103 protein-coding genes, 1 tRNA gene and 1 pseudogene (1 of these 105 running past the window's edge) are annotated in these 115,343 nt (G+C 35.2%); 50 read left to right on the top strand and 55 right to left on the bottom strand.

Features of this window, described 5'->3' with window-relative positions; translation table 11 throughout:
* The 22 genes from argB to AC3RVF_RS06720 form a co-directional block, all read right to left on the bottom strand.
* Window positions 1–289, bottom strand: partial view of an acetylglutamate kinase gene (argB, locus tag AC3RVF_RS06615; protein ID WP_489693034.1) — the start only. It extends 488 nt beyond the left edge of the window; 289 of the gene's 777 nt are visible here — the first part of the coding sequence; its start codon is at window positions 287–289; the stop codon falls past the left edge of the window.
* Entirely contained in the window at window positions 286–1,227 is a 942-nt protein-coding gene (locus AC3RVF_RS06620; protein WP_489693035.1) for an N-acetylornithine carbamoyltransferase, read from the bottom strand. Before AC3RVF_RS06620 ends, argB begins: the two co-directional genes overlap by 4 nt.
* The gene (locus tag AC3RVF_RS06625) at window positions 1,224–2,354 is read right to left on the bottom strand and encodes an aspartate aminotransferase family protein (protein WP_489693036.1); all 1,131 of its coding nucleotides are present in this window, start codon (window positions 2,352–2,354) and stop codon (window positions 1,224–1,226) included. Before AC3RVF_RS06625 ends, AC3RVF_RS06620 begins: the two co-directional genes overlap by 4 nt.
* Before the next feature lie 12 nt (window positions 2,355–2,366).
* Complete coding sequence (gene argC / locus AC3RVF_RS06630; RefSeq protein WP_489693037.1) at window positions 2,367–3,344, bottom strand: N-acetyl-gamma-glutamyl-phosphate reductase; 978 nt, start codon at window positions 3,342–3,344, stop codon at window positions 2,367–2,369.
* A gap of 2 nt (window positions 3,345–3,346) precedes the next feature.
* Entirely contained in the window at window positions 3,347–4,534 is a 1,188-nt protein-coding gene (locus tag AC3RVF_RS06635) for an argininosuccinate synthase (RefSeq protein WP_489693038.1), read from the bottom strand.
* Complete coding sequence (locus tag AC3RVF_RS06640) at window positions 4,534–5,148, bottom strand: GNAT family N-acetyltransferase (protein ID WP_489693039.1); 615 nt, start codon at window positions 5,146–5,148, stop codon at window positions 4,534–4,536. Before AC3RVF_RS06640 ends, AC3RVF_RS06635 begins: the two co-directional genes overlap by 1 nt.
* 386 nt (window positions 5,149–5,534) lie before the next feature.
* Window positions 5,535–6,302 carry a hypothetical protein gene (locus AC3RVF_RS06645; RefSeq protein WP_489693040.1) on the bottom strand — a complete coding sequence of 256 codons (768 nt, stop codon included), beginning with the start codon at window positions 6,300–6,302 and terminating at the stop codon, window positions 5,535–5,537.
* Between the two features lie 2 nt (window positions 6,303–6,304).
* Window positions 6,305–6,916 (bottom strand): DUF6515 family protein, encoded by a 612-nt coding sequence (locus AC3RVF_RS06650; protein ID WP_489693041.1) that lies wholly within the window; start codon window positions 6,914–6,916, stop codon window positions 6,305–6,307.
* A 169-nt stretch (window positions 6,917–7,085) separates the two neighbouring features.
* Window positions 7,086–7,853, bottom strand: a complete 768-nt coding sequence (locus tag AC3RVF_RS06655; protein ID WP_489693042.1) for a LytR/AlgR family response regulator transcription factor — start codon at window positions 7,851–7,853, stop codon at window positions 7,086–7,088.
* 3 nt (window positions 7,854–7,856) lie between these two features.
* Window positions 7,857–8,897 (bottom strand): sensor histidine kinase, encoded by a 1,041-nt coding sequence (locus AC3RVF_RS06660; protein WP_489693043.1) that lies wholly within the window; start codon window positions 8,895–8,897, stop codon window positions 7,857–7,859.
* 5 nt (window positions 8,898–8,902) lie between these two features.
* On the bottom strand, window positions 8,903–10,123 hold the full coding sequence (locus AC3RVF_RS06665) for an ABC transporter permease (RefSeq protein ID WP_489693044.1): 1,221 nt from the start codon (window positions 10,121–10,123) through the stop codon (window positions 8,903–8,905).
* Window positions 10,124–10,125: 2 nt separating this feature from the next.
* The gene (locus AC3RVF_RS06670) at window positions 10,126–10,869 is read right to left on the bottom strand and encodes an ABC transporter ATP-binding protein (protein WP_489693045.1); all 744 of its coding nucleotides are present in this window, start codon (window positions 10,867–10,869) and stop codon (window positions 10,126–10,128) included.
* Between the two features lie 7 nt (window positions 10,870–10,876).
* Window positions 10,877–12,130 (bottom strand): efflux RND transporter periplasmic adaptor subunit, encoded by a 1,254-nt coding sequence (locus tag AC3RVF_RS06675; RefSeq protein ID WP_489693046.1) that lies wholly within the window; start codon window positions 12,128–12,130, stop codon window positions 10,877–10,879.
* A gap of 11 nt (window positions 12,131–12,141) precedes the next feature.
* Window positions 12,142–13,470: a TolC family protein gene (locus AC3RVF_RS06680; protein WP_489693047.1), complete on the bottom strand. Its 1,329-nt coding sequence runs from the start codon at window positions 13,468–13,470 to the stop codon at window positions 12,142–12,144.
* 245 nt (window positions 13,471–13,715) lie between these two features.
* A complete protein-coding gene (locus tag AC3RVF_RS06685) occupies window positions 13,716–14,411 on the bottom strand; it encodes an SCO family protein (RefSeq protein WP_489693048.1) in 696 nt (231 codons plus the stop codon).
* The gene (locus AC3RVF_RS06690) at window positions 14,380–14,991 is read right to left on the bottom strand and encodes a toxin-antitoxin system YwqK family antitoxin (protein ID WP_489693049.1); all 612 of its coding nucleotides are present in this window, start codon (window positions 14,989–14,991) and stop codon (window positions 14,380–14,382) included. Before AC3RVF_RS06690 ends, AC3RVF_RS06685 begins: the two co-directional genes overlap by 32 nt.
* Before the next feature lie 207 nt (window positions 14,992–15,198).
* A complete protein-coding gene (locus AC3RVF_RS06695; RefSeq protein WP_489693050.1) occupies window positions 15,199–15,945 on the bottom strand; it encodes a YHYH protein in 747 nt (248 codons plus the stop codon).
* Window positions 15,946–16,182: 237 nt separating this feature from the next.
* Window positions 16,183–16,815 carry a DUF6702 family protein gene (locus AC3RVF_RS06700; protein WP_489689711.1) on the bottom strand — a complete coding sequence of 211 codons (633 nt, stop codon included), beginning with the start codon at window positions 16,813–16,815 and terminating at the stop codon, window positions 16,183–16,185.
* Between the two features lie 12 nt (window positions 16,816–16,827).
* On the bottom strand, window positions 16,828–17,871 hold the full coding sequence (locus AC3RVF_RS06705) for a YHYH protein (protein ID WP_489689710.1): 1,044 nt from the start codon (window positions 17,869–17,871) through the stop codon (window positions 16,828–16,830).
* 65 nt (window positions 17,872–17,936) lie between these two features.
* Complete coding sequence (locus AC3RVF_RS06710) at window positions 17,937–18,686, bottom strand: hypothetical protein (RefSeq protein WP_489689709.1); 750 nt, start codon at window positions 18,684–18,686, stop codon at window positions 17,937–17,939.
* A 103-nt stretch (window positions 18,687–18,789) separates the two neighbouring features.
* Window positions 18,790–19,068 (bottom strand): EF-hand domain-containing protein, encoded by a 279-nt coding sequence (locus AC3RVF_RS06715; protein ID WP_489689708.1) that lies wholly within the window; start codon window positions 19,066–19,068, stop codon window positions 18,790–18,792.
* Between the two features lie 297 nt (window positions 19,069–19,365).
* Window positions 19,366–21,666: a CotH kinase family protein gene (locus AC3RVF_RS06720; protein ID WP_489693051.1), complete on the bottom strand. Its 2,301-nt coding sequence runs from the start codon at window positions 21,664–21,666 to the stop codon at window positions 19,366–19,368.
* 188 nt (window positions 21,667–21,854) lie between these two features.
* Here AC3RVF_RS06720 and AC3RVF_RS06725 point away from each other — a divergent pair, with 188 nt between their 5' ends.
* The 11 genes from AC3RVF_RS06725 to AC3RVF_RS06775 all read left to right on the top strand — a co-directional run bounded on the left by AC3RVF_RS06725 (window position 21,855) and on the right by AC3RVF_RS06775 (window position 30,782).
* Window positions 21,855–22,862 carry a sensor histidine kinase gene (locus AC3RVF_RS06725; RefSeq protein ID WP_489693052.1) on the top strand — a complete coding sequence of 336 codons (1,008 nt, stop codon included), beginning with the start codon at window positions 21,855–21,857 and terminating at the stop codon, window positions 22,860–22,862.
* The gene (locus tag AC3RVF_RS06730; RefSeq protein ID WP_489689705.1) at window positions 22,855–23,535 is read left to right on the top strand and encodes a LytR/AlgR family response regulator transcription factor; all 681 of its coding nucleotides are present in this window, start codon (window positions 22,855–22,857) and stop codon (window positions 23,533–23,535) included. Before AC3RVF_RS06725 ends, AC3RVF_RS06730 begins: the two co-directional genes overlap by 8 nt.
* Window positions 23,536–23,651: 116 nt before the next feature.
* A complete protein-coding gene (locus AC3RVF_RS06735; protein WP_489693053.1) occupies window positions 23,652–24,413 on the top strand; it encodes a LuxR C-terminal-related transcriptional regulator in 762 nt (253 codons plus the stop codon).
* A gap of 111 nt (window positions 24,414–24,524) precedes the next feature.
* On the top strand, window positions 24,525–25,019 hold the full coding sequence (locus AC3RVF_RS06740; protein WP_489693054.1) for a hypothetical protein: 495 nt from the start codon (window positions 24,525–24,527) through the stop codon (window positions 25,017–25,019).
* Window positions 25,020–25,021: 2 nt separating this feature from the next.
* A complete protein-coding gene (locus AC3RVF_RS06745) occupies window positions 25,022–25,489 on the top strand; it encodes a hypothetical protein (protein WP_489693055.1) in 468 nt (155 codons plus the stop codon).
* A gap of 5 nt (window positions 25,490–25,494) precedes the next feature.
* The gene (locus AC3RVF_RS06750; protein ID WP_489689701.1) at window positions 25,495–25,941 is read left to right on the top strand and encodes a hypothetical protein; all 447 of its coding nucleotides are present in this window, start codon (window positions 25,495–25,497) and stop codon (window positions 25,939–25,941) included.
* Window positions 25,942–25,989: 48 nt separating this feature from the next.
* Window positions 25,990–27,453 carry a hypothetical protein gene (locus AC3RVF_RS06755; protein ID WP_489693056.1) on the top strand — a complete coding sequence of 488 codons (1,464 nt, stop codon included), beginning with the start codon at window positions 25,990–25,992 and terminating at the stop codon, window positions 27,451–27,453.
* Between the two features lie 98 nt (window positions 27,454–27,551).
* Window positions 27,552–27,992 (top strand): hypothetical protein, encoded by a 441-nt coding sequence (locus AC3RVF_RS06760; RefSeq protein ID WP_489693057.1) that lies wholly within the window; start codon window positions 27,552–27,554, stop codon window positions 27,990–27,992.
* Window positions 27,989–28,513 (top strand): hypothetical protein, encoded by a 525-nt coding sequence (locus tag AC3RVF_RS06765; RefSeq protein ID WP_489693058.1) that lies wholly within the window; start codon window positions 27,989–27,991, stop codon window positions 28,511–28,513. The genes AC3RVF_RS06760 and AC3RVF_RS06765 overlap by 4 nt, the downstream gene beginning before the upstream one ends.
* A 154-nt stretch (window positions 28,514–28,667) precedes the next feature.
* Window positions 28,668–30,449 carry an AMP-dependent synthetase/ligase gene (locus tag AC3RVF_RS06770; RefSeq protein ID WP_489693059.1) on the top strand — a complete coding sequence of 594 codons (1,782 nt, stop codon included), beginning with the start codon at window positions 28,668–28,670 and terminating at the stop codon, window positions 30,447–30,449.
* A gap of 6 nt (window positions 30,450–30,455) precedes the next feature.
* On the top strand, window positions 30,456–30,782 hold the full coding sequence (locus AC3RVF_RS06775; RefSeq protein WP_489689696.1) for a DMT family transporter: 327 nt from the start codon (window positions 30,456–30,458) through the stop codon (window positions 30,780–30,782).
* Between the two features lie 57 nt (window positions 30,783–30,839).
* Here the strand turns inward: AC3RVF_RS06775 and AC3RVF_RS06780 are convergent, their stop codons facing one another.
* Window positions 30,840–31,562, bottom strand: a complete 723-nt coding sequence (locus AC3RVF_RS06780) for a thioredoxin family protein (protein WP_489693060.1) — start codon at window positions 31,560–31,562, stop codon at window positions 30,840–30,842.
* Window positions 31,563–31,745: 183 nt separating this feature from the next.
* On the opposite strand from AC3RVF_RS06780, the gene AC3RVF_RS06785 reads away from it, so the two are divergent.
* The 12 genes from AC3RVF_RS06785 to AC3RVF_RS06840 all read left to right on the top strand — a co-directional run bounded on the left by AC3RVF_RS06785 (window position 31,746) and on the right by AC3RVF_RS06840 (window position 49,835).
* Window positions 31,746–32,186 (top strand): MarR family winged helix-turn-helix transcriptional regulator, encoded by a 441-nt coding sequence (locus AC3RVF_RS06785; protein ID WP_489693061.1) that lies wholly within the window; start codon window positions 31,746–31,748, stop codon window positions 32,184–32,186.
* Window positions 32,187–32,257: 71 nt separating this feature from the next.
* Entirely contained in the window at window positions 32,258–34,666 is a 2,409-nt protein-coding gene (locus AC3RVF_RS06790; protein ID WP_489693062.1) for a 3-hydroxyacyl-CoA dehydrogenase/enoyl-CoA hydratase family protein, read from the top strand.
* 52 nt (window positions 34,667–34,718) lie between these two features.
* Window positions 34,719–35,084 carry a four helix bundle protein gene (locus AC3RVF_RS06795; RefSeq protein ID WP_489689692.1) on the top strand — a complete coding sequence of 122 codons (366 nt, stop codon included), beginning with the start codon at window positions 34,719–34,721 and terminating at the stop codon, window positions 35,082–35,084.
* A gap of 83 nt (window positions 35,085–35,167) precedes the next feature.
* The gene (locus AC3RVF_RS06800) at window positions 35,168–36,364 is read left to right on the top strand and encodes an acetyl-CoA C-acyltransferase (RefSeq protein WP_489689691.1); all 1,197 of its coding nucleotides are present in this window, start codon (window positions 35,168–35,170) and stop codon (window positions 36,362–36,364) included.
* A gap of 23 nt (window positions 36,365–36,387) precedes the next feature.
* Window positions 36,388–38,196: an acyl-CoA dehydrogenase FadE gene (locus AC3RVF_RS06805; protein ID WP_489693063.1), complete on the top strand. Its 1,809-nt coding sequence runs from the start codon at window positions 36,388–36,390 to the stop codon at window positions 38,194–38,196.
* Window positions 38,197–38,332: 136 nt separating this feature from the next.
* A complete protein-coding gene (locus AC3RVF_RS06810; RefSeq protein ID WP_489693064.1) occupies window positions 38,333–40,804 on the top strand; it encodes a TonB-dependent receptor plug domain-containing protein in 2,472 nt (823 codons plus the stop codon).
* Window positions 40,805–40,955: 151 nt separating this feature from the next.
* Window positions 40,956–41,819 carry a TolB-like translocation protein gene (locus AC3RVF_RS06815; RefSeq protein ID WP_489693065.1) on the top strand — a complete coding sequence of 288 codons (864 nt, stop codon included), beginning with the start codon at window positions 40,956–40,958 and terminating at the stop codon, window positions 41,817–41,819.
* 120 nt (window positions 41,820–41,939) lie between these two features.
* On the top strand, window positions 41,940–43,271 hold the full coding sequence (locus AC3RVF_RS06820; protein ID WP_489693066.1) for a M28 family metallopeptidase: 1,332 nt from the start codon (window positions 41,940–41,942) through the stop codon (window positions 43,269–43,271).
* Window positions 43,272–43,405: 134 nt separating this feature from the next.
* Window positions 43,406–45,010: a M1 family metallopeptidase gene (locus AC3RVF_RS06825; protein WP_489690123.1), complete on the top strand. Its 1,605-nt coding sequence runs from the start codon at window positions 43,406–43,408 to the stop codon at window positions 45,008–45,010.
* Window positions 45,003–45,575 carry a YdeI/OmpD-associated family protein gene (locus AC3RVF_RS06830; RefSeq protein ID WP_489693067.1) on the top strand — a complete coding sequence of 191 codons (573 nt, stop codon included), beginning with the start codon at window positions 45,003–45,005 and terminating at the stop codon, window positions 45,573–45,575. Before AC3RVF_RS06825 ends, AC3RVF_RS06830 begins: the two co-directional genes overlap by 8 nt.
* 18 nt (window positions 45,576–45,593) lie before the next feature.
* Window positions 45,594–48,878: an amidohydrolase family protein gene (locus tag AC3RVF_RS06835; protein ID WP_489693068.1), complete on the top strand. Its 3,285-nt coding sequence runs from the start codon at window positions 45,594–45,596 to the stop codon at window positions 48,876–48,878.
* Window positions 48,879–49,175: 297 nt separating this feature from the next.
* The gene (locus AC3RVF_RS06840; protein WP_489689684.1) at window positions 49,176–49,835 is read left to right on the top strand and encodes an ATP-binding cassette domain-containing protein; all 660 of its coding nucleotides are present in this window, start codon (window positions 49,176–49,178) and stop codon (window positions 49,833–49,835) included.
* 52 nt (window positions 49,836–49,887) lie between these two features.
* On the opposite strand, the gene AC3RVF_RS06845 is transcribed toward AC3RVF_RS06840, so the two are convergent.
* Window positions 49,888–50,520 (bottom strand): fasciclin domain-containing protein, encoded by a 633-nt coding sequence (locus AC3RVF_RS06845; protein WP_489693069.1) that lies wholly within the window; start codon window positions 50,518–50,520, stop codon window positions 49,888–49,890.
* 209 nt (window positions 50,521–50,729) lie between these two features.
* On the opposite strand from AC3RVF_RS06845, the gene AC3RVF_RS06850 reads away from it, so the two are divergent.
* Window positions 50,730–51,107: a LysM peptidoglycan-binding domain-containing protein gene (locus AC3RVF_RS06850; protein WP_489689682.1), complete on the top strand. Its 378-nt coding sequence runs from the start codon at window positions 50,730–50,732 to the stop codon at window positions 51,105–51,107.
* A gap of 68 nt (window positions 51,108–51,175) precedes the next feature.
* On the opposite strand, the gene AC3RVF_RS06855 is transcribed toward AC3RVF_RS06850, so the two are convergent.
* Window positions 51,176–52,639: a magnesium chelatase gene (locus AC3RVF_RS06855; protein WP_489689681.1), complete on the bottom strand. Its 1,464-nt coding sequence runs from the start codon at window positions 52,637–52,639 to the stop codon at window positions 51,176–51,178.
* A 92-nt stretch (window positions 52,640–52,731) separates the two neighbouring features.
* Window positions 52,732–53,853 (bottom strand): vWA domain-containing protein, encoded by a 1,122-nt coding sequence (locus AC3RVF_RS06860; RefSeq protein WP_489693070.1) that lies wholly within the window; start codon window positions 53,851–53,853, stop codon window positions 52,732–52,734.
* Between the two features lie 161 nt (window positions 53,854–54,014).
* Here AC3RVF_RS06860 and AC3RVF_RS06865 point away from each other — a divergent pair, with 161 nt between their 5' ends.
* Entirely contained in the window at window positions 54,015–55,955 is a 1,941-nt protein-coding gene (locus tag AC3RVF_RS06865) for a S9 family peptidase (RefSeq protein ID WP_489689679.1), read from the top strand.
* 4 nt (window positions 55,956–55,959) lie between these two features.
* Here the strand turns inward: AC3RVF_RS06865 and AC3RVF_RS06870 are convergent, their stop codons facing one another.
* A complete protein-coding gene (locus tag AC3RVF_RS06870; protein WP_489689678.1) occupies window positions 55,960–56,925 on the bottom strand; it encodes an App1 family protein phosphatidate phosphatase in 966 nt (321 codons plus the stop codon).
* A 65-nt stretch (window positions 56,926–56,990) separates the two neighbouring features.
* Between AC3RVF_RS06870 and AC3RVF_RS06875 the strand changes: the two genes are divergently transcribed.
* The 6 genes from AC3RVF_RS06875 to AC3RVF_RS06900 all read left to right on the top strand — a co-directional run bounded on the left by AC3RVF_RS06875 (window position 56,991) and on the right by AC3RVF_RS06900 (window position 64,788).
* Window positions 56,991–57,893 (top strand): diacylglycerol/lipid kinase family protein, encoded by a 903-nt coding sequence (locus AC3RVF_RS06875; RefSeq protein WP_489689677.1) that lies wholly within the window; start codon window positions 56,991–56,993, stop codon window positions 57,891–57,893.
* Window positions 57,894–57,902: 9 nt separating this feature from the next.
* Window positions 57,903–59,120, top strand: coding sequence for a bifunctional alpha/beta hydrolase/OsmC family protein (locus AC3RVF_RS06880; protein WP_489689676.1), 1,218 nt, complete (start codon window positions 57,903–57,905; stop codon window positions 59,118–59,120).
* A 62-nt stretch (window positions 59,121–59,182) separates the two neighbouring features.
* On the top strand, window positions 59,183–59,716 hold the full coding sequence (locus AC3RVF_RS06885; RefSeq protein WP_489693071.1) for a hypothetical protein: 534 nt from the start codon (window positions 59,183–59,185) through the stop codon (window positions 59,714–59,716).
* Window positions 59,713–60,459 carry an LVIVD repeat-containing protein gene (locus AC3RVF_RS06890; protein WP_489689674.1) on the top strand — a complete coding sequence of 249 codons (747 nt, stop codon included), beginning with the start codon at window positions 59,713–59,715 and terminating at the stop codon, window positions 60,457–60,459. The genes AC3RVF_RS06885 and AC3RVF_RS06890 overlap by 4 nt, the downstream gene beginning before the upstream one ends.
* Window positions 60,460–60,542: 83 nt before the next feature.
* On the top strand, window positions 60,543–61,133 hold the full coding sequence (locus AC3RVF_RS06895; RefSeq protein WP_489693174.1) for a superoxide dismutase family protein: 591 nt from the start codon (window positions 60,543–60,545) through the stop codon (window positions 61,131–61,133).
* 148 nt (window positions 61,134–61,281) lie between these two features.
* Window positions 61,282–64,788 (top strand): TraB/GumN family protein, encoded by a 3,507-nt coding sequence (locus tag AC3RVF_RS06900; RefSeq protein ID WP_489693072.1) that lies wholly within the window; start codon window positions 61,282–61,284, stop codon window positions 64,786–64,788.
* Between the two features lie 75 nt (window positions 64,789–64,863).
* On the opposite strand, the gene lpdA is transcribed toward AC3RVF_RS06900, so the two are convergent.
* Window positions 64,864–66,267, bottom strand: a complete 1,404-nt coding sequence (gene lpdA, locus AC3RVF_RS06905; RefSeq protein ID WP_489693073.1) for a dihydrolipoyl dehydrogenase — start codon at window positions 66,265–66,267, stop codon at window positions 64,864–64,866.
* A gap of 219 nt (window positions 66,268–66,486) precedes the next feature.
* On the opposite strand from lpdA, the gene AC3RVF_RS06910 reads away from it, so the two are divergent.
* The gene (locus AC3RVF_RS06910; protein WP_489689671.1) at window positions 66,487–67,686 is read left to right on the top strand and encodes an aminotransferase class I/II-fold pyridoxal phosphate-dependent enzyme; all 1,200 of its coding nucleotides are present in this window, start codon (window positions 66,487–66,489) and stop codon (window positions 67,684–67,686) included.
* A gap of 80 nt (window positions 67,687–67,766) precedes the next feature.
* On the opposite strand, the gene AC3RVF_RS06915 is transcribed toward AC3RVF_RS06910, so the two are convergent.
* The gene (locus AC3RVF_RS06915) at window positions 67,767–68,480 is read right to left on the bottom strand and encodes a hypothetical protein (RefSeq protein ID WP_489693074.1); all 714 of its coding nucleotides are present in this window, start codon (window positions 68,478–68,480) and stop codon (window positions 67,767–67,769) included.
* 187 nt (window positions 68,481–68,667) lie between these two features.
* Between AC3RVF_RS06915 and nhaC the strand changes: the two genes are divergently transcribed.
* The 9 genes from nhaC to AC3RVF_RS06960 all read left to right on the top strand — a co-directional run bounded on the left by nhaC (window position 68,668) and on the right by AC3RVF_RS06960 (window position 77,803).
* Window positions 68,668–70,215, top strand: a complete 1,548-nt coding sequence (gene nhaC, locus AC3RVF_RS06920; protein ID WP_489693075.1) for a Na+/H+ antiporter NhaC — start codon at window positions 68,668–68,670, stop codon at window positions 70,213–70,215.
* A gap of 293 nt (window positions 70,216–70,508) precedes the next feature.
* Entirely contained in the window at window positions 70,509–71,144 is a 636-nt protein-coding gene (locus AC3RVF_RS06925) for a peroxiredoxin (protein ID WP_489689668.1), read from the top strand.
* Window positions 71,145–71,147: 3 nt separating this feature from the next.
* Complete coding sequence (locus tag AC3RVF_RS06930; RefSeq protein WP_489689667.1) at window positions 71,148–71,462, top strand: thioredoxin family protein; 315 nt, start codon at window positions 71,148–71,150, stop codon at window positions 71,460–71,462.
* Window positions 71,443–71,691 (top strand): DUF6952 family protein, encoded by a 249-nt coding sequence (locus tag AC3RVF_RS06935; protein ID WP_489689666.1) that lies wholly within the window; start codon window positions 71,443–71,445, stop codon window positions 71,689–71,691. The genes AC3RVF_RS06930 and AC3RVF_RS06935 overlap by 20 nt, the downstream gene beginning before the upstream one ends.
* Before the next feature lie 145 nt (window positions 71,692–71,836).
* Complete coding sequence (gene tpx, locus AC3RVF_RS06940; protein WP_489689665.1) at window positions 71,837–72,337, top strand: thiol peroxidase; 501 nt, start codon at window positions 71,837–71,839, stop codon at window positions 72,335–72,337.
* Window positions 72,337–72,696, top strand: coding sequence for a diacylglycerol kinase family protein (locus AC3RVF_RS06945; RefSeq protein WP_489689664.1), 360 nt, complete (start codon window positions 72,337–72,339; stop codon window positions 72,694–72,696). The genes tpx and AC3RVF_RS06945 overlap by 1 nt, the downstream gene beginning before the upstream one ends.
* Before the next feature lie 94 nt (window positions 72,697–72,790).
* The gene (locus tag AC3RVF_RS06950) at window positions 72,791–75,148 is read left to right on the top strand and encodes an FtsK/SpoIIIE family DNA translocase (RefSeq protein WP_489689663.1); all 2,358 of its coding nucleotides are present in this window, start codon (window positions 72,791–72,793) and stop codon (window positions 75,146–75,148) included.
* Between the two features lies 1 nt (window position 75,149).
* The gene (gene lolA1, locus AC3RVF_RS06955; protein WP_489693076.1) at window positions 75,150–75,788 is read left to right on the top strand and encodes an outer membrane lipoprotein periplasmic chaperone LolA1; all 639 of its coding nucleotides are present in this window, start codon (window positions 75,150–75,152) and stop codon (window positions 75,786–75,788) included.
* Window positions 75,789–75,796: 8 nt separating this feature from the next.
* Entirely contained in the window at window positions 75,797–77,803 is a 2,007-nt protein-coding gene (locus AC3RVF_RS06960) for an LptF/LptG family permease (RefSeq protein WP_489693077.1), read from the top strand.
* 88 nt (window positions 77,804–77,891) lie between these two features.
* Here the strand turns inward: AC3RVF_RS06960 and AC3RVF_RS06965 are convergent, their stop codons facing one another.
* On the bottom strand, window positions 77,892–78,266 hold the full coding sequence (locus AC3RVF_RS06965; RefSeq protein WP_489689660.1) for a GxxExxY protein: 375 nt from the start codon (window positions 78,264–78,266) through the stop codon (window positions 77,892–77,894).
* Window positions 78,267–78,425: 159 nt separating this feature from the next.
* Here AC3RVF_RS06965 and ribB point away from each other — a divergent pair, with 159 nt between their 5' ends.
* Window positions 78,426–79,574, top strand: a complete 1,149-nt coding sequence (ribB, locus tag AC3RVF_RS06970; protein ID WP_489689659.1) for a 3,4-dihydroxy-2-butanone-4-phosphate synthase — start codon at window positions 78,426–78,428, stop codon at window positions 79,572–79,574.
* Here the strand turns inward: ribB and AC3RVF_RS06975 are convergent.
* Window positions 79,571–80,764 (bottom strand): DegT/DnrJ/EryC1/StrS family aminotransferase, encoded by a 1,194-nt coding sequence (locus AC3RVF_RS06975; RefSeq protein ID WP_489689658.1) that lies wholly within the window; start codon window positions 80,762–80,764, stop codon window positions 79,571–79,573. The two genes, ribB and AC3RVF_RS06975, sit on opposite strands and share 4 nt — an antisense overlap.
* A gap of 96 nt (window positions 80,765–80,860) precedes the next feature.
* Window positions 80,861–81,499 (bottom strand): NAD(P)H-dependent oxidoreductase, encoded by a 639-nt coding sequence (locus AC3RVF_RS06980; protein ID WP_489689657.1) that lies wholly within the window; start codon window positions 81,497–81,499, stop codon window positions 80,861–80,863.
* Window positions 81,500–81,689: 190 nt separating this feature from the next.
* On the opposite strand from AC3RVF_RS06980, the gene AC3RVF_RS06985 reads away from it, so the two are divergent.
* Window positions 81,690–81,774 (top strand) — tRNA-Ser (locus AC3RVF_RS06985).
* A 250-nt stretch (window positions 81,775–82,024) separates the two neighbouring features.
* Window positions 82,025–83,248, top strand: coding sequence for a site-specific integrase (locus AC3RVF_RS06990; RefSeq protein ID WP_489693078.1), 1,224 nt, complete (start codon window positions 82,025–82,027; stop codon window positions 83,246–83,248).
* A gap of 633 nt (window positions 83,249–83,881) precedes the next feature.
* Here AC3RVF_RS06990 and AC3RVF_RS06995 read toward each other — a convergent pair.
* The 3 genes from AC3RVF_RS06995 to AC3RVF_RS07005 all read right to left on the bottom strand — a co-directional run bounded on the left by AC3RVF_RS06995 (window position 83,882) and on the right by AC3RVF_RS07005 (window position 88,251).
* Complete coding sequence (locus tag AC3RVF_RS06995; RefSeq protein ID WP_489693079.1) at window positions 83,882–85,258, bottom strand: T9SS type A sorting domain-containing protein; 1,377 nt, start codon at window positions 85,256–85,258, stop codon at window positions 83,882–83,884.
* A 205-nt stretch (window positions 85,259–85,463) separates the two neighbouring features.
* Window positions 85,464–86,879, bottom strand: a complete 1,416-nt coding sequence (locus AC3RVF_RS07000; RefSeq protein WP_489689654.1) for a T9SS type A sorting domain-containing protein — start codon at window positions 86,877–86,879, stop codon at window positions 85,464–85,466.
* A gap of 10 nt (window positions 86,880–86,889) precedes the next feature.
* Window positions 86,890–88,251, bottom strand: coding sequence for a zinc metalloprotease (locus AC3RVF_RS07005; protein WP_489689653.1), 1,362 nt, complete (start codon window positions 88,249–88,251; stop codon window positions 86,890–86,892).
* Window positions 88,252–88,577: 326 nt separating this feature from the next.
* On the opposite strand from AC3RVF_RS07005, the pseudogene AC3RVF_RS07010 reads away from it, so the two are divergent.
* Window positions 88,578–88,889: pseudogene (locus AC3RVF_RS07010) on the top strand (pyruvate kinase alpha/beta domain-containing protein); the annotation flags it as partial.
* A 610-nt stretch (window positions 88,890–89,499) separates the two neighbouring features.
* On the opposite strand, the gene AC3RVF_RS07015 reads toward AC3RVF_RS07010, so the two are convergent.
* Together AC3RVF_RS07015 and AC3RVF_RS07020 are read right to left on the bottom strand one after the other, a co-directional pair.
* Entirely contained in the window at window positions 89,500–90,045 is a 546-nt protein-coding gene (locus AC3RVF_RS07015; RefSeq protein WP_489689652.1) for a hypothetical protein, read from the bottom strand.
* Window position 90,046: 1 nt separating this feature from the next.
* Window positions 90,047–90,907, bottom strand: coding sequence for a hypothetical protein (locus AC3RVF_RS07020; RefSeq protein ID WP_489689651.1), 861 nt, complete (start codon window positions 90,905–90,907; stop codon window positions 90,047–90,049).
* 158 nt (window positions 90,908–91,065) lie between these two features.
* Here AC3RVF_RS07020 and AC3RVF_RS07025 point away from each other — a divergent pair, with 158 nt between their 5' ends.
* Complete coding sequence (locus AC3RVF_RS07025) at window positions 91,066–92,052, top strand: SIMPL domain-containing protein (RefSeq protein WP_489689650.1); 987 nt, start codon at window positions 91,066–91,068, stop codon at window positions 92,050–92,052.
* A 1,426-nt stretch (window positions 92,053–93,478) separates the two neighbouring features.
* Here the strand turns inward: AC3RVF_RS07025 and AC3RVF_RS07030 are convergent.
* From AC3RVF_RS07030 to AC3RVF_RS07040, 3 genes are all read right to left on the bottom strand, one after another.
* Window positions 93,479–94,312, bottom strand: a complete 834-nt coding sequence (locus tag AC3RVF_RS07030) for a HipA domain-containing protein (protein WP_489689649.1) — start codon at window positions 94,310–94,312, stop codon at window positions 93,479–93,481.
* A 91-nt stretch (window positions 94,313–94,403) separates the two neighbouring features.
* Window positions 94,404–94,736, bottom strand: coding sequence for a HipA N-terminal domain-containing protein (locus tag AC3RVF_RS07035; RefSeq protein WP_489689648.1), 333 nt, complete (start codon window positions 94,734–94,736; stop codon window positions 94,404–94,406).
* The gene (locus AC3RVF_RS07040) at window positions 94,723–94,944 is read right to left on the bottom strand and encodes a helix-turn-helix transcriptional regulator (protein WP_489689647.1); all 222 of its coding nucleotides are present in this window, start codon (window positions 94,942–94,944) and stop codon (window positions 94,723–94,725) included. The genes AC3RVF_RS07035 and AC3RVF_RS07040 overlap by 14 nt, the downstream gene beginning before the upstream one ends.
* 1,081 nt (window positions 94,945–96,025) lie before the next feature.
* On the opposite strand from AC3RVF_RS07040, the gene AC3RVF_RS07045 reads away from it, so the two are divergent.
* The 3 genes from AC3RVF_RS07045 to AC3RVF_RS07055 all read left to right on the top strand — a co-directional run bounded on the left by AC3RVF_RS07045 (window position 96,026) and on the right by AC3RVF_RS07055 (window position 98,070).
* Entirely contained in the window at window positions 96,026–96,625 is a 600-nt protein-coding gene (locus AC3RVF_RS07045; RefSeq protein ID WP_489693080.1) for a DUF6088 family protein, read from the top strand.
* A complete protein-coding gene (locus tag AC3RVF_RS07050; RefSeq protein ID WP_489693081.1) occupies window positions 96,615–97,571 on the top strand; it encodes a nucleotidyl transferase AbiEii/AbiGii toxin family protein in 957 nt (318 codons plus the stop codon). Before AC3RVF_RS07045 ends, AC3RVF_RS07050 begins: the two co-directional genes overlap by 11 nt.
* Window positions 97,572–97,845: 274 nt before the next feature.
* A complete protein-coding gene (locus tag AC3RVF_RS07055) occupies window positions 97,846–98,070 on the top strand; it encodes a Fic family protein (protein ID WP_489693175.1) in 225 nt (74 codons plus the stop codon).
* 117 nt (window positions 98,071–98,187) lie between these two features.
* On the opposite strand, the gene AC3RVF_RS07060 is transcribed toward AC3RVF_RS07055, so the two are convergent.
* From AC3RVF_RS07060 to AC3RVF_RS07080, 5 genes are all read right to left on the bottom strand, one after another.
* The gene (locus AC3RVF_RS07060; protein ID WP_489689644.1) at window positions 98,188–99,177 is read right to left on the bottom strand and encodes a hypothetical protein; all 990 of its coding nucleotides are present in this window, start codon (window positions 99,175–99,177) and stop codon (window positions 98,188–98,190) included.
* A 663-nt stretch (window positions 99,178–99,840) separates the two neighbouring features.
* Entirely contained in the window at window positions 99,841–100,269 is a 429-nt protein-coding gene (locus tag AC3RVF_RS07065; protein WP_489689643.1) for a type II toxin-antitoxin system death-on-curing family toxin, read from the bottom strand.
* A gap of 2 nt (window positions 100,270–100,271) precedes the next feature.
* Window positions 100,272–101,336, bottom strand: a complete 1,065-nt coding sequence (locus AC3RVF_RS07070) for a DNA-binding protein (RefSeq protein WP_489689642.1) — start codon at window positions 101,334–101,336, stop codon at window positions 100,272–100,274.
* Window positions 101,337–101,955: 619 nt separating this feature from the next.
* On the bottom strand, window positions 101,956–103,749 hold the full coding sequence (locus AC3RVF_RS07075; protein ID WP_489689641.1) for a hypothetical protein: 1,794 nt from the start codon (window positions 103,747–103,749) through the stop codon (window positions 101,956–101,958).
* A gap of 98 nt (window positions 103,750–103,847) precedes the next feature.
* A complete protein-coding gene (locus AC3RVF_RS07080) occupies window positions 103,848–104,666 on the bottom strand; it encodes a hypothetical protein (RefSeq protein WP_489689640.1) in 819 nt (272 codons plus the stop codon).
* 244 nt (window positions 104,667–104,910) lie between these two features.
* Between AC3RVF_RS07080 and AC3RVF_RS07085 the strand changes: the two genes are divergently transcribed.
* Window positions 104,911–105,066: a hypothetical protein gene (locus AC3RVF_RS07085; protein WP_489689639.1), complete on the top strand. Its 156-nt coding sequence runs from the start codon at window positions 104,911–104,913 to the stop codon at window positions 105,064–105,066.
* 42 nt (window positions 105,067–105,108) lie between these two features.
* On the opposite strand, the gene AC3RVF_RS07090 is transcribed toward AC3RVF_RS07085, so the two are convergent.
* From AC3RVF_RS07090 to AC3RVF_RS07135, 10 genes are all read right to left on the bottom strand, one after another.
* Window positions 105,109–105,324, bottom strand: a complete 216-nt coding sequence (locus AC3RVF_RS07090; RefSeq protein ID WP_489689638.1) for a hypothetical protein — start codon at window positions 105,322–105,324, stop codon at window positions 105,109–105,111.
* Window positions 105,325–105,961: 637 nt separating this feature from the next.
* The gene (locus tag AC3RVF_RS07095) at window positions 105,962–106,723 is read right to left on the bottom strand and encodes a DUF1889 family protein (RefSeq protein WP_489689637.1); all 762 of its coding nucleotides are present in this window, start codon (window positions 106,721–106,723) and stop codon (window positions 105,962–105,964) included.
* A gap of 274 nt (window positions 106,724–106,997) precedes the next feature.
* Window positions 106,998–107,462, bottom strand: a complete 465-nt coding sequence (locus AC3RVF_RS07100; RefSeq protein WP_489689636.1) for a hypothetical protein — start codon at window positions 107,460–107,462, stop codon at window positions 106,998–107,000.
* The gene (locus tag AC3RVF_RS07105; protein ID WP_489689635.1) at window positions 107,462–107,938 is read right to left on the bottom strand and encodes a helix-turn-helix domain-containing protein; all 477 of its coding nucleotides are present in this window, start codon (window positions 107,936–107,938) and stop codon (window positions 107,462–107,464) included. The genes AC3RVF_RS07100 and AC3RVF_RS07105 overlap by 1 nt, the downstream gene beginning before the upstream one ends.
* A gap of 19 nt (window positions 107,939–107,957) precedes the next feature.
* Window positions 107,958–108,509, bottom strand: a complete 552-nt coding sequence (locus AC3RVF_RS07110; RefSeq protein ID WP_489689634.1) for a hypothetical protein — start codon at window positions 108,507–108,509, stop codon at window positions 107,958–107,960.
* Between the two features lie 298 nt (window positions 108,510–108,807).
* Window positions 108,808–109,971 carry a hypothetical protein gene (locus AC3RVF_RS07115; protein ID WP_489689633.1) on the bottom strand — a complete coding sequence of 388 codons (1,164 nt, stop codon included), beginning with the start codon at window positions 109,969–109,971 and terminating at the stop codon, window positions 108,808–108,810.
* A 170-nt stretch (window positions 109,972–110,141) separates the two neighbouring features.
* Window positions 110,142–110,927 (bottom strand): hypothetical protein, encoded by a 786-nt coding sequence (locus AC3RVF_RS07120; RefSeq protein ID WP_489693082.1) that lies wholly within the window; start codon window positions 110,925–110,927, stop codon window positions 110,142–110,144.
* 20 nt (window positions 110,928–110,947) lie between these two features.
* On the bottom strand, window positions 110,948–111,745 hold the full coding sequence (locus AC3RVF_RS07125; RefSeq protein WP_489689631.1) for a hypothetical protein: 798 nt from the start codon (window positions 111,743–111,745) through the stop codon (window positions 110,948–110,950).
* A gap of 352 nt (window positions 111,746–112,097) precedes the next feature.
* The gene (locus AC3RVF_RS07130) at window positions 112,098–114,389 is read right to left on the bottom strand and encodes a multicopper oxidase domain-containing protein (RefSeq protein WP_489689630.1); all 2,292 of its coding nucleotides are present in this window, start codon (window positions 114,387–114,389) and stop codon (window positions 112,098–112,100) included.
* A 32-nt stretch (window positions 114,390–114,421) separates the two neighbouring features.
* Window positions 114,422–115,273, bottom strand: a complete 852-nt coding sequence (locus tag AC3RVF_RS07135; protein WP_489689629.1) for a DUF3347 domain-containing protein — start codon at window positions 115,271–115,273, stop codon at window positions 114,422–114,424.
* Window positions 115,274–115,343: the final 70 nt, after the last annotated feature.

Consider the following 115,343-nt stretch of genomic DNA (forward strand, 5'->3'; position numbering starts at 1 on the left):
CGAGTGCATTACAACTGTTTGCTTGTAATTGCGCCACAATGGTTTTGTTTATTTTACCCGCATAACTCATGATAGCTATATCTAGTGTTTCGGTGTCTGTAATACGTCTACCCTCAATCATTTTTACATTAACCCCCATTTTATTAGCAAGTGCCGTTGCCGCTTTTCCGCCTCCGTGAACCAATATTTTTAAACCTTCAAGCTTGGAAAATTCTTTAAGAAAATAGTCTAACTCGTATGGATCATCAATGATGTTCCCTCCTATTTTTACGATTTTTAGTGTTTTCATACCTCTAGGTTTTCAAGGATTTTTTTAAGTACAACCTGTGCAGCATAGGTTCTGTTATTGGCTTGTTGAATAACAACAGACTGATCGCTATCTAAAACAGCATCTTCAACAACTACATTTCGTCTTACAGGCAAACAGTGCATGAATTTTGCGTTCCCAAGTTTACTTTTAGTAATCATCCATTGGGTGTCTGTATTTAGAATTTGCCCGTATTCAGTATAACTACTCCAGTTTTTAGCGTAGACAAAATCTGCATCTTTTAAGGCTTCATTTTGATCGTAATTGATTGAAGTTTCCTTTGTGATTTCAGGGTTTAACTCATAGCCTTTGGGGTGGGTAATGCTAAAATCTACATCTAATTCTTGCATCATCGCAACAAAGGAATTAGGAACTGCTTGTGGCAATGCCTTGGTATGTGGCGCCCATGTTAAAACGAACTTGGGCCTTTTCTTTGTTTTTAGCTCTTCAATGGTAATAGCATCGGCCAAGGCTTGCAAAGGATGCGCTGTTGCGCTTTCCATACTAACAATTGGAACAGTTGCGTATTTTATAAAATTGTTGATGATGTATTCCGATTCGTCTTTTGCTTTATCTTTTAGGCTTGGAAAAGCTCTGATAGCAATAATATCGGCATATTGCGAAATTACTTTTGCAGCTTCTTTTACGTGCTCTGCCGCATTTAAGTTCATTATAGCACCGTCTTCATATTCTAAATTCCAAGCGTCATTGACATTTAAAATAGTCACTTCCATGCCTAAATTTTTTGCAGCTTTTTCAGTGCTCAAGCGTGTGCGTAAACTTGAGTTGAAAAACAACATTACAAGTGTTTTGTGTTTTCCCAACGCTTCAAATTGAAATGCGTTCTTTTTTAGTTGAATAGCTTCTTCAATAATCTCGGATATATTATTGATATCCGCTATTTGTGTATATTTCTTCATGATAATTCGTGTATTAAAGCTTCAACAAAAACGTCTATATGCTTTTTTTGAATGGTTAGGGGCGGAAGTATTCGTAAAAGGTTTGGATTGGTTGCACTTCCGGTAAAAATGTGATGCTTTTGAATTAATGTTTTTTGCAATTCCGCGATAGGGAAATTGAATTCTAACCCAATCATAAGCCCTCTTCCTTTAATAGCTTTTAATTGTGGAATCGTTTTGGCTTTCTCAAAAAAGTGGGCCGAAACTTCTTTGGCGTTTTCCATTAATTTTTCATCTTTCAGTACTTTTAAAACAGCTAAGGAGGCTGCGCACGCTAAGTGATTACCACCAAATGTTGTTCCTAACATACCAAAAGACGCCTCAATGTCTGCCTGAATTAAAATACCTCCTATGGGGAAACCATTGCCCATGCCTTTTGCCATAGAAATGATATCTGGCTGTATGCCGTGTTTTTGAAATGCAAAGAAATCTCCTGTTCTCCCAAAACCTGACTGCACCTCGTCTACTATGAGCAATGCATTATACGAATTACATAAATCTCTTAGTGATTTATAAAAATGAGTAGTGGCTTCATTTAACCCTCCAACACCCTGAATACATTCTACAATAACGGCGCAGATATCATTATTTTGCAGGCTCTTTTCAACAGCTTTGCTATCGCCGAGTTCAATAAATTCTACTTGCTGCTGCTGTGCATTTATGGGAGCTACAATTTTTTTATTGTCTGTTACCGCAACAGCCGCTGAGGTGCGTCCGTGGAAGGCGTTTTTAAACGCAATCACTTTCTTTTTTCCTGTTTTAAAAGATGCTATTTTTAAAGCATTTTCATTTGCTTCGGCTCCTGAATTGCATAAAAACAGATTGTAATCTTCACAGTTTGAAAACTCGGTGAGTTCTTTTGCCAATTGTACTTGCAATGGATTTTGAATGGAATTGCTATAAAATCCCAATTTGCTTACTTGTTCACTGATGCTTTTTACATATTCTGGATGTGAATGACCAATAGAAATTACCGCATGCCCGCCGTATAAGTCTAGGTATTTGGTGTTATTTTCATCGTACACATACACATCGTTAGCCTTTACTGGAGTGATATCGAATAAAGGATATACATTAAATAGTTTCATAATAATTGAGTTTTAAAAGAAGTTAGCTTTTAGTTGTAATCCTTCCGTTTCTTCAAATCCATGCATTAAATTCATATTTTGAATGGCTTGCCCGGAGGCTCCTTTTAACAGATTATCCAAAACACTTGTGATTAGTAATTTACCCTTGTGCTTATGCAAATGCAATAAACATTTATTGGTGTTTACCACTTGTTTTAAATGCACTTCAGTATCAGAAACAAAAGTGAATGCTGCTTCTTTGTAGAATTCATTATACAGTTGTTTTGCTTTATCTAAACTGCCTTCATATTTAGTGTAAACAGTGGCAAAAATTCCTCTAGAAAAATTCCCTCTATTGGGCATAAAATTGATTTCTGAATCAAAATTACTTTGCAGCTGTTTTACCGTTTGATATATTTCATCTAAATGCTGATGTATAAAAGGTTTATAAGAAGAAAAGTTATTATCGCGCCACGCAAAATGCGTGGTTGCAGACAAAGAAGTTCCTGCGCCTGTGGCTCCTGTTACTGCATTAATATGAACATCGTCCTTTAATAAACCATTTGCAGCTAAAGGTAAAATGGCCAATTGCAATGCAGTAGCAAAACACCCTGGATTTGCTATATACGATGCCTGTTTGATTTTCTCTTTGTGCAGTTCTGCTAGTCCATAAACAAAGGTTTTGTCGTTAAACAGTTCATCTTTTTGAAGTCTGAAATCGTTACTCAAATCGATTATTTTGGTCTTCGATGAAAAGCTATTGTTTTCCAAAAAAGTTTTCGAATTGCCATGCCCTAAACATAGAAACAAGACATCAACATTTGGGTTGATGGTGTTGGTGAATTTAAGGTCTAATGACCCAACCAAATCTTGATGAACAACAGTTATTTTATTGCCAGCATTGGATGAACTGTACACAAAATTAATATTCGCTTTTGGGTGGTTTATCAACAATCTTATTAGTTCTCCCGCTGTGTAGCCAGCGCCTCCAATAATTCCTATTTCTAACATAATTAGTTGTTTACTTGTTGATAGATTTTGTTTTGATTGCCAAGAATTTTGATGAATCCTTTTGCTTCTTCAGCGGTCCAGCCTTTATTCATTTCGCCATAACTACCAAACTTCGGATTCATTAAATCGTGTTTTGATACTATTCCCTCTAAAGTAAAATGATAAGGTTTTAGCGCTACCATTACATCGCCAGAAACTTTGTCTTGACTGCTTTGTAAAAAAGCTTCCATGTCTCTCATTACTGGGTCTAAGTATTGCCCTTCGTGTAAATGCATTCCGTAAAAACTGGCTAAATATTCTTTGTGTTGCAGTTGCCATTTTGTTAGTGTGTGCTTTTCCAATAAGTGATGCGCTTTAATTGTTATGAGTGCCGCAGCAGCTTCAAAACCTACCCTGCCCTTTATACCAACAATAGTATCGCCTACATGAATGTCTCTACCAATTGCATAAGCTGAGGCTAGCTTATTTAAGATTTCAATATTAACTTCAGGGGCGTTTTCTATTGAATTAACCGCAACCAACTCGCCCTTTAAGAAAGTAAGCTTTACTTTTTCTTCAGCTGTATTTTCTAGTTGCGATGGATAAGCTTCTTCGGGTAGTGGTTTATGGGAAGTTAGTGTTTCCTCGCCGCCAACACTAGTTCCCCATAGTCCTTTATTTACGGAGTATTTGGCTTTATCCCAATTCATATCTATTCCATTACTCTTTAAATAATCAATCTCTTCCTGTCTTGATAATTTTTGGTCTCTTATGGGAGTGATTATTTTAATGTTAGGTGCTAAGGTTTGGAAAATCATATCGAATCTTACTTGATCATTTCCTGCGCCTGTACTGCCGTGGGCAATATATTCGGCATCTATGCTTTTTGCATATTCAATAATCTCTATGGCTTGTATAATTCTTTCGGCACTTACAGATAATGGGTAAGTATTGTTTTTTAATACATTCCCAAATATTAAATACTTAACCACTTTTTGATAAAAGCTAGCAACGGCATCTATATTTTTATATGTTGAAACGCCCATTTTATAGGCATTAGCTTCAATTACAACAATTTCCTTTTGTGTGAAACCTCCAGTATTTACACTAACAGCATGAATATCATAACCTTGTTTTGCTAGGCTCACCGCGCAATATGAAGTATCTAAACCTCCACTATACGCTATTACTAATTTTTTTGAATTGCTCATTATTTTTTGTGTTTTAGAAGAAGGGTTTGTTTAATACTCTTTAATCTATTAAACACCTTCTCTTTTATTTTTTTTGGTTCGTTTAGATTTTTTGAATTTGGATCGTATAACATACCTGTGCACAAGCACATACTTTGTTTTGTGCGTTGCAGAACATCATAGTTTTTACAAGTTTGGCAGCCATTCCAGAATGATTGGTCTGTTGTTAGTTCTGAAAAAGTAACGGGCTTATATCCTAACTCACTATTTAGTTTCATAACAGCTAAGCCAGTAGTAATACTAAATACTTTAGCATCAGGAAATTTGCTTCGGGAGTGTTCAAATACTTTCTGCTTTATTTGTTTTGCCAAGCCTATGTTTCTAAAATCTGGATGAACTATTAATCCTGAGTTTGCAACAAACTTGCCGTGACTCCAAGCTTCTATATAGCAAAAGCCGGCGAATGTATCTCCTTCTAAAGCAATTACGGCGTTGCCGTTTTCCATTTTGGTGGTAATGTATTCTGGGGTGCGTTTTGCAATACCTGTACCTCTTACTTGAGCAGCTTCTTCTATGGTGCTGCAGATGATTTCCGCATAAATAATATGCGATTTATTAGCAATAACAATTTTCATTGCCTTGAGATTTAGTTAATAAATTTGAATTGTATGTCGATTGCGGATTGAAGAACTGGACGCACCGTAGTTCCCTAGAATAGTAGCCCTAACGGGCGGCGACGGGAAATAAAGAAAATAAATCTCTGGTTGCTAGGTTTAGCAACTAAAGTGAATGTAAGTATAGAATGAAATTTAAGCAATGGATAAAAATAAAAAATAGAATACTCGTTTTTGTTTTTCGAAGATTAACAAAAACGGCGGCGCCTACGCTCAGGTTGAGCGGACACTAGAGTATGTATTTTATATTTTTCTAAAATCATTAGGCAAACTTATAAAAAATCATTTAAATATAGATACTTAGAAGATGTATTTATTTGTAAAATGAGTATTTAATGTAATTATATTCATTTAGAAGCAGTGAACCAAAAATCAATTCCCGCCATAGTTTTTTGTTTATTTTGACCTTCTGTCCTTTCACCATTATTTTGTCCACCTCTACCTCCTCTTCCTCCAGAAGGTGATCCACCACCTCGCATATTTGATCCAGACCCTCTTGAACGATTGTCATCTTTTGGTTTACTATCCTTCATTTTACCGGTTTTTACACCTATTGCTAATTTTGAAAAGTCTTCTTTTGAATTTGTACTAATCCTATTCTTAGGAATTTTTATAAGATACTCCAATAGCCCATTTTCTTCATTGTAAGTATATGCTATGGAAACATTTAGTCCGTTTAAAAGTAGGTGAAACCGCTGTTGCGAATCGAAGTAATTATATTCTGCTTCTTTCGGTAGCTCGTTTTCTATAAGTTTGGCTATGTTCTGCTTAATCTTATTTTCTTCTTCCAAAGTTTGAAAACCACCGCTAGACTCTTCTTCTCTATTAAATTTTGGTTTTATAGGTTCAAGAGGGAATTTTATATATACATCTTCATTCTCTTTTCCTTTTACATCAAAAAACACTGTAACTCCTAAACGTAGCATAGCCATAATGATATCATTATCTGTTGTACTTACAGTAAGATGTAGATTTTCTTTATCCTGAACTACTTTGTACACTACATTTTCATTAGACACTATTGTTGTATCGGTTACAACTATAGTTACTGGATTTTTTGCGCTTACTGTATATAGCGTGCAAATTAATAGTAATAGTGTGGCTGTTTTTTTCATAATTAATTCATTTCTATAATACCAACAACTTCATACGCTCTAGTTCCATCTATTTGAACTTTTTCATATAGAATATTGGCGTATTCATAATAATTTTGACCGTCTATTGTTACTTTTTCATAATCTTCTGGAAGTTCATAGACAATGGTTCCTACCTCAGGATCTACCACTTCATATACATTATTTGTATAGACATAAAAAATACCTTGAACATTATAATAATCATAGGTATTATAGCGTACCCTTTTGTAATTAGTTGGTATCTGTTTTACTTTAAAGCCTACCTTGGGCGCAATTGGTATATAACGTCCTCTAGATTGCGTGTAATACTTATTATTAGCGTAATAATAGTTTTGGCCACTATATTTTACGACGGTTTTGTTTGGAACATTTCTAACGGAAACTACTTTTTTCTGCGGTGTTTTATAAGTTACTTTGGTACTCGATACCCTACTATTTATTGTATTTTTAGTAGTTGTTTTTGATGTTCTATCGGTTGTTTGTGTCGTTTTATTAATTGTGGCTGAACTTCTATTTGTTTGGGAAGTAACCTGTGCGGTAAATGCCATTTTAAATAATGATGGCAATACAAATGTTTTAATGAATGCTTTCATAATTTCTAAATTTTAATAATTGAAAACTCTTTTCGCTAAAAACAGAATACGTTTATTAGCATTGATAGTTTAAAAGTAATTCGATTATTATGGCGAAAAAATGAATATAGAAGATCTCCTAGATTGTATCTACAAATACCGTGATTTTATAGATTTGAAAAAATGTAGCTTAAGAATCAAGCGAATTATTATTTACAAACTCCAAGAATTTAGGTTTGTATTGTTCTGAGACTGTAATGCGCTGCTTATTGATTATGATTTGGCTACGCTCAATGGTTTCCACATTTTTTAAGGAAACAATAAAAGAACGATGTACACGCATAAAATGAGCTTCGGGAAGTTCTTCTTCTAATGACTTTAGGCTCATTAACGTTAAAATAGGTTTCGGATTATCCTTCAACCAAATTTTAATATAATCCTTAAGGCCTTCAAAATACAATACATCGGCTAGTTTAATACGCAATTGTTTGTATTCAGATTTTACAAATAGAAATTCTTTTTCTTGTACCTCCGCTAAAGCTTCGTTCGACACGCGGGCAGAAATGGTAGCTTGCTTCTTCCCTTTCGTCAATTCAAACCAAGTATGAGCTTTATTAGCTGCGGCAAGAAATTCAGCATAATCAAAAGGTTTTAAAAGATAATCTAAGGCTTCAACTTTAAAACCTTCTAAAGCATATTGATCAAAAGCTGTTGTGAAAATTACCCTCGTTTCTTTGGGAAGCATTTTTGAAAATTCAATCCCTGTTAAATCTGGCATTTGAATGTCTAGAAATAGTAAATCGACGGTTTCGGATTTTATAAACTCCATAGCTTCAATAGCGCTACTACACTTCTTTTTAAGCACCAAAAAAGGTGTTTTATTTACATAGCTTTCAACTAGATTTAATGCCATTGGCTCATCATCTACTATAACACAACTTATCTTTAGGTTACTCATAACTTATGTGGTTTCAATTTCTAAATGCGCTATATAACGATTGTCTTTTACTGTTGTTGTAAAGTTATTTTTGTTGGGGTATAATAACTCTAAACGTTTTTCAATATTAGGAAGTCCAATTCCAGAACCACTTTTATCATCCGTTTTTTTAGGAAAATTATCGTTTTCAATAGTAAATACAACGGTTTTTTTTACATAATTCATATTAATTTGAATCGTACTTTCCTTACTTGCTGAAATACCGTGTTTAAACGCGTTTTCTATTAAGGAAATAAATAATAGCGGTGCAATTTTAATACCTGTTTCTTCTGAAGGAAAATTATAATTTATCACCGTTTTATCTGAAACTCGCAACTTCATTAAGTCGATATACTTTTTCATGAAATCGATTTCTTTAGTTAAAGGGATTGTTTCAACATTGGTTTCATATAACATATAACGCATCAGTTTACTTAAACTATGGATAGAGGTTTTAGCTTGCTCTGGCGATATGTCAACCAATGCATAGATGTTGTTCAGCGAATTAAAAAAGAAGTGTGGCTGCAATTGATAATGTAAATGTTGTAATTCGGATTGCAACTTGATATTTGTTGCTTCTTTACGTTCAGCTTCAGTTTTAACCCATCGTTTAGTGGTTTTTATGGCTATTGAAAACAATAAAGGAGCCATATAAGACAGTGTTTGAATATATACAAATATCTTAAAAGCTGGTCTACCTCCTTCACTACTATTATTAGAACGGGTTTTTATTAGATCTTGAAAAAATGTATCTTCTAAATATTCTATGAAGAGCAAGAAAAAAACAATAATTACAGCGTTTATAATAATAAACTGAACCATTTTTTTAGGAAACAGAAACCGGTCTACTAATACAAAATAATTGAGGTAAAATATAATAGCCGAGAACACTAAAGGAATCCAAAAATGTGCAACCAGTCTAAAGATTTCCTGCTCTTGGTCGTATGATAGCAAATAAGGCATGCTAAATAGCATTAACCAAACTAGTATATGTGATAAGACGGTTATTTTTTTGTTTTTATGCATAAGTTTTATTCGTAACGCAAAGCGGTTATTGGATCCAAAGCAGATGCTTTTCTTGCCGGATACCATCCGAAGTATATACCGGTTACGGCACAGACCAAAAATGATATAACAATAGAATACAATGCTACACTTGTAGGCCAATTTAAGAATTTCTCAATAAATATCGTAGAAGTGAGTCCTAAAAGGACGCCTAAAGCACCACCAGTTACACTAATTAAAATAGCTTCAATTAAGAATTGCATTAAAATATCTGCTCCTTTTGCTCCAACAGCCATTCTTAAACCAATTTCTTTGGTACGTTCTTTTACAGAAACATACATGATATTCATAATTCCAATACCTCCAATTAATAACGAAATACTAGCAACTGCCACTAATAATAAAGTTAACATCTCGCTGGTAGAACTAAATGTAGAAATAAGCTCTTCCATAGACTGTACACTAAAATCGTCTTTAATTGGATTAGATATTTGATGTTGAATTCTCATAATTTCTGAGACTTCAGTAACAGCATTTGGCGCATCGTCTTCACTTATTGCCGAAGCCATAATTTGACTGATATAATCAATAGCCAAAATACGTTTTTGTACGGTTGTATATGGTGCAATAACCACATCATCTTGGTCTTGACCAAAGGTGTTTTCTCCTTTTACTTCTAATACACCAATCACTGTAAATGGAATATTATTAAAACGAATCATCTGTCCAATAGGATCTTGCCCATCAGGAAACACATTGTCCACGACCGTTTGCCCAATAAGTGCCACTTTAGAAGCCGTTTTTACTTCGGAATCTGTAAACATACTGCCGCTTTGCAAATCGACTACTTTAATTTTGAGATAATCTGGATTTACGCCATATATATTTGATGGCCAGTTGTTAGAACCATTTATAACTTGTCCTTTACCAGTAACCAATGGTGTTGCATAACTTATAAAGGTGGCTTGATCTTTAACGGCTTCATAATCTTTAAGGGTAAGTGTTTGCATCTCATCTGCACTTGCGCGAACACCACTACTTGAAGCAGAAGCAGGTCTAATAGTAATAATATTAGAGCCCATACTTGAAATGTTTTCGCGAATGCTTTCTTTAGAGCCTTCACCAATAGCGAGCATTGCAATTACCGATGCTACACCTATAATAATGCCCAACATTGTAAGTAGCGTCCTCATTTTATTAAGAACGATGGCTTTAAAAGCGATTTTAAATAAATTTAATAGTCTCATAATTAATCGTCTTGTTTAGGTAATTTTGCTAACTCTTCTTTTGCCGATTGTACATTTTCATTTTTGTAATCTTGAATGATATTTCCATCTTTTAAAACAATGGTTCTACTACTAAATGTTGCAATATCTTCTTCGTGCGTTACAAAAGCGATAGTAATACCTTGTTCGTTTAACTCTTGAAAAATGGACATAATTTCATAGGCAGTTCGTGTGTCCAAGTTTCCTGTTGCTTCATCGGCAAGTAACATAACAGGATTATTAACTAATGACCGTGCAATGGCAACACGTTGTTGTTGCCCTCCAGAAAGTTGTGAAGGTGTATGGTCTAATCTTTCGCCCAAGCCTACTTTTTGCAAAGCTTCAATAGCACGTTTTCTGCGTTCTTCTGTGGAAACTTTACTATTATATAATAGCGGTAATTCTACATTTTCGATAGCAGATGTTCTTGCCAATAAATTATAGGATTGAAAAATAAATCCGATTTTTTCATTACGTATGGTTGCTAACTGATTTTTAGTAAGGTCTTTAACCTTAACACCATCAATTTCAAAGTTGCCAGATGTAGGTTGGTCTAAACAACCCAAAATATTCAACATCGTACTTTTTCCAGAACCTGAAGAACCCATAATGGTTACAAACTCGCCTTCTTTTATTTCAAACGAAATACCTTTTAACGCGCGTACCGTTTCGGATCCCATGGTAAATTCACGTTTTAAATCTTCTATTTTTATAATTGCTTTGCTCATCTTTTTATTATTTTCTTCCTCCACCTCTTGTTGTTGTTGGCATAAATGGACTTTCGCTTTTATCTGTTGTTTTTGTTTCAGAAGCACTTACGCCTTCTAAACTGTACACTAATTTATCACCTTCAGAAATTCCTTCTAAAATCTGAACGTTAACGCCATCACTTGCTCCTAAAGTGACTTTTTGAGATTTTATTTCTCCAGTACTACTGTAAACCCAAACAACGCTACCATTCTCTTTATTTGTTGATGAATTATCTGTTGATCTTTCATTAGATCTTTCATTTGATCTTTCATTAGACGCTTCAACTTTTATATTTTGTTGGTCGTTATACGCCGCAAGCTCTAGTCGTGTTGGCTTAAAATTAATGGCTTTGGCTTCAGCTGTTAACACATCTTTTAATTCTAAAGTGTAAATAGAAATTATAGCTGTTAAACCTGGTTTTAATTTTAAATCTGGGTTATCTGCTTTAATTACTACCGTATAAGTAACCACGTTGGAAGTTACCGTTGGATTTAATCGTACTTGTGTAACAACACCGTCAAATTCTTCTCCTAAATAAGCATCAACGGTAAAGCTAACACGTTGTCCTTCTTTAACTTGCCCAATATCAGCTTCATCAACATCTGCTTCTACCTGCATTTCTTTTAAATCTTTTGCAATGGTAAACAGTGTTGGGGTGCTTAAACTTGCCGCAACAGTTTGTCCTTCGTCAATAGCTCTCGATAATACCACACCATCAATTGGCGAATAAATATCGGCATAACTTAAATTGGTTCTCGCCTTTTGTAAATCAGACAAACGTTGAGTCACTGTGCTTTTTGCAGTTTCGTAATTGAAGTTTGCATCATCAAAATCAGACTTGCTAATCACTTGACTGTCATATAAGGTTTTTTGACGGTCGTAAATGGTTTTGGTGTAGTTCTTTTGATTTACAGCATTATCATAAACAGCTTGCGCCTGCGATAGTGTCGCTAACAGATTGGTTTTGTCTAATTCGGCAATTAATTGCCCTTCTTTAACTACACTATTGTAATCTACATATATTTTCTCTACAACACCAGAAACTTGTGTACCAACATCTACTTGGTTTGTTGGTTCAATGGTTCCTGTTGCTGTTACCATTGTGGTAACATTCGCTTTTTTAGCAATCACTGTTTTGGCTTCTATGATAACAGCAGTGTTATTATTAGCAAAGCTGTAAACTACGATAGCGAGTATGACTACTATGATGCTTCCTATTATTAATTTCTTGTTTTTCATGGTATTGTTGATTAAAGTTTAATGTCGTTTCCTTGATAAAATTGTAATAATTGATGGTATAAAATATTTAAGTATTTGGCTTGCAAATAATTTTGTTGTGCGTTGGTAAATGTGTTTTGGCTTATCACTAAATCTGTGGTACTTAAAGCGCCCAATTCATATCTCTTTTTTGCAAGTTGAAAGGATTGTTCTGCTGCTTCTTTTGAAGCTTCTGCCGCAATAACCTGCTCTTGTGTAGATAGCGCATTTTGGTAAGCGGTTTCTACTTTTCTATAGATTTCTTTTTCAGAATTTTGCTTCTGTATTTCAGCTTTTTCAATATTTATAGTCGCTGTTTTTACAGCTGCTTTGGTCTGGTTTCTATTAAAGATTGGAATGCTTAACGACAGTCCTATTTTTTGATTGAAATTGACATTGAACTGATCTGTAAATGTGTTGTCATTAATACTTGTATAGCCAGTTCCCATACTTCCAATTAGAGATAAGGTTGGTAAATATGCGCCTTTCGCGATGTCCAGTTCCTTTTCGTTGACGGCGATATTCAAGGAACTCGCTTTCATCTCTGGCAGATAGCTTAAGGCATTATTATAAATCGTCATTTTGTTAAGTTCCAAGTTGATTAAATCCATATTTTCATCAATGGTTTCAACCTCCATCTCTTGTGTAGGAGGCAATTCCAGCAATTGTTTTAGTGCAATGATGTTTTGTTGGTAATTGTTTTTTGCAGCAATTACATTGTACTTATTGGTAGCTGCTTGACTTTGCGCTTCAGTGTAATCGTTCAGTGCAATTTCTCCTGCATCCAAACGAGCTTTGGCACGCAATACTTCTTTTTCTGAAGCTGAAAGATTGTTTTCGGCGATGCCAATACTTTCTTTACTAAATAGGCTTTGCAAATAGGTTTCTAAAATGCTGACAACAATGTCGTTCTTGGCTATTTCTTCGATATAAGAACTTTGTTCCAAAAGTAATTCACGTTGTTTTATATCGTTGTTGATTTGATTGCCTTGAAACAAGGTCATCGAACTATTGATGCCAACATTGGTGCTATAGATTTGGTCTGAAACAAAAGCACTTGTAATTGGGTCAATAGAATTTCCGTTAGAAAAATTTTGAGAAGCACTACCAAATAAGTTAGGCAGTCTGGAAGATTTTGCTTTATCATAATTTACTTCTGCAATATTGGTATTTAAAGAAGCATCCTTAACGGTAATGTTGTTTTCTAAAGCGTAGGTAATACTTTCTTCTAATGACCATATTTTTGGCGAACTTTCTGAAGCATCTTGTGCGAACGAAAATTGCACAAATAAGAAACTTGCTATAATTAGGAATGGTTTCATTTTATGAGTGTTTTAGATTAACACTCCAAAGGTGAAACTATATACTACCTTATTAAACTGTAATAGATGTTTGAGGGAATTGCCTATATAAAAGACGTTATTTTATCGATGAGAATTTTTCGTTTTTAGCTGATATGTTTCATTACACCACTATAGACTTAATTTCACAAAAAAAGGAACCATCTTTTATTGATGGTCCCTTTTAATTTTTTTTTTGCAATAACAGAGGTTATTGTAGCTATGATTTACTCAGTTTTCAACGTTTTGATATCTGTAACCAATTGCGCAATCGAAGCTCTATTTAAACCATTATAAATTCCTCTAATATGCTTGTTTTTATCAATAAGCAAAAAGTTTTCGGTATGTAGAAAATCGTCTATACTTTTTGTAACTCCTAAATCATTTTCAACAAAATATTGATTTCTGCCCAGTGAATAAATTTCATTTTTATCACCAGTTACAAGATGCCACTTATTAGCTATCGCGTCGTGGTTTTCAGCATACTCTTTTAAAACCGCTACCGTATCTGTAGATGGCATTACCGAATGTGAAAGCAGAAGTACGTCATCATCCTCTTTAAATTCATCTTGTAACTGAATCATACTTTCTGCCAACTGCGGACAAATACCGGGACAAATTGTAAAAAAGAAATCAGTAACATAAATTTTATCTTCAAAAGTTTTTTGAGTAACCGTATCGCCTAATTGATTGATCAATTTGAAATCTGGTATTTTATGAAAACTCTTTTCTTCTGGAGAACCTGGAGTTAACCAATTTGGCGTAAACGATTCATCGTTATAATAGGGTAAGTGATCCACTCTGCTGGTTTCAACAGTTATGATATCTTCCTTTTTTTGCTCATTTTTACAGCTCGTACTTAAAAATACCAGCATTAAAATTAAAAAAGAGCTATATTTTTTTATCTTTAATAACAACTTCATTTTTTAGTTTATAACATGAATTAGCTTTTCGCATTCCAAAAATGCGTCCGTTTTTGGCTTCATAATTTACATATAAAGTTCCGTTTTGTAGCCAGGCTTTCTGCAATCCCTGCTCTTGTCCATCAACAAGTTGGCGCTGTTTAGCTATTTGTCCTGTGGGGTACCATTCTTCTTCAACACCTTGTTTTATACCGTCTTTATAGTTGGATTGCGCAGATAGGACGCCATTATCCCACCAAGTTTTATAAACGCTATCTAAGCGGTTATGTTTATAATAAGATTCTACACGAAGCATTCCTTTTTCTGACCATTGTCTAGCAATCCCTTCTCTTTTACCATTAACAAAACCAATTCTTTCCGCTAAAGTATCGTTCGGATAAAGCCTAACAGAATAACCAGAAAAAGGTATGTTTTTGTAGTACCATCTTCCTTCTATTTGGTTTAAAATCAACTCTTTTTTTAATACCTCAACATCTTCAATAACCAATGCTTCTTCAGTAGCAGCAGTTATTTCAGCTTCCTTATTATTACAATTAGTAAATAGGAAAAACGCAAGAGGTATTAAAAGAAGTGGTTTCATAAAAATTTTGGTTCTATCTCAAATGTTATGGAGATAATTTGATATTAATGTTTAAAGACTGACATAAGACTGTATGACATAAGACGTAAGACTAAAAAAATATAAAAATGAGCCGATTATTAGTCCTATGTCTTACGTCCTTTCATCTTACGTCCAATTTAGAAAAACTAAATTTCCTTCCTAACAAATAATGGTAATACCACGATATTAATACCCTTGGTAAGGTCCAGAAAATGCTAAGTAAGAACCTGTATTAGAATATAATTCATCGATAATATGGTAATGGTATTCTTCTTCGCCTAAAGTATATTGCGTAGTAGTTGTGTGGCCACCTGAGGCATCCAAGTCGGTTGGATAAGTACCTGTGGCGTTACATTTTCTTCCGTATAAAAATACGCCGTCAAGCAAGATTCCAGCTAATTTGTCATCATCATCTGTAAAAGCTTTTGGCTCTAAATGATAATGGTATACGCCTGGGCCAATGTGTGCTCCAGTCCAATCTAAACTTGCAGCTGCCTGATCTAAAGGCCCACCACCTTCCTGATCGTTAAAAATTGAAGCACCACTTACGGCAATTCCAATAGTATTTAATTGAGTAGCCACCGTAGCGCCAGTTAAATTAGGAGTAGCATCCACAGTTATAGTCGTTGCATTATTGTTGCTGGACATAATGGATGGGGTTACTTGAACATCGGGCTCTTCTCTATATAATGGATGGCCCTCTCCCCAATACACTGTTTCGTGATTTGGCAATCCTGTAGTTTCTATAACCACCTTAGTTCCATCTAAATAAATTGTGGTTGCTTCTGAATTAAATGCCGCAAAGGCTGCGTGTAATACTGTTACAACTTCTTCGTCTTCTACTTCTTCTGTGGTTGAATCATCGCTTGAACAAGCCATAAAAGCAGAAGTTGCGATTGTTGCTAAGGCGAAAATTTTAAGTGAATTTTTCATAGTTTTTATTTTGAATTATTAAATATGTGTAAAGGTTTTGTTTTAGGTTCATTTGCCGAAAAACCAGACCCCGCCGAAACGAAATGGTTGTTAATCGATAATGGTTTTGCTAGTTTCATAATTTTATATTTTTCTATATAGCATCAAATGTAAGCACCATATAAACACCAAAATTTTCTATTCAACGGATACCCATAATATTTCAGTGAATTAAGGGTTTTGTTCAGTAAGTTGAAATTAACGAACTTCTAAAAGCCGCATTTTTCGGCGTTTAAAGATGTTTATTATTAAAAACCCAATCCCTATAATACCTAATAATGAAGCCACCATTATTGAAGAAAATAGATTTGCGTTTTGTTCCACTACTTGCGTAAACTCATTATTATTTACTTGCAGAGCCACGAAATAATCATTCGTATTATTTAAGATAAAATGCTTTTTTTCGAAACCATCTTTTAATAATACTACAGCACCCTGACTATGGTGTATATCTTTAAATGAAGTGTTTTTAATTTCTACCGAATGTATTGAAGTTGGAATTCCAGTTACTTCAAAAACAACGTTGGTTTCGTGCCCTAGTTTTACAAGCCCTTTACTAAATGTTACGGCTTCTTCTCCATTGAAGTTTATTTTAAGATTGTTCTTTATGTGTTCTAGTACCATTTGCTGAAACTCTTCCGGAGTTTTATACGGTGTTTCAGAAAAATGGGTTCGTATTTCTTGCTGAAATGCCGTTAATGAGGCACTTATTTGCAACACCCAAACATTATTTTCTTTCTCAACCAACATTGTGGTTGAAACATCGGGATTATGCGCAAAACTTGCCATAGAAAACAATCCAGCTAGTATTAAAGTGATAAATTTTTTCATAATTTCTATTATTTAGTTTACGTAAGCGCCTTTTAAACCATTTATAAAATTGTTGTTTCCTGCTTTATCTACGTGATAATGGTATCCGCGAGTTTCATCGGAATGGCCACGTAATTCATCCAAATCTGTGGCTGAATTTCCGGCTGCATCTTCTAATTCATATATTCCCAGACCGTCTAATGCATAGCCTATCAAGGCTGCGTGTCCATCTGTTTGAGCTACTTGGGTGCCAAATCCTGTTGCGGCGTGATAGTGATAACCTTGATGTACATTAATGTGTCCACCAGCATCATCAACAGGGGCTAATGTGTAAGCAGCAAGAATCATATCTGTAGGCGCTGGTGCGGAAAATTCTATACCATTAAGCGCTATACCACGCGTTGATGGAGCATCACTTCCTGGGCCACCTGGACCTCCTGGGCCTGTTGCAAAAAGCACGGAATTGCTTTGAAGCACAGGTGTTATAGGTATTAAAAAGGTTTGCGTTAAATCTGTTATATATGCAGGTAAGCATTCTACACAAAAGTTTTCATATTCTTCGCCCACGTCTGGATTTGCAGCGTTTATACAATCTTCTTCGGTTTCGGTAACATACACATCTCCATTGGCATCATACATTAACCAATTATTGTCGTTATAAAAAGTTGCCATATTTGCAATGAAAGCTCCATCTACATCATATACTTCTCCGCCTTCCATCCATAGACCACCAGCTTCCGCACTATCGGTTATGTTTTGTGGACACCAAGGCCCCATTTGGTGATCTGAAGGTGTGCTGCTCGTAACAATTTGATAGCATTCAGTAACTGTACCATCAGATAGTGTACAAGGAACTGTAGTTATTGTTACAGAACCTGATGTGAAATTGCTTTTTTCAACATTTACAACCATTCCTAAATCAGTTTCTGTTTCAGCGGCGGTATCATCGCTTGAACAGGAATTACAACTTAGCAATCCCATAGAAAGGATGGCTAACCCTACAAAAGATAATTTTGAAATTTTCAATTTAGTAATAGGTAAATATTTGTTTTTGAATTCGTGAAACATAGTTTTCATAATTTTAATATTTAGTGAATATTATTTGCGTTTTATCTAATAACTTTTTTCAGCTTGAAGTTGAATTAACTCCTTATTTCTGGCTTCAATTTAATAGCTAATGATTCTGTTTTTTTACGAAGTTTTTTCGCTAGCGTTAATTGAATTTCAGTTTGTAATAATCTGTCAATAACACTGTTTTGATATTCTCTGCTATTCAGTAATTCGGCATAATTTGATTGTTGTCCGAATGTTTTAATTTGAGAGTATTTTATATTCTTTTCTGGAAGCATATCTATCAACGAAATGTGTTTTTCGATAACTGGCTGCAAGCGATTGGCTACGATATTCTTAATCTTCATTTCTTGATTTTTGAATACGCTTATTTCATTTGGATAGCTAGCAATTAATTCTTTCAAAGTCTCATTTTCTAGAAATTCAAATTTGTTTGTATTGTTAATCGAATTCAGCGCATCGTCTCTCAAATTGGAATCGCTAAATTTTACCTCCACAATTATATCCTTTGCTTCCTGTGTTAATTGGTCTGGCTGTAATCCAACAGAGTGAAGAGAGCTTTGCATTGCTAGCACACTAGTGTCGTATCTAACAATGGCACTGTCTAAAACATTAAGGTTTGTACGTAACTCTTCGTATAGACTCTCATATATTTTTACCTCAACTATTCTGTTCTTTCTAATTTCGTTTAGATTGCTGATCTTCCACGCAATTAATATCCCGATCGTAATTAGTAGAATTTCACCAAATGCATACAAGAGGTAATTTTTAACCTTCCCTGAATCAACTAATTTTCTTCTAATGTTTCTGAATAGCCTCATCGCGTATGGTTTTGTGCTTTCGTTTTAAATTTTTGGTTAAAAAAAAGCTTCGCAAGGAACTACGAAGCTTTCATTAACACTGCTAATTAACCAACCAAAATTATTATCTATTCTTTTTTCGCTCTCTTGCTTCTGGTTTCGGAGCTTTTTTAAATTCCGCTTCTGAAATAAAGCCGTCTTCATCTGTATCAATCTTACTAAAGCTATCTTTCAAAGGACCTTTTACTTCATCCTTAGCAAGTTTACCGTCGTCATTTGCGTCCATCTTTTCCATCAGTTCGCTAAATGTTGGCGGTTTTTGTTGTTTATCTCCTTTTGACTGTGCGTTTGAAAGTGTAATTCCGAAGCACATTACTACTGCTGTAAAAACTATCTTTTTCATAATATATTTGTTTTAAATTCATACTTATGACCTCAAAGGTAGAGCATAGATTCTTGCAAAAAATGGGTTTTAAGCGAACTAGCCCTGCTATTCAGTCAGTGGATGTTTATAGTCTGTTAAGGTCTTACGGAGCTATTAAAACATAGGGTTATTTCATTAAAATCCCGTGATCGCTTTCGTGTAATCAGCAATGAAACCGCTATTCTTGATTGCTTATTGAGTGACAAAAAAAAACTCCGCGAAACAAATCGCGGAGCTTTCATCAACCATTATTGATATCAAAAAAGAGATTAGGGATTAATCTTTAAGTATCTTAATAACGGCACTATTATTTACGGAAACAAAATAAGTTCCTTTTGCGAAATTTGAAAAATCTACTTGTATTGTTGACGAGTCATTATAGGTTTCTGAAAACAACAATTGTCCTGTAACTGCAACCACTTTTACTGAGGTAATACCGCCATCAGAATTGGCTATATTTAAGATGGATTTTGTTGGATTTGGGAAATAATTCAAATACTGTTCGGTATCAAAAGAATTAACAGCTAAAATGGATTCATTATCTTCTCCAAAAGTTGGTCGCTTAATAACGAAGTCGCCAGTACCGTTTGGTATTCTTGAATAGCTCAAATCTGTTTCCTGTTGGCCAAATTCAATATTCTCGATAATGGTTCCATCTGCATAAGATAGAATAGCACTTTCACCGCCAGCAGAGAATTTTATATCTGCGTGTAATCCATCTTGATCTAAATCTTTATCGCACCAAACTATTAAATAACTATTGGGAGCTAAAGTAAGTCCATCAGGAAATTCCCACTGTAATAAATCTGATGGATCGTCAGATAAATATAAGCCATCAAGGCTTAAAGTTGTATTTGTGTTATTGTAAAGTTCTATCCAATCTTCGTATTCTCCATCTTGATCTGTTATAATTGTTTCATTATCGGCCATTAATTCATTTATCACTAAATCGCCAACAGATAATGGAATATATGATGCGTTAAGCGTATAATATTCGTGTTGTGCCCGTGCTGGTGAAAATGCGCCTATGTTCGTATTTTCTGCGTAAACGTAGTAATGTGTGTAGTCATTGGTTATCGTTAAATCTATTCCGTAAACATTATCACCCGCCGCGCCATCGTTATGGACACCGTCATCAAACATTTCAATTTTTGTGAAGGGTGCATTTTCGTCTGTTCTATAACCAAAAAACACTGCATTTCTATTAATTACAGTAGCAGTAAATGTAACAGCATCGCCAACTTCGGGGTCATTGCTTGAAGGAGTTACGTTCGAAATTGTAGGCTGAGTAACCGTAAAATCTGATAATGCAGACAAGTAGCTTCCGCGTGCGTTCATTAAGTTAGCGATACCTGGTGCGGTATTCTGTCCAAGATTATAATCTGTATTAATATTCCCAACAAATTGTGCGTAGGTGTAAAACTTATTATTGTCTGCTTGTACTGCAGCAGAAATAAGGTTTTGGTAGTCATTAGCCAAAGTTAAGTAATTTGAATTGGTAATATTTTCCGTTAAAATAGTTTTATAATGGGCCAAGTACATTTTTTTATAACGTGGAACTGCCAATAATTTTGAAATCAATGGAAATTGAGAACTGTTCAAATGCAACAAATGGCTCACTTGCGCTTTTTGTGTTGTTGAATTTAACGGTGGGCCTTCGCCAGTCATGCTAAAAACACCCATAGACATGTTTAAATCCCAAACCACGGAATTGAATACGCCAGCATCGGATTTATACAGGTAATAGTTTTGTTTAAACTCGCCAATATAGCTGTCTAAATTCACCATAACATTATCAAACGCTAGCATCCACAAAGCTCTGTCAACATCAAGAACAGTCTCAATGTTTGTAACATCGTTGTTAAGGATGTTTGTTAATTCAATTAACTCATCCCAATCGTCGGTACCATCAGATTTAATTTCATAAGCATCCTCATAGCTGCTGCTGTTAGTTCCTAAATATTCCAAGTTAGGATAAGCATTCGATCCTGGACCAGCTCCATCTGGAGGGCTACAGCTAAAAAAAGCATTTGTTTTGGAACCAAACCTGTTGTCCACAAATGTTTTGGTAATTGCCTCGGTATTTGTGTACAAACCAATCAATGTTCCGTTTACATACACGTTAGTGTAATTTGCTTTTGGCGCATCCATATACTGCCCAGCAATATTGTATGAAATCGTTTCACGAACAAATGACGGATCAAAAATTACGTTTGCCAACTTGATATCTTTATAACCTTGGTAATCCTGATCTATATAAGTATCCAATTCTATATGAAAAGGATTCTTGGTATAATTGGGGTTATAAGAACTATTCCCTTTATATTTCACGCCTACTGTTTCAAAAAGTTCTCCGTTAATGGTAACAGATTCAGCTTGGGTGTAATTATTATCGCCTGCCATTTCAATATCTAAAAGCTCATCCCAGTTAGATTGTGCAAACACAATTTCAATAGTCTGTATGGTGTTGATATCATAAAAATCTTGCGAAAATGATTTCTCACTTGCTACAATGGTCAAAAGCACACTTAAAGCAAGTGTCCATAATTGGTTTATTTTAAGTCTTTTTAGCTTCATGTTTCTTTATTATTAATTGAATTTCTGTAGCAAAGGTGCCATTATCGACTTTATTGATTTTATGTTTTAAGCGAAACGGTCAAAGTTTTAAGCGAATGCCCTTTTGGTGAAGGTCAATCGTACTTATCTCCCCTCCCAAAACAGGTTAAATTGAAACAGAATGAAAAAATTTGTGTTTTATTTGTGGAATGAAAATTAGATTTCACATTATAGTCCAAATATTATTATGGGCTTTGGTATGGTTTATAATGAGCCTAAACCAACAGAATACCGCCCAATTTCTAATTAGAAATTCAAGTGCCTTTGGATTCCAAATTTTTGCAATATTAGCGGCATCCTACTTTGTAGCACCAAAATTATTATTTAAAAAGAAGTATGTAATTTTTCTATTTGTTTCAATAGCGTTTATAGTTGTGAGTGCCTATCTCTCTTCTGAATTAGCTATGAAACCACCCCGACGAATAGGACCTCCTGGCCCCAATGGATTTACTCCGCCTTCAGCTTTTTTAATTCAATTGCTACTAATTTCTGTTAGTTATATTTTAAGTGTATTGGCAGAAACCTTTCTCTTTGCACAAAAGAAGGAAGAAGCCATCGCTAAACAGGCAGCGGCACTTGCGGAAAGTGAACTTAAATTTCTGAAAATGCAGATTAATCCACATTTTCTATTTAATTCTCTGAATAATATTTATGCGCTTTCAATTTCAAATTCAGAAAAAACGCCAGAGAGCATACATTCACTTTCAGAAATGTTGCGTTACGTAATATATGACTGTGAAAGACCGAAAGTGCCAATAGAAAATGAAATACATTATATTGAAAACTTCATCGAATTATTTAAATTACGTAGTAGTAAAACTTTTAATATTTCATTCATAAATGATGTTGCAAACACTTCAATAGCGGTTGCTCCTATGCTTTTTATTATCTTTATTGAAAATGCTTTTAAACACAGCGGAATTGAAAAAAGAGGCGAATCTTTTGTAGCTATTAAATTACAATCTGTAAACAATAAAGTGATTTTTAGTGTTGAAAATAGTTTGCCGAAAGAAAAGATCAGTAAAGATAAAAGCAGTGGTATTGGATTGCAAAATGCTAAAAAGCGTTTAGAGATAAGTTATCCAAACCAGCATGATTTAGATATTGAAAATGGCGCTACTTTTAAGGTCCTTTTAAAACTTTACCCAGATGCATAAAATAAAATGTGTAGTTGTAGATGATGAAGAATTGGCCAGAGAGCTAATAAAAACCTATATCCAAAAAGTAGATTTTTTGGAATGTGTTGCAACCTTTGAAAACCCACTAGAAGCACTAACGCTATTAAAGTCTTCTAAGATTGACCTGTTGTTTTTGGATATACAGATGCCCGATATAAAAGGCACTGAATTTGCCGAACTCATAAATACAACGGACACGCGCATCATTTTTACAACAGCTTATTCGGAATACGCCTTAAAAGGATTTGAACTAAACGCCCTAGATTATTTGGTGAAACCTATAGCCTTCAAAAGATTTTTGAGTGCAGTAGAAAGATTCCCGAAACAAGAAGGAAGTGAAGAAAATTTCATTGTTATAAAATCTGGCTACGACCTTCATAAGGTGCTGTATCAAGATATTATTTATATAGAAAGTGATAGTGAATATGTAAATTATCATCTTGAAAGTGGGAAGAAAATAATGGCAAACCAATCACTGGGAAAGTTGGAATCCTTATTGCCAAATACATTTTTAAGAGTTCACAGATCTTATATTGTGAATAAAGAAAAAGTAACAGGTTTAAAAAATAGAGAGCTTTTACTTACAGACGAAAAAATTCCTGTGAGCGACAGTTATTATAACGCTGTTAAAAAAGATTTGTTCAATAATTAATTGGCAATTTTACTTTTCGATCATAAATATTGACAAGCAATAATAATTTTCACACTTATAAGAAAGTTATCAATAAAGTAATATCTTAGACATAGATTCCCAAATCATACTCCCCCATGAAGTCTGAGATTGAAAAGCTTAATTCGGTATGGATAAATTCGCAACAAACTGCTACACAGAATACCCAACTGCCAAAAATAAAGTTTGAAGATATAATCAGTTCCCTTATTAGCACTGGTCCTTTTTACTATTACATAGCAGATTTTTTTGATATGTCGCTCTCCAATGTAAGTCCGTCTATTGCTGAAATTCACGGTTTAGATCCAGAAACGGTAAGCTTTTTTGATATTTTGGATACCATTCACCCAGACGATATGGAATTTGTTGCCAATGCGGAAAAGACAAATCTCGAATTTCTTTATGGCACTTTGGGAGTAGACAAACTTTTAAGTTACAAATCTAGTTTTTCATTTAGAAGTAGGATGAAAGATGGCCAATATGCCATGTTAAACCACCAAGCACTTATACTGACCTTGGACGAGAACGGGAATTTCGGAAAATCGCTAAATATACATACCCGCATAGACCATCTTACCAAAATAAATACCAACCAAGTTTCGCTGATTGGGTTAAATGGGCTGCCTTCGTTTATGAACATTCAAGTAATTAATGGCATAGACGAATCTGTAAAATATACCAAACGAGAAATTGATATTCTTAAACTGCTTTCAGACGGACAAAGCAATGCTGAGATTGCCGAAAAATTATTCATTAGCCCACTTACGGTAAAAAAACACCGCAACAATATCCTTAAAAAAACAGATTGCAAAAACACTGCCCAATTAATTAAACAGAGTATTTTACAGGGATTGATTTAATCTGAAAAAATACTCCCTTTGGTGTATTGCTCACGACTTATTAATTGAATTTATTTGAAAAAATTCTATTAAATTTATAAGTGTTTAGTCATCAATTAACTCCTACGATTTATGAAAGCTTTAAGCAGTAAACTTTTCATATTTTTCACAATCGCATTAGTAAGCACTACCCTATTCGCCCAAAAAGATAACAGCCTTCTTGGAAGGTGGCAATTGCAGAAAATCTCCTTCAAAAATACTACAGTCGACGCTGGAACTAATAAAGAATTGGTACTTGCCATTTTTAACAAAGCCCTTTATAAACAGCTTACAGCAGCGCAACGATTATCGTTGGAAGCGCTAGAGGAAAGCAAGGCGGAAGCTGAATCACTACTTTATAAATATTTCCAAACTTCAATTGAATTTAAGGCCAAAGGTGCTTTTTACAACAGCTCATCACTTCCAGATAAATCTCTTTCCGGTGAATTTCTTAAAAACAAAAAGAAATTGCTGTTAGAGTGGGAAACGGCTGATAAAAATAAATTCAAAATTTTAAAGAACACATCGGATACGCTTGTTTTAAAAGATACTGAATTGAATATTTCGTACCATTATTTAAAAGTGTAATAATGAAGAAATATCTTCCCCATATCTTAACTTTTTGGGTTTTCACAAGCTCTGCCCAGCAGACAGAAAATTTGCAGCAATCTATTAACTATATACAGGACTACTATTCCTCCTTTACAACTGGCTACGATTTTAATGGCAGTTATGTTGCGGTTTCAAAAAATTACAAGACAACCTTTTCAGACTCCATCTTTACCCAAAGTTATGATACGGTTGACGCAGACAAAAAGTCTACAAATAATACTGTAGCCATTAACCTAAAAAATGTGCTACGTATTGAGCCCTACGGTACAGATGTGGTAGAAGTTTTGGGCAATGATCCGCTGATACTTCCCGTGTGCGGCAAATTAGCCTTTATAACGAACACTGAAATTTTTGAAATTAATATTTATTACGAAGTAGATGCCAATGTTGAAGACTCGGAAATCTACAAATCCTTTAACCAATTAATTAAAACCTATAAAAACTGATACTCATGAAAAAAAACAAAATCGCGCTATTGGTAGTTTTCCTCCTTATAGCAACCCTGGCTAAAGCCCAAAATGGAAATTCTTCAAATAGCTTTCCTCCTATTCAAAAATATATGGATAAAATTAAATTTGCAGATAATTATACAGAGCCCACCAAAGTTTCGCAAACGCTTACTGCCACAACATATGTTGTTACTTTAGAATCTGTTGATATGAAATGGAAAGAAACCTATTCTGGCATCGATTGGAGCGATTTTTCGCAATATAGATATAACGAATTTAAAGACTATTTCGTGGTCGAATTCTATTTTTATGAAGATATAGCCTACAAAATGGATGATGAGGAATTTGGTATTACAAATGAAGAAGTAGATTCTTTTAAATGTAAATTTTTGCCAGAAGATAAAGATAAAGTTTTGGAAGTTTTGGAAGTCTGGGAAGATAATCGCTAGGATTAAAAGAGGAAGATTCAGTGCTAATAAATACCTATAATTAAGGATATGAAAACAAAACTAACCGTTGTAATTATAGCGCTTTTTTGCAGCATACAGGTAAATTCACAAACAAGGCAGGAAGTTTTTGGCAGTATCCAAAAATTGGTAAGCAAAACCGAAGGCCAAAAAGTAAAGTCCAACAATGTATTCGCAAAAAAAGACGATAAGCTGGGCAAACAGGTATTTAATGAAAAAGTGATAAGTGTAAATAAAATACCCGAGGGAAAAAGCAGTTATGAATGGGTATACCGCGCAACCGAAATTTCGTGGAATGATTTTTTTGATTATTTAGTCTATACCGAATTCAACAATGACAAGCTTCAGGTTGTAAGGCTCAATTTCAATAAATCTTTTAAGAAAGAACACTTTACAAACGATAATGACAGCGATACTTCGCCATCAACTTCTGATTATTTCGAGTTTTATGTTTTAACCAGCGACGAAGATGAACTTATCCAATTGTTGAAGCGCCTTGAAAGTTTAAAGGAAAAGAAACCAGAATCTGAATTCAATAAAGAGATTGCAAAATTCAGTAAAGAACAAACCATTTCCTGGTTAACCGAAAAATTAAAGAAAAATATTGCTGGCGATAGTTATACTAGGGGTTTAACTCTTGTAGATATAGACGCTTGCAAGCTAGTTTTCGATTATTCAAATATGGTTGGGAGAAAATATCGGGAAATTATACCTACCGATATAGCGTCTATCAATAAATACAGTCAATTTACGTACAATGATGATGTCTGTATTTCAAAATCGTACGCATTTGGAATTATTCAGCATGAGGATGAAATAACCTATAAGAACATATCTTTTTTGAATATCGATACCACCGATGAAGATTTAGTATCAAACATAAACTTCGCCATGAAGCATTTGGCGGGGTTTTGCAATGGGACGCATTCCGCTAAAAATACAGTATCCACAGCCACTAATAGCAGCTCTAAAAAAAATGAAGATCAGAATGTTAATCATGTTTTCGATTTAATTGATGTTGACTCTGCATTAGCATTTTATAATGCAATGAATAAAGACACAAATTCATTTTTTGTTGGCAATACTAAATATTCCATTGAAAATGCTACCGATTTCGCGAATTTCCTAAACAAAAACTGCTATGCAGCACTTCATTGGCAGGGAAACGACCATTATCAATTTGATGAAGTTGGAAAAACGGATTTCAGTAAAAAATCTATAGAATTCACCGTTAAAAATGACCGGCTTCATTTAAAATCAAACATTCCCTTAAATGGAAATTGCGATTACGGATTGAAGGAATTTCCAGTGGTTGACAGCAATAGTTCTGAAACTCGCGAAACAACGGAAACAAAATATTACTATTTCACCTTGAATTTTGAATACGAGTGTAAGGGCGTAAATTATAAGTATCTAACTATATTTATAGAAGATAAAACATTGAGTTCTTACGCTAAAATAAAGGAGTTATTTACTACTTATAGCAAGGGCTAATTTCAATTCGGCATTTAAATTTTTAGTTACAAAATGAAAATAATTGCGTTTGAGCAATCTTTCAAAATAAATCCTGATAAAATAATAGTACTTTTTTAATGACCCACACAAACCGCTTTCAAGACGAAAATCTCACGCTAAACGATTTCTATAAGGAAACTTGGGTAGTTTGTCCATCCTGTGAAAAAAAGGCTTTAGCCAAAGCAGATTTCGAAAGTAACACCGTTCGCATATTCTGTGTACAATGCGGTTATAATAAGGAAACTTCAACCGCTTTAGTGCCAAACGGAACAATCAAAATGGCAGCCCATCACTACTTTAATGCGGAACTTTGGCTTCAAGCCAATTTTAAGAATGAAGTTTTTTGGGCTTTAAATGGTGCGCATTTGGAGTATTTGGAACGCTACATTAGCGCTAGCTTACGGGAACACAAGAACAGAACCCATTTTACCCTTTTAGAAAAACTTCCAAAATTTTACCACGAAGCAAAAAACAGGGAAGATCTATTGAAAATTATTTCAAAACTTAAGAATAAATGAATTTTTCCAAAGAAGAAAAAAAATTCTGGCAACGCCATTTTCGAATCGAAAAACTGGAAGATATCCCAAAAGAATGGGGCACTTTTAAAAGAATAGATTCGGAAGAAGATGATGAATTTTTCTATTTTCTTAGCTTACGTGTTACTTCCATTTTAGAAATTCATCTAAAGCAAACCCGCATTACTGATGAAGCTATTAAGCATATCAGCAAATTTCAAAATTTAGAAACCCTTTATTTAAGAAGCCACGAAACTATCACCAAAGAAAGTATACCGTATTTCAATACAATGGAATCTTTAGAAAGTTTAAACATCACAAAAACAGCTATTACCTTATCGCATTTATGCGAAACATTAAACAATCAAAGTCTTAAAGAGGTTTTTTTAGATTCAGAAGAAAATGAAGAAAACATAGACGAAAAGGCCATTATTCTAAAAGAACGCATGCCAAATTGCGACATTTATTTAGATTCAAATTTTACAACAGACGTCTTTGGCAATCCAGAAAAACCAATATTTTAAATAGTTCGAATTCTACAAAGGATTTAAAGCCATTGGAATAGAAAGTTGAAAAGTTTCTTTAATTTTATAGGCACGGCATTGGGGCCATTCCTTTTTTCTTTTCAGAAGGAAACTGAATTAATTTTGTTATTTTCACTCACTCAACAATACTATCATGACAGATCCAAAAAGACTCTTCGATTTTCCATATTATCAATTGGAAAAATATCCTCAGAAAAAAGCATTCAACACTAAATATAACGGAACGTGGAAGGCTACTTCTACCCAAGAATATATAGATAAAGCCAATGCAATGAGCAGGGCTTTAATAGCAATGGGCGTAAAACCCAATGATAAGGTGGCGATCATCTCTACCAACAACCGCACAGAGTGGAATATTTGCGATATTGGTATTATGCAAACTGGCGCGCAAGATGTGCCCGTTTACCCAACAATCTCCGAGTCTGAATACGAATACGTTCTCAACCACAGTGAATCAATATATTGCTTTGTTTCCGACAAAGACGTTTATGATAAAGTGATGGCTATAAAAGCTAATGTTCCATCTTTAAAAGAAGTTTACACTTTTGATGAAATTACTGGCGCAAAAAACTGGAGCGAAGTTTTAGAAAAAGGAAAGGATGAAAGCAACCAAGAGGAATTAGATAAACGCAAAGAAGCAATTACTGAAGATGATATTGCTACGTTAATATATACTTCTGGAACAACCGGAAAGCCAAAAGGCGTAATGCTTTCACATAAAAACATTGCCACAAATGCTAAATATAGTGCAGACAGATTACCAATTGTACTTGGCAAATCATCGTCTTTAAGTTTTCTTCCCGTATGTCATGTGTATGAGCGCATGTTGCTTTATATGTATCAATATTGCGGCGTAGAAGTTTATTTTGCAGAATCATTGGAGACCATTAGCGACAACTTAAAAGAAGTGAAACCAGAAGTAATGACGGCTGTGCCGAGACTTTTGGAAAAAGTATACGATAAAATTTATGCAAAGGGTACCGAACTTACTGGTATAAAGAAAAATCTCTTCTTTTGGGCGGTAGAACTTGGTTTAAAATATGAACCATACGGCACAAATGGCTGGTGGTACGAAACGCAACTTAAATTAGCAAACAAACTTATTTTTAGCAAATGGCGCGAAGCTCTTGGCGGTAATTTAAGAGCTATTGCCTCCGGAAGTGCGCCGCTACAACCACGTTTGGCAAGAGTTTTCAATGCTGCACAAATTCCTGTTATGGAAGGTTATGGCCTAACTGAAACTTCACCTGTTGTATCGGTTAACGATATGCGCAACCACGGATTTAAAATTGGTACCGTAGGGAAACCTTTAAAAGATACCGAAATTAAAATAGCCGAAGATGGTGAGATTTTAGTAAAAGGCCCACAAGTAATGCTTGGCTATTACAAAAATCAAGAACAGACCGACGAAGTTATAAAAGATGGCTTTTTTCACACAGGTGATATTGGAGAGATTGATAGCGAAGGATTTTTAAAGATCACCGATCGTAAAAAAGAAATGTTTAAAACCAGCGGTGGTAAATATGTAGCGCCACAGGTTATTGAAAACGTAATGAAACAATCGCGCTTCATTGAGCAAATGATGGTTATTGGCGAAAGCGAAAAAATGCCGGCAGCACTTATACAACCCGATTTTGAATTTTTAAAAGATTGGGGCAGTAAAAAAGGACGCAACCTACCTTCAGACCCGAAAGAAATTATAAAAAACCAAGCGGTGATAGATCGCATTCAACAAGAAGTAGATTTTTATAACGAACGTTTCGGTCATTGGGAAAGAGTTAAAAAGTTTGAATTAACTCCAGAAGTTTGGAGCATTGAAGGCGGACAATTAACTCCTACTATGAAAATGAAACGTAAAGTGATTAAAGCGGAGTATATAGATCTGTACAATAAAATATACGAGCATAATTCTTAATCAATAATGAATTGGATTCTCCTAATAATCGGCGGGCTCTTTGAAGTTGGCTTCGCAGCTTGTCTAGGTAAAGTAAAGGAAACCACCGGCATGGAGTCTAAACTCTGGTTCGGTGGTTTTATTATTTGCCTTTTTATCAGCATGTATTTTCTTATAAAAGCATCACAAACACTTCCTATCGGTACGGCTTATGCAGTATGGACAGGTATTGGCGCTGTGGGAACTGTGCTAGTAGGGATTTTTTATTTTAATGAAGCAGCTACTTTTTGGCGGGTATTTTTCCTGGCAACGCTGATTGCTTCCATAGTGGGGCTTAAATTTGTAAGCTCGTAAAGTTTAAATAAGTCTTCCCAAAATATTGATTTCGTTTAAAATCTGCTTTCCTCAACCTTAAATCTTATCCAGAATTAAGAGTAGTAATTCAGTTGTTGATGTATAATCTAAATTATCCCGTTTCGCAACTTCAATGGCATCCTTGGCCTTTTTTATAGCCGCTTCATACCTTCCTGTTTTATACAGTAAGGCTGCATAAGTGTCTAAATTGTGATAATTTTCATCTAAGCTTATGGAACGTTTTACAATTTCAATAGCTTTAAGCAATTCATCAACTAGATTATGTTCCTCATAAGCGTGCCACGCCAAGGTATTTAACTTGCTCCAGTCATTCCATATTTTTTTTGTTACAGAATCATCAAATTCAGAAGCATTTGGATCCACTTCTTCCGCAACAGCATTGTTGCTACTTGCGTTATTCTTAATTAATATGGCCTCAAAATCTTCCTTACTCATCGCCCCTGCTGCTACTTCTAATGATTCACCATTTCTTATGAACAGATATGTTGGTATAGATTCAATTCCTAGATAATCATCCATTTCATTTTTATCTACATCGAATTTATAAAAATCGACACTGCTGGAATATTCCTTTTTCAATTCAGCTAAAATGGGATCCATGCGCTTACACGGAGCGCACCATGTTGCAAAGAAATCCACTACAACCAGTCTATCGTCTTCAATAAGTATTATGTCTTCAATATTACTGTCATAAATTTCCGTTTGGGAGAACCCGGAAAAATAACATGCGATGAATAAAAGTGTTAATTTTAGGTGCATATGTATGGTTTTAAATCAAATATATACTAATTATTTTAACAAAAACATCTTGCACAAAATAAAAATACACTAAATCGTCCTATGGTATTACTATTTCGTTTAAGTTTAAAAAGAGTACAATATACTATGCGTGCATAATAAAATTTTTGTATCTTTGGTAATCTACTTTTTCAAAATCTATTAATGAAGGAAAAAACAATCGATTACATTTTGCGATCCACTTGGATGAATGTGTCTAAAATGTACAATGAAGAAGCAGGTAAAAAAGGAAGCACCATGGCAACAGGTTTTGCACTAATAAGCATCGATCCTGAAGAAGGAACACCTTCTACTGCCCTTGGACCCAAGATGGGAATGGAGGCCACTAGCCTATCGCGAACTTTGAAATCTATGGAACAAAAAGGCTTGATAGCTCGTAAACCCAATCCTGTAGATGGGCGTGGCGTGTTGATTCATTTAACCCCTTTCGGCAAAGAAATGCGCGAATTTTCTAAAGGTGTAGTGTTGGGCTTTGACGAAGCTGTTCAGAAGAACATTTCCGCAGAAGAGTTGCATATTTTTAGAAAGGTAGCTAATACAATTAACGAGTTAATCAATTCAAAAAAAATATACGATTCTGAGTAAAAAATTCAGAATTAAGAATTTAGAATGAGGAAAATTCTGAATTCATAATTCATAATTCATAATTAAACAATATGTCAAAAAGAAGAATTAACAAAGTAGCGGTAATTGGTTCCGGAATTATGGGAAGCGGTATTGCCTGCCATTTCGCCAATATAGGCGTGGAAGTGCTATTGCTAGATATAGTTCCTCGCGAACTGAACGATGCCGAAAAGAAAAAGGGTCTTACTCTTGAAGATAAAGTAGTGCGTAACCGGATTGTAAACGACGATCTGCTTAAAGCTATAAAAAGCAACCCTGCCCCACTCTATCACAAAGATTTCGCAAAACGCATATCGACCGGAAACTTGGATGACGATATTGCTAAAGTAAAAAATGCCGATTGGATTATTGAAGTGGTTGTGGAACGTTTGGACATTAAAAAGCAGGTTTTTGAAAACCTAGATAAACACAGAACGCCCGGAACGCTTATTACTTCGAATACTTCCGGTATTCCTATTAAATTTATGAGCGAAGGTCGCAGCGAAGATTTTCAAAAACACTTCTGCGGAACGCACTTTTTCAACCCACCACGATACTTAAAACTTTTTGAAATCATTCCGGGCCCTAAAACTTCAAATGAGGTTTTAGAGTTCTTAAATGGATATGGTGAAAAATACCTCGGAAAAACTTCAGTAGTTGCAAAAGATACTCCTGCATTTATAGGAAATAGAATTGGAATCTTCGGAATCCAAAGCCTCTTTCACCAAGTGAAGGAAATGGGTTTAACCATTGAAGAAGTAGATAAATTGACCGGTCCAGTAATTGGCCGACCAAAATCTGCAACCTTTAGAACGGTAGATGTAGTTGGTCTTGACACCTTAGTACATGTTTCAAAAGGAATTTATGACAATGTTCCCGAAGACGAAGAACACGGAATATTCCAAATTCCGGGTTTCATCGATACAATGATGGAAAAGAAATGGCTTGGAAGCAAAAGCGGTCAAGGTTTTTATAAGAAAGTGAAAAATGACGATGGCAGTAGTGAAATTCTTTCGCTAGACCTAGAGTCTTTGGATTATAGAAAAAGCAAAAAAGCATCTTTTGGCACTTTGGAAAAAACGAAATCGGTTGATAAAGTAACCGATCGTTTCCCCATTCTTGTAGCAGGTGATGACAAAGCCGGCGAATTCTACCGAAAAAATTTCGGTGCCATGTTCGCATACGTTTCAAAACGAATTCCAGAAATAACCGATGAACTTTACAAGATTGATGACGCGATGAAAGCTGGTTTCGGTTGGGATAATGGTCCTTACGAAATTTGGGATGCCGTTGGCGTTAAAAAAGGAATTGAGCTTATAAAAGACTTAGGAAAAGAACCTGCCGCTTGGGTAAACGAAATGCTTGAGGCTGGCGTAGATTCTTTCTATACTATAAAAGATGGAAATACCTATTACTACGATATTCCGCAGAAAAAACATTTAAAAGTTCCTGGACAGGATTCATTTATAATTCTAGACAACATCCGCAAAACTTCCGAGGTTTTCAGAAATAGCGGTGTTGTTGTTGAAGATTTAGGCGATGGTATTCTAAATGTAGAATTTATTAGTAAAATGAACTCTGTTGGAGGTGATGTTTTGGCCGGAATCAATAAAGCTATAGACATTGCTGAAAAAGATTACGATGGTTTGGTAATTGCCAATAACGGTAAAAACTTTTCAGTTGGCGCCAATATCGGGATGATATTTATGATGGCTGTTGAGCAAGAATATGAAGAGCTGAACGCTGCAATAAAATATTTCCAAGACACAAGCATGCGCCTTCGCTACTCCTCAATACCGGTTGTGGTTGCACCACACGGAATGGCTTTGGGTGGCGGTTGTGAGTTTACACTTCACGCAGACAGAGTAGTTGCAGCGGCAGAAAGTTATATTGGTTTAGTAGAATTTGGCGTAGGTGTAATTCCTGGCGGTGGCGGATCGAAAGAAATGGCAATGCGCGCAAGTGATTTATTTAGAAAAGATGATGTTGAACTCAACACACTTCAAGAATATTTCTTGACAATTGCAATGGCAAAGGTTTCCACTTCTGCTTATGAAGCGTATGATACCGGAATTCTTCAGAAAGGAAAAGATATTGTAGTTGTAAACCAAAACAGACAAATTGCCGCAGCTAAAGAAGTAGCGCGTATGATGGCAGATCAAGGTTATACAAAACCAATACAGAGAACAGATATTAAAGTACTCGGAAAGCAAGCAATGGGAATGTTTTTAGTAGGAACCGACCAAATGTACGCTGGAAAATACATTAGCGAGCACGACAAAAAAATCGCAAACAAGCTTGCCTACGTAATGGCCGGTGGCGATTTAAGTGAAGCTAGCTACGTGAGCGAGCAATACTTACTCGATCTCGAAAGAGAAGCATTCTTAAGTTTAACCGGAGAAAGAAAAACTTTGGAAAGACTTCAACATATGATTCAAAAAGGGAAACCGTTGCGTAATTAAAAAGACGTAAGACGAAAAGACCTAAGACATAGGACGTAAAACACTTTAAAATATGGCCGCAAAACATAATTTTAGAAAACTTACAATTTGGAATGAAGGTATTGAATTGGCGAAAGAGACATATGCCACAACTAAAATATTTCCAAAATCAGAAACTTATGGATTGTCTAATCAGATGCAGCGATGCGCAGTCTCTGTACCTTCAAATATTGCAGAAGGAACTGCTAAAAGCTCCGATAAACATTTCCTTCAATATTTAGAAACAGCTTTAGGCTCAGCCTTTGAATGGGAAACGCAACTAATTATTTCTTATGAAATAGGATATGTTTCGGAGGAAACATTTAAACATTTAGAAACTAAAATTCAGAAAATCCAAGGAATGTTAACGCGTTTTATGGAAAGTCTGTCAAACCACTAATATAACTTTAAGATATAAAATAAAGGAGTATTCAATTTAGTCTTACGTCCTACGTCTTACCGTCTTAAGTCAAAAATTAAACTATGAAACAAAGAACTGCATATATTGTAAAAGCTTATCGCACAGCTGTCGGAAAAGCCCCTCGCGGAGTTTTCCGCTTTAAACGTCCTGACGAACTCGCTGCGGAAACCATTAAATATATAATGAACGAACTACCGCAACTCGACAAAAAACGAATTGACGACGTAATCGTTGGTAATGCAATGCCCGAAGCCGAACAAGGCTTGAATATGGGTCGATTAATTTCATTAATGGGGCTTGATATTGTTGATGTTCCTGGAATGACGGTGAATCGTTATTGCGCATCTGGTTTGGAAACTATTTCCATCGCTGCGGCTAAAATTCAAAGTGGAATGGCAGATTGTATTATTGCCGGTGGCGCAGAAAGCATGAGCTATATCCCTATGGGTGGTTACAAGCCTGTACCCGATTATAAAATGGCAAAAGAAGGCCACGAAGATTATTATTGGAACATGGGTCTTACGGCAGAAGCAGTTGCCAAAAAGTACAACGTTTCTCGCGAAGATCAAGATGAGTTCGCTTATACGAGTCAAATGCGCGCTTTAAAAGCACAAGACGAAGGTCGCTTTCAGGATCAAATAGTTCCAATTGAAGTGGAACGCACCTTTGTAAATGAAGCTGGCAAAAAAGTAACCGAAAAATATACGGTGAATAAAGATGAAGGCCCAAGAAAAGGAACCAGTGTAGAAGCACTTTCAAAGCTACGCCCTGTATTTGCTAATGGCGGGAGCGTAACCGCAGGAAACTCTTCACAAATGAGCGACGGTGCAGCATTTGCAGTTGTTATGAGTGAAGAAATGGTAAAAGAACTAAATCTTGAACCAATAGCCAGACTAGTAAGTTATACGGCTGTAGGCGTAGAACCTAGTATAATGGGTATTGCTCCACTTTATGCAATACCAAAAGCCTTAAAGCAAGCAGGATTAAAACAAGACCAATTAGAATTGATTGAATTAAACGAAGCTTTTGCCTCACAATCATTAGCGGTTATTCGCGGACTAGGTTTAGATAAAGAAAGAGTTAACGTAAACGGAGGCGCAATTGCTATGGGGCACCCATTGGGTTGTACTGGCGCAAAACTTTCTGTTCAATTATTTGATGAAATGCGCAAGCGAAACCTACAAGGAAAATATGGAATGGTAACAATGTGTGTTGGTACTGGACAAGGTGCTGCGGGAGTATACGAATTTTTGAAATAACAACTTAATACAATTATAGAGTAATGGAAACTGAAACAAAGAATAACGAATTGCTTCGCGGCGGACAATTCCTAGTAAAGGAAACAAAAGCAGAAGATATATTTACTCCGGAAGACTTTACCGAAGAACAAAAAATGATGCGCGACTCCGTTAAGGAATTTGTAGATCGCGAAATCTGGCCGCAAAAGGCACGCTTGGAGCAACACGATTATGCTCTTACCGAAGAAATAATGCAAAAGGCTGGCGAAATGGGCCTCCTTGGAATTTCGGTTCCGGAAGCATACGGAGGTCTCGGAATGAGCTTCGTGACCACTATGTTAGTATGCGATTATATTTCAGGTGCCAGTGGTTCTGTGGCTACAGCTTTTGGAGCGCACACCGGAATTGGAACAATGCCAATCACACTTTACGGAACAGAAGAACAAAAGAAAAAATATGTTCCAAAACTCGCCACTGGCGAATGGTTTGGTGCATATGCTTTAACTGAGCCGGGAGCAGGTAGTGATGCGAACAGTGGAAAAACAAAAGCGGTTCTTTCTGAAGATGGAAAAACATATTCCATCAGCGGACAAAAAATGTGGATTTCGAACGCGGGATTCTGTAGTACATTCATCGTTTTTGCTAGAATTGAAGACGACAAAAACATTACCGGCTTTATCGTAGAAAACGATTCTTCAAACGGAATCACATTTGGCGAGGAAGAAAAGAAATTAGGTATCCACTCCTCTTCTACTCGTCAGGTTTTCTTTAGCGAAACCACAATCCCTGCAGAAAATATGCTTGGCGAACGTGGCGAAGGCTTTAAAATAGCGATGAACGCCTTAAACGTTGGAAGAATTAAACTAGCCGCTGCAGGACTTGATGGACAACGTAGAGTTATTTCAAAAGCTGTTGAATACGCTAACGAAAGAATTCAATTTGACGTGCCAATTGCATCTTTTGGTGCCATTAAACTTAAATTGGCTGAAATGGCAACCAATGCCTATGTAGACGAAAGTGCTTCCTATAGAGCTGCAAAAAATATTGAAGACAGAATTGCGCTTCGTATAGCAGCTGGCAACACTCACCAAGAAGCAGAGTTAAAAGGTGTTGAAGAATACGCCATTGAGTGTTCTATTTTAAAAGTAGCCGTTTCTGAAGACATCCAACATTGTACAGACGAAGGAATCCAAATTTATGGTGGAATGGGTTACAGTGCAGACGCCCCTATGGAATCTGCATGGCGAGATGCCCGAATCACGCGTATTTATGAGGGAACCAACGAAATAAACAGAATGCTTTCGGTAGGAATGCTTGTGAAAAAAGCAATGAAAGGTCAAGTAGATCTTTTGAATCCAGCACAAGCCGTAGCTTCAGAATTGATGGGAATTCCTTCTTTTGAAACACCAGATTTTACTGAATTGCTTTCCGAAGAAAAAGCGATGATTGCTAAATTGAAAAAAGTATTTTTAATGGTTGCAGGAAGCGCCGTTCAAAAATACGGAACCGAACTTGAAGAGCACCAGCAAACACTACTAGCCGCTGCAGATATCTTAATTGAAATCTATATGGCTGAAAGTGCAATTTTACGTACTGAAAAGAACGCAAAACGCTTTGGTGAAGACACTCAAAAAGAACAGATAGCAATGTCGCAATTGTATCTTTACCACGCGGTAGATATTATTACTGTGAAAGCAAAAGAAGCAATTCTATCTTTCTCTGAAGGTGACGAGCAACGCGCAATGTTGATGGGGCTGAAACGTTTCACCAAATACCAAAATATGCCAAATATTGGCGAATTGCGTAAAACAATTGCCGCCAAAGTAATTACTGAAAATAAGTATCCGTTTTAATTCAAAGTTTACATAACGTCCAATAAATTGTATTGGCTTTTAGCACATTAGATCTGACAAGTTTTTAAAACTCGTCAGATCTTTTTTTTTGTGGTTATAATCCTTAAATTTAAATTCTATATATCCTTTAGGGAAGATGAAAAAAATTCTTTTTATTATATCACTTTCTTTTCTTTGCCTTGCTTTTACGTTAAGTGAAAATTCTGGATTGAAACTCTTAATTCTCAATCGGCTAAAAGAATACACAACCGAACATTTTCCCGAAAAAATCTACATCCAAACAGATAGGCCTTATTACACTGCTGGTGAAAGTATTTGGTTTAATACGTATCTCGTAAATGGTGTTACGCATAAAAAAAGCACAAAAAGCAAAGTGATTTATGTAGAGCTTATTAACGAACAAAACGAAGTAATCAGCGACCGAAAACTATTTACAGAATCCTTAAGCGCCGACGGAGACTTTAAGTTGCCTGTCAATCTGCCCGAAGGCGTTTATATGTTACGTGCATTTACCAATTATATGCGCAATCAGTCACGGGATTATTTTTTCAAAAAGGAAATTCCAGTCTTTGCTTTAAATTCAGATCTATCAATATCAGAAGACGATAAAGATTCCAAGAATCTGGAATTACCAGACATTGGGTTTTATCCCGAAGGTGGATATTTGGTTAATGGAATAAATAGTAAAGTAGCTGTAAAAATTAAGGATGCCGAATTATCGGCAAGTCCCGTTGTTGGCTTCATTGAAGATACGGAAGGCAATAAAATAACCGATTTTAAAACACTTGAGTTTGGGCTTGGATCCTTCTTTTTAAAACCTGAACCAGGCAAAGAATACCGTGCTGTAATAAGTAATGGTGACGAAAATATTCTCTACCCGCTGCCCCTTCCACTTTCCGAAGGGTATGTTATGAACACCACTCTCAGCGATAAAGAAGTAATAATTAATGTTTCTACAAATAAAAAAGAAGGATTAAAGAATGCGTTAATCATAGGCCAACAAAGAGGCTTAGCCGCTTTTGATTATACGCTCAATAACGACACAAAGTCGCTATTAGTAAAAATTCCTACGGTAGATTTGGTTGAAGGCGTTTTAGACATTGTACTCTTCAATGAATCTGAAAAACCTGTTGCGGAACGTTTGGTGTATATTAAAAAAGAAAACATGCTTTCACTTTCAGTTAATAAAACAAATGGCTCAACCACAGGTCTTCGCGACCGTATAAATCTGGAAATTGCGGTAAATAACCAAGCAGGTAGATTGGTACCAAATACGCTTTCCATTTCGGTAACAGATGCAACTTTAATAAAACCGAATAACAACGCCGAAAACATTAAAACCTATTTGTTGTTGAACTCCGACCTTAAAGGCAAAATAAAATCGCCAAACTACTTTTTCACGGCTGGCGACACTATTAAAAAGAACCAACAATTAGATTTGATAATGCTCACCCAAGGATGGCGACGATTTACTTGGCAAGCATTATTAGAGAATTCTTCGCCTCAGGAATTTAAACCAGAAGTTGGATTTTTTATAGGCGGCTACACGTTAAATGCGAAATCGCCATTCCAAAATAAAGTTAGCGAAACAAAACTTACGTTTAGAAAAAAAGGATTTTATCAAGAAGCCGAAATGACCGATAACACGGGTCACTTTTCTTACGGGCCGTTTGTGTTTAATGATACTATAGACGTGTTTTTACAAGCTGGGGCCGACCTTTCTTCAGAAAAACCCAATTATACAGACACCAATATTAAATTGGATCCGCCTGCCCAGCGACCAACCATTATTCCTGATAGAATCGTAAATCCCTTCAATCGAAACCTAGAAATTGCCAACGTTGAAAATTATAGAAAAAAAACGCGGCTCAATGTTTACAGAAATTTTGAATTCGACCAGGAAAGAGAACTTTTGGATGAAGTAAAAATTGAAGGAAAAGTAACTACAAAAGAAGAAATTGCAGAGGCTAAAAGAGAAAAAAGAACGCGATCCTTTGCGCCCTCTCATCGAATTGTAGTTGATGAATTGGGGCAAAATGGAGGAGGTAATTTTATGGATTTAATTATGAATGTTCCTGGAATTCGAGTGGGTAGTAAATACGGTGCCGAAACTTCACAGGATTACGAAGTGAATCTTCGCGGTCTAAAACCAACATATTATGTTGATAATGTTGAGGTTGATTTAGGCGTTGCACGCTCAATCCATCAAGCCGATATTGACTTTATAGATATTCTAAACGTTGGGCCAGCATCAGCGGCATACGGTTTAAAAGCGCAAGGTGTTATTGCTATCTATACAAAACAAGGATCAGGTAGAGGGATTGATATAACAAACAAAAAGCTGGGGTCCATTAATTTCAAATCCGAAGGTTTTTATGAAGCCAGAGAATTTTATGCGCCCGATTATACATTGGTAGATAGAAACATTAGTCGCGAAGACATACGCACCACGCTTTTTTGGAAACCGGGTGTCGTAAATAATGGTTATAAAAAAACCGAGCTTGTTTTTTATTCAAGTGATGTAAAAGGAAAATTTCAAATAGAAATTGAAGGAATTACTGAAGACGGAATTCCATTTTATAACACTTCCTTTCTTGAAGTTGAATAACTCGTTTTTATCGCTCAAGTATTTATTCAAAAAAATAAATTTTCAGTTCAATATAACTTAAATCATAAAAAGTCTTAAAATCACAAGTGGATTGGTTTTTTTCCAATTTATGGCGTAGAGTTTGTTATTTTTGACTCAAAACTGAATAGTAATGAAAAAGCTCCTTTTCCTATTTATCCTCTTCGCAACTCAAATCACTTTTGCACAAAATGATACCGAAGTATACGTTTTTAATATCGCTCCCGCGTACGAAGGTTTAGAGATTATGAATGCGCGAAATATTTCAAACAACAAAGGGTATGACAATCAACCCTTTTTTATTTCGAATGAAATACTTGTTTTTGCCGCGAATAATGAGGGGCAAACAGATATTTCAGAATATAATTTAAATTCAAAACTAAAAAAGTGGGTCAATACTAAAACGGAAGGCGGCGAATATTCTCCACAAAAATTCCCTTCAAATGAAGATTTTGCTGCCGTTAGACTCGACAAAGACGGCTTGCAACGTTTATATCGTTACAGTGCCAAAACAGGCACTTCTTCTGAGTTAATTAAGGATTTACAAGTGGCCTATTTTGCTTTTTACAACGATCAGAAAATTCTCGCTACAGTTTTGGACGGTGATTCTCTTGATTTAGTTTTAATAGATCTGTCAACAAAAACCACCGATACTATTTTCCGAAATGCTGGAAGAGGAATTCAAAAAGTTCCGAAAACAAGTTCGATGAGCTATTCACTAGTGAATGATGAAGGAAACTTAGATGTTTATATTTTAGAAATGGGAAGTTATGAAAGCTATTTTGTAACAGAATTACCTATCGGAATTCAGGATTATGTTTGGCTGAACGATACACAAATCTTGATTGGCAGCGGAAATAAACTGTATATGTACGACACATTGGGCGATTCTGAATGGACTCGAGTTGCTTCGCTTGAAGAATACGGATTAAAAAAAATATCCCGAATGGCAATCAGTCCGAACGGAAAAATATTGGCGGTAGTTGATGAAAATTAGGTAGTACGCCGTTTTATTTCAATCAAAAACCTAACAGTTTATATAAACTGTTAGGTTTTCTTATGAGCCAGTAGGTCTTAGTGGTTCTTTTTGGTATTTTTAGCTAAAATTTTCTTCCCTATGAAAATACTCGGTTTACTCTTCATTTTATGCGTTTCAATTGCATCTACTGCGCAAACTAATCAGAAAATTTATGAAATTATCAATTCTATTTCTTCGGAAAGAATTGAAGCAGATATAACCAAGCTAGCCAATTTCGGCACCCGCAATACTTTTAGCGACACGATTAGTAACACTCGCGGAATTGGTGCGGCGCGAAGATGGATTAAAAGTGAATTTGAAACCATTTCAAAAGATTGTAACAATTGCCTAAATGTTTTTTATCAAAAAGATTTAGTGAAAGCTGATGGCAATAATAGAATCCCCCAAGACACTTGGATTGTTAATGTTGCAGCCGTTCAAAAAGGAACAAAATATCCCAATCGTTACATAATTATGAGCGGCGATATCGATTCACGAAATAGTGACGGAAGCGATTTTACAAAAGACGCACCCGGAGCAAACGATAATGCTAGCGGTATGGCCGGAGCTATTGAAGCGGCTCGCGTACTTTCAAAATATAAATTTGAAAGCAGCATTATTTATTTAGGATTAAGCGGCGAAGAACAGGGACTTTTCGGCGGAAAAGGATTTGCAGATTACGCCAAAAATAACGGCTGGGAAATAATTGGCGTTTTCAATAATGATATGATCGGCAATATTAAAGGCGTAAACGGTGTAATTAGCAATCGCGATTTCAGAATTTTCAGCGAGCCCGTTCCCCCAACCGAAACAGAACGCGAACGCCAAATGCGACGTTTTTACGGTGGTGAAGTTGATGGTATTTCACGTCAGTTAGCGCGTTACGTTTATAAAACTACGAAAACATATATGCCAGAAATGAACCCGATGATGATTTATAGATTAGATCGTTTTGGCCGTGGCGGTCACCACCGTCCGTTTAACGATTTAGGCTGGGCCGGAATCAGAATTATGGAAGCCCACGAAAATTACAATCAGCAGCATCAAGACATTCGCACCGAAAATGGTATTGAATACGGCGATATGCTAAAATTCGTGAATTTTGACTACGCCGCAAAACTTACTGCCATAAACGCAATAAACTTGGCAAGTCTTGCGTGGGCGCCATCCCCGCCAAAAAATATTGCCATTGGTGGCGTTGTAGAGCCCTCTGCAAAATTAAAATGGGACAAAGTAAATGGCGCCACAGGTTATAAAATATATTGGCGAGATACCACCAGCCCAACTTGGGACCACAGCCGCAACGTGGGCGATGTTTCAGAATTTACCTTAGAAGGAATTGTAATAGACAACTACTTTTTTGGCGTAGCCGCCGTTGGAAAAGATGGCTTTGAAAGTGTTGTTGTTTTTCCGAATTCGGTGTTTAGGTAAATCAAATAACCTCCTCTAAAAACTCAAGGAATTAAAATAGAAATAAAAAAAATATGCCTAAAATTTTAATCAAAGTACGAACCATTTCCCCCTTTGAAGGGAGATTAAAGGGGATGTTCACCCTCGCATTTTTAATGTTCCTTTCCACTGCTTCTGTTTCACAAGAATTTACCCGCGCAGATACCCTTCGCGGTAGCATTACCCCAGAGCGCGCTTGGTGGGACGTTATGCATTACGATTTAAATGTTACGGTAAACCCTTCTAAAAAGTCTATTGAAGGAAGCAATACAATTACTTATAAAGTTTTAGAACCGTATAACGTAATGCAAATTGACTTGCAAAGCCCTATGAATATTGATAAAATTCTTCAAAATGGAAAAGAGATTTCATTTACTTCCGAAGGAAACGCTCACTTTTTAAAACTTCAGAAAAAGCAGAAAAAGGGTAAAGAAGAGAAAATAACAATTTATTTCTCCGGAAAGCCAGTTGTTGCAAAACGTCCGCCGTGGGACGGTGGTTTTACTTGGAGTAAAGACAGCAACGGCAAGCATTTTATTGCAACTTCCAACCAAGGTATTGGCGCCAGCGTTTGGTGGCCACTCAAAGACCATCCTTCCGAAGAAGCAGACAACGGAGTTACTATCGCAGTTACAACCCCAAAAGATTTAATGGATGTGAGCAACGGCCGATTAAAAGAAATGATAGAAAACAAAGAGTCAAAAACTTGGATTTGGGAAGTAACAAACACCATAAATAGCTATGCCGTAAACATTAATATTGGCGATTACGTACATTTTGACGATAAATACAAAGGTGAAAAAGGAATTCTAGATATGGATTATTATGTGCTTCGCGAAAATGAAGCCAAAGCAAAGGAACAATTTAAACAAGCCCCAATGATGATGGAAGCTTTCGAGCATTGGTTTGGCCCCTACCCTTTTTACGAAGACAGCTACAAGCTTGTGGAAACGCCTTATTTGGGAATGGAACATCAAAGCAGTGTAACCTACGGCAATAATTATGCAAATGGCTATTTAGGTAGCGATGTGTCTGGTTCTGGCTGGGGAATGAAATTCGATTTCATCATAATTCACGAAAGCGGTCACGAGTGGTTTGCCAATAATATTACCAATAAAGATGTGGCTGATATGTGGATTCACGAAGGTTTCACCAGTTATTCTGAAAATATTTACGTGGATTATCTTTTCGGAAAAAAGGCTTCTTCGGAATATGTAATTGGCGTTCGCAATAATGTTGTAAACGATAAACCTATTATTGGTGAGCATTACAATGTAAACAAATCCGGAAGCAGCGATATGTATTATAAAGGCGCTAATATTCTGCATACCGTTAGGCAATTGATTGCAGATGACGAAAAATGGCGTCAGATTTTAAGAGGTTTAAATAATGAATTTTATCATCAAAATGTAACCACGAAGCAAATTGAAAACTATATCAGTGAAAAAAGCGGAATAGATCTTTCAGCTTTTTGGAACCAATATTTAAGGACGATAATGATTCCAAAAGTGGAATATTCAATAGACGGCAATAACTTGAAATTTAGATATGTTGAAATTGTTGAAAATTTCGAAATGCCAGTAATCACAGTGGTTAATGGCAAAGAAGTATGGATAACACCCACTTTAGAATGGCAGACAAAGCAATTTCCCGAAACCATTAATACAATAGAGATAAAAAAGGATTTTTATGTAAATTCAGAAAAATTAGGTAATGGCTGAAAAACCTGTCCTTTATTTTGAGGAAGATTTACTTTGGCGCGAGTGGCTGCACGAGAACCATGAGGATTTTCCGCAAGGGGTCTATTTAATTTTTTATAAACTGGAAACAGAAATCCCCACTATGCGTTGGGAAGAAGCAGTAAGAGTTGCGCTTTGTTATGGCTGGATAGACAGTACCTCGAAAAGCCTTGGCGATGGAAAGCGACGACAGTACTTTTGTCCAAGAAACGCGAAAAGTGTTTGGAGTGCGCTCAACAAATCGCATTTGAAAGAGCTGGAAAAAGAAGGCTTACTTCATAAAAACGGGAAAAAGGTAATTGCCGAAGCCAAGAAAAATGGTAGTTGGACGGCATTGGACGATGTGGAAAATTTAATAGTTCCTGCAGACCTTCAAAAAGAATTCAACAAGAACAAATTAGCATTTGTGAATTTTGAGAATTTCAGTAAAAGTTATAGAAAAAGCTATCTTTATTGGCTAAACCAAGCCAAACGAGAAGAAACCCGCAATAAAAGGATTTCAGAAATTATCGATCTCTGCGCAAAAAATATAAAATCAAGAAATTAACCGCCAAATACTTTAATCATGAAAATTTTTCCATTTGTAGTCTGTATTCTTTTTTCAACATCATTTTACGCCCAAGAAAAAGAGGAAAAAGATAAAGATGAAACAAAATGGGATGTCGCCAATCCCGGCAAAGATTTCAACTATAAAACGCATTCCTTCACAACAAATGAAGGCACGTGGATGAATCTTGATGTAAGTCCCGATGGGAAAACCATTGTTTTTGATATGGTTGGCGATATTTATTCGATGCCTATTTCTGGCGGAAAAGCCAAAGCAATTAGAACCGGAATTCCTTTTGAAATTCAGCCGAGATTTAGCCCCGACGGCACTAAAATTTCATTTACTAGCGACGCTGGTGGCGGTGACAATATTTGGGTAATGAATGCAGATGGCAGCGATGCAAAGCAAATTACCAAAGAAGATTTTAGACTTTTGAATAACGCCGTTTGGACCGCCGATGGCAACTATTTAATTGCGCGAAAGCATTTTTCTTCCGAAAGAAGTTTGGGTGCTGGAGAAATGTGGCAATACCACAAAACTGGCGGCTCCGGCTTGCAACTCACAAAACGAAAAAACGATCAGCAGGATGTAAATGAACCTTTTGTTTCACCCGACGGAAAATATCTTTATTACAGCGAAGACGTGTATCCCGGCGGATATTTTCAATACAACAAAGATCCAAACGATCAAATATATGTTATAAAAAGATACGAGTTTGAAACCGGCGAAACCGAAACAATAACTGGCGGACCCGGCGGTGCCGCGCGACCAACAATTTCTAACGACGGTAAAAAACTTGCCTTTGTAAAAAGAGTGCGCACTAAAAGTGTGCTATTTATCCACGATTTAGAAACTGGCGAAGAATACCCTATTTATGATAAATTGAATAAAGACCAACAGGAAGCTTGGGCGCTTTTTGGGGTTTATCCTAATTTTAACTGGATGCCAAACGACAAAGAAATCATTTTTTGGAGCGGAGGAAAAATTAATAAAATTGATGTTAGTTCATTGGCTGTTACTGACATTCTATTCACGGTTGATGTGAAAATTGAATTGGCGGAAACGGTTCATTTCAACAATAAAATTGAAACTGAAACTTTTACTCCGAAAATGATTCGCCATACAATTACTTCCCCAGATGGGAAGTTTATTGTTTTCAGTGCCTTGGGGCATTTGTATAAAAAATCGTTGCCAAACGGCGAACCAAAGCGTTTAACAAACGGTAAAGATTTTGAATTCGAACCCACTTTTTCACCCAATGGTTCCGATATAGTTTACGTTACTTGGAATGATTTGGAAAAAGGTGCAATTAATAAAATTTCGGCAAATGGCGGAACTCCGGTAAAATTGACTTCAGAAAAAGGAATTTACAGAACGCCTTCCTATTCGCAAAACGGAACGCAAATAGTTTTCAGAAAAGAAAAAGGCAATACAGACCAAGGTTTCACATACACTAAAAATACTGGTATTTACACGATGAATGCCAATGGCAGCGATGTAAAATTTGTTGTTGACAAAGGTGAATACCCAATGTTTAGCAAAGACGGGAAGCGAATTTTTCTACAAACTGGGGGAACGTATTTTGGTGAAATTGAAAAGAAACTCATCAGCGTAAATCTTAGTGGAAATGACGAAAAAACGCACCTCACTTCAAAATACGCCAATAGATTAATTCCAAGTCCAGATAATGAATGGATAGCTTTTACAAACCTTCACAAATTGTTTGTGGCGCCTTTGGTGCTCAACGGACAAACTATTGACTTGGATGATAAATCGAAAGCGGTTCCAGTTTCACAGCTCGCCAAAGATGCTGGAATAAATATACATTGGTCGCCAAATAGCCAAAAAATAATGTGGACTTTGGGTGATGAATATTTCAGTAATGAATTAAAAAATAGGTTTACTTTTTTAAATGGCTCCCCAGAAAAAGTACCTGAAATTACTTTGGAAGGAACAAAAATTGGTCTGCAAGCTAACGTTGATAAACCAAACGGAAGGATTGCATTCACCAATGCACGAATTATTACAATGGAAGGCGATAAAGTAATTGAAAACGGAACCATCGTAATAAACGGTAATAAAATAGAAGCCATTGGTGAAGCTGCTGAAGTTTCAGTCCCGTCTGGCGCTAAAATTTATTCGGCAGAAGGAAAGACTATTATGCCCGGAATGGTTGATGCGCACGCCCACGTTGGCGCTTTTAGATATGGTTTGCCAACGCAACAATATTGGCCTTTTACAGTGAATTTGGCTTTCGGCGTAACAACATCGCACGATCCTTCTGCAAATACCGAAACTGTATTTACACTTTCGGAACTTCAAAAAAGCGGACAATTGGTTGGGCCGCGATTGTTTTCAACTGGTTTCATTCTTTACGGCGCCGATGGCGATTTTAAAGCTGTAATTAATAATCTGGAAGACGCAAGAAGCAGTATTCGCCGCACGAAAGCCTTCGGAGCAAAAAGTGTAAAAAGCTACAACCAACCGCGCCGCGATCAGCGCCAGCAAGTGTTACAAGCAGCTCGCGAATTAGGAATTAATGTAGTACCAGAAGGCGGATCTACTTTTTATCATAATATAACTCAGGTAATTGATGGCCATACGGGTATTGAACACAACATACCTGTGGCGCCCGTTTACAAAGATATTTTGGAAATATGGAGCAAAAGCGGAACGGGCTATACCCCTACTCTAATTGTGAATTACGGCGGAATGAACGGAGAGTATTTCTACTTTGAACGCGATAATGTTTGGGAAAATGAAAAGTTGCTCACTTTTAGTCCGCGTAGTATTATTGATAGCCGCTCGCGTCACAGAATGAAAACCCCGCAGGAAGAATACAAAAACGGTCATATTTTAGTTTCAGAAACCGTAAAAAGTTTGAGCGATGCTGGTGTAAAAGTGAACATGGGTGCACACGGACAATTACAAGGTTTGGGCGCACATTGGGAAACTTGGATGCTACAACAAGGCGGAATGAGCAATCTGGAAGCATTAAAAGCTGCAACAATAAATTCAGCTGAATATATTGGTGCGGGTGAAAGTATTGGCTCTTTAAAAATAGGAAAACTGGCAGATTTAATCGTGATGGACAAAAACCCATTAGAAAACATTGAAAATACGGAATCTATAAAAATGGTAATGATAAACGGTAGATTATACGATGCTGATACTATGAATGAAATTGGAAACAATCCTAAAGGTCGTCTTCCATTTTTCTGGGAAATGGACAATTATAACCAAGCTTTTCCATGGCATCAGGAAACCCACGGATTTATGGACGGCGGCTGCAGTTGTCATTAATTCAAAATTAAATGTACCGAGCATATTGGCAGTTTTATAAAACCATTTTTCCGTTTATAGCGGCCTTCACTTTGGTCTGTCTTTCCTTTGGAGGTTTGTTGTGGGCCTTATTACTTTTTGCACTTCTCGGGCCTATTTTCGGTATGTTGGGGTTTAGTATATTCTATAAAGATCAATTTTATTTTTATTTCAATTTGGGAATTACCCGTAAAAAATTAATGGGGGTTGCGTTTTTAATAAACCTAATGTTGGGAATACCGATAATCGGAGTTTTACTTTTAATCTTAAAAAATTTTCTTGGCAGTTTTACAATTACATAGCGCGGCAAAAAGCTTTGGCAATAAAGTGGTTATTGAAAGGGTTTCATTCACATTGAATACCGGTGAAATTCTGGGGATTTTCGGAAGAAATGGCTGTGGGAAATCTACTTTGCTGAAAATGCTGTTCGGTACAGAAAAGGCTAATTTAATTAGAGTTTCAATAGATGGCGTAAATTTTAAACCATCACAAAACATAATAGCCAAACAAATTGCCTACTTGCCGCAACATCCGTTTTTACCAAATAATATAAAGGTGCGCGATCTTATTCCTATATATTTTGAAGAAGAAAAGCAGGATGCCATTTTTTATGATCCACTAATTGCACAAATCGCTAATAAAAAAGTAGGCGAACTTTCTATGGGGCAACTACGATATTTTGAAGTTTTAATGATAGCTAACCTTAGCCATCTATTTTTAATGTTAGATGAACCATTTTCAATGATCGAACCTTTATATAAAGTTGAAATCAAAAAATTTCTCAATAAATTGAAGAAGGAAAAAGCAATCATTTTAACCGATCATTACTACGAAGACGTTTTAGATATAACTACAAAGAATATAGTAATAAAGGATGGGGAAAGCCATATAATTAAAAATAAGGACGATCTAAAATCATTTGAATATCTAAAATCTTGACATAAAAAAAGCTCCATTTCTGGAGCTTTTTAAATCATTCAAAATTGTTGAATTACATTTTTGGCATTAGCACTTTATCTACAACGTGTACCACACCGTTTGATGCATCCATATCAGCACTTGTTACAGTAGCTGTATTTCCTTTAGCATCTTTAATCATTACTTTACCACCTTTTTCAGACAAAGTTAAAACTTCACCGTTCATAGTTGTAACGTCCAATTTGTTTTTAGCTTCTTTAATTTTAGCCAAAACATCGGTCGAATTCATTTTACCTTGAAGCACGTGATATTTAAGTAAGCCTTGTAATTTTGCTTTGTTTTCTGGCTTCATCAAATTGTCCATAGTTGCTTTTGGAACTTTGCTGAAAGCCTCGTTAGTTGGAGCGAAAACTGTGTAATTACCTTCTGCTTTTAAGGTTTGAGCCAATTCAGCAGCTTGAAGAGCACTTACTAATGTTGACAAATCTGAATTACCCATTGCTTTTGCAGCAATCGAATTAGCTTCCATTTCAGCCATTTTAGCAGTATTCATTTCTTCAACTTTCATTAAAGAATCTTTTTCCTGCTCCATGCGCATTTGTTCTGCTTTAGCTTGAGCCTCAGCTTCTTTCTTTTTTGTGTCTTCACAGCTTGCAAAAAGCATTGCTACTACTGCTAGAGACATTACAATTGTTTTTAGTTTCATAATTATTTTCGTTGATTTAAATGTTGATATCAAAGATATTCCAAGTGCAGCGATTATTTTACTAATTGAATCTAATCTTTAGTTAAATTTTTTGTAAATTTTTAAGAAGATTAGCAACGATGTGTTCGTATTATTAAATTTTTACTAATGAAAAAAAATGATGGTGATAAAATGCTATCTTTAGACAATAACAATAAAACTTTTTAAAAATGATTAAATCGAAATATCAAAGCGTTTTGGACTTAGGTGAAAAGCTCAATATTCAAAACGGAGATGTAAAAGAAGAAAACGGCCAGTTAAAAGTTTATGGTACTGCAAAAAACCAATATGAGAAAAACTTACTTTGGGACGAAATAAAACGCGTTGGCGGAGAAAACCCGACCGATATTATGGCGGATATATCAGTTGCTGATAGTTCTGTTTTTGCACACCACACGGTTAAAAGTGGCGAAACACTCGGTAAAATTGCAAAGCAATATTATGGTAACGCTAGTAAATACAACGCTATTTATGAAGCGAATAAGGGCAAATTGAAATCTGCAGATCTAATTCACCCAGGTGATGAATTAGTGATTCCGAATATATAAATTGAATTTAAAACATAAAAAAATCCGCCAGTTTTTAAAAAACTGGCGGATTTTATATTGCTTAATATTTAGAGTCCACTAATGTAGCTTCCGTATAAATCTCTAAAATGCAGCCCGTTCCCCAAGCTAAATTTGCTGAGTTTTTTATTTTCGGCCAACGCCCAAAGCACTAATTCTTTTAAGAAATAACTGTCTTCCTTTGATGTTTCGGGCTGATGTTTTTCTATCAATTGCTGAAGCGGAATAATTCGGTCCAATTCATTTTTATATTCTTCTTCGGAAAAAGAATCGAGCAATTCAAAATCGTTCTCTTCGAAAAACCAAGATACAATATCGGCGTACGGATCTAAATCGCCATCTTTTGTGAGCTTTTCAATTTTTGGAAATTTATTTTTAAAAGTGGTATTTACTGCATCCACTATTAACTGCTGCGCAACTTGTGAAACGCCTTCCTGCTCACCTTCATAAACCAATTCTACTTTCCCCGTTATTGAAGGAATTATACCTATAAAATCTCCCAAACGCACACTTGTTTTTTCGTCTCCGCTATGCAAAGCGCGTCTTTCGGCAGTACTCAACAAATTTTCGAAAGCGGTGATGCTTAAACGTGCGCTCACGCCACTTTTGGCATCTATAAAATCATTTTCACGAGCTTCAAAACTAATTTGTTCTAAAACATCTTTTGCCAAATCGGGCACATAAACGTTCGATTTTGCTTTTATAGCTTCGGCTGTTTCCTGTTCGGTAATTGTTCGTGCAGTTTCTATATCTTCGGGATAATGCGTCAAAATTTGTGAACCAATTCTATCTTTTAAAGGTGTTACAATACTTCCTCGATTTGTATAATCTTCAGGATTTGCTGTAAATACAAATTGAATATCCAAGGGCAAGCGCACCGCAAAACCACGAATTTGAATATCGCCTTCTTGTAAAATATTAAACAGTGCTACTTGAATTCGCGGTTGTAAATCTGGTAATTCATTGATAACAAAAATACAACGGTTACTACGCGGAATCATCCCGAAGTGAATTACGCGATCATCGGCATATGTAAGTTTTAAATTTGCTGCTTTTATTGGATCAACATCGCCAATAATATCGGCAACGGTAACGTCTGGTGTTGCTAGTTTTTCTGAAAAACGATCATCGCGATGCAACCAACTTATGGGTGTATCGTCACCTTTTTCAATAAGTAGATTTTTGGCATAACGTGAAATTGGGTTAAAAGGATCGTCGTTTATTTCGCTGCCTTCAACCATTGGAATGTATTCGTCCAAAAGCCCAACCATTTGGCGAGCTAAACGTGTTTTAGCTTGCCCGCGAAGTCCGAGAAGATTAATGTTATGTTTTGAAAGAATAGCGCGTTCCAATTCTGGAATTACGGTTAATTCATAACCGTGAATACCCACAAAAGGGGTTTCTTTCTTCATTATTTTTTGAAGTAAATTTCGACGCAATTCTTCCTTTATTGATATTGATTCATACCCCGACTTTTTAAGTTGTCCGAAGGTTTTAATTTTATCTATTTTCATAATTTTTTATTTTTTTTTAACCGCCAAGGGCGCCTAGTGTATCGCAAAGCCCACAAAGAATGAACTGCCAACTGCCACTGAACACTGAATACTTATTTTATCCGTTTTGTCCTATTTGTTTCGTAATCGCTAAAAATCATTTCGCCCAAACCTTTTAAACCTGTGTAAAATGCTTTGCCTTTATTGGCTGCTGTAAATTCTTCAACAAACTGCATTAAATATGGGTCTTCAGCAATCATAAAAGTTGTAATTGGAATGTGAAGTTTCCTAGCTTGCGAAGCCATTGCGTAACATTTATTTACAATATAACTGTCCAGCCCATTACTGTTTTTATAATAACGTCCATCCGGAAGTCGCACGCAGCTGGGTTTCCCATCGGTTATCATAAAAATTTGCTTGTTGGTATTTCGTTTTCTACGAAGCAAATCCATCGCTAATTGAAGTCCGGCGACAGTATTTGTGTGGTACGGCCCCACGTTTAAATACGGTAAATCTTTAATTTTAATTGGCCACGCATCGTTTCCGAAAACTAAAATATCCAAAGTATCTTTCGGGTATCGCGTGGTTATAAATTCTGAAAGTGCCATCGCCACTTTTTTTGCAGGTGTTATACGGTCTTCGCCATAAAGAATCATACTGTGACTGATGTCTATCATTAAAACCGTACTCATTTGGGTTTTATACATAGTTTCTTCAACCACCAAATCGTTTTCAGAAAGTGTAAAATCGCCCAAACCGTGATTAATTTGTGCATTTTTGAAACTTTCGGTCATTGAAATTTGTTCCAGCGAATCGCCAAAACGATAATCGCGAAACTCTCCAGCCTGCTCATCTCCTTGCCCCGTTTGTTTTGTTCTATGATTGCCGGCACCACTCTTTCGCAGTTTCCCGAAGATCTGTTCCAAAGCTCGCTTCCGCAGGACTCTTTCTGTTTTTTCGGTAATGGCTAAACCGTTTGAACCATCCATTTTTATTTCTTCACGCAAATATCCTTTCTTTTTCAAATCTTCAACAAAATCGTCTAAAGAGTAGTCCTCCGTGGTGAGTTTATATTCATCATCAATCTGTTTTAACCAATCCATTGCTTCGTCGAAATCGCCCGAAGTGTGGGTAATCAATTCTTGAAAAACATCAAAAAGTTTCTCGAAAGGTGATTGGTCTTTAGGAGTGTGTTTGGTGAAGATAAATCCGCTCTTGCCTGCTTTCCTATTCATAATCTAAAAATAAAACTTTAGTTGTTTAAAAAAAAAGTGGAAACGTTAAACTACTACCAAAAATAACTTCTGCTTCATAACATTTAAACTACGCAAACAATTCAAAAAAATTGTTAGATTTGTTTTGAAAATCAACATGATAACAGCCAAAACCTAGCTTTATGAAAAATTTTAGTTTAATCTGCACTGCATTTTTACTCTTGGTTGCTTGCAAAGACAAGCCAAAAGACAGCATCAAAGAAGTTTCGGAAGTAAAAACGTATTCCATCGAACAATTTATGGGGAATGAAAATGCTTGGGCGAATGGTTTTTCCGCAGACAAGTCGAAAGTTTTAATAACCAGCAACCGTTCAGGCGTTTACAATATGTACAACGTTTCGGTTGAAGGCGGTGATTTTATGCCCATAACACAATCCGACAGTACTTCAATTTATGGAATTTCATACTTTCCTGATGACGATAGAATTCTTTTCAGAATGGACGGAAATGGCGATGAGATTTTTAAAATTTTTGTGAAAGATAGCAGCGGTATTAAAAGATTGACCCCTGAAAAAAATGTACGTGCACTTTTTACAGGGTGGGCAAAAGATGGTAAAAGTTTTTATTATAACAGTAATGAGCGCAACCCACAGATGATGGATCTTTATGAAATGGACATAGCAACTTTTAAAGCGAAACTGATTTTAAAGAATGAAGACAATATGGATTTTGGTGGAATTTCGGCAGATAAAAATTATATGCTGCTAACAAAATCTATAAATACAAATGACGGCGACTTATTTCTTCTAAATCTTAAAACGAAAGCAAAAACCCAAATCAATGAAGGTTTAAGCGGCAATTCGGCTCAGGATTTTTCGCCAGATGGAAAATCAGTTTACTACACAACCGATGCCAATTCTGAATTCAGCTATTTAATGAAATACAATATTGAGGATGGTACTAAAGAAAAAATTCTAGTAAAAGATTGGGACATCAACGCATTCTATTTTACACATAATGGTAAGTATCAAGTGCTTTTTAGCAATGAAGACGCAAAAACCAAAATGTACTTAACCGAAGTGGCTACAGGAAAAGCGTTGAATTTCCCAGATATTGAAGGGCAGGAAATAAATGCCGCAAGCTTTTCAAAAGATGAAACAATGGCATTATTAACCGTTGGCAGCTCTCAACTTCCCACAAATACATACTCGTATAATATAGCTTCTGGAAAATATTATAAGCTTACAAATGTTTTAAACAGTGAAATAAACCCCGATGATTTGGTCGAAGCAACGGTAGTTCGGTTTAAATCTTTTGACGGTTTGGAAATTCCAGCAATTTACTATCAGCCAAAACAAGCAAACGTCAATAAAAAAGTACCTGCGCTAGTTTGGGTTCACGGTGGGCCGGGTGGTCAATCAAGGCAAGGTTTTAGTTCTTTAATTCAATATTTGGTAAATCACGGTTATGCTATTTTGGCGGTAAATAATCGCGGTAGTAGTGGTTACGGCAAATCTTTTTATAAAATGGACGATCAAAATCACGGCGATAAAGATTTGAAAGATTGTATTGCTGGTAAAGATTGGTTGGCAAGCCAAGATATGATCGACAAAGACAAGATTGGAATTTTAGGCGGCTCTTACGGCGGTTATATGACGATGGCTGCGCTTACTTATGCGCCGGACGAGTTTGAGGTTGGAGTAAATATTTTTGGAGTTACAAACTGGATTAGAACTTTAAACAGCATTCCGCCATGGTGGGCATCATTTAAGGATGCATTATACACCGAAATGGGCGATCCAAATACGGCAGATTCAATTCGATTAAAAGAAATTTCACCTTTATTTCACACTGAAAATGTTACCAAACCTTTGATGGTTTTACAGGGCGCGCAAGATCCGAGAGTACTTAAAATAGAATCTGATGAAATTGTGGCAGGAGTTAAAAAGAATGGTGTTCCTGTAGAATATGTAGTTTTTGAAGACGAAGGTCACGGCTTTGTAAAAAAGGAAAATGAAATTGAAGCCTACGGAAAAATCTTAAAATTCTTAGATCAATATTTAAAGGGTGAAGGTCAAACTACTCCAGACACTAAAAAGACTGAAAGTACCGAAGTGAAATAGCGTTTTATAAAATTCCTATGCGTGCTGAATGTGCAATTGCCTCTTCGCTATTGGTGAAATAGCAAGTTGATACATTCATGGATTCAATGTTTTTTAAAATTTTCTGGGTTGCAGGCTTCTTCCGTCTTGAAGTCTGCCTAATATAAATAGCTTTAATACTTTGCGGAAATATCTTTACAATCCGCTCGTAAAGATGTGGGTCTTTTTGTGAATCATCGCCGAGTAAAACATATTCAAGTTTTGGATAAAACATAATGATATCCTTTATTTTTTCGAACTTATGGTCGTGGCTACCTCTTCCGGTAAAAAGAAAATCTGAAATACCAGTTTTTATTTTTTTAAGTTTTATAACGGCTTTTGGAAGTTCGTGTAATCGTGCTAAGGAGTCTATAAATTCATATAAATTCCACTCGCTGCTGGAAACGTAGAAAAAGGAATTAGAAGCCGCTTCATTCTCCTGCCCTGCCCTGCTTAAGGCTTGGTAGTGTGGCACAACATCATCAAAAACCTTTCGTTTATTGATGTTTTTTAGAAGAAGAACGTAGAGTTTTTTTAAGAAATTTCCGCTGTGCGAAACCAAGAAAGTGTCGTCTATATCTGAAATTACTCCAACTTTACTTTCAAATGGTTTTAATATTTCAGAATTTTCAACAATGCCGAAATCGTAATAATTACAGATTACTTCGTAGGGATGCCAACCGCTTTCAAGTTTTTCGGAATACGGTATTGTAAACCGAAAATAGCCATCGGCCAAAGTTTTAGTAGTTACCTCAACACTTTTAAATTTCAGCGTAACTTCCACATTTTCCAGTGGCTTTATTCTAAACATATGTATTACCGAAACGGCATGACGAATTCCCTTGCGGTCTAGTCTGTATTTATCTGGCGACCAAGATTTGAATACGTGGCCAAAAACCACCAATTCTTCGTCGTTTACATAGCCACGGTAGAGTTTTAAATCAAGTTTCACTTATTGAGATTTCGTTAACGGTTTTGTAATTCCAAAATAGGTATTTTTAAAATCAATATCTACTAATGAAATCAGAAAATTATATTTTGCTTGTTGTCAACCCAATAGCTGGCGACTCTGAAAAAGACGACATTATAACAGCCGTGAAAAATGAAGTTATTAGAAGAAACTACAGTTTCAAACTTTATAAAACCACCGGCAAAGACGATAGAAAAGCGATTGATACACTATTAAAAGAGTACGAACCTTCGCACGTTTTAGTTGCAGGCGGCGATGGAACCATATCATTAGTGGCGGAATGTATTTACGAAAAAGATATCATTTTAGGTATAATTCCCGCTGGTTCTGCAAACGGAATGGCGGTTAATTTCGATTTACCTCAAACGCTAAAAGAGCAGCTAGACATTGCGCTTTCAGAATGCACATTAGGAATTGACGTTTTATTTATAAACGGAAAAATCTGCCTACATATAGCAGATTTAGGTATAAATGCCGAATTGGTTAAAAACTATGAAAATTCAAATATTCGCGGAAAGTTTGGATACTTTTTACAGTCAATCCCAACGCTAATAAATTCTGAATTTCCATTTCATTTTATTATTGAAACGGAAGAAGAAACAATTGAAGAAAGTGGAGTTTTATTAGCAATAGCGAACGCTAACAAATTTGGAACTGGCGCCACTATTAACCCAAAAGGTATTATTAACGATGGCAAATTTGAAGTTTTAGTTTTCAAAAATCTAGATTTCTTCGAAATATTAAAGACAATTCAAGACAATCCCGAAATGTCTCCAGAATTTGTGCGTATTATTTCGACTAATAAGGCAACAATTAAAAGTAAAAAGAAAGTTCCGTTCCAAATTGACGGTGAATTTTTGGGTGAAACAGACACCGTTTCTGTTATTATTTCAAAGAGGAAGCTGCAAGTTGCTTTGCCCCAAAAATTCTGTAACTTACATTCAATATAAACCCAAACCATGAATATACATAAGGTATCATTTACGAATAAAGACGAAGAACAATTGGCAGGAAGACTAGAACTTCCGTTGGACCAAGAGCCGCATAATTTCGCGATTTTTGCACACTGTTTTACATGTACCAAAAACTTAACAGCGATTAAAAATGTAGGAAGAGCACTTACCAATGCGGGTTTTGCAGTTTTAAGGTTCGATTTTACTGGTTTGGGAGAAAGTGAAGGTGATTTTGAAAACACTAATTTTTCTGGAAATGTTGAAGATTTGGTTGAGGCTGCAAATTTTCTCGAAAAAAAGTTTAAAGCGCCTACTTTAATGATCGGGCATTCGTTAGGTGGTGCAGCAGCCATATTTGCTGCCGATAAAATAGCATCAATTAAAGCTGTGGCCGTAATTAACTCACCTAGCGATCCATCTCACGTTCGACATTTATTAAAAGATAGTGCCATGGAGATTACAAAAAATGGAAAAGCAAAAGTTAATTTGGGCGGAATAGATTTCACCATAAAAAAACAGTTTTTAGAAGATCTTGAAAATAAATCGCTTGTAGATATTGTAGGAAACTTCAAAAAAGCATTGTTAATTCTACACTCTCCACAAGACACAACTGTAGGTATAAATAACGCTGAAGAAATATATAAAGCTGCACATCACCCTAAAAGTTTTGTTTCTTTAGATGGTGTTGACCATCTTTTATCCAGAAAAGAAGACTCTAGTTATGTGGGGAAAGTTATTGCAGGATGGGCGCCACGCTATGTTACTATTCCACCGAAAGAAGAACTGAAGAGCAAAAGTAAAGTGGCTGCAAGCTTAGATGGTGATGACAAATTCACAACTCAATTAAAGCTTGGAGATCATTATTTTGTTGCCGATGAGCCAACTACTTTTGGAGGCAATAACTTTGGTCCTTCTCCCTATGAGTTTCTTTCCGCCGGTCTCGCTGCATGCACAGTAATGACTATACAAATGTATGCGCGAAGAAAAAAATGGGACGTTGAGAATGTAACCTGTCACATCGATTATTCAAAAGATCACGCAATAGATTGCGAGCATTGTGAAGAAGATGCTGCTAAAATAGACACCTTTAAACGCAAGATATTTTTAGAAGGAAATCTTTCCGAAGAACAGAAAACGAGACTGCTTCAAATAGCAGATAAATGTCCCGTCCATAAAACATTGCATTCCGTAACACAGGTAATTACAAGCTTGGAAATTTCATAAAATCTAAATTGATTGTCTGAAACTATTTTGTAAACTTGTAGTACACTTAAAAACTATGGTTTATGAAAATTAAATTCAAACTATTGCTTTTTCTATTCGCAATAACGTCATTACAAAGCTGCTGCTGGAATGGCGATTGTGATGAAACTGACGACTTTCCCATCTCTATGGTAGAATCTCAGTACGATGCTGTATTTATGGAGCGTTCAACTTTTGAAAGCAGCGTTGTACTTTCTCCCGCAGAACCAGTAATTAATGCTGGAAAAATATATGTAATTGGAACTTACCTTTTCATCAATGAAAAAAATAAAGGGTTTCACGTTTTTAATAATGAAAACCCAGCTAGCCCATCGCCTATTTATTTTATAGCCTCGCCAGGAGCAACAGATTTGGCTATCAGAAATAATGTATTCTTCATAAACCAAGCAACCGATCTTATTGCCGTACAGGTAGATTTGGAAAATGGTGGCATTAATGTTTCTAAACGAATAAAAAATACTTTCCCAGAAATGCTTTCGCCAGATGGGTTTTATGCGTTTAATATTCCACAGAATAACGTTGTAGTAAACTGGATTCCAAAAACAACTACGCCATGAGAAAATTAGGTTTACTTTTTTTAATAATAGTATTGTCTTTGGCGTGTAGCCAAGATGGAAGCAATGCATCTTCAAACGAAACGATGAGCAACGGTGATGGTCAAGGTGGCTCATTAGCACGATTTGCAATGGTGGGCAATTACCTTTATACCGTTGATGAATATGGCTTAAACGTTTATAATATAACAACGCCTTCAGACCCTGTGTTTGTAAACAACGTACCAATCGGTTTTAGAATTGAAACACTCTTTAATTACAAGGAATATCTTTATGTAGGATCGCAGAACGGCATGTTTATCTATAGTGTAAACAATCCTGAATTCCCCGAATATCTTGCAGATGTGCAGCATTTTACTTCGTGCGACCCTGTAGTTGCAAATGAGACCACGGCATTTGTTACGTTGTGGTCTGAATTGGGTTGTGGATCTACTTTAAATCAATTAGAAATTTATGACGTTACAGATATTGTAAACCCAACATTACTTAGTGTAAGAAACTTAACTGCTCCAAAAGGAATGGGGCTTTATGGAGATTATTTGATTGTATGCGATGATGAAATAAAGATATTTGATGTTTCAGACCCTTCCCATTCTGTTGTGGTTCACAACATAAACAAATTAGCTTTCGATGTAATTATAAAAAATAATTTGCTAATCGCCATTGGGCAAAACGGAATTTACCAATATAATCTCGACCAAAATGACATCACAAATACTTCAGAATTGAGTACAATAAACTTTTAAAATATTCATAAATGTATAGTGGTCGCCCGAAAACTATTGTACCTTTAATTTAAACCAATTTTAAACTAAAAAATAAAATAATGATGAAAAGAATTAGTCTAGTTTGTAGCCTATTTGCTCTAATGGCATTTGTAGGTTGCAAAAATGAAAAAAAAGATATGGAAAGTATGGATTCAACAAATGATACCATACAAGTAGATTCTTCTTCTAAAAAAGAGGCTCCTAAAAACGTTTCCGTTATTATGGAAGCCAAAAGTAAAAGCACAGCAGCAGGCGAGATTTATTTTTCTGAAGCTGATGGAGTTGTATCTATGGAAGCTAAATTTTCGGGCTTAACACCTGGAAGCCACGCAATCCATATTCACGAAAAAGCAGATTGTAGTGCGGCCGACGGTACTTCATCTGGCGGACACTGGAACCCTACCCATGCAAAACATGGAAAATGGGGCGATGCTGAAGGTTATCATAAAGGCGACATAGGAAATTTTGAAGTTGGCGAAGATGGCTCTGGAAAAATTACTATGCAAACTGATGAATGGTGTATTGGTTGTGACGATGCAAACAAAGACATTGTAGGCAAAGCAGTCATTGTACACGAAGGTCAAGATGACTTTAAAACGCAACCCACCGGTGATGCTGGCGGAAGAGTAAGTTGCGGCGGAATTATTAAATAATATTTCAAAAAAATATTTTTTTAAAGCCACTCTATAAATTAGGGTGGCTTTTTATTTTTTACCCTATTGAATTAATGAAATATTACAAAGTGAACGTTAATTTTATTATTATTGAAATATATAATAACCATTATACGCTTAGCCCCTTATGAATACATCTTCTCAATCCTGGTTAATTTTTGCTTTACTATTCTTTACGCTAAACACAATATACTCTCAAGATCGTGAGAATTACGAATTGCTTTGGGAAATTAAACACAAGGATAACAACAAAAAATCGTATCTCTTCGGAACACTTCACCTAAAAGATGCTCGGGCGTTTAAGTTTAGCGACTCCGTTATTCCAGCAATAAAAAATTCTGAAATGTTCGCTTTAGAAATTCATCCCGATTCGGCGGTAACAGGTTTTAGCGAAAATTACTTAAATACAAAAAATGAAAATATCTATAAAAAAATTCTTTCGAAAGAGGAATACCAAAAACTAAAAGATCGCTTTTTTGAAGTTAAACAAATGGATTTGGACAGTATGCCTATGAAAAATCCAAGTTTAATAAAATCCATGTTGACTCGCAATAAAGGTAAAGCAGATGATCGCCGTACCTTTTTAGATGCCTATTTATACGGAATTGCATACAATAGTAAAAAAGAAATAGTGGGTCTTGAAAAAGTTGAAGATCAATTTTACCTGTTTGAAGAAACAAGCGATATGGAATTGAGAGAAAACATTCTCGCTATTATTAACCACCAAGATTTTGATTCAAATAACCAATTTGACAAAATAACCCAATTGTATTACGAAGGCGATTTAGAAAAAATATGGTCCTACGTTAATGGCGGTGGTTATAATGATTCCATCATGATTAAACGAAACCACGTTATGCTTAATAGCCTTGTGGAAATTATGAAATCCAAAACCATTTTTGCAGCGGTAGGCGCTGCCCATTTACCAGGAAATCAAGGATTAATTACACTTCTCCGCGAAGAGGGATATCAGGTGAGAAAAGTGAAAGCCACTTTTAGCGATAACGAACAGCAATATGATATTGCTCCAGATTTAGACAGATGGGTTTTAGATTATAATGAATCGCAAGGTTATAGTGTACTAACGCCCAACAAAGCCATCCCCATTGAAATTACCGAGTCTATTGATGCAATGACGAGTACAGATTTAATATACGGTGGCACGTTTATGTATATGATTGGCGATTTAAGAAGTCAAGTTTTAAAAGATGGGTTTAATTTTGTTGAAAACATCATAAAAAGTCAGTTGCAAACGGCTAATGATTCTATATTTAACAGAAATACTTTTGTAAAAGACGGCGTCGAGTTTACCGATGTTATAATTGCAAAAGACAAGGAGTACGTGCGCGTACGCGTAGCCATGAAAGATAAAATTGTTTACACTTTTATGACCGAAAACACTTTAGCCGAAATAACTTCGGCGTACGCAAATGCCTTTTTTGATTCAATCAAAATATTCGATTCTAAGATTGCTCCATCCGTTTGGCAAACCCAAACAGACAGCCTTGGTGCTTATAGTGTACACGTTCCTGAAAAAATTCTTGACAGAAGCCAAGTAATGGACAATCCATACGGCAACGAAGATTCTCCATATATAATCAATATTTTTTCTTCGGAAGACAAAGCCAATAATACACTTTATTTACTTCGGTATAACAATCAGCCCGTGGGCTATTATTTAGACCAAAAAGAAGATTATTATGAAGAATTCGAAAGCTATTTTAAACAAAATGGCACTTATATAAGCGAGCCGGAAGATATAATGCTAGATGGAAGCGAAGGTAAAAAATACGAACTCTCGTTTTCAGATAAATTTCATACAATTGCGAAGCTTTATCTGCGAGGCAATAGAACGTATTTATTAATGGCGCAAAAGTATAAAGAGGGCGAAAAAATTTCAGAAGACAATGAATTTTTCAATTCTTTTAAATTTCTGCCCTATGCAGAAGCGGCGTTTGACACGGTTGTAAACATCCAAGAAAAATATTCGTTTAGGGCGCCGAGCGAAAAAGTTGTTATTGAAGAAGAACCGCAGGATGCTTATTCAGAATTCAGTTATGTGAAAAATTATAGTTCAATGGATCCCACATCTTCCGGCACTTACTTGGTGCAGCACTTAAAATTAAAACCGTACTATCGGAAAAAATCACTTCAAGATTTTTATGATGATTACACCGAATTGATTGTAGATTATAACGATTCTATTACAAGCAATACTAGCACCACTTTGGGTGGGAAACCAGCGCGTGAAATTAAAATGATAAACTCGAGTACCCACGTAAAACAGCGGATGAAATTATTACTCGATGATGATTCCATACTTCTCCTTTTAACTTATTTGGGAGATGAAGAAATTAACGAACCTCGTGTAGATGAATTTTTTAATTCATTAAAAATTAAAAAAAGCTCACAGAACTTTAATCTTTCAGCCTCAAAAACCGATTTAATTTTCAAAAACCTGAAATCGAAAGACTCAATTAAGTTTGCAGAAGCAAAAGGTGCTTTAAATTATTATGAATTTGACGCTTCAGATTACAAAGTTTTAGAGAAGAATTTAAAAAGTCGCTTTAAAGATGACACCCTTTATTACGGTGCAAAATATTATATAATTAACGCATTGACAGATCTTGAGAAACCGGAAACGCTAAAAACCTTTGCTTCCTTTTACAAGAACAAAAAAAACAGTTACGAAGCACGCGTGGAGGTCCTCGAACAGCTACTAAAACTTAAAAATAGTAATGCTGTAGCCACGTATTTCGATCTTTTGCAAAACCATAAACTCAATCGAATTCCTGAAAAGGATTATGATATTATGACTTCATTAATTGATACCATTCCACTATTTGTTGCAAACGATGCTAAGTTTGCCAAGCTTGTAGATTTTGATGATTACAGGGCTGAGATAGCATCAATATATTCCTATAATGTTATGGAAGATAGTATTTATAGTGATAAAATGCCACTGTTGAAAAGCAGACTTCTATCGCATATGTATAAAGACGCAGCATTATACGTAGACACAATTGCCAGGAAAAAGAACACTCATATAAGCGATGGACTTATGTACAGTTACATTGAATTTTCAAAAGGATTTGAACCCATACCAGATGATGTTAAAAAAACATTGAATCTTATTGCAGATCAAGTAAAAGACGATAAGTGGATGCAAGCTCAAGCTTTAATGACAGCTACAGAACTAGCTATAGAAATTAATCCGCAAACGTTGAATGACGGCTTTAAAGATATGTATGTTCGGTTCGAATTAATGGAAAGCCTAATAAATGCTGAAAAGACCAACTTAATTCCGGAAGCGTATTTAGAGTTGAAGGAATTTGCAAAATTGTCGCTTTACAACAACGTGGGAGATGATTATGACGGCTACCCTACTATTTTCAACTATTTAGACGAATTGACTGTTGATGATAAAAAATATTATGTATTTGAATTTTCATATACGAAAGAAGAAGATTCAGATAAATACTTAGGAATTGCAGCGCATAAAGAAATAGATTTCTCAGATTTCGAAATGGCCGAAGCTTTTACCGATTGGGAAATAATGGAAGAAGATTGGATAACGCAAGCGACGAAAACCATAAAAGCTAATCATGTGGATGAAGTATTAGAACTTGAATAATAGCAGAAAAGCTTGAATACAATCAATAAAAAATCCCGCAAAAGCGGGATTTTTTTATACTTAAATAATGCATTATTATATATGCAATGCTCTATCTTCAGTTGCTGCTAGTGCAGCTTCTTTAACAGCTTCGGCATAAGTTGGGTGTGCATGGCTCATTCTTGCAATATCTTCTGCGCTGGCGCGGAATTCCATTGCAACTACGGCTTCGGCTATTAAATCTGCTACCCTTGCTCCTACCATATGTACGCCTAAAACCTCGTCTGTATTTTTATCTGAAAGTATTTTTACAAAACCATCGGTATCTCCACTTGCACGGCTTCTTCCCAAAGCACGCATCGGGAATTGTCCTGCTTTATACTCAACTTTTGCTTCCTTCAATTGCTCTTCTGTTTTTCCAACAGAAGCAACTTCTGGCCAAGTATAAACAACACCTGGAATTAAGTTATAATCAATATGTGGTTTTTGTCCGGCAATAATTTCAGCAACCAAAACTCCTTCTTCCGAAGCTTTGTGAGCTAGCATTGCACCGCGAACAACATCGCCAATGGCGTAAATGTTTTTAATGTTTGTTTGTAAATGGTCGTTCACGTCAATCATTCCGCGTTCGGTGATTTTCACACCAGCGTTTTCAACTTTTAAACCATCGGTATAAGGTTTTCTTCCTACGGAAACTAAGCAATAGTCACCTTTGAAAGTTACTTCTTTATCGTTTTTATCAGTGGCAGTAACCGTTACTTCTTTAGCTTTTTTAGAAACTGCAGATACTTTATGCGAAAGGAAAAACTTAACCCCTTGCTTCTTCATAGCCTTCATTAATTCCTTGCTTTGGGCAGAATCCATTGTTGGAATAATACGGTCCATAAATTCAATTACAGAAACCTCAGAACCTAAACGACGATATACTTGGCCTAATTCTAAACCAATTACGCCACCACCAATAACAACAAGGTGTTTCGGAATTTCTTTTAAACTTAAAGCCTCGGTAGAAGTTATAACTCTGTCTTTATCTAATTTTATAAAAGGAAGCGTTGCAGGCTTGCTTCCAGTAGCAATGATTGTGTTTTTTGCCTCAATGGTTTCATTTTTTTCACCACCTATAATTTCAATATGAGTTGCATCTTTAAAAGCACCCATTCCTGTATAAACGTCAATTTTATTTTTATCCATCAAAAACGCAATTCCTTTTGTGGTTTGATCCACAACCGAAGCTTTACGCTCTACCATTTTTTTGAAATTCACCTTAATATCGCCAGGAATTTCGATACCGTGTTCTTCAAAATGCTTTATGGCGTCTTCGTAATGATGAGATGAATCCAAAAGTGCTTTGCTGGGAATACAGCCTACGTTTAGGCAAGTTCCGCCCAAAACAGTATACTTTTCAATGATTGCGGTTTTCATTCCTAATTGTGCGCAACGAATTGCAGCTACATAGCCTCCAGGACCTGAACCAATTATTGCTACATCATATTTGCTCATAAAGTGTTTCTTTTAAATTAAAGTGCCAAAGGTACAATACTGTTTAAGAGTTTAAAAGTTTAGGCCTTTAAAAATTTGTTTCTAAAAAGCGATGTTTTTTAAGTTGAAAGATTGACGCTACTGCCTGTTATATTTAGAATTCTTTAAATGAAATGATATATAATTTGACCACTCCTTTAAATTTTTGCAAATTTGCGACACAATCTAAAACACATAATAATGGCTTTTAAACCAGCAGATAAAATTCAAGATTTACAGTATTTCGGCGAATTTGGAGGGGTTAATCCTTCTATTTCCGATTCTTCAACATATACGTTTCTTTCCGCAAAAACGATGTTCGACACTTTTGAAGGCAATGCCGAAGGGTGTTATTTATATTCTCGACACTCCACTCCTTCCAATTTATATTTGGGCGAAGCGCTTTCAGCAATGGAAGGTACAGAAACGGCAAACGTTGCGGCTAGTGGAATGGGTGCCATTACACCAGCAATACTTCAACTTTGTAAAGCTGGCGATCACGTTGTTTCTAGCAGAACTATTTACGGCGGAACTTACGCTTTTCTGAAAAACTTTGCCCCTCGATTAAATATTGAAACTTCATTTGTAGATATTACAAAACTTGATGAAGTTGAAAAGTCTATCACTAAAAACACAAAAATTATTTACTGTGAAACAGTGAGCAATCCTCTTTTGGAAATTGCAGATATTGAAGGAATTTCAAAAATTGCCAAAAAACACGGACTGCAATTATTGGTTGATAACACTTTTTCACCTTTAAGTATTTCTCCTGCAGTAATGGGCGCCGATGTTGTTTTACACAGCTTAACAAAATTTATTAACGGAAGCAGTGATACTATGGGCGGCGTAACTTGCGGCACACAGGAATTTATTGACAGCCTTCGTAATGTGAACGACGGAGCAAATATGCTACTTGGTCCAGCAATGGACAGTTTACGTGCAGCTTCTATTCTTAAAAACATGAGAACGCTTCACATTCGCATAAAACAACATAGTGTAAACGCTTTGTATTTAGCTGAAAAGTTTGAATCCGATGGTTTAAAAACTGTATACCCTGGGTTGAAGTCGCATTCTGGTCATGAGCTTTTCAAAAAAATGATGAATAAAGAATACGGTTTCGGTGGAATGCTAACACTAGACGTTGGCGGAATTGACAAAGCCAACGAATTAATGGAGTTAATGCAGGAACGTAATCTTGGGTATTTGGCGGTAAGTCTTGGTTTTTACAAAACGCTGTTTAGTGCACCGGGTTCTTCTACTTCTTCTGAAATTCCTGAAGAGGAACAAAAAGAAATGGGACTAAGCGACGGATTAATACGTTTTAGTATTGGTTTAGATAACGATATAGCACGCACTTACCAGATGATGCGTGAGTGTATGGTTGAAGTTGGGATTTTATAGATCTTCAGTAAAATATATAGTTCATTAAAAAACTCCCGATTCTATCGGGAGTTTTTTTCATGTGAAATAAATTTGATTAATTATTTCAATTCCACCAATTCTATGGAAAGAGAACTGCCTGATAATATCGGCATACTACCATTACTTGAAGCTGATATTACATAAAATCTCTGATTTAGATCGGATACATCTATCAACATGGATTTAGATAAAGTATGTGAATTGTTTTTAAATTTTTGACCATACACTGAGCTTCCCACTATTTTAGTAAATGCAGTGGTATTGCTTGGGCCTTTTCCTAAATAGAATTCATGATAACTATTTTCTGTGCAATTAACCGTATATGATATTCGAAAAACTCCTTTTACAGAATTTTGCACAAAAGAGTTTCCATAAACAACCTTACTAGCTGGTCCGCTTGAATCAAAGGATATAGCATTATTAGGATTCACAGTTGTATTATTTGAAAGAAATTTTTCACCATAGGCCTTAGTAACATTTATGGCAGACACCCATATGCTACCAGTCCAATAATAAAAATCGGGTTCTAAATCAGAAGTGGTATTCGTGTTAAATACTAAAGTACCAGTAACAAGACTTCCTCCCCGTGGATTTTGAACAGTGGTTACATCAGTAAGACTCCGTAATGAATATTCAGGAATTAGGAGACCCCCTCCGTTTTGACTAGAAGCAATTTCAAGCTGAGCTCTTGGAGTTGTGGTACCAATACCAACCTGCGCAGTAGAAGAAAAGGAAATTATTGAAAACAGAAGTAGTAAAGAAATTTTATTCATACATGAAAAATGTTTAGATTTTAGTAAACATAATCTCATAAGAATGGGTTGAACAATTTTCAATAGTTATTTTAGGTTTAATTGTTTAAATAATCCTTTTACCGTTTAAGTGTAACATGAAAATTTATTGGTGTCGCTTTTAACATTTTCAGCGTTGATATAACCATTACCGCCAATTCTTTTTTATTTGCGTAGGTTTTTTCAAAATCGTAACATTACATTCCTAAACGAAAAACGCATCATGCAAAGTCAAGATATTAAACCCACCGATCCCAAAGATGATAATGTAGTAGAAAATAAAGAACTGAACATTTGGGAAGCATTAATACCAGTGGTGGCGCTTATTATAATGCTGTTTTACAACGTGTTTTTTGCCTTTGGGGATTCGGCCTTAGATGGAAGTAACCAGTTCATTCTTTTAATGGGTGGCGCAGTTGCAGCAATTGTAGGTTTTTACAACAAAGTGAGTTTTGACCAAATGCTGGAAGAAGTTGCTGTTAATGTAAAATCTACAGCGGGCGCAATTTTAATTCTCTTAATGGTTGGGGCATTAGCGGGTACTTGGCTCATTAGTGGTATTATACCAACAATGATTTATTACGGATTACAAATTTTAAATCCGACGATATTCTTAGCTTCCTGTGTAATTATTTGCGCTATTATTTCGGTTGCAACTGGAAGTAGCTGGACTACTTCGGCAACGGTAGGTATTGCTTTAATTGGTATCGCCAATGCACTGGGTATCTCAGTGGGAATGACTGCCGGAGCTATTCTTTCCGGCGCTTATTTCGGAGATAAAATTTCGCCATTAAGCGATACAACAAATCTTGCACCTGCAATGGCTGGTACAGATTTGTTTACGCATATTAAATATATGCTTTATACAACAGTACCAACATTAGTAATTACGCTGATAGTATTTATCATCATTGGTTTCAATATTGATACTTCAGGAACCGCGGATACACATTTAATTCTCGCTGCCGTAAAAGAATCTATCAATGTAAGTCCTTGGTTGTTTGTTGTTCCATTAGTTGTAATTTTCTTAATTGTAAAAAAAACACCACCATTAATAGCACTATTAATAGGAACACTTTTAGGTGCTTTAGCAGCCTTAATCTTTCAACCAGATATAGTAGCCTCAATGGGCGGCGGAACCTCCCTTACTTTTGAAAATGGCTACAAAGGAATAATGAATGCTATTACTGTAGATAGTTCTATTCCTACAGAAAATGAAGCCTTGAAAGAATTGTTTTCTGCTGGCGGAATGTCTGGAATGTTAAATACAATTTGGTTAATTCTGTGCGCTATGGTTTTTGGTGGTATTATGGACGGAATTGGCGCCTTGGCGGCAATCAGTAAAGCCTTATTGAAATTGTTTCACACAACGTTCGGACTCTTTGCAAGTACTGTCGTAAGCTGTTTGGCTTTAAATGTTACAGCCAGCGATCAATATTTAGCAATTGTAATTCCTGGTAAAATGTATGCGAAAGCCTTTAAAGACAAAGGCCTTGCTCCCGAAAACCTTTCGAGAACATTAGAAGATTCGGGAACTGTTACTTCAGTGTTAGTTCCTTGGAATACTTGTGGGGCCTACCATAGCGGAGTTCTGGGTGTTGATACACTTCACTATGCAGGTTATGCAATTTTCAACTGGTTAAGTCCGTTTATGACGCTACTTTTTGCAGCCTTTAGAATCAAAATCAGAATGTTGACTACTTCAGAAAAGGCTTAATTGGTTTGAAAATGGTCTTAGGACATCAAGACGAAAGACAAAGGATTACTATCTTATTTCAAAAGTATCTTTCATATAACTTTTAGTCTTACGTCATACGTCCTATCGTCTTAAGTCAAAATATTCATACTTCATTCAAACAAAACCTTATAACTTTTATTTATCGTTAAAAATTTAACCTATTAGCAAATACTATCGGTTTATAGATTAATCCATTAAGCATTTACTCTATTTCCGTAGGTACTTTCTATCTTTGCAGTAGAAAATTATTAACCCAAATAAAAAATAAAATTATGTCATTAGTAGGAAAACAATTCCCAAACATTTCAGTAGATGCAATGAATGAAATGGGGGATACTTTTAAACTAAATGTGCTTGAAGAAGCGAAAAAAAATAACAAAAAAGTATTGCTTTTCTGGTATCCAAAAGATTTCACTTTTGTATGTCCAACTGAAATTCACTCTTTCCAAGAAGCGCTTTCAAAATTTGAAGACCGAAACACTATTGTTATCGGAGCTTCTTGCGACACGCCCGAAGTTCACTTTGCGTGGTTGAGCACTCCAAAAGACAACGGTGGGATTGAAGGTGTAACCTACCCAATATTGGCTGACACCAACCGCAACCTTTCTAGTGCACTTGGTATTCTTGATATTACAAACGAGCGTTACGATGAAGAAACCGGACATCTTATGGTAGATGGTGATAATGTAACATACCGTGCAACTTACCTAATTGACGAAGAAGGAAAAATTTTCCACGAAGGTGTAAACGATATGCCATTGGGAAGAAACGTAAATGAATTCCTTAGATTGGTTGATGCTTATACGCACGTGCAGAAAAACGGAGAAGTTTGTCCAGCAAACTGGGAAGAAGGAAAAGACGCAATGAAAGCTACTCGCGAAGCTGTAGCGACTTATTTAAGAAACTAGATTATGGTAGTTGAGTTAAAAGATGATAGCCTGCAACAGCTAATTTCTGAAGAAAAGAACGTTATCGTTCAATTTTCGGCAGGATGGTGCGGCAATTGCAGAGTGATGAAACCGAAATTCAAAAAGTTGGCTACAGAAACTGAAGGTTATAAATTCGTTTTGGTAGATGCCGAAAAATTTCCTGAAAGTAGAAAAATGGCGAATGTAGATAATTTGCCAACCTTCGCAACTTTCAAGAATGGCGAATTAGTAAACCAAGTTCAAACCAACAAATTTGAACTCTTAAAAGAGCTAGTAGATGAAGTTGCCAGTAATTAGACATATTCAAAAAAACAATTCCACGACGCAGATGGAAAACTGCATTGAAGTTTTGGAATCGTACAGCGAATATAATCGCATTACAGATGATGAACTCGATATCATCGGCGAACTAATCACCAACCTTTGTGGTGCGGTAGAAGTTCAAAAAATGATTGAAGACGGTATGCCGGAGCGCGATGCAGCTAATGCATTTGCACAGAAAGTTATTGGTTCCATAGACCGATAGAAATCTAGAATATATTTTATAAAAGTCCCTTTACAAATTTTGTGAAGGGACTTTTACTTTTAAATCACTTTTTCTTTAAGAAGTTGTTTGCATTTTAAGCAGATCAATATACGTATCTTTAGGCTTCATTTAAAAACTACAAATAATGGCAACTATAAAACTCGGTGGAAATAATATTGAAACAGTAGGAACACTTCCAAAAATAGGCGATTCTGCGCCCGATTTCGAATTAATTTCACAAGACTTAAGTTCAAAAAAATTATCAGATTACAAAGGCTCCCGCGTAATAATGAACATTTTCCCGAGTATTGATACAGGTGTTTGCGCCACATCGGTACGTAAATTTAACGAGAAGGCAACGGGCCTCAAGAATACAAAAGTGCTCTGCATTTCAAAAGATTTACCTTTTGCACAACAACGATTTGTGAGTGATGAAGAAATAAATAACGTTACCAACCTTTCAGATTTTCGCGATGGCAACTTCGGAAAAAATTATGGTATTGAGATGAGTACAGGCGCATTGAGCGGTCTTCACTCGCGTGCGGTTGTAGTATTGGATGAAAACGGAAAAGTAATTCATAGTCAACAAGTACCCGAAATTGGAGAAGAGCCAGATTATTTATCGGCATTAAAACCACTTTTATAATGTGGAATACTTTTTTAGGAAAGCGACTTAAAGCATTTCGATATGCTTTCAAAGGCGCTTTTCTTTTACTTCGGCACGAGGCAAGTATCCAGGTTCAAGCTGTGATTGCTATTATTATGATTTTTGCTGGATTTTACTTTGAAATTTCCACAACCGAATGGATGTTTCAAATTTTGGCAATTGGGCTCGTTTTGAGTATTGAAGGCGTAAATACTGCCGCAGAAGAAATAGCCGATTTTGTACATCCAGATTTTCATAACAAGATAGGATTTATAAAAGATGTAGCTGCTGGGGCAGTTTTCTTCGCAGCAATTACAGCCATAATTATAGGCTGCATCATCTATTTTCCTAAATTCTAAACGTGTTAAAATTTTATTTAGAATTTGTTTTTTGTAATTTGAAAATTTCCTCATTGATATTTGTATTTTTGCTGAAAAGACAACCGTTCCGTTAATGGCCAAAAAGAAAAAAACAACCACCAAAAAACCGCGCAAAAAATTAAGCTTTACACTAACCAAACAACAAAAAATTCTTTTAGGTAGCTTTTTGTTTTTATTAGGGCTGGCGCTTCTATTTTCTTTTGTTTCCTACTTTTTTACTTGGCAAGCGGACCAAAGTGAAATTGGAAATTTAGCAGAACGCAAATTACCTACTCAAAATTGGCTCAATAAATTTGGCGCCAACACAGCACATTTCTTCATTTACGACGGTTTCGGGATTGCTGCCTTTATTCTCGCATTTCTTGTTACACTAACCGGGATTTATTATTTCTTCGATTATGCCAAGAAACAATTACTAAAATATTGGTTTTGGGGAATGTTATTAATGCTTTGGACATCAATTTTCTTAGGCTTCTTCGGTGGATCGGCAACCCTCTTTAGTGGTATTATCGGCTTCGAAAGCAACGATTTTATGCAGGACTATTTAGGATTGATTGGCACAATGCTGATTATGGTTTTCATTCTAATTGTTTATTTAGTTGTAAGACTCAAGTTAACCCCAGAAATGGCAATTGGCGCTTTTAGAAGTACGAAAGAACAAATAGCTTCTGAATTTACTACCAATGAAAAGACAGATACAGTTAATGAAAGTATCTCTGAAAAGAAAGTAGTTATAGAAAGCGAAGACGATTTATCTAAGCACTCCATCCAAGAAAAAGTTACACCCAAACCACCTGTAGTTGAAAAAATAATATTGAAATCTGATGTGGAAGGTGATGTAGCAATGGAAGTTGAACAGACTGTTGAGGAGGAAGAAATTGAGAATTTAAGCGACAAGTTGGTGAAAGATTTTGGCGAATTCGATCCAAAACTGGATCTGAGTAACTATAAATTCCCAAGCATAGAATTACTTCGGGACCACACCGTTGGTGCCGCAATAACCATAGACCAAGAGGAGTTAGAGGAAAATAAAAACCGAATTGTTGAAACGCTCAACAATTATAAAATCGGTATAGCCAATATTAAAGCTACGGTTGGCCCCACGGTTACACTTTATGAAATTGTGCCCGACGCCGGTATCCGAATTTCAAAAATAAAAAATCTTGAAGATGATATTGCGCTTTCGCTATCTGCTTTAGGAATTCGAATTATAGCGCCAATTCCTGGTCGCGGTACCATTGGTATTGAAGTGCCGAACAAGAATGCGAAGATTGTTTCAATGCGTTCGGTAATTGCTTCGGCTAAATTTCAAAATGCTGAAATGGAACTTCCAATCGCATTTGGAAAAACCATTAGCAACGAAACTTTTGTGGTCGATCTTGCAAAAATGCCTCACATGTTAATGGCTGGTGCCACAGGACAAGGAAAGTCGGTTGGTTTAAATGCCGTACTTACTTCACTTTTATATAAGAAGCACCCTGCCGAAGTAAAATTTGTTTTGGTAGACCCAAAGAAGGTGGAACTTACGCTTTTCAACAAAATTGAGCGTCATTATTTGGCAAAATTGCCCGATACCGAAGAAGCAATAATTACGGATGTTACAAAGGTTATCAATACCTTGAATTCACTTTGTATTGAAATGGATGCGCGTTACGATCTGCTGAAAGATGCAATGGTTCGAAATATAAAAGAATACAACACCAAGTTTAAAAACCGAAAACTAAACCCCAACGAAGGCCACCGATTTTTACCGTATATCGTTCTTGTTATTGATGAATTTGCAGATTTGATAATGACTGCCGGCAAAGAAGTGGAAACGCCAATAGCACGTTTGGCACAGCTAGCACGAGCAATTGGTATCCATTTAATAATTGCAACGCAGCGACCTTCGGTAAATGTTATTACTGGTATTATAAAAGCAAACTTCCCAGCGAGAATTGCGTTTAGGGTAACAAGTAAAATTGATTCACGAACTATTTTGGATAATTCTGGAGCCGATCAACTTATTGGTCGAGGAGACATGCTTTATACACAAGGGAACGAATTAACACGAATTCAATGTGCATTTGTGGACACTCCAGAAGTGGCAGATATTACAGAGTTTATTGGTTCGCAAAAAGCATATCCAGATGCTTATTTATTGCCAGAATATGTAGGTGAAGAAGGTGGCACAAATCTTGATATTGACATATCGGAACGCGATAAACTGTTCCGTGACGCCGCAGAAGTATTGGTAATTGCACAGCAAGGTTCTGCTTCATTATTACAGCGAAAACTGAAATTGGGGTATAACCGGGCAGGTAGAATAATTGACCAAATGGAAGCGGCTGGAATTGTTGGCCCTTTTGAGGGAAGCAAGGCACGGCAAGTTTTAGTTCCAACAATTGACGCGTTACATCAACTATTAGATAACGAACTTAATGATAATTAAAATGAAGAAACTAAGTATAATTTTAATCGCTCTTTTTATTACCACGATTTCACAGGCACAGGATGCAAAAACATTACTGAAAGAAGTCTCTGCAAAAGTAAAAAGCTACGAGAACATTTCTATCGATTTTAAATACAATTTAAACAATACCAAAGAAAACGTAAACCAGGAAACCCGCGGCGATGTTACGCTGCAGGGCGATAAATATGTTTTGAATATGCTTGGCACTACCCGCATTTTTGACGGAACAAACATCTACACGATTGTTCCCGAAGATGAGGAAGTAACAATTTCAGCGTATAATCCGAAGGACGATAAAGATATTACACCTTCAAAAATGTTGACTTTTTATGAAAAAGGTTACACATACAAAATGGACATCGAGCAAAACGTGAAGGGAAGAAAAATACAGTATGTAAAGCTTATGCCCATCGACTCAAAAGCAGAGATAAAAGATATTCTGTTAGGTATTGATGTGCAAACAAAACACATTTACAAACTTATCCAGACTGATGCCAAAGGCACTAAATACACACTTACCGTAAATTCTTTTAAAACAAATCAACCTGTTTCTAAAACCTTGTTTACTTTTGACGAGGCTAAATATAAAAAAGACGGTTACTACATAAATAAGCTATAATCGCGTAAGTGAAAATACTGGACAGGTACATATTAGTAAGTTATTTGAAGACGTTTTTAAGCGTCTTCATTATTTTAATGTTCATATTTGTCCTTCAGACAATTTGGCTCTACATTTCTGAACTTTCCGGAAAAGATCTGGATATTTGGATTGTGCTAAAATTTCTTTGGTACGTCTCCCCTAGATTGATTCCGTTAGTACTGCCACTCACCATTTTGGTTACTTCATTAATGGTTTTCGGAAGCTTTGCAGAGAAGTATGAGTTTGCCGCAATGAAATCTACTGGAATCTCGCTGCAGCGTGCTATGGGAAGCGTAATCGGTTTCATTATCGTATTGTCTATTACAGCTTTCTTCTTTGCAAACAACGTTATCCCCTATTCCGAATACAAATGGCAGAACTTGCGACGAAATATTTCGCAGTTTCAGCCTTCCATGGTTATTTCCGAAGGGCAATTCAGCCAAATTGGAGATATGTTCAATATAAAGGTTGAAGAGAAAAGTGGCGATCGTGACCAGTTTTTGAAAGATGTGGTTATTCATAAAAAGAATAAAGATAAACCCAATGGAAATTTCACTGTTATAATTGCGAATAACGGCGAACTTGCCAGCGAAGAAGGCAGTAATACACTTTCTTTAATTTTGAAAGAAGGTAATTATTACGAAGAAATTCAGTCTAAAAATCCTGGTAAACAAAAAGGAAATCCTTTCGCAAAGAGCTATTTTGACGAATACTCCATCAATATTGACCTTACAGAACTGAATAATAAAGACGTAGATAAGGAAAACGATCTTAACAATCAGAACATGTATAATATTAGCGAATTGCACGTTGAAATCGATTCACTTTCAGAAAGTTATACAACAGATATTAAGAGCTACACTAAAAATATGTACTACCGCAGTGGTGTAGAAAAATTCAAAGAAAATAAAATCAGTGATTCAGTAAAGGCTCCTGCCATTGCTTCTATTATTGATATTTATAAGCCCGCGCAACAAATGCAGATTATAAAACTTGCATTAAATAACGCCAAAGGAACGCTACAAACGGTAGATGCCAAAAAGGAAGAATTCAAAAATAAAACCAAAAGATTGAACAAAACCGAGATTGCGCTCCACGAAAAATATTCACTTGGCGTTGCCTGTATTATACTGTTTTTTGTAGGAGCCCCACTCGGAGCCATTATCCGCAAAGGCGGAATGGGCTTACCAATGGTTATCGCTATCTTACTTTTTTTAACCTATCATTTTATTGGCATATTCGCCAAAAACAGCGCTGAAGATGGCACGATGCATCCCTTTATTGCAACTTGGCTAAGCACCGCTATTATGCTTCCGCTAAGCATTTGGCTCACTTATCGCGCCACAACAGACCAAGGTATTTTCGATTTTGATACTTTTTTACAGCGTATTTTAAAGCTTTTCGGGAAAAAAACTACAGATGCCGCTATTGTAGATGGTGAAATAGCTATTTTACTTACACAACAAGAAAAAGCCTTCGTATTGTCTAGAAATGAGACACAACTTAAGGATGTCGTTAAAAATTATCGTCAATATGGTTATTCGGAAGAAGTAAGAAATGCTGCATTACAACAATTAAATTTAAAAGGATATTCTGAATTAGAGCTTAAAATGAGTGGTGAATTCGAGAATAAAAAATATTCTGACGCTTTTCAATATTATAAATCCTCAACAAATCTTTCAATAAAAGGATTAATTGCATACTTTGTTTCTATTATTTGTCTTTTAGGAATGATTATCTTTAATAATATTGATTTTACTATATCCGAGACACTTAAAAATATCTTTCAAATCGGTCAACTCATTTCGCTGATTGTTTTTTATATTTTAGTTGTGAAGGCACTTTTAAGTAGTTCAAAGTTCTATAAAGTTGTAGGCAAAGAACAAGATACTGGACTATGGATGGCATTCATGTTACTTGGTCCCATCATTTATGTATTCCTTCACTTTACCTATATCAAGAAAATGAAAGAAGAATTACAAATGATAAATTAATTTATTCTTTAATAAATATTTGTAGCAAAATACCAAAAGGAAGCAGTGTTTTAACCGCAAAGGTCACAAAGATTTTACGCAAAGTGCACTAAGAATTTATTACTCTTTTTAGTCCATTTTTCAGTAAAGCAACGTTGAAATTAATTAATAATCCCAATTTATAATTTCCTAGTTTCATATAAGTTAAGATTTGCGCCATATGAACATCGTTCAAACTTTCAACACTTTTAATTTCGATAACAACTTTGTTTTCAACTAAAATATCAATTCGATAGCCAACTTCCAATTTAACATTTTCATACACTAATGGCATTGGTTTTTCTTTTACAGCAATTAAATTAGCTTGTTTAAGCTTGTAGAAAAGACATTCCTTATACGCACTTTCTAGCAAACCTGGGCCTAGAGCTCTATGCACATCTATAGCTAAACCTATAACACTTTTAGAAATTTGATTTTCATCCATACTTGGCGTCCTTTGTGCTTCAAACTTTGTGAACTTTGTGGTTAATTCTTCATCTTAAATTTAGTGAAAATTAATAACTCTAATTATAGACAAACTATACTCGTTTGAAATGGCTATTTATGGACGTTTCTTATATCTTTGCACCACATATTTGTAACTATGATTTCCACAGAAAAAGAAAATTCCGTTCAACTCAACACTATTGAAGAAGCCATTGAAGATATTAGCAATGGAAAGATAATTATTGTCGTTGACGATGAAAACAGGGAGAATGAAGGAGACTTTATTGCCGCCGCTGAAATGGTAACGCCAGAGATGATTAATTTTATGGCTACTCATGGCCGAGGCCTTATTTGCGCTCCATTAACCGAAGATCGCTGTAACGACCTTGACCTGAATATGATGGTTGAAAACAACACTGTGCTTCACCATACGCAATTTACCGTATCGGTAGATTTAATTGGTCACGGCTGTACAACGGGAATTTCGGTTCACGATCGTTCAAAGACCATTAAAGCATTGGTTGATGATACTACAAAAGCGAATGATTTAGGTAGACCTGGACATATTTTTCCGCTGCGTGCAAAGGAAGGTGGCGTTTTAAGAAGAACTGGCCACACCGAAGCTACAATTGACTTAGCTCGATTGGCTGGACTTAAACCTGCCGGAATTTTGGTTGAAATTCTAAATGAAGACGGAACCATGGCACGCTTGCCGCAATTGATGAAAGTTGCGAAGAAATTCGACTTAAAAATTATTTCTATTGAAGATTTGGTGAAATATAGAATGGAGCACGATTCTTTAATTGAAAAAAAGGAAGATTTCAAAATCAATACAAAATTTGGAGACTTCAGACTTCGTGCTTATAAACAAACTACAAACGACCAAATTCATATTGCACTAACAAAAGGTTCTTGGAAAGAAAACGAATCAGTTTTGGTTCGCGTTAATGCAACCTTAGTAAATGGCGATATTTTAGGAACGCTTACAAATAACGCCGAACAAAAGTTAGACGACATGTTTAACGTAATCAATAACGAAGGAAAAGGCGCCATTGTTTTCATAAACCAACAAAGTCAATCTCTGAATCTTTTAAGTCGCTTAAAAGAATTGAAAGAAGCCCAAAAACCAAACGAAATTGCCAAAGCATCGCGTATTGAAATGGACAGCAAAGATTTTGGTATTGGAGCACAAATTCTTCACGATTTAGGAATTCATAAAATAAAGCTTATCTCTAATAGTGAGCAAACCAAACGCGTAGGAATGATTGGTTATGGTTTAGAAATTAAAGAATACGTAAGCTACTAAAGCACCGATGCAATAGCATTTTTCATTGCTTCTGCCCTTTCGTGTACTTGCTTTCCGGTCCAGCCAATTTTTATTAATAACGAAATAGTGCGTCCCATTACAGCATCGCTTTTTGAGAAATCGGTATTGTCTAAATCCTGCATTTGGCTTTTCACTTCAGAAGAAAGGTTACCCAGCGATTTTAAGTTTCGTAAATGCTCCCAACCATTTATATAATGCCAGTTGTTGGTGTACCAATAAAAACAGGCATCTACACCAGCTTCAGCTAACGCTTTATGAGCTTTTTGGGTTAATTCTTCCGTTGGAAGAAAGAAACTTAAAAATGAATAGTTTTCTTCTCCCCCTTCTGGCACTTTTCTAAAAGTAACGCCGTCCACGGTTTCTAAAGCTTCGCGAAGTATTGTATAGTTTTCCTTTTGTGTTTTTAAAATTCCGTCTAATTTATCTAATTGCGCCACTCCAACTGCAGCATTCAATTCTGAAATTCTGAAATTATACCCTAAAAACGGATGTGTTTCTGCCCCGCGATCCTTGCCAACATGATCGTGTCCATGGTCTTGGTAGTGATCTGCATGCAATGCATACTTTTCGTTATTAGTAATAACGCCACCACCTTCACCGCAAGTAATTGTTTTTACATAGTCGAAAGAGAAACACCCTAAATCGCCGTAACTTCCTAAAGCTTTTCCCTGATAAGTACCACCAATTGCTTGACAAGCATCTTCTAAAAGCAGCAAATCGTGTTTATCACAAATTGCTTTCAAGGCACCTAAATCTGCCATAGAGCCGCACATATGTACAGGCATTATACATTTGGTCCTTGGCGTAATTGCCGCTTCTACAGCTTTTGGATCTAAGGTTAATGTATCATCAATATCCACTAAAATAGGCACAGCTCCCAAAGCCAAAATAGATTCAAAACTTGCAACAAACGTGAATGTAGGCATAATAACCTCATCGCCTGCGCCAATGCCAGCAGATGCCAAAGCAACTGTTAGTGCCGCTGTTCCGCTAGAAACTAGTTGACAATATTCAGAACCCATTCGCTTTGCAAAAGCGATTTCAAATTCCTTTGCTTTCCAATGGTGATTGCGCATTCCGTCGAAACCATAGCGCATTAAAACACCAGATTCTAATACGTCGTTTACTTGCTTGCGCTCTTCGGCGCCGAAAATTTCAAATCCGGGCATTGTTTTGAATTTTTAATGATTAATGTAGAATGAATAATAGATGTGCACCAAAGGTAGCAGTTGTGTAATGGAATAAAAATTGAAATTCTAAAAATATCAACTAAATTCAATAGTAAGTTCATCAACACCTCGGCGAACTTTTTTCAGACTTTTAAAGTAGTCTGATTCGTCGCGATAACCAACCGGTAATACGAGTATAGATTCCAGTCCTTTTTTATCCAGCTCCAGTAGCTCGTCGTATTTTTCTGGTTGAAAACCTTCCATTGGGCACGCATCTATTTTTTCGACCGCACAAACGGTTAAAAGCGCTCCTAAAGTTAAATAGAGCTGGTTTATCATCCACTCGCGAATTTCGGCAGCATCTTTTTCGGTGAAAGAAGCGATTAGATTTTTTTCAAAAGGTTCCAAAACATTTCGTGGCGTTTTACGTGTACCCGCTACCCTATTAAAATGATCTATAATAAAATTTTCATTGATTTTCTTTTCAATACACAAAATTAAAACGTGCGAAGCATCGCGCACTTGCGGTTGATTGTAAGTGAACGGCATTAGCTGCTCCTTTAATGTAGTATTACTTATAACTACCAGTTTTAAAGGCTGCAGACCAAAAGAGGTAGCTGTAAGATTGAATGTTTCTTTTAAAATATTCAACTTTTCTGTTGAAAGGTTTTTGGACGCGTCAAACTTTTTAGTGGCGTATCGCCATTGTAGTTTTTCAATTGTGTTTGAAGACATTTATTTGATTGAATTTGTATTTATCACAAAAATACTGATAAAAGTATGAATGCCTATTTTTAAGTAAACAACCTTCTATTAATGACTTATAATTTTATAAAAATTTAATTGTAAAAAGAGTTAGAATATTTAAAAAAGCTTTTTATATTTGCAACCTCTTAAGCAAAATGCTTAGAGCACGCATACCACTGGAGAAATGGCAGAGTGGTCGAATGCGGCAGTCTTGAAAACTGTTGAGGGTCACACCTCCGGGGGTTCGAATCCCTCTTTCTCCGCTTAGAGATTATCAAATCTCACTAAAACCCGATAAACACTATGTTTATCGGGTTTTTTCATTTTCTTCAATAACAAAAAATAGTATTCAATATCAATTTAAAAGAGCGTCATTCGGTGCGTGTTTTTGCTACTCTATTTTACGCACCGAATGAGCCGTGAAGTACTATTAAACAGCACTTTGCAGATGTTAAACATTTTTTTGTTATAAGCTTTTTTAGTACATTTAATGTAAATAAAAAGTACGCACCTATGCAATCCAGCTTTTCCATACTATTTTATCCTAGGGGCAATGATGTCAATAAATACGGTAAAGCCCCTATTTACGCTCGAATTACCGTAAATGGGAAACGAAGTGAGTTTAGTATTAAACGCAAAGTATTATTAGAAAAATGGAATTCCGATGCAGGAAAAATTAAGGGTACGGCGTCTGAAGCCCAGGAATTGAATAGGTATATGAACACCATACAGAGTAGAATATACAGGATTCAAGAAAATTTAACTGAAAATGGAGACTTGATCACAGCAAAAAGAATAAAAACTCTTTATCTCGGCAAGGATAAGTCTCACAGAATGCTGTTAGAAATATTTCAAGAGCATAATGATAAAGTAGATAACTTAATTGGTAAAGATTTTGCTGCTGGTACCGCAGAGCGTTATAAAACGGCAAGAAAGCATGTTAAAGATTATATTTTAAAGGTGTATAAGGTAAAGGACATTCCTATTACTGACGTTGATCACAAGTTTATAACCGGTTTCGAATATTATCTTAAAACAACCCGAAATTGCGCCCATAATACAGCTATAAAATATATTACTAATTTTAAAAAAATAATCCGCATTGCATACGCTAACGATTGGATAGCCAAAGATCCATTTACCAGTTGGAAAGCTAGACTCAAAATAGTTGATAGAGAGTTTCTTACTGTGGAAGAAATTCAGGCAATGGTAGAAAAGGAACTTCACACTGAAAGATTAGACCAGGTTAAGGATATTTTTATTTTTTGTTGTTTTACTGGATTAGCCTACTCTGATGTAAAAAAGCTCTCTTCAAATAATGTGGTTATTGGAATCGATGGTGGAAAGTGGATAAAAATAAATCGCTCTAAAACAGATACACGAAGTAACATCCCAATTCTACCGACTGCTGCGTCTATATTGGAAAAATACGCAGAAGATTCAGAAATTCAAAAGAATCATCTCTTATTGCCAGTATTAAGCAATCAAAAGATGAATGCTTATTTAAAGGAAATTGCAGATTTGTGTAAAATCAATAAAAATCTAACCTTCCACTTGGCACGTCACACTTTTGCAACAACCGTCACACTTTCTAACGGAGTGCCGATTGAATCAGTGAGTAAAATGTTAGGGCACAAATCTCTCAAAACAACACAACATTATGCCAAAATTTTAGATAGAAAAGTTAGTGATGATATGTTGATGTTGAAGGATAAACTGTCTAATGCTTTCAAATAGTTCGATATAGTTGAGGATTCTATATTTAAAAAAGACTGCTTTGAACAATTTTAGCAACTGCATCTGACCTTTATCAATTGCTTCCTTATTTAGATGCTCTTATTCGGTGAAAAACTTCGCATTCGTTTACAGCTTCGAGAGAATAACTACGTTGAATCTCCGATTTGCCACGCTGCGCTCGTAATATCACAATTAAAAATTTAAGAAAGTAGTATGATACTAGGGGTTGAGTAGGGAAACACTAGCATAAACGTAGCACTCGAGTAGCATAAAAGGTACATAAACCATACATGCTTCCAACCTTAACAATACATGCTTCCAACCTTAACAATACATTCATAATTTTGAAGAGCACATAGATTCATCTAAACAGCGTATTGTTTATATAAAAATTATATAGGTGAAAATACAAATGAAAACCAATAGTCACGCTTGGCAAAAGCGCGTCAGTGGTATTCATTTCAATTACAATAAAAAATATACAGGCCTTATAAAAGCGTGCAATAGGGATTCCGTAGAGATAATTCGTTACGGTCCAAATTATGCTATTCTCTTAAGATTTAAATAAGCACATGCAATTATAAATATATATTTAGCCAATTTAATATGTTGAAAAGACGGTCCAGAAATATTTTATTTCTTAATAATTTTATGTGCAAAATCTCCAAATTCAGTTATTATATTTAAAAAATACATACCATTTTGAAGCGTTGAAATATCCAATTTTTGGATATTTCCATCTAATTGAAGAACTTTTTTACCCAAAATATTAAAGACAGTTAAACTAATAATAATTTCAGTTTTTGTGCTTATATACATCAATCCCTTTGTAGGATTTGGATAAAATTCCAGATTATTTAATAGGTTTTCTTCAAATCCCATAATTGTCATGTTTTCGTACCAAGCTATTTTATGGTCGTTTTGCGAGGCTGAGATCCCATCCATATCCCCATCGTTATCAAGGTCTGCGGCGATAACCGAACGGGGAAATTGCATCTCCGTACTGATACTCTTTTTTACACTAAAACTCCCTGCCCCATCTAGGTTTTCAAACCATACAATTTCGCCGTCAAATATCCCTCCTCCCATTGCAAGCACATCATTATCGCCATCATTATCCAAATCTATAACATACAGCGTCGAAGCTTCTTCAAAAGTATTGGTTATAATGTTTTTTGAGCCAAAATCGCCAAGGCCATTTAAGTTTTCATACCAGGTAACTTCTTTATCGAAAGGTGATACAGAAAAAACATCCATATCCATATCTCCATCAACATCAGCTTCAAAAATCTCATTTAAATAGCCTCCTGCATTATTGATTACATGGCGTGTTCCAAAATTTCCTAGCCCATCCATATTCTCTAGCCAATTAGCTTTTAAAGATCCTGTTCCATTGCCCAAAACATCTAGATCGCCATCTCCGTCTATATCCGCCGCTACAATAGAACGTGGAGTGCCAATAGTATTATCTATAACTTTTGCGCCACTAAAATTTCCTTGTCCATTAAGGTTTTCGTACCACTCCAAACCTGAAAATTCGGAAGCTGATAGTACGTCCATATCTCCATCGTTATCAATATCTGCTGCAATAACAGAAAATGCTCCATCCGCTTGATTGCTTACAATTTTTTGATCGCTAAAATTCCCTAACCCATCAAGATTTTCATACCAAAATATTTTATCTGATGAAAATGCCGTTATTAGGATATCCATGTCATTGTCATTGTCTAAATCTGCTAAGTATATTGAATACACTTCATCAAAAAGGTTGTTTTCAACAATATTCTCTGTTCCAAAATTTCCCAAGCCATCAAGATTTTCAAACCAAGCAATATTAAAAGTACCTGTTCTTGCACCCGATACTACATCTATATCGCCACCCCCATCAATATCAGCAGTAAAAATACTAGTTACCAGCCCATTATTCACGTAAATAATTTGTTGCGAACCAAATTGGCAATAGATATTAACGCAAAACAAATTCATTATGGTCAACAATATATATTTCATGGCCTTTGGTATAAATGAAACGGCTCCTATTCTATTTCAATAGAAGCCATTTCTTGGTTTTATTAATCTTGCTTGAATATGATATCCTGCTCCGTATTCCCTTCCTCATAAATTTTTTCAATTTTGTAAAGTCCAGGCTCCAATTGTTCTATAATAAAGGAATGGTGAATACGTTGCGGGTTTCGCAGGTGAAATAGTAAGGATTTTATTCCTTTATAATTTTTTGCTCAAAAGAACCAGTATGGGTTGTTATTTTGAAGAAATACATCCCGTTTTGAAGGTTTGAAATATCAAGTTGCTGGATATTTCCATCTACGTGAAAAACTTTTTTACCCAATATATCAAAAACGGTAGTGCCTATAATACTTTCGGTTTTAGAATCTATATAAAGTAAACCTTCAGTAGGGTTTGGATAGATTTTAATGGTGTCAATTTGGTTCTCCTCAACCCTCAAAATGGTATAATTTTCATACCAAGCTATTGTGTCGTCAACCAATGAAGAGGCAATCACGTCCATATCGCCATCGTTGTCTATATCTGCAGCTATTACCGAGCGGGGCGATTGCACTTGGGTACTGATTGTTTTTTTTGCACTGAAATTTCCTTGCCCATCCAGATTTTCAAACCAGACAATTTCTCCGCCAAAAGGTTCGGCATTGGTTGCCAATACATCCATATCCCCATCGTTGTCTAAATCGGCTGCATAAACCGTCCAGGCATCAACCAAGGTATTGGTTATCGTATTTTTTGGGCCAAAGTTGCCTAGGCCGTCCAGGTTTTCAAACCAAGCTACTTCATTATCTCCCGAAGATGCTGTAAGCACATCCGTATCACCATCACCATCCACATCTGCTGCAATAACTTTGGTTACATATTGCCCCATCTCATATATAGAGTTGGGCGCACCAAAAGTACCGAGACCATCCACGTTTTCAATCCAATAGGTTTTATTAGGAGCAGTACTATTTCCCACAATATCCAAGTCACTGTCACCATCCACATCTATTACTACTATCGAACGAGTGCCCGAAACATTATTATCAATAAGGTGCTTAAAAAAATCCCCCTGTCCATCCAAATTTTCATACCATACTAACCCTGAAAAATCGGAACCTGAGATTACATCCATATCACCATCACCGTCCAGATCGCCCGCAACCACACAATATGCGCCGTCGGTAGTATTGGAAATTATATTTTCGACACTGAAATTGCCCTGCCCGTCCAAGTTTTCATACCAAACTATCTTGTCTTGTGCAAAAGATACGGCCATAACGTCCATATCACCATCGCCATCAATATCTGCATCAGATATAAAAAAGGTCTGGTTTAAACTTGCTATTATATTCTCAGGACCAAAGGTTCCGTGCCCGTCCAGATTTTTATACCATGTGAGGTTACTCCCAAACTGATTTGCAGAAGCTACATCTTTATACCCATCGCCATCTATATCTGTAGCAATAATCCATTTGGAGCCATCTGCAGCTTGAGTAATTATTTGTTGGGGACCAAATTGACTATATGCATCAACATAAAATAAGCACATTATGGTCAATAAAAAATATTTCATGTCTTTTGTAATAAAAGAAACGGCCCCTATTCTATTTCTATTAGGAGCCATTTCTTGATTTTTAATCTTGCTTGAATATGATATCCTGTTCCGTATTCCCTTCCTCATAAATCTTATCAATTTTGTAAAGACCGGGGTCCAGCTCATTTACTAAATTTGGACTGTTTATCCCGAGTGAATCCTTTGGGGTCACTGTAACATTGGCATTAAATATATCATCATTAAATCTTGTTAAACTACCCCCTATTGGCCTACGGTTTGGGTTGTCATAACATCTGCGGGGTTGTGGCCAAAAAACAGGATTATTCTCAATTTTAATACCTATTGCGGAATGGTTTGGGTGGTAGATGGTGCTAAAATCACTTTCATATTTGCTTACCTGTTTGATTATATTTTGTGTATAGGTAAACGAAATATCTTCATAAGGGGCAGGCTCGGGACAGTCGCAATCACATTCAAAAAACCGATAGTCAAAGCCAGGCTGAAACAAGGGTTTGTATAATGGGTCGTTTGGATTGTTTGGGTCAAAATATTCCCCGGCATAAGGCTCGTAAAGTGAAGCCACATTGGTAAGAGCCGCATTATAATATCCGGTTGCTATTTTTTCGTGAACGTGGATGGCCTGCCCTATGGTTAAGTACTGCGCTGAACATCCACCATAGGCATCACCCATCATATTGATGACATCCTCATGTGTTATTGTGTATTCAAATCCTAACTCATCCGTTTCAGTACCAAAATATTCACAATTGGAATCAATATAGGGAGTACAGCCACAACTGGAGTCATAAAAACCGCTATTTGCATTGGTATCCACTATTTCATCCCCCGCTGTGGTTGCATTAAAATATAGGTTGTTGCGGTCCCGGGTGGTATGCTCGTTTAAAGAGTGGGTATGTTTTAAATTTAGGTTATGAGAAATTTCGTGTACTGCATTATTACCTGCCAATCCGCCTGGACCAGAATTTGTAGCACACACGAAACCTGGCCTATATGCTAAACCGCCCGCAAAACCCATCCATCCAACAGCATATACATTTAAGGCATTTACATCTTTATAACCATTGGCAGCAGCCCAATTGACCATTGAGTGAAATTGGGATATGGTCTCTAAAACATAATACCCTGTCGGATCATTTGTGATTACAGGACTGTTAAATTCCTCAAAACCACGAAACTTAAAGAAAATACCAAACGGGTTATAGAGAATATTAAGATTGGCTATTGCTTGTAGGGAATCATGGAATCTATTATAAAAATCGGTATCGCCATTGGGATAATTGACACCCCAAAATTTTACGTTAAAGACAACAGGTTCGTAATTTGCTAGGGATGCAATGTCTGTGGAATAACTGTATATTCCTGCAGGGTCGGTTCCATTTTCGATAACGACACATTCTTGGTTATCTATCTGTGCGTTCATAAAAAATACATTTAACATAAATGTACAAAAAAGTAATTTGAAAAATAGTTTGGTTGGTTTCATAAAAACAGTATTTAGTTTAACAATAATTGAGAAAATTAGGTTTCTAAATAACTGGGGAGGAATCTAAAAATAAATAAAAATTATCTATAATCGGTGATTATCGTTTTTTTATCGATAAACAACCAATATTTAATTTAATTATCTTAGTAAATACATAATATATTTATTCTAAATTGCATAGAGAAGTTAACAAATGGATGATGTCAATAGAAATATCCCAACTCCAGTGCTTTTAAAAAAAACGAGTATATAAATGTTAGTATGAATCGGAAGCCATTTGTACAATTACCAACAACGGCTAAAGATCCTTTCAGATTTCCGCTTGGCGTCCTTAGGCGTATATTTTAACCATTACATCAATCAAACTTATTCTTGCCCGTTTAAATTTACTTTGGGGCGTAAAAGCGTTTTACTAAGATAAATATGTAAGTACTGTAGAAACCGTGGACGATGTAAATATAATTGCTATTGAAAAAGGCTATGTGCACAAAGGCGACTATTTAATAAACCTTCCGGCTATGCCTATTGTAGATAAGGGAATGGTAAATACCTTAAGGATTTCACAGGTGAAGTAGAAAGTATTATTCTGTAATTATTTTCTGAACAAACTCATCTGCGTGTTGCGTTAAGCATTGACGGCAGCAAATAGTCTGGGAATTACCTTTGTGATTTACCAATTCCTCAGTACGTTTTCGAGGAAGAAATTTTTGTAAGTGTTGGACGCTTAATGTTGAAGAGATTTCAAATGAAAAGTCAGACATTAGAAGCTGAATTAGTTTCGGATAGACTGCTGTTGAATTACAGCCTTTTGCGTTTGTTAAAATGAGTATATACGAAAAGACATGTCGCACAAGTGTGCAACTATTCTTTTAATTCAAATAAGTCAAGCTTAGATCCACCCATTACGGAAAACCGTAAGAGTGGGTTTTTATATTGGGGAGAATACCAAATATAACTATTTTGATGGTATCAAAAGTTGTGAAGGGCATTACAAATGCAACCACAAATAGACACGCTTTACAAAAGCGCGTTAGTGGGATTCCTGAGCGCTATTATTTAGCAATAGGAAAAATAGAAATATGTGTGTGATTTTCATATTACTTTACTTTAGCAGTTACATTATGGTTTTTTTGAGGCATAAATATTGTTTATAGTTTCTATAAAAATCTCTAAGCAACCCATATATTAATTTAATGTGGAGACCTCCCCTAACTTCAAGGTCCAAACCTCTTTGGTGGTGCTGCCAAACGTCTTTTGCTCCGGGTGGAAGTATATTTTTTGCTGAAGACTTTTGGTTGTTTTTTGAGTGCCTGTTTTTATTTCAAGCGTATAGGTATTTACCCAATAATCCTCAAAAGTAACGGGGGACGATTGCATGCCAACCACGATAAAGGTGGTTTTGCTGTGCTTTTCCATGGCATCCAGCAATTGTTGTAAAGTTATTTTATCTGGGTTTTCAGAGGTTGGGTCTGGGATATTTATGTTGGTATCCTTGAACAGTGTATAAATGTTTTCCCGTATTTGGGTTTTGAGGTTATTCGATAATTCTGGGGTGGTAAGCAGGCCCAGATAATTGTAAAAATCATAAATTTTGGTCTGTGAACTCTCCTGATATGCCGCGATGGAAGGTGCAGGGAATTCCATGGCAATGGCACCCCGCACACCGGAATCTTGTGAAAACAGTATTCCCGATGTCCCTATGCATATCGTTAAAAAGAGCTTTTGCCACATATTATTCCTGTTGTATCCTTATAAACCGCACCTGGTTATTGGTGCCGGTTTGTAAATCGGTTATTTTCATTTTTCTGACTGAGGCGGTTGGCAGGATGAGTTTTTGTGCAAACTCCGTTTTGTTTAAATACTCCGCACCCAGATTATTTCCCAAAATCACTATCACTTCCAGATCAGGGGACAATATTTTATCCAACTTTTGTTTCCGTGTCTCCCAGTCTTTGGTGTCTGATAGCATAAATGCTTTCAGGATCATGGTATAATCTTCGGGCCCGAGAAAGGGTTCTGTTATTCCATTCCTTTCTCCTTGCTTTTTAAGAATCCCGTTCTCTTTTTCTTTCGCTTTAAACGGAACATTCGTGCTGTTTTGAGTTTCCCTATCCGGTTCCTTTTCATTCAATTTAGATTCTTTGGTTTCCAAAATCGGTTTTTCAATGGCTTCCGAGGGTTCTGTTTTAGTATCCACAACCCTACTATTCTGTATAATTCCGTAAGCGATTATACCCACTAACACTATCCCTGCAACAACCCAAACCCAAAGCAAGGAACGCCCTTTTACTGTACCATTAAAGTCTTCCTGCTTTTGGAACGTAAACTCATCCCACCCGGTGTAGCCCACAAATCGGGAAAGGATATCGAGCATATCTTTTCTGGGGAGTTTCTCATTGGTTTCGGGTTTTAAATGGGTATATATCCACTTTTCACTGATGGTTTGCCGCGTTTTATTCTCTATGGCATCTATTAGGTTTTGGATGTCGCGCGAACCAAAGCTTTTCCAGTCCCCTTGATAAAATGGATAGCAGTCGCGGTATGCTACAAGCACCTTTTCCTTCAACCGGTAAAACAATTCCAGATCTCGCATTAAATTAAGTTCAAAAGTAAAAAGTAACTCATAAAAAACCACAGTAAAACCACTGTAAATGTATAGATAAATGTTTACAGCACATAGAAAGTGGTTGTGCTGTTTCTTTGAATTTCATGTGCTGTACTCTTGTAGTCTAATTTAAAAAACACAAAATCATGAAAACCAAAATCACAGCAATATGTATTCTTTTAGCGCAAATGGGATTTGCGCAAATTTCAGGAAACCAAATTTACGGAAACACAAACAACCAGTATCAAAACGTCGATTTGCATTTGTCTAATAACCCTAAAAAAGTGCTTTTGACTAATGAAAGTATGCAGTTTAATGTCAATCTGCTTAAAAATGTTAAGGCCACTTCTTTTGTCATAACACTGGGTTTAAACGAGGAAGGGAGCACGGTTAAAATATGTAATTCAAAAATAAATCAACGAATATCCAGTTTTAAAAATGCTATTAAATCCCTTGGAATACATGAACAGGATATGTATGTGGATTTTATAACCCAAACTAAAGTATATGGTTATGTGACGGAGAAAAACCAAAACCAAACCAAAATCAATCAGGTGGAAGGTGGTTTTGAAATCAAGAAAAACATCATTTTAAAAGTGGATGATATTTTAGTTTTTGACCGTTTGGTTGAAATTGCTTCAGAATATGACATCCACAATATTATTAAAGTAACGTATCATTCCTCCGAAATAGACGCCATATATAATGAACTACTTGAAAACGCAATGAAAATAGTAGCGAACCGTAAAAAACTCATTCCCCATAAAAACAGTGACTGGGAGACAGACCCGATACTTAATATTGAATTTGCTAATATACAACCTGCAGCACAATACAAGAAATTTCAGGCATTTGAAACATCGGATATTTCTTATTTAAACAATTATTATAGGTCTAATGAAGTTGTTTTAAAAGAAGAACTTCGCAAATCAAACAGCTTCTATTACAACAGCCTGCCAACCGATAATTTTGATAAAATAACCAACGCAGACACTCCTGTTGTGGGTTTACAATTTGTGATGCAGGTTTCTGTAACTTATAAAAAGAAAGCACAAGAAGATCCAAAGAAAGAAATTTATATTATCACCCCAAATGGGGAACTTAAATTAGTCGATTTAAAAAAGGTAGTTTAAGAATCCTAAAGGAATGTCACTTTCCGAAAAACCAATGCTGTAATTTCATAAATTAAAGTGAAATACAATCATTACGGAAAACCGAAACACCCAGCAAATTGAGTTGGGAATATGACAAAATTAGCTTTAAGCTATAATCTAAAAATCCAATAGTCTAATTGTCAATTGTTCATTTTAAAAACCCACCAATTACGGAAAACCATAAGAGTGGGCTTTTAAAATGATTCATCTCGCTCGAGGCTACGGTGACCAAAGGGAGAATACCAAATTTAATGATTTTTGATGAAGGCACAGAAAGGCATTAGAAATGCGAAAATAAATAGATACGCTTTATCCTTGGGCTCCGCTCAGTGCAGGTAAACGCCAAACGAAGGTTTTTATCCCCAATTACTCCCCTCCTACTTTTCCGTACAGAAAAAACGTTATCTATGGGATATAGTAGGCTTATAGTAGCCTTATACTAGCCTTATATACGGGTGAACCTAGGCTTTGACCCGTCCTAAAATAACTATACAGGTTAAAGAATAAATCCTGATATAGTTATACAAATGTAACTGATAATCCTAAAAGAACTATACAACTGTTTTTTCATAGTTAAAATACTTATTATAGTTCTTCCATCTTTTATACAAGTTTCCTGATTGAAGATGATCTTGGCTCCCTATCTCGCTAATGGCAAAAGAAAGTCAATTCCGAGATAGTTTGATGCTAATTTTAAGGAAGCTAATTATACCCGCTTAAGGAATCCATAAATGAATTTTTCTAAGCATGTAATACTATTAATTATAACGAGGGCAATGGCCATATAATCATAGTAAATTGGCCCAATCACTTTTCTAACATGTCGAATATATAATAATAGAAACTATAGCGAGGGACAATGATATTCCCATGATTAGCAGCATAGCATATTTAATAAAACTTGAAACTAGCAGATCGGGGCTAGTAGCATTTTGTTGGGGCATAATTAGCAACTATTTTATTTTTGTAGGCTAATGATTGAATGACTTGGGAGTGTAAATTTAAAATGAAAAATAAAAACATTTTAACGCAATCAAAAAATTTAGTAACGTAATACAGGAAAATGTATGTTCTCAATTTTCTATTGAGGATGTTGAAATGAATATAATTGATCAAGGCACCGGTTACGCCTATAATCTCAGGTTGACAACGAACCTATTCTAAGCCCACAGGCCGAGGATTAACACCCCTACCCATCAAGACTAACAATACATAATAACTCTAAAAGTCCAAATACTTCTTGCAAATATGGGTTATGATAAGTGATAGGCACTATTAAACTATTTAAGTAATCTTAGTCTATGGATAGGCAAAACATATTCTCGTGAGATGAAACTATGTAGAGGCCACGGGCGAGGACGCTTTCGCAAGCTAAGGGGTATTTAGGTAACAATTAATCACAAGGTCAATCGTTTAAAGACTGGTATCTGTTCAATAAAAGTTCAATATAATTGCGCTGCATATTCTTACTTAAAAAAGATATTTTGGTTAAGACAATAGCATCTTCTTTCAAATCAACAAAACGTTTGTAAACTCCATTTATTTGTTTTTTGGTTAAACCTAAATCCACTCCAAATTCCGTGAGGATTTTTTTAGTTATTTTTTTCTTTTTACCCGCAATTGTCAATGCCAGTTCATCTGTATCTTGTGGATTTACTATCGCTACATTCAGTAAATCGTAAGCAGGTGACAAAGCCCATCCATATGACGTTTTCAGCATCGAAAAATTCTTTAGATGCATATCGTTATTTCCTGTCAAATAGCTAAAAACAGTTAATTCAAAAAAACGAAGGATATCTAGAAAGGTATTATCAGCATATTTATGAATTGCACTACCTATTCGCTCCATGGAACCCCGATATTTATCAAATGCTTCTACTACTTGAAACATATCAATCATATGTATTTTTGAACCATCCTCATTTCTATCTACACGTTTTGTAATATAGGATAACTCACCAGAAGCTAATCTTATAAGGGAATGCGGTACAACATGAATATTAAATAATTGAGCTATTTTCATTGTTAAATGTTCATTGGCTGGTATTTCAGGGTAATCTTCTGATGGCGGTTTGAAAATGTAATTTCCACCTAAAGCCCCCACTACCGTTAGTCGATGATCCTTTTTGTTCTCCGTATTAAATGACATAGAAAGTTTAGGCTGAACTCCTGGAACAGAAATACTGCGTTCAACAACTTGCTGCGCCAATACTGATATTTCATCGAGAGTATATTCCATTTTCGGAGCTTTTTCAACTCCAAAAAAAGAGAGACTGCATGCTATGTGAAAATCATTTCCTGAAGCAACTTCGTTATAACAGTATAAACACTTACTCATCTTTCACATTTATTGGTTCCACACTAACAGCTCCTATACAATTTTGACAACATGCCAATAATAGTCCCATTCTATCATTGGTATTTATTTTCCAGTTTTTTGATGCTATGTTTAATAACCATCCTTCCGGAATCAATCCTTCAAAAAACGGAAATAACCGTTTATCCTTATACGCTTCGTTTCTAACTGGCATAGTGAATGTTATAAATTGATCCGGAAAATCTATTATATAATTTTCATGATATTTAAATGTGAATTCTCCATGATCAGTTTCCGTCAGCAGTCCACAATAAATGTTGTTATATAATATCTTAGCTTGTCTCATTTTCTTTTATATCTTTAAAACTAACGGGCATAAGTTTATGTCCAAACATCTTTAAAACTTGATTTACTTTCTCAAGGTTCAAATTCGTTTTGTTTTGTTCGATTTTTCGGATCACCGTTAAAGCTACTCCTGCCCTATCGGCAAACTCTTCTTGAGTAAGATTGGCCTCTTTTCGCCTATTCTTTACAAAATTTGCTAATTCTTCCATTATATGTAATTAAATATAAATTTAAACAAAAATATCAAATTATATGTAATTACATACAATAGAATGGAAATAAAATGTATTATATGCTATTCCATATAAAAGATTATTGCCAAAATTGTTTTTATAGTATAAACAGCTACATAAAATAAGTGTGTTTTTTAGAGCCATAAAAATTGAAAATCACGGGCGAGAAGCTTGCACCATCCAGGGTCGTTGGTGTTTTCACAAATATAAAGCAAACGCAAACCCACCCATTACGGAAAACCGCAAGAGTGGGTTTTTTAATTGGGGAGAATATCAAATATAATTATATTTTCAATTTTAAAATACGTGTAGGGCATTACAAATGCAACGATAAAGAGACATGCTTTTAAAAAGCGAGCCAGTGGGGTATTATGAATCTAAAGAGTATAAAAAACCTATAAGGGCATCTATTTTAAGCACTTTTATGTAATACAAAGCCCTAAACTTCTCGTACACCTAAATTTGCCCCGCTGATGGTTTGCATTTTACTTGAGATTAATATCTACCAGTTATTAATAATAATAATAGGCCTATACCAAACTTATACTATGCTTTGAGTAGGCTATTATACGGGTGAACCTAGGGTAAACGGGCAAGAAAGATAATGCTTGACCCGTCCAACTCAGTTTTAAAAAAAATTATGAAAGTAGCTTTATACTAGCCTTTGCCTAGCTTAAACGTAGGGAAAATGTAGCATTATCGTAGCACTCGCCCCCCTTGAACCATACATTATGACCCGTCCTAAAATAACTATACAGGTTAAAGAATAAATCCTGATATAGTTATACAAATGTAACTGATAATCCTAAAAGAACTATACATCTGTTTAGTCTTTATGGCCGAAACATCTCTGCCAGCAGAGGGATGTATAGCTATTTTAGGTCAAGACACGCAACCGCTTGAGCCATATATTAATTGGCACCTGAATCTACCATTAAGTAAAGTATATTGAAGTAGCTTGATTTAAATTTTATTGTACTTTTGCAGGAATTTTCAATGAAAATACTTGCGTTTTGGTATAAAAATTGTTATCATTATAAAATCAAATGAAATTAATATGAGTAAGCTGAAAGAATTAGCAGGACATCTTCGACGTGGTAATGTATATCGTAGAGCTGACCTTGAACAATGGTCAAATGCTGTGGATCGTCATATTGGTGAACTTATGGAAGATGGAACTCTTCAAAAGCTTGCACCTGGTTTATACTATTATCCGAAAGTGTCTGTTTTTGGATTTATCCCTCCAGACGAAGAGAAATTGGTGCGCTGTTTTCTTAAGGATGATGAGTTTCTGCTTACTTCTCCCAATGCATATAATGTTCTTGGAGTAGGGACCACACAACTTTATAATAAAAGGGTTGTTTATAACCACAAGCGACACGGCGAGTTTGAGTTAGGCGGTAGACATTTTTTCTTTCATTTAAAACCCCGTTTTCCTAAAAAATTGACCACTGAATTTTTATTAGTGGATTTAGTAAACAATCTTGATGGACTGGCCGAGGATCCTAAAGAAATATTGTTAAAAGTGAAGGACAAAGCAAAAACAATGGATTTAAAAAAACTTAAACAAAATGTAAAAACATACGGTGGTGCAACGGCAAAAAAAGTATTCATGCCGTTGTTTAATTCCATAGAAAAACGGGAATATGCCTCTTAATTACTTACATCAGCGATCTGATTTTGTTGATTTATTGCGAATTTTAGAACAAGAAAAAGGTATTCAAATTCAATTGATCGAAAAAGATTACTGGATTATGCATGTTCTAAATGGACTTAAAAAACAAGGTCTGGAATTTGAGCTTAAAGGGGGCACTTCCCTATCTAAAGGGTATAAAATTATAGATCGGTTCTCAGAGGACATAGACATACATATCAAACCGCCTGCTTCTTTAAGAGTTGATGAAAATCCAAAGAAAATTAAAACGAAAAGTGTTTTATCCCGAAAGGAATATTATGATTGGCTTGCCCACCATATCCAAATTGATGGCATTGTGTCTATTGAAAGAGACACTGCTTTTGATGATGAGAACTACTACCGGAGTGGAGGTATTAGACTACAATATAATAGTAAAATAAGTAATATAGAGGGTGTGAAAGAAGGTATTATACTTGAAGCAGGATTTGATACTGTAACACCACATACAAAAATTACAATAAGTTCTTGGGCTTATGATAAGGCGGTACAGAATCCTGAAATAACTATTATTAACAATCGAGCCATTGAAGTAAATTGCTATCATCCTGGATATACCTTGGTTGAAAAACTGCAGACAATAGCAACAAAATATAGACAAGAGCAAGAAGACGCAGAATCCCGCCCCAATTTGATGCGTCAATATTATGATGTGTACAGCTTATTGGCAAATGATGAAGTAAAGGCTTTTATTGGAACGGAAGATTATAAAGTACACAAAAGGGCGCGCTTTCCCAAGATAGATTTTGAAATTCCAATTTTTGAAAATGAAGCATTTTTATTAACCAATCAAGAGACAAGAGAATCCTTTAAAATAAGATATAATGGGACTGCCTCCCTATACTATAGCGGCCAACATGAATTTGAAAAATTGTTGGAGCGAATCCATACATACATAACAACTTTGTAGCACATGGAAGCTAATTCTTTAATACCATAATATACTCTTGGATAGTGCCAAGATTATCACCACTCTACATCAGAAGAATTACCAACTTCAATATCTGTAACTTTACAATTGAACTTCTGGGCACTCTTTTCCAGGTCGGAAATTAGCTAATGACCAAGCTAAACCTAATGATAATAGTATACCACAAGATATAACAATACAAATATCCCAACTTAGTGACCAAGCTAATGACCAAGCTCTTGCTGTAGTTAATGCTGAGTTTCACGATAAAGTCATTGCTATACTCAAAGCATTACAACAGCCTATTAAAAGGGCGGAGTTAATGCATAAGCTAGGACTATCAAACCACAGTACCAATAGGTCAAATTTTTTAGACCCGCTATTAAAACGAGGATGGACAACAATGACTATTCCCAACACCCCTACTCACAAAGACCAACAATACATACTAACCCTGAAAGGCCAAATACTTCTTGCGATTATTGGCTATGATAAGTAGTAGGAACTTTTATGCTATTTATGCGACCCTAGGTTTGGCTAGGCTATAATACAACCTTCTATCGGATGAGAAAGCGCAGAAGACATCGGCGAGACGCCCGTGCCAGCAAGGGAATCTTTATTTTTTCAATTCTGCCTTTCCTACCACAGAAAACCCTTTTGTCTTATTAAAATTCATGTTATGAACGAAATTCATCATACTATCAGAAGGGTCTATAGTTTCCAAATTAAGACTTTCAATTGTTTCTGGCGGAAATATAACTGATAGAATCGGCTGCTCTTCTAAATGCCCTGTTTGGGTGTTAACGAGTTTCGCAACTGCATTAATTCTAGCATAATCAATTGGTAAATATGCAAAAACTTCTCTAGCAATTCGCATCGAAGCACTACAAATATGGTCTTGATATAATTCGTTAAATCTTGTTTTTGGCATACCCTTTTTCGAGAGCTTTCCAGTGGTTGTTTGTTTTAATTCATAATCTGGTATTACATCCAAGCTATTTACATGCAAATCAATGTCGATATAGCTTTCCTCAAAATTAAAACTAATCTCTGTCCCCAACTCTCCAATATCTGAAAATGGATCAAAATAATGAAGCGCTTTTTTATAAAATTCAATTTTCCGGTCTTTTATCCCCGCACTAATTTCTTGAAGCTCTTCCCAATTATTTAATTCCTCAATATATTCCTTAAAATTTACATCATACTCTTTCGTATCTTTTGCTTTAGCCTGCTCTAAAAGAGCTTTTAATCTATTTATCTTCTTTTGGGTTGAACCAAATAATTTGTCAAGGAAAGAAGGTCTAAAATTGTCTAATTTATTTTTAGCAATTGTTTCATTTTTTGCTTGAAGAGTTGGCTCAAAAGGTTTTTTTGTACTTTCAATTTGTTTCCAATCCACAGGTTCAGTGCAATTTTTGTGTAAAGACTGAATTGTTTCAACATAATTTTCCCAATCAGAAACAGCTTGTTGTGCATTATTAATTTCTTCTAGTCTTTGCTGCTCCTTAAACCTTTTGGCAGCTTCACGAGCCTTTCGTTGTTGCTCTCTTTCCATTCTACGGACAGATGCACCGTACGAGCGGATTGCTCCATTCAATGTAGCCATAATCTTGGTTTTAAATTATTTCCTAAGTTCTTAGGATTTTAAGTGTAATAAAGGTAAAACAAACGTGAACTTACCGATTTCGGAAAACCGGAAAGCGGTAGATTATAATCGGGGAGAATATCAAATATAATAATTTTGTGGGTATCAAAAGTCAATGAAGGGCATTACAAATGCGACAGTAAATAGACACGCTTTCCACAAGCGCACCAGTGGGATAATCTATTTTAAATTTTAAATACTTTCCCGAGGGAATGTAGATGTTTCTATCATTAAGTTTTGGCAAAATCAACCGATATTTGCCAAAGTTTAATAGTAGATTCTTATTATTTATTGAAAAAAAAGTAATTGGATATAGGAAATTAGTGATCATTAAAAACTCGCCGCTGCTTGCTTACTTTTAACTTTCCGTCAATAACTTCCAAAGAGGCGGTACATTTTAACAAAGCAAAATATCAATTATAATTATTTTGTCGGTTTCAAAAGTTAATGAAGGATATTACAAATGCAACGATAAAGAGACACGCCTTACAAAAGCGCGCCAGTAGGGAAGATTATAGTTGACCAATGAACAAGGTCTGCACTTGTCAAACTTTTCTTTTGAAAAATAGATTTAGGACTATTTAAAGGTGCCCTATTTGAGAGTGTTTAATTAAATCAAAAATATTAACCTATTGCTTCAATAATTTCAAGTTTCAATTGCTCACTAAACTCATTTTCATTAATTATAGAAAAAATAATTTTGTGAAGTAAATCCTTTTCAATTTTATTATCTGCTATTTGGACTGTTATATTTTCCATATCAATAATAAATTTATCAATACAATAATCCAGTCCATTAATTTTCAAAAAATACGCACCTAATGCTATACTACTTCTTTTATTGCCATCACTAAAAGCGTGATTTTTATTTACTGAAAAAACTAAGTGTGAAATTTTATCTTCAAATTCGGGATAGTATAGATCGTTTTGTATATGCTCTAGAATACTTTCTAATAATCCAATAGAATTAATACCATGGGCACCCCCAGATTCTTCAATAATAAAGTCGTGTTCTTTAATTGCATATGCAACGTTAAAATAGTTGAAGCCCATTTTCACCTATTTTTTAGTCGCTTAAAAACATCAATATTATCCTTCAATCTTTCCTCTAATGAAATACTATGCTTGCCCAAGAATTTATCAAACTCTGTTTCATTTAGATGCGTAACATAATTGTTAAGTTTTTCGTGTAATGCATCTCTAAAGGCCATGTCCCTACTAGCCATTAATGTTCGTGCCTTTTCCAGAAGCGGTTTTAAAATGGACTGACCTTTTAATTCGAATTCACCAAATAGAAGTGTGGCTTGCGGAATAGTTAATTTATGCCCTATCTCTTCAGACTTCGTTTTTAAATCGTCCGCAAATCCATTTTCATAAGCAGCTATAAGATCTAACACCTCAGAATACATAGTCTCTCTTGGAGAGTCGGTGGCTTTCAATTTTAATATTTGTTTATATTCTTTCGCATTTTCATTAAAAATACTCTTATAAACAGCATCAGTAAATTGAGCATATTTCCATTTATTATCTACTATACATTCATCTAATGCTTTTGTGAAATTTTCTCTATAATTAAACTCTCTAATTGCACTTGGTAGAAACTCTTCCTCTCTCTGATTAATATATTTAGTTACACCACCTATCTTTGCATTAATTGTATCTATTACCAAATCCAATATTAGAGACCTCAGTTGCTTAGCTCTATTACTCTCAGTTAAAAGCATTCCTATATTGAGAAATGTTCTAAAGTCAAATACTCCTAACTTAGGAGCTCTAGAAATGTCTCCGACATCAATGTCGGTAACATCCCCATTAATAGGTTTTCTTTCATCTGAATTAACGACTATCCTTGAATATACTTCTTTAAATACTTTAAGTCTTTTACCTGTCAATACTTCATAACCATTGGCAAGAAGCTCCTCTTCGTGTTGCTCAATATATCTTTCAATAGTTCTAACATCTATTTCATAAAAGTCAGCAATTTGTTTCTTGGTATATTTAATGGTAGCTTCAAATGGAATTCCAGGAAAAGCAACTTCTTTCTCAATCTCTAATAGCGCATAACTATTATTCAGAATGTTTCTTCTATGTAGATCTGAAGTTGTAAGATTTTTATCCATGAATAATTTATTGATTAAGTAACTAACTGTATACTATTCTCCATCAAAGATACGTATTCTTAAAAATAAATTTGTCAGCCTATATTTTGAATAAGATTAAAAAAGATTGCCACAAACTTTATTAATTACTAAATATAAAATAAAACTCATCCATTACGGAAAACAGTAACAGCGCACATTTTAACAAAGCAAAATATCAATTATAATTACTTTGTCGGTTTCCAAAGTCATTGAAGGGCATTACAAATGCACCCATAAATAGACACGCTTTCCAAAAGCGCGCCTGAGGTGTATTTCAGGACAAGACATTAAAAAAATTGTGAAAGTAGTCTTATACTAGCCTTTGCATAGCTTAAACGTAGGGAAAATGTAGCATTAAGGTAGCACTCGACCCCCTTGAACCATACATTAGCACCACCTGAACATAGCATTAGGTCAAGTTGAGTATAGCATTAGCGCACTATGACGGTAGCCCTAACAGCCAATTTTGGCGCTTAAACTATTTTAGAACGAGCCATTGTAGTGGTCACGTGACGCTCGAGCCAGAATGGGGGCTTCAGATGCATTATAACTTTTGATAGGTTAAGCTGTTACCAAACTAGCTTTTATAAATTTTACATTATTTCTCAAGGGGCAATTGTATTTTTTCTAAAAGCAATAAACCTTGGATAAATTCTTTTTTATTCTCAAATGCTTTAAAGGAATTTTCCAATTCAAGTGGGATTATCTTTTTGATGTAAATGTATTTTTTCAGTCCATGAATGAAAAAGTTTATTCTTAATACACTCTCTATGTTTTCACTATAGTGCAGGAAAAGCTCATTAACTTTCTCAAGGAATACTTCATTTGATTTGTTTTCGACCAATATTTGTTTCCATTTAGAAAAATCATCATGGATTTTAAAATCTGAAAACTCAAATTCAAACTGCATTTGTAATTCTGAAAATGCTTTTTCCAATTCACTAACTGATTCTTGTATAATGTATTCTATTTGACAATTTTGTTTTAGAAATGTTTCGTGAAAATCTAATAGTTCTATTTTCTTTTCTATCAATTGATTTTTATGAAGATTACTTAATAAATTAAAATAATTTACGAAGTCTTCTACTTTTACAAAGTTCATTGGATTTTGCATTTTGATTATTCTAGAAACCTTAACAAAAGGATTTTCTAGTTCGACGAAAACTGTCAAAATATGATCTAAATCGATTAATAAATCAAATGCTTTTAGCTTAAAATCTTCACCAAATCCGGTATGTGAAAATTTGTTGCGCTGTACTGGAACAACATATTCATAATAATCAAAGTATGAATTACTTAATCCATAATCTGGTCTAACTGCTTTGACTTTTTCAGAGAGCGAATTCGAAATATTTTTGTCAGGGTTAGCAGTCATAACCATTTCTGCAAATAATCCTTCAACCTGTGGTAGCGCAAGAGCATAAAACGTCAGCCACTTCTTACTTTTAAATGATCGTTTTAATTCTTTAAAAATTGCCTTTCTATCTTTACTTAAGGGAATATATTCTAAATTAAAGTTAATATTTTGAAATATTTGATCAGGTGTTTTTCGTTTGAATAGTAATTTGTAGAATTTCTCCTTATTTTTCGAGTATAAGCTAAAATATGAAGGCAAATCTCTTACGCTCAAATCATTTATCCTATGGGAAACACAATCTATATTTCGATAGTCGAAACTTCTTGGAAACCAAGTTTTAGCTGTTTCGTATGGATAATCCTTAAAATGCTCAAACCAATCATTCATTCCGAACATATTGAAAAAATGAGATTTCGATTTATTAATTGCTCTTTCGTATACACCGTTTAAATAATAGTCTAAAATTAGTTGCCTTTCTTGAAGACATCGAGTATAAAAATCAATAATAGTCTTAGTTCTATGGTCTCGTTTATTGTTTTTTTGATTTTGGAAATTTATTACCACTTTATGCTCTTCGTAGTCTTTTACCAAATCATTTATGTAGATTAAATCTCTTTTAACATTAGGTTTGATTTGAAAAAGTTGTGTACTTGGAACCTTATCATAGCCTAAAATCCATAATTGAAATAGCTCAATTGGATCATCATCTTTATTTTTTATTAGAATTTCACCTTTATCCGTTAGTTTAGAAACCGTAACGTTATTATCGAGTAATCCTCTTTCAGTTAAAAGTTTACATATCTCCCTATTGATTGAGCCCATTTCATTTTTTACTGTTTTGTTATATGGTCTCAATCTTTTTAATGACTCAAAAAGTAGTTGAGTCATTGAGGTAATTTCAAATATATTTGGGCGTAATGAATTTTGTAAATCTCTTTGAATCTTACTCATTCCATCAAGATTATTTTCATATTCATCAAATGAAAGAACTTTTCGTCGTTTTGATTTCTCTCTGATTTTTAAAATTCTCGCCATATTAATTACAGTTGAATCAAATAATAATTGATTTTTTTCGGATATTTCGGCTTACCTCTGCGTAATATTTTGATGCGGCAACTCTTTAAGTAAAAAATCTACCTTATTCTTTCAAAATTTTTACGCGTCAATAAATAGCTATCATCATTAAAAAATATCGTAAACATTTCTTTAAAATAAGGAATATCTGAACTTCTAGATTCTATTGTTATCCAACTAAGCTCTCTCAAAATTTCAACCCAATATCTAATTATTTGAGCAACATATAATTGACGATATTTCCTTACGGCATCTGCCATTCCGGTTTTTAAACTGGATTCTCCAATTGTTCTAATTATTTCTCCCGTTTCACTGAAAAAAAGAGCTGACGAACTTTCTTTCATTAGACAATCAATATATTTTGCGTTTTCTAAAATTTTATTTTTTGTAAAATTTGAAACTTTCAGATTAAATAGTTCTTCTTCAACTTTTATATACCAATCAGAAATTGGATCAGTTTGAGATTTACTTTGAACTAAATAATTGATATTTGAATATCTATCTCCTTTTGCAAACCTTGTTAGTATGGAAAGAATGTTTTGATGGATTTGAGAATCCAAATCTTTAAGAAAATTTAATTTTAAATTATGGCGTAAAATGATCTCTTTTGACTTTTCATAAAGCTTTTCTAAGTTATGCCCAATCTCAATTTTTAAAACACTTTCATTTGGAAAACTTCCATTATTGGTAATATAGTAATCTATAATAAGACATAATTTTCCAATCCTTTCCAAACCTGTTGAAAGAGAAGTAAAAGCGGCAAAGTACATCCCTTTTTTAGCGTAATTAACTTTTCCAATTTGAGTTGTGCCAGAAGCTAATATTTCATTAGTGAATTGAGCTTCATTTAATAACATTATAAAGTTTTTATTAAGCATATTGTTGATTTACAAATTCTGAGAGTATTTAGATGCCACATCCAATAATTCCTATATCCATACTGGTTAAATTAAAATATTTTATAAAAATAAAACAAACTCAAACCCACCCATTACGGAAAACTAAAAGAGTGGGTTTTTAAATAGGGGAGAATAACAAATATAAAGATTTTTTCGTTTTAAAAGTCAGTGAAAGGCATTACAAATACAAACACAAATAGACACGCTTTTCAAAAACACGCCAGTGGAGAAATCAATTGAAGTGAATGAGGAAAAGCAGTTTATACTTACGTACCACTTTGGTTTGAAGGGTGCCAAAAAGTTTAAAGTATCTAAAATAGCAAAGGAACGCGGAACGGCAAATCAGAACGAGCACAACAAGGGATATAAGACCCTGTAAAAACTAAGGCCATGTATTGTAAATAAAAGGTATTGACATACTTCAAGTTCCCTTATCATCCATTTTACCAGTCAGTTTTGCCAAAAGTTTTAGTGGTATCCCAATATAAATGAATGGTTTGGGCTTATCCAATGATAAACACTTCGACAACAGTTTTAAACGCTTTTCGGGAAGGCAACAACAAAGGACAAATACAACCAATTTATAAAATACACCCAAGGCCGCCAGCCACAAAATAATTTCAAAATGATTTTCCATAACCACTAGTTTTATACTATAATACAGCAAGGTATTAACCAAGCTTTTAATTCATTGTGACAACTAAATTTCAATATCACAACCCAAAATAAACACTGAGTTTTTAATATTCTGTGACAGCTTTTATATATAAACAAAATGTTGTCAAATCTGTTATAAATGTGTTTTCCAACTTACATTTTATACGAAGGTAAATTCTATAATTTTAATTGACCCTGGATATAGGTAATGTTGGATTTCCAAACCTAAACCAAACCACAAATAAAAAAAAGGACATTGGTTGCATCCATTCAAATTGCAAGGTGTAACATTAGTCTTTTTAAAAAAAATACACTTTTATAATACCTCTTTCACCAAACTTAAAAACCACAAACAATACCACCTTATCCAACGAATAGGTCAAGAGAGTTATGATAAATGCAATGGAAAGGCACATAGTACCCTTTTACGCCTATACCAAACGATTGTAGTACAATGGAAAAAATGGGAAAGGAAACTTTGTTTCGTGATTTTTAACTGAATTACCAAACTAGGGTCAAAATTGAAACAAAAAAAAACCGCTCAAAGCGGCATATATCGGTTCAGTTTTTAAAAATTATGTGGTTATGCAACCGTCACCATGTTTTTTACTTAGAGTTTATATTCTTGATTTCCATCTTTTAATGTGATTTTGAAGACCTGTTTTTTCGCCACCCATAAAATAACTTCCAGAGTTTAATTTTTCAATTAGCTTTATAACATCTTCTGCGTGTCTATTATCCCAGTTTAAATTTGTAACCAAATAAGACTTAATTTTAATTGGATTTAATTCATAATTGTATTTGTTAAGGGCTCTCAAGTAGGTTTTGCATCTGTCATTATCCATATGATGAGTTATGCCTGTGCTTCGGTTAATGGCTTTACTTAGCTCATTAAAAGCTTCTTGAATAATTACATCTGGTAGATCAGTAGGTTGAGCCTTTTTATTAGAAATTAATTCAGTTGCATTCCAAGCTTTTGTCCATTCCGTAACTCCAGATTTCATCCATTGATGAGCAACAATTGCTTTAACATTTGGGTCATCATCATATTTAAATAAGTCTTTTGAGTCAAGACCGAATGCAAGAAGGATGCTATTTTTTTTCTGCCAACCATAAATTTTATCATAAGTCCGTAAAGTTTCTATCTTAATTTTTGGTCCGTTTGAATAAGCAGATACAGTTCCATTAAATAAGCCTTTTAAATATTTTTCGCCAATAGTTCTTTCTATATAACCAGTATTTCCTTTTGTATGAATTAAAATAGTGATTTGTTGAATGTTTTCAATCTCTTTACTTAATTCAACTGCTTTTTGAAGAGCTAACAATTCAATTTCAGCAATTGGCCCTTCATTGTCGGTGTAGTATCTTTGCTTTTCCATAAATTTTTTATTAAGCACAACCTGTGGATAAACGCATGATTTTTAATATAATTAAGTTTTATCCAGTACATAAATAGTATATATTATTTTCTTAATATTAAACAAACACAAACCCACCCATTACGTAAAACAATAACAGCGTGCGTTTTAACCAGAGAGAATCCCAAATACAATGTTTTACTTAAGCAAAAATTAAATCAATATTACAATCTTGTAGTGTATTAGGATAATGAAAAAATGCTTTTCAATTCATTTAAATCGATAATTATCTTTGTTAAATAGCGTTTTGTTCCTTTTCGCCTTCCACTTTAAAAACAACATCTTTTTTAACTAGTTCCATTACATTTAATGTTGGTAGCAAAAAGCTATTGAAAGGCGTGTTCTCTGTTTTACTATGAAGAACTCCTCTTGTGGTCCCAATAGTTAACATTACTAAATGGCCAATAAATCCTTTTGGAACTATTAATTCAGTTTTTGATTCATTGTAGAAACTCTCCCACGCATCTTTACTTATATTAAAGTGACAACCAACTTCTATGATTAAAAACGGTGACTTTTCTTGAATAAGACTAGTAGAAAAAACTACTGAAATAATATGATTTTCAAAGTTAATTCCAAATCTTAAACCAGCTTTTAATTCTACAACTTCACCTTCTATATAGGACGATTCAATAATTGCAAACTGTTCAGTTGTAATTTTTTTTAATGAAAAGCCTATTTTATTTTTTTCTTCAGCCATTATGCAACTAATTTAAGATAGCAATCAGGTTCATTTTCATAAGAAAATGCTCCAAACAATTCTTCATAATTTGAAAGATTGGACTCTACTTTTACTGATTCATCAGATTTATTATAATGTTGATATTGCTCAACTTGAATTTGAACTGTCGTTTGAAATACTGGAACTTCAATTAAATTTATGCTTAAAATTTGCTCAATTTTAGTAATAGTCTCTAATTGCAAGTTTTCCGTACCTTTCAATAGTTTATTAACATACTGTGGTGAGCAAACCATTGCTTCAGCTAATTCTTTTTGGGTTTTTGGAAAAACATTAGCAGCCTTATTAGCTTTTAGCGCAGACATTACTTTTACAGCAATAGCAAAAGAAATATCAAGCCAAGCTTTATTTTCTTTACGATATTTTGCTCTTTCAATCCAAGTATTATCTTGCTTTGAATTTTCCTTAAGTCTATTTTTTATACTGTTAATACTCATTGGTATCCGTTTGGTTTTTTTAATTTAATTCGAAGAATTCTAAATTTTCGTCTTCTCCATTTAATAAGTAATCACGAGTGAATTCCAACTTGTCCAATTCTAATAACAAATGGGATCTTTCATTCATTGTTGGTGTAAGTTTAATACCTCCTCCACAAATTACAAATAGATTGGCTTCAATTCTTATGGCATAAATACGAAGCCAACTAGGCCTTTTCATACCTTTAGCTTTGTCTTTTTCAAACTTTTTTTCAATTTTGCCTTCAGATAAAGGTTCAAATAGTGTAGATAATGTTTCAAGTCTTTCAGTTTTTCCGGTTTCTGCAACGTATAGTAATTCTTCTTCAAAAAGCCTGGCGTCCTCTCTTGTTTTAATAATAGCCTCTTCAATTGTAAGGCCTTTCCAAAACTCGGTGTCTAAATCCTTTTTGTGTTGTTCGAAAAACTCTCTTAGATAGATTGGATCGTTCCATAATTCAAAACATTTAGCAAATTCATTTAAGTCTTCAGTTTCATATTGAACTGAATATAAACTATCTTTTACTATTGCAAATGTATCAATTATTTTCATTAAATCAACCTGTAGGTTTATTTTTGATGTAAAATTAACATATTTACAACTATCAAGATTAATAAACAATTAAAAATTATCAACATAAAGTTTGCTGATTTACACGTAAAATAAACTTGATGAAATTAAGGATAAACCATAACAGCAAGCATATTAATTGGGGAGAATACCAAATATAGTGATTTTGATGGTTTTAAAAGTAAATGTAAACATTACAAATGCAACTTTAAATAGACACGCTTTCCAAAGAGTGCCAGAGAGGAGTTTTCTAAAATGTATGTTACCAGCAGTAATAATCCTAATAACCAAAGAAACTAATATTATGAGGATTCCTCAAGTAATTATTTGTAGTATAGGAATATTGATGCTGAATCTCGTCGTTTGCTCCTACAACGCCGTGATCCATTTGTGTTTCAAACATTAGTTCATGAAGAATTTCTTCAATCTTTTCAATAAATGTTTTATAATAAACTGGATTGAAAAATACATTTTCAGTATGCGCACCCAATATCATTGTTATGTCAGATTTCAAATTATTTCGCTTTCGAAGTTGCTCACCTAAGTTTCCGTATAAATGTTTATCCTTCTGGAAATAACTTAATATAAAATAAGTTTTATTCTCCTTAAGTTTTGGAAGCAATGTAACAAAGATATTTTCTATTCTATCATCGGAATGTGGAATTTCATTTCCTTCAAAATCAAAATCCAAATAAAAGGCGGAAGATGCTGCTATTGGATAAAAATTTGACAACTCGAAAACCTCGCTTTCGATTACCGCATGGTTTGTTGTTTTAATTGCAACATCGAAAAGTTTTTTGTTTTCTTCAATATCTTTTTTTGATTGTTCACCATAATTCATGAAACTGGAAACTTCCATTTTTTTGTGACATGCTACTACAAAACCGCGGTAAGCAAATAAAAAATTTTGCTCTTCGGTTTTTGTGTATGGTGTAGTTTCGATAGGGTTAAATATTGAATCATGAGTATTACAAAACCCCCAAAATATGGATGCAGTATTTTTTTGAATTTCTTCACCTTCAATTGTGCCTTTCTTGAATGCATAACCCATCACGAAGTCATTTTCTGATATTTCTCTTAATATTCCATTATTTTGAATTGAATGAGCTGCACTTACGATAATTTCTCCTTTCTCATCAACTTTGCAATTACTAGAACTAGCTTCAGGATGCCAACAGACCTTACTCGCTCTAATTCCTCTTTTAATAACTTCTTTTTGTATAACCATAAAGTCATCTGGAGAGACATCTGTCAAATTAAATTTATCAAAAACATTATATGCGAATGGACCTCTCATTCGAATTTTAGGTAATTGCTTTATTGTCTCAATAAATTCATTATACATAGTTGGATTGAGACCACCTCTGCGGAAATCACGCATAACCTCATAAAATTTTTCATAATTGATTTGAGGGTTTTCTAAATAATGTAAAAAATTTACCATATAAGATGATTGATGTTGCTAATACCTGCATTATTGCTGGGAACGGTCTCGGCTCACGTAATTGCGTGGATTACTAAGAAACTTCCAGGTACGCACCAAACTGAAAATCCGCGAGGATTTTAAGAAGTAGGCGAAAACAAGCAATTGCTCATCGTCATTGTCGTGTGTAGTTATTTTATATTTTCCTTTCGTTCTTTTCTAATTTTTTCAATTTTTACCTGACGTTCATGCTTGTAATCAAATGTTTCGTCAATTAAAGAAATAAATCTTGATTTTTTAAAATACCAATTATTTATATCACCATTACTTTCTACAAGATAATCGCCAACTACGTATTGTGGTACTGAATTAAAAATGAATACAATTACTTGAGAAAATACCTTTTCAATTAATTCATTTAAACTTTTGAGTTCTTGAGTTCCTTCAAACCCGATAGTTTTCCCACTCATCGCTCTTTTTATTCTCTCGGTTATTTGTTCTGAACTTGAATGAGTAAATTTTGAAAGTAAACCATAAGCTTTCTTTACTTCTGTTTTAAATTTCTTCTCGTCTTCTTCGGTAAAAAAGTCCAGTTTAAGTCTATTCAATGGATTTATGTTTGAGGAATTTAGTAGGTTTTTATACTCTTCTATCTGTTCATTAATGTCAGTTTTAGTACTTGTTCTTGTAATTATCGTTGCCTTAATAGCTAATTCGATTAAATATCTCAATTCTCTTTTACAAGTATTTATAATTCCTTCTTTAGCCAAAGTTTCGATTGATATAGTAGACTGAGATATATCTTCTACCATTCTAAGAAAGAAATTACTCTTGTCACTTGTTCCGTCTCTAACTGTATCATGATATGAGAATATTAAACAATGAAGCAAACAGTTTCTCATAGTTTGGAATTCTTGCCAAGCAGTTTTGTATTCTGTCGAATTCAGTTCCTGATTAAAATCCTCTATTTTATTCAAATCGGTTAGGGTTAGTACATTTATATTGTTTTTAGTCCACTATAATATTCGGCTATATCAAAGTTTCCTGATTTTTTTAAAGCTTTGATGTATTTTTCACTCGTAGCTGATTCAATTAGTTTATTTACTTTATTTTTAAGCCAACCAATTTTAACTTTAATATCTGGTGCTTCATTTTCCATAAGAGGTTCGATTATATTTTTTAATTTTTCTATATAATTCGCCATATCTATTTCAGGATCATCTAATTCAGATTGAACTTTTTGAATATAATCAATGTAATACATATCATCAGAATCTTTTGTAATTATATTCATAATTGAATCTTCTTCGTGAGTAGGATTCCCTCCGTGAGAATGAAACATTTTAGCTATTTCGATAACTGTTTTGTCTAAAATAACTCTTGGGTACATAGCCGCCCGAGATTCCGTTTCATAAGCCTTCACTAATCCTGGACCAAAAACGACCTTATTTGTGTGAATTAATTTTCCATATGCAATTCCTCCACGTACGAGAATACCTTTGACCATAAAATTCATTATTAGATGAAGAATTTCAATTAGGGTTGAAAAAATTTCACTTCTTTCATTTACTAAAAATGAAATTACAAACGAATCCGAAAATTGGGTTACTATTTTAGATTTAGCAAGTTTGTATTTGTCTTCTATATCTAGTAGTTCTATACCTAAAGATAGGATTTCATGGATTAATTTGATTTCGGATTCAATATCGTTATCTTCTCTATCGACAGTTCCGTTTATTATATTCTTGAAACCTAATATATCAATAAAGCAAACTATTCTATCTTCGTATTTCATTTTTTTTGTATTCACCATGACTTGGGCTATGCCCAAGTTATTAAAAAAAATTCTTTGTAAAGTTTTCAAATATAAAACAAACGCAACACGCTAAATCATATAGACTGTCAGGGTATTATGCAGAAATTCGAGATGAACGTTACCGCAATACAGAAGGGTAGGTTATTTCTTATTTATCGATTCAAAATATGATCATAACTGCAAATTGTGCCACAGGAATTATCTATTCAATTTCATTCGCGACATTCCCACAAGCCAACATACCTGCATCAAAATAAGGATTTTATTTTTCGTACTCTACCAATATGCGACAATATTGTTATCTTCCAATGGACAAAAAACTATAGATTTTTTAATAATTCAACGAAATCCCAAATCCTATACCCATATCGCTGTCGTAATGAGTGGTAATACCAATATTTCGCGTTGCTATATATCTTAATCCTCCCATATACTCCTTGTCTGTATTCCACATCAAATTCATACGCAATCTTTGAGTCAACGGGATATCAGTACGCTCAAATTGCAATCTGATAGTACCATCAGAAAACATTTCGGCCTGTGCCATAACAAGCATTGGCAAAGTATAGTTAACCCCTACACTTAATACGGCACGTTTATCCTTGGTATTTTTTTGACCAAAAAGATTTTCCTCGACCTCATTATGACCCAATTTTCTATAGCGCCAATCAAAACCTACAAATGGCATTAGCCATTGCATTTTTCCAATATACCGACCTATATGGGTTTCTGTTTCGTATCCGTGCATATTATTATATCCCAAACGCCATTCGGCACCAAAACTCCATCGTGTACTTTGAATCATTAATTGCCCATCATTTCCATTGGTCGCAAAATCATTTTCTGCCATTAGATGGAATTCCCTATCATCCCCTTTTAATTTCCTTAATGCAAGTTTTGGATTTGGAATCAATGGATTAGGTTCCTGATTCTCATAGCTAAATACTCGACCCATACCGCTCATCATATGATACAGGATGTGGCAATGAAAAAACCAATCGCCTTCAGCATTTGCCTCAAACTCGATGACGTCCGTTTCCATAGGCATAATATCCACCACATTTTTTAGAGGTGCGTAGTCGCCTTGACCATTGAGCAATCTAAAATCGTGCCCGTGCAAGTGCATAGGATGGCGCATCATAGAATTATTGTACATGGTAATCCTTACTTTTTCTCCTTTCTTTATCAGGATTTTATCACTTTCAGAAATCACCTTGTTATCCAAGCTCCAAACATAACGGTTCATATTACCCGTAAGCGTAAAATGTAGTTCTTTTACAGGTGCATCCATAGGGAGCGTTGTTATGGTAGGAGACTTCAACATAGCGTAATTTAGTGTCGTAATTTCTGAAAGCTCATTGCTTTTATACATTTCTTCGTTCATCTTCATTCCATCCATCCCATCCATTTGATCTATATTATGGCCTGAAGGTTCTTCGGGGTCCATTTTCATTTTCTTATCTTTTCCGGTATCTAAAGCACCTGTTATTTCAGGATACATCACCACATTCATATCCATTTCTTGCATACTCATATTCATCCCCATTTGGTCCAGGTCGCCATTCATTTTCATCATGCCGTTCATCATTTCCATACCTTCAAAATATTTCAATTTTGGCAGTGGCGAAGTGAGTTGTTTTATGCCTTCGCCTAAATAAATGGAAGCCGATTTTGTGCGGTCCTCCGGCGTTACCAAAAACTCAAAGGCCGTATTATCTGCTGGAATAGTCACCACTACATCGTAGGTTTCAGAAACGGCAATGAGCATTCTATCCACATCCACGGGCTCCACATCATTACCATCATTGGCAACTACTGTTATTTTTCCGCCCGCATACGTGAGCCAAAAATAGCTGGAAGCACCCCCGTTTGAAATTTGTAGACGTACTTTATCCCCTGCTTTCAAGCCTTTTAGCGACGTATCTTCATTTTCACTTTTACCATTGATAAGAAATTTGTCATAATAAACATCACTTACGTCCATCGCGTTCATACGTTTCCATTCGTTGTGAAGTTTTGTTTTTAGATGTCCCGATTTTATTGCCTCTGAATAACTTTGGGTGGTTCCTTTTTTTATGGCAAACCAGTCTGATGCATTGTGCAACATTCTGTGTACATTTTCGGGTGTAATGTCTGTCCATTCACTCAAAACTATGGGAATGGTCGGCAAATCGTCTATCCCTTTTCTGAAGGTTTTATCATCCGGTCTTTTTTTCAAAATCATAGAGCCATACATCCCTATCTGTTCCTGAAGCCCAAAATGGCTGTGGTACCAATGGGTCCCATTTTGTATGATGGGAAAGGTGTATTTATGGACGGTGTGCGGCGGAATTGGCATTTGGGTAAGGTAGGGAACACCATCTTCCTTATTAGGCAAAAACAGACCGTGCCAATGCAGGGATGTTTCTTCGTCCAATTCATTATGAACATAAATTTCGGCAATATCGCCTTCGGTAAACGTGAGCGTTGGCATTGGTATCTGTCCATTTACGGCAATGGCGCGTTTTACTTTGCCAGTAAAATTAACAATGGTATCGCGCACAAAAAGGTCGTAACGCACTATGTTTTGTGCTTGAAGAGAAAGTGTTCCCAGAAATAAAAGCACCAAGATTATTTTTTTCATTTTGTTATTGAAAATTGTGTTTTATTGTTTTTTCAGTTTTTATAGTCGATAGTTTCCACAGTGGAGCCACAGCTTAACATCTGTGAACCGTAATACGGATTTTTAATGGTCTTGTCCTTGCTCAACCAATTGGCATCCTGCATTGGGCAATATTGGTAATAAAGGGTTTCCATAGCACTGTAAAAAGGTATTATTTCGTGCATCTTTTTTGACAAGACTTTAAATTTTTCCCGTTGTTTGCCGATATCCTTGGTTTCTGAAATACTTTTTGCTGCATCCATTATAGACGGCAATACTTTAGTTACAGCAGCTTGTTCTTCAGCTTTAAGCGTTTCTACTTTTAGAGCTTTTATTGCCATCAACAATTCAGACGATTTTGTAGCCGCTACTGTAGCATTGGTTTTTACCAAAGCATTCTTTATGGCAAAATAATTGTTGAATACCGCGTCTAAAGCGTTTGGTTCTATCGTTTCAGACATAGCCATATCCATTTTTGAATCAGACATTTCCATCTTCATTTTGGTGTGATCCGTAGCCATTGCCGCTTCCTTTTTCAGCCTTTCATATTTGCAGCATTCCCCAAGTTGTGCATACGCATTGTCCGGCGCCAAAAATTGCTCATTGTCATAACCTGCAAGGGCAATTCGTTTTAATATTTCGTCCCGATTTGTTTTTTTTGAATCGAAAGTCACTTCTGCCATTTGGGTGTCTTTGTTCCAAGCAACGTTGGCCGTATTTTTCACGTTTCCCGCTTTTTCGATGGACGTTTTGCACAACTCGCAGTTACCAAAAATTTTTACGGTTTCGGTTTTTGTGTTTTTTATTTGGGCGTAACCCGAAGTAGTTGATAGTACCACCAATAGCACCATCAATATATTAAACATTGATTTCATTTATAAAAGGAATTAAAATTGTTATTGTTTTGAATGTTGAAAACAAGGTGTTTGTTTTCAA

Source organism: Aequorivita sp. IT1183, assembly GCF_058068265.1.

What these genes read in the sequence shown, in the direction of transcription:
- AC3RVF_RS06990 (WP_489693078.1), top strand. Translation starts at nt 82,025, where the DNA reads ATGCAATCCAGCTTTTCCATACTATTTTATCCTAGGGGCAATGATGTC.
- AC3RVF_RS06895 (WP_489693174.1), top strand. Translation starts at nt 60,543, where the DNA reads ATGAAAAGAATTAGTCTAGTTTGTAGCCTATTTGCTCTAATGGCATTT.
- AC3RVF_RS06725 (WP_489693052.1), top strand. Translation starts at nt 21,855, where the DNA reads ATGAAAATTAGATTTCACATTATAGTCCAAATATTATTATGGGCTTTG.
- AC3RVF_RS06900 (WP_489693072.1), top strand. Translation starts at nt 61,282, where the DNA reads ATGAATACATCTTCTCAATCCTGGTTAATTTTTGCTTTACTATTCTTT.
- AC3RVF_RS07065 (WP_489689643.1), bottom strand. Translation starts at nt 100,269, where the DNA reads ATGGGCTTCAACTATTTTAACGTTGCATATGCAATTAAAGAACACGAC.
- AC3RVF_RS07060 (WP_489689644.1), bottom strand. Translation starts at nt 99,177, where the DNA reads ATGGCTACATTGAATGGAGCAATCCGCTCGTACGGTGCATCTGTCCGT.
- AC3RVF_RS06910 (WP_489689671.1), top strand. Translation starts at nt 66,487, where the DNA reads ATGGCTTTTAAACCAGCAGATAAAATTCAAGATTTACAGTATTTCGGC.
- AC3RVF_RS06875 (WP_489689677.1), top strand. Translation starts at nt 56,991, where the DNA reads ATGAAATCAGAAAATTATATTTTGCTTGTTGTCAACCCAATAGCTGGC.
- AC3RVF_RS06740 (WP_489693054.1), top strand. Translation starts at nt 24,525, where the DNA reads ATGAAAGCTTTAAGCAGTAAACTTTTCATATTTTTCACAATCGCATTA.
- AC3RVF_RS06750 (WP_489689701.1), top strand. Translation starts at nt 25,495, where the DNA reads ATGAAAAAAAACAAAATCGCGCTATTGGTAGTTTTCCTCCTTATAGCA.
- AC3RVF_RS06945 (WP_489689664.1), top strand. Translation starts at nt 72,337, where the DNA reads ATGTGGAATACTTTTTTAGGAAAGCGACTTAAAGCATTTCGATATGCT.
- ribB (WP_489689659.1), top strand. Translation starts at nt 78,426, where the DNA reads ATGATTTCCACAGAAAAAGAAAATTCCGTTCAACTCAACACTATTGAA.
- AC3RVF_RS07025 (WP_489689650.1), top strand. Translation starts at nt 91,066, where the DNA reads ATGAAAACCAAAATCACAGCAATATGTATTCTTTTAGCGCAAATGGGA.
- AC3RVF_RS06930 (WP_489689667.1), top strand. Translation starts at nt 71,148, where the DNA reads ATGGTAGTTGAGTTAAAAGATGATAGCCTGCAACAGCTAATTTCTGAA.
- AC3RVF_RS07045 (WP_489693080.1), top strand. Translation starts at nt 96,026, where the DNA reads ATGAGTAAGCTGAAAGAATTAGCAGGACATCTTCGACGTGGTAATGTA.
- AC3RVF_RS07105 (WP_489689635.1), bottom strand. Translation starts at nt 107,938, where the DNA reads ATGAGTATTAACAGTATAAAAAATAGACTTAAGGAAAATTCAAAGCAA.
- AC3RVF_RS06760 (WP_489693057.1), top strand. Translation starts at nt 27,552, where the DNA reads ATGACCCACACAAACCGCTTTCAAGACGAAAATCTCACGCTAAACGAT.
- AC3RVF_RS06655 (WP_489693042.1), bottom strand. Translation starts at nt 7,853, where the DNA reads ATGAGTAACCTAAAGATAAGTTGTGTTATAGTAGATGATGAGCCAATG.
- AC3RVF_RS06660 (WP_489693043.1), bottom strand. Translation starts at nt 8,897, where the DNA reads ATGCATAAAAACAAAAAAATAACCGTCTTATCACATATACTAGTTTGG.
- AC3RVF_RS07095 (WP_489689637.1), bottom strand. Translation starts at nt 106,723, where the DNA reads ATGGAAAAGCAAAGATACTACACCGACAATGAAGGGCCAATTGCTGAA.
- AC3RVF_RS06640 (WP_489693039.1), bottom strand. Translation starts at nt 5,148, where the DNA reads ATGAAAATTGTTATTGCTAATAAATCGCATATTATTTATGCGGAAATC.
- AC3RVF_RS06820 (WP_489693066.1), top strand. Translation starts at nt 41,940, where the DNA reads ATGAAAATACTCGGTTTACTCTTCATTTTATGCGTTTCAATTGCATCT.
- AC3RVF_RS06850 (WP_489689682.1), top strand. Translation starts at nt 50,730, where the DNA reads ATGATTAAATCGAAATATCAAAGCGTTTTGGACTTAGGTGAAAAGCTC.
- AC3RVF_RS06710 (WP_489689709.1), bottom strand. Translation starts at nt 18,686, where the DNA reads ATGAGGCTATTCAGAAACATTAGAAGAAAATTAGTTGATTCAGGGAAG.
- AC3RVF_RS07040 (WP_489689647.1), bottom strand. Translation starts at nt 94,944, where the DNA reads ATGGAAGAATTAGCAAATTTTGTAAAGAATAGGCGAAAAGAGGCCAAT.
- AC3RVF_RS07135 (WP_489689629.1), bottom strand. Translation starts at nt 115,273, where the DNA reads ATGTTTAATATATTGATGGTGCTATTGGTGGTACTATCAACTACTTCG.
- AC3RVF_RS07050 (WP_489693081.1), top strand. Translation starts at nt 96,615, where the DNA reads ATGCCTCTTAATTACTTACATCAGCGATCTGATTTTGTTGATTTATTG.
- AC3RVF_RS06770 (WP_489693059.1), top strand. Translation starts at nt 28,668, where the DNA reads ATGACAGATCCAAAAAGACTCTTCGATTTTCCATATTATCAATTGGAA.
- AC3RVF_RS07035 (WP_489689648.1), bottom strand. Translation starts at nt 94,736, where the DNA reads ATGAGACAAGCTAAGATATTATATAACAACATTTATTGTGGACTGCTG.
- AC3RVF_RS06785 (WP_489693061.1), top strand. Translation starts at nt 31,746, where the DNA reads ATGAAGGAAAAAACAATCGATTACATTTTGCGATCCACTTGGATGAAT.
- AC3RVF_RS06715 (WP_489689708.1), bottom strand. Translation starts at nt 19,068, where the DNA reads ATGAAAAAGATAGTTTTTACAGCAGTAGTAATGTGCTTCGGAATTACA.
- AC3RVF_RS06885 (WP_489693071.1), top strand. Translation starts at nt 59,183, where the DNA reads ATGAAAATTAAATTCAAACTATTGCTTTTTCTATTCGCAATAACGTCA.
- AC3RVF_RS06865 (WP_489689679.1), top strand. Translation starts at nt 54,015, where the DNA reads ATGAAAAATTTTAGTTTAATCTGCACTGCATTTTTACTCTTGGTTGCT.
- AC3RVF_RS06745 (WP_489693055.1), top strand. Translation starts at nt 25,022, where the DNA reads ATGAAGAAATATCTTCCCCATATCTTAACTTTTTGGGTTTTCACAAGC.
- AC3RVF_RS06665 (WP_489693044.1), bottom strand. Translation starts at nt 10,123, where the DNA reads ATGAGACTATTAAATTTATTTAAAATCGCTTTTAAAGCCATCGTTCTT.
- lpdA (WP_489693073.1), bottom strand. Translation starts at nt 66,267, where the DNA reads ATGAGCAAATATGATGTAGCAATAATTGGTTCAGGTCCTGGAGGCTAT.
- AC3RVF_RS06730 (WP_489689705.1), top strand. Translation starts at nt 22,855, where the DNA reads ATGCATAAAATAAAATGTGTAGTTGTAGATGATGAAGAATTGGCCAGA.
- AC3RVF_RS06790 (WP_489693062.1), top strand. Translation starts at nt 32,258, where the DNA reads ATGTCAAAAAGAAGAATTAACAAAGTAGCGGTAATTGGTTCCGGAATT.
- AC3RVF_RS06795 (WP_489689692.1), top strand. Translation starts at nt 34,719, where the DNA reads ATGGCCGCAAAACATAATTTTAGAAAACTTACAATTTGGAATGAAGGT.
- AC3RVF_RS06810 (WP_489693064.1), top strand. Translation starts at nt 38,333, where the DNA reads ATGAAAAAAATTCTTTTTATTATATCACTTTCTTTTCTTTGCCTTGCT.
- AC3RVF_RS07115 (WP_489689633.1), bottom strand. Translation starts at nt 109,971, where the DNA reads ATGGTAAATTTTTTACATTATTTAGAAAACCCTCAAATCAATTATGAA.
- AC3RVF_RS06635 (WP_489693038.1), bottom strand. Translation starts at nt 4,534, where the DNA reads ATGAGCAATTCAAAAAAATTAGTAATAGCGTATAGTGGAGGTTTAGAT.
- lolA1 (WP_489693076.1), top strand. Translation starts at nt 75,150, where the DNA reads ATGAAGAAACTAAGTATAATTTTAATCGCTCTTTTTATTACCACGATT.
- AC3RVF_RS06835 (WP_489693068.1), top strand. Translation starts at nt 45,594, where the DNA reads ATGAAAATTTTTCCATTTGTAGTCTGTATTCTTTTTTCAACATCATTT.
- AC3RVF_RS06625 (WP_489693036.1), bottom strand. Translation starts at nt 2,354, where the DNA reads ATGAAACTATTTAATGTATATCCTTTATTCGATATCACTCCAGTAAAG.
- AC3RVF_RS06800 (WP_489689691.1), top strand. Translation starts at nt 35,168, where the DNA reads ATGAAACAAAGAACTGCATATATTGTAAAAGCTTATCGCACAGCTGTC.
- AC3RVF_RS06805 (WP_489693063.1), top strand. Translation starts at nt 36,388, where the DNA reads ATGGAAACTGAAACAAAGAATAACGAATTGCTTCGCGGCGGACAATTC.
- AC3RVF_RS06935 (WP_489689666.1), top strand. Translation starts at nt 71,443, where the DNA reads ATGAAGTTGCCAGTAATTAGACATATTCAAAAAAACAATTCCACGACG.
- AC3RVF_RS07000 (WP_489689654.1), bottom strand. Translation starts at nt 86,879, where the DNA reads ATGGCTCCTAATAGAAATAGAATAGGGGCCGTTTCTTTTATTACAAAA.
- AC3RVF_RS07070 (WP_489689642.1), bottom strand. Translation starts at nt 101,336, where the DNA reads ATGGATAAAAATCTTACAACTTCAGATCTACATAGAAGAAACATTCTG.
- AC3RVF_RS06845 (WP_489693069.1), bottom strand. Translation starts at nt 50,520, where the DNA reads ATGAAACTAAAAACAATTGTAATGTCTCTAGCAGTAGTAGCAATGCTT.
- AC3RVF_RS06965 (WP_489689660.1), bottom strand. Translation starts at nt 78,266, where the DNA reads ATGGATGAAAATCAAATTTCTAAAAGTGTTATAGGTTTAGCTATAGAT.
- AC3RVF_RS06695 (WP_489693050.1), bottom strand. Translation starts at nt 15,945, where the DNA reads ATGAAAAATTCACTTAAAATTTTCGCCTTAGCAACAATCGCAACTTCT.
- AC3RVF_RS06780 (WP_489693060.1), bottom strand. Translation starts at nt 31,562, where the DNA reads ATGCACCTAAAATTAACACTTTTATTCATCGCATGTTATTTTTCCGGG.
- AC3RVF_RS06925 (WP_489689668.1), top strand. Translation starts at nt 70,509, where the DNA reads ATGTCATTAGTAGGAAAACAATTCCCAAACATTTCAGTAGATGCAATG.
- AC3RVF_RS07130 (WP_489689630.1), bottom strand. Translation starts at nt 114,389, where the DNA reads ATGAAAAAAATAATCTTGGTGCTTTTATTTCTGGGAACACTTTCTCTT.
- AC3RVF_RS06855 (WP_489689681.1), bottom strand. Translation starts at nt 52,639, where the DNA reads ATGAAAATAGATAAAATTAAAACCTTCGGACAACTTAAAAAGTCGGGG.
- AC3RVF_RS07090 (WP_489689638.1), bottom strand. Translation starts at nt 105,324, where the DNA reads ATGGAAAATCATTTTGAAATTATTTTGTGGCTGGCGGCCTTGGGTGTA.
- AC3RVF_RS06765 (WP_489693058.1), top strand. Translation starts at nt 27,989, where the DNA reads ATGAATTTTTCCAAAGAAGAAAAAAAATTCTGGCAACGCCATTTTCGA.
- AC3RVF_RS07110 (WP_489689634.1), bottom strand. Translation starts at nt 108,509, where the DNA reads ATGAAAATAATTGATACATTTGCAATAGTAAAAGATAGTTTATATTCA.
- AC3RVF_RS07020 (WP_489689651.1), bottom strand. Translation starts at nt 90,907, where the DNA reads ATGCGAGATCTGGAATTGTTTTACCGGTTGAAGGAAAAGGTGCTTGTA.
- AC3RVF_RS07075 (WP_489689641.1), bottom strand. Translation starts at nt 103,749, where the DNA reads ATGGCGAGAATTTTAAAAATCAGAGAGAAATCAAAACGACGAAAAGTT.
- AC3RVF_RS06645 (WP_489693040.1), bottom strand. Translation starts at nt 6,302, where the DNA reads ATGAAAAAAACAGCCACACTATTACTATTAATTTGCACGCTATATACA.
- AC3RVF_RS06860 (WP_489693070.1), bottom strand. Translation starts at nt 53,853, where the DNA reads ATGAATAGGAAAGCAGGCAAGAGCGGATTTATCTTCACCAAACACACT.
- AC3RVF_RS06690 (WP_489693049.1), bottom strand. Translation starts at nt 14,991, where the DNA reads ATGAAACCACTTCTTTTAATACCTCTTGCGTTTTTCCTATTTACTAAT.
- AC3RVF_RS06735 (WP_489693053.1), top strand. Translation starts at nt 23,652, where the DNA reads ATGAAGTCTGAGATTGAAAAGCTTAATTCGGTATGGATAAATTCGCAA.
- AC3RVF_RS06705 (WP_489689710.1), bottom strand. Translation starts at nt 17,871, where the DNA reads ATGAAAACTATGTTTCACGAATTCAAAAACAAATATTTACCTATTACT.
- AC3RVF_RS06720 (WP_489693051.1), bottom strand. Translation starts at nt 21,666, where the DNA reads ATGAAGCTAAAAAGACTTAAAATAAACCAATTATGGACACTTGCTTTA.
- AC3RVF_RS07100 (WP_489689636.1), bottom strand. Translation starts at nt 107,462, where the DNA reads ATGGCTGAAGAAAAAAATAAAATAGGCTTTTCATTAAAAAAAATTACA.
- AC3RVF_RS06815 (WP_489693065.1), top strand. Translation starts at nt 40,956, where the DNA reads ATGAAAAAGCTCCTTTTCCTATTTATCCTCTTCGCAACTCAAATCACT.
- AC3RVF_RS07005 (WP_489689653.1), bottom strand. Translation starts at nt 88,251, where the DNA reads ATGAACGCACAGATAGATAACCAAGAATGTGTCGTTATCGAAAATGGA.
- AC3RVF_RS06830 (WP_489693067.1), top strand. Translation starts at nt 45,003, where the DNA reads ATGGCTGAAAAACCTGTCCTTTATTTTGAGGAAGATTTACTTTGGCGC.
- AC3RVF_RS06680 (WP_489693047.1), bottom strand. Translation starts at nt 13,470, where the DNA reads ATGAAACCATTCCTAATTATAGCAAGTTTCTTATTTGTGCAATTTTCG.
- AC3RVF_RS06650 (WP_489693041.1), bottom strand. Translation starts at nt 6,916, where the DNA reads ATGAAAGCATTCATTAAAACATTTGTATTGCCATCATTATTTAAAATG.
- AC3RVF_RS06775 (WP_489689696.1), top strand. Translation starts at nt 30,456, where the DNA reads ATGAATTGGATTCTCCTAATAATCGGCGGGCTCTTTGAAGTTGGCTTC.
- AC3RVF_RS06915 (WP_489693074.1), bottom strand. Translation starts at nt 68,480, where the DNA reads ATGAATAAAATTTCTTTACTACTTCTGTTTTCAATAATTTCCTTTTCT.
- AC3RVF_RS06670 (WP_489693045.1), bottom strand. Translation starts at nt 10,869, where the DNA reads ATGAGCAAAGCAATTATAAAAATAGAAGATTTAAAACGTGAATTTACC.
- AC3RVF_RS06755 (WP_489693056.1), top strand. Translation starts at nt 25,990, where the DNA reads ATGAAAACAAAACTAACCGTTGTAATTATAGCGCTTTTTTGCAGCATA.
- AC3RVF_RS06950 (WP_489689663.1), top strand. Translation starts at nt 72,791, where the DNA reads ATGGCCAAAAAGAAAAAAACAACCACCAAAAAACCGCGCAAAAAATTA.
- AC3RVF_RS06890 (WP_489689674.1), top strand. Translation starts at nt 59,713, where the DNA reads ATGAGAAAATTAGGTTTACTTTTTTTAATAATAGTATTGTCTTTGGCG.
- AC3RVF_RS07015 (WP_489689652.1), bottom strand. Translation starts at nt 90,045, where the DNA reads ATGTGGCAAAAGCTCTTTTTAACGATATGCATAGGGACATCGGGAATA.
- AC3RVF_RS07125 (WP_489689631.1), bottom strand. Translation starts at nt 111,745, where the DNA reads ATGAAATACGAAGATAGAATAGTTTGCTTTATTGATATATTAGGTTTC.
- AC3RVF_RS07030 (WP_489689649.1), bottom strand. Translation starts at nt 94,312, where the DNA reads ATGGAATATACTCTCGATGAAATATCAGTATTGGCGCAGCAAGTTGTT.
- AC3RVF_RS06685 (WP_489693048.1), bottom strand. Translation starts at nt 14,411, where the DNA reads ATGAAGTTGTTATTAAAGATAAAAAAATATAGCTCTTTTTTAATTTTA.
- AC3RVF_RS06620 (WP_489693035.1), bottom strand. Translation starts at nt 1,227, where the DNA reads ATGAAGAAATATACACAAATAGCGGATATCAATAATATATCCGAGATT.
- AC3RVF_RS07080 (WP_489689640.1), bottom strand. Translation starts at nt 104,666, where the DNA reads ATGCTTAATAAAAACTTTATAATGTTATTAAATGAAGCTCAATTCACT.
- AC3RVF_RS06975 (WP_489689658.1), bottom strand. Translation starts at nt 80,764, where the DNA reads ATGCCCGGATTTGAAATTTTCGGCGCCGAAGAGCGCAAGCAAGTAAAC.
- argC (WP_489693037.1), bottom strand. Translation starts at nt 3,344, where the DNA reads ATGTTAGAAATAGGAATTATTGGAGGCGCTGGCTACACAGCGGGAGAA.
- AC3RVF_RS06825 (WP_489690123.1), top strand. Translation starts at nt 43,406, where the DNA reads ATGTTCCTTTCCACTGCTTCTGTTTCACAAGAATTTACCCGCGCAGAT.
- AC3RVF_RS06980 (WP_489689657.1), bottom strand. Translation starts at nt 81,499, where the DNA reads ATGTCTTCAAACACAATTGAAAAACTACAATGGCGATACGCCACTAAA.
- AC3RVF_RS06675 (WP_489693046.1), bottom strand. Translation starts at nt 12,130, where the DNA reads ATGAAAAACAAGAAATTAATAATAGGAAGCATCATAGTAGTCATACTC.
- tpx (WP_489689665.1), top strand. Translation starts at nt 71,837, where the DNA reads ATGGCAACTATAAAACTCGGTGGAAATAATATTGAAACAGTAGGAACA.
- AC3RVF_RS06995 (WP_489693079.1), bottom strand. Translation starts at nt 85,258, where the DNA reads ATGAAATATATATTGTTGACCATAATGAATTTGTTTTGCGTTAATATC.
- AC3RVF_RS06880 (WP_489689676.1), top strand. Translation starts at nt 57,903, where the DNA reads ATGAATATACATAAGGTATCATTTACGAATAAAGACGAAGAACAATTG.
- AC3RVF_RS06700 (WP_489689711.1), bottom strand. Translation starts at nt 16,815, where the DNA reads ATGAAAAAATTTATCACTTTAATACTAGCTGGATTGTTTTCTATGGCA.